Origin of the sequence: Methanobrevibacter sp. (assembly GCF_015062985.1) — an archaeon.
Taxonomy (GTDB): Archaea; Methanobacteriota; Methanobacteria; order Methanobacteriales; family Methanobacteriaceae; genus Methanocatella.
Map to the genome: position 1 here is coordinate 1 of NZ_SUTI01000009.1, position 84,324 is coordinate 84,324.

The 84,324-nt window shown below is 33.9% G+C and carries 87 protein-coding genes; 38 read left to right on the forward strand and 49 right to left on the reverse strand.

Going from position 1 to position 84,324, the window contains the following annotated elements:
* Positions 1–186 precede the first annotated feature (186 nt).
* Both thiM and thiE read left to right on the forward strand, forming a co-directional pair.
* Positions 187–1,050 (forward strand): hydroxyethylthiazole kinase, encoded by an 864-nt coding sequence (gene thiM / locus E7Z77_RS05400; protein WP_292751070.1) that lies wholly within the window; start codon positions 187–189, stop codon positions 1,048–1,050.
* A complete protein-coding gene (gene thiE / locus E7Z77_RS05405; protein WP_292751072.1) occupies positions 1,047–1,667 on the forward strand; it encodes a thiamine phosphate synthase in 621 nt (206 codons plus the stop codon). Before thiM ends, thiE begins: the two co-directional genes overlap by 4 nt.
* A gap of 33 nt (positions 1,668–1,700) precedes the next feature.
* Here thiE and E7Z77_RS05410 read toward each other — a convergent pair whose 3' ends face one another.
* Together E7Z77_RS05410 and tpiA are read right to left on the reverse strand one after the other, a co-directional pair.
* Complete coding sequence (locus E7Z77_RS05410; RefSeq protein WP_292751075.1) at positions 1,701–2,915, reverse strand: phosphoglycerate kinase; 1,215 nt, start codon at positions 2,913–2,915, stop codon at positions 1,701–1,703.
* 27 nt (positions 2,916–2,942) lie between these two features.
* Positions 2,943–3,611 (reverse strand): triose-phosphate isomerase, encoded by a 669-nt coding sequence (tpiA, locus tag E7Z77_RS05415; protein ID WP_292751078.1) that lies wholly within the window; start codon positions 3,609–3,611, stop codon positions 2,943–2,945.
* 138 nt (positions 3,612–3,749) lie between these two features.
* Between tpiA and twy1 the strand changes: the two genes are divergently transcribed.
* Positions 3,750–4,667 (forward strand): 4-demethylwyosine synthase TYW1, encoded by a 918-nt coding sequence (gene twy1, locus E7Z77_RS05420; protein ID WP_292751081.1) that lies wholly within the window; start codon positions 3,750–3,752, stop codon positions 4,665–4,667.
* On the opposite strand, the gene E7Z77_RS05425 is transcribed toward twy1, so the two are convergent.
* From E7Z77_RS05425 to E7Z77_RS05450, 6 genes are read right to left on the reverse strand one after another with little or no spacing between them, the layout of a single operon-like run.
* Positions 4,642–5,304, reverse strand: coding sequence for a flavodoxin family protein (locus tag E7Z77_RS05425; RefSeq protein ID WP_292751084.1), 663 nt, complete (start codon positions 5,302–5,304; stop codon positions 4,642–4,644). The genes twy1 and E7Z77_RS05425 overlap by 26 nt on opposite strands.
* Positions 5,304–6,422: an ADP-forming succinate--CoA ligase subunit beta gene (gene sucC, locus E7Z77_RS05430; RefSeq protein WP_292751086.1), complete on the reverse strand. Its 1,119-nt coding sequence runs from the start codon at positions 6,420–6,422 to the stop codon at positions 5,304–5,306. Before sucC ends, E7Z77_RS05425 begins: the two co-directional genes overlap by 1 nt.
* 8 nt (positions 6,423–6,430) lie before the next feature.
* Positions 6,431–6,979 carry a 2-oxoacid:ferredoxin oxidoreductase subunit gamma gene (locus E7Z77_RS05435; protein WP_292751089.1) on the reverse strand — a complete coding sequence of 183 codons (549 nt, stop codon included), beginning with the start codon at positions 6,977–6,979 and terminating at the stop codon, positions 6,431–6,433.
* Positions 6,980–6,988: 9 nt separating this feature from the next.
* Positions 6,989–7,852: a 2-oxoacid:ferredoxin oxidoreductase subunit beta gene (locus tag E7Z77_RS05440; protein WP_292751092.1), complete on the reverse strand. Its 864-nt coding sequence runs from the start codon at positions 7,850–7,852 to the stop codon at positions 6,989–6,991.
* A gap of 1 nt (position 7,853) precedes the next feature.
* Positions 7,854–8,972, reverse strand: a complete 1,119-nt coding sequence (locus E7Z77_RS05445; protein WP_292751096.1) for a 2-oxoacid:acceptor oxidoreductase subunit alpha — start codon at positions 8,970–8,972, stop codon at positions 7,854–7,856.
* 10 nt (positions 8,973–8,982) lie between these two features.
* Positions 8,983–9,249, reverse strand: coding sequence for a ferredoxin family protein (locus E7Z77_RS05450; protein WP_292751099.1), 267 nt, complete (start codon positions 9,247–9,249; stop codon positions 8,983–8,985).
* A 137-nt stretch (positions 9,250–9,386) separates the two neighbouring features.
* Here E7Z77_RS05450 and E7Z77_RS05455 point away from each other — a divergent pair, with 137 nt between their 5' ends.
* The gene (locus E7Z77_RS05455; RefSeq protein WP_292751102.1) at positions 9,387–9,878 is read left to right on the forward strand and encodes a fumarate hydratase C-terminal domain-containing protein; all 492 of its coding nucleotides are present in this window, start codon (positions 9,387–9,389) and stop codon (positions 9,876–9,878) included.
* Between the two features lie 9 nt (positions 9,879–9,887).
* On the opposite strand, the gene E7Z77_RS05460 is transcribed toward E7Z77_RS05455, so the two are convergent.
* The gene (locus E7Z77_RS05460) at positions 9,888–10,622 is read right to left on the reverse strand and encodes a peptidylprolyl isomerase (RefSeq protein WP_292751105.1); all 735 of its coding nucleotides are present in this window, start codon (positions 10,620–10,622) and stop codon (positions 9,888–9,890) included.
* A gap of 155 nt (positions 10,623–10,777) precedes the next feature.
* Here E7Z77_RS05460 and E7Z77_RS05465 point away from each other — a divergent pair, with 155 nt between their 5' ends.
* Positions 10,778–11,872, forward strand: a complete 1,095-nt coding sequence (locus E7Z77_RS05465) for a DUF763 domain-containing protein (RefSeq protein WP_292751108.1) — start codon at positions 10,778–10,780, stop codon at positions 11,870–11,872.
* On the opposite strand, the gene E7Z77_RS05470 is transcribed toward E7Z77_RS05465, so the two are convergent.
* The 3 genes from E7Z77_RS05470 to E7Z77_RS05480 all read right to left on the reverse strand — a co-directional run bounded on the left by E7Z77_RS05470 (position 11,869) and on the right by E7Z77_RS05480 (position 14,513).
* Complete coding sequence (locus E7Z77_RS05470) at positions 11,869–12,408, reverse strand: tRNA (cytidine(56)-2'-O)-methyltransferase (RefSeq protein WP_292751111.1); 540 nt, start codon at positions 12,406–12,408, stop codon at positions 11,869–11,871. The genes E7Z77_RS05465 and E7Z77_RS05470 overlap by 4 nt on opposite strands.
* A 243-nt stretch (positions 12,409–12,651) precedes the next feature.
* Positions 12,652–13,434 (reverse strand): adenosylcobinamide-GDP ribazoletransferase, encoded by a 783-nt coding sequence (gene cobS / locus E7Z77_RS05475; RefSeq protein ID WP_292751114.1) that lies wholly within the window; start codon positions 13,432–13,434, stop codon positions 12,652–12,654.
* Positions 13,435–13,436: 2 nt separating this feature from the next.
* The gene (locus tag E7Z77_RS05480) at positions 13,437–14,513 is read right to left on the reverse strand and encodes a phosphatidylglycerophosphatase A (protein ID WP_292751117.1); all 1,077 of its coding nucleotides are present in this window, start codon (positions 14,511–14,513) and stop codon (positions 13,437–13,439) included.
* Between the two features lie 65 nt (positions 14,514–14,578).
* Between E7Z77_RS05480 and larC the strand changes: the two genes are divergently transcribed.
* Together larC and queC are read left to right on the forward strand one after the other, a co-directional pair.
* A complete protein-coding gene (larC, locus tag E7Z77_RS05485; RefSeq protein ID WP_292751120.1) occupies positions 14,579–15,748 on the forward strand; it encodes a nickel pincer cofactor biosynthesis protein LarC in 1,170 nt (389 codons plus the stop codon).
* On the forward strand, positions 15,745–16,422 hold the full coding sequence (gene queC, locus E7Z77_RS05490; protein WP_292751123.1) for a 7-cyano-7-deazaguanine synthase QueC: 678 nt from the start codon (positions 15,745–15,747) through the stop codon (positions 16,420–16,422). Before larC ends, queC begins: the two co-directional genes overlap by 4 nt.
* Here queC and E7Z77_RS05495 read toward each other — a convergent pair.
* Both E7Z77_RS05495 and E7Z77_RS05500 read right to left on the reverse strand, forming a co-directional pair.
* Positions 16,419–17,030: a vWA domain-containing protein gene (locus E7Z77_RS05495; RefSeq protein WP_292751126.1), complete on the reverse strand. Its 612-nt coding sequence runs from the start codon at positions 17,028–17,030 to the stop codon at positions 16,419–16,421. The genes queC and E7Z77_RS05495 overlap by 4 nt on opposite strands.
* A 421-nt stretch (positions 17,031–17,451) precedes the next feature.
* Entirely contained in the window at positions 17,452–18,387 is a 936-nt protein-coding gene (locus tag E7Z77_RS05500; RefSeq protein WP_292751129.1) for a M48 family metalloprotease, read from the reverse strand.
* A gap of 253 nt (positions 18,388–18,640) precedes the next feature.
* Here E7Z77_RS05500 and E7Z77_RS05505 point away from each other — a divergent pair, with 253 nt between their 5' ends.
* Entirely contained in the window at positions 18,641–19,354 is a 714-nt protein-coding gene (locus E7Z77_RS05505) for a DUF4012 domain-containing protein (RefSeq protein ID WP_292751132.1), read from the forward strand.
* Positions 19,355–19,428: 74 nt separating this feature from the next.
* Here E7Z77_RS05505 and E7Z77_RS05510 read toward each other — a convergent pair whose 3' ends face one another.
* The 3 genes from E7Z77_RS05510 to E7Z77_RS05520 form a co-directional block, all read right to left on the reverse strand.
* Positions 19,429–20,430 (reverse strand): NADH-dependent flavin oxidoreductase, encoded by a 1,002-nt coding sequence (locus E7Z77_RS05510; protein ID WP_292751135.1) that lies wholly within the window; start codon positions 20,428–20,430, stop codon positions 19,429–19,431.
* A gap of 123 nt (positions 20,431–20,553) precedes the next feature.
* Entirely contained in the window at positions 20,554–22,266 is a 1,713-nt protein-coding gene (gene oadA, locus E7Z77_RS05515; protein WP_292751138.1) for a sodium-extruding oxaloacetate decarboxylase subunit alpha, read from the reverse strand.
* A gap of 172 nt (positions 22,267–22,438) precedes the next feature.
* Positions 22,439–23,533 (reverse strand): inositol-3-phosphate synthase, encoded by a 1,095-nt coding sequence (locus E7Z77_RS05520; RefSeq protein WP_292751141.1) that lies wholly within the window; start codon positions 23,531–23,533, stop codon positions 22,439–22,441.
* 102 nt (positions 23,534–23,635) lie between these two features.
* Here E7Z77_RS05520 and E7Z77_RS05525 point away from each other — a divergent pair, with 102 nt between their 5' ends.
* The 6 genes from E7Z77_RS05525 to E7Z77_RS05550 all read left to right on the forward strand — a co-directional run bounded on the left by E7Z77_RS05525 (position 23,636) and on the right by E7Z77_RS05550 (position 30,649).
* The gene (locus E7Z77_RS05525; protein WP_292751144.1) at positions 23,636–24,892 is read left to right on the forward strand and encodes a glycosyltransferase; all 1,257 of its coding nucleotides are present in this window, start codon (positions 23,636–23,638) and stop codon (positions 24,890–24,892) included.
* Complete coding sequence (locus E7Z77_RS05530) at positions 24,889–25,731, forward strand: UbiA family prenyltransferase (RefSeq protein ID WP_292751147.1); 843 nt, start codon at positions 24,889–24,891, stop codon at positions 25,729–25,731. The genes E7Z77_RS05525 and E7Z77_RS05530 overlap by 4 nt, the downstream gene beginning before the upstream one ends.
* 121 nt (positions 25,732–25,852) lie before the next feature.
* Positions 25,853–27,352, forward strand: coding sequence for a glycosyltransferase family 39 protein (locus tag E7Z77_RS05535; RefSeq protein ID WP_292751149.1), 1,500 nt, complete (start codon positions 25,853–25,855; stop codon positions 27,350–27,352).
* A gap of 1 nt (position 27,353) precedes the next feature.
* On the forward strand, positions 27,354–28,520 hold the full coding sequence (locus E7Z77_RS05540; RefSeq protein WP_292751152.1) for a glycosyltransferase: 1,167 nt from the start codon (positions 27,354–27,356) through the stop codon (positions 28,518–28,520).
* Between the two features lie 69 nt (positions 28,521–28,589).
* On the forward strand, positions 28,590–30,131 hold the full coding sequence (locus tag E7Z77_RS05545; protein WP_292751154.1) for an NERD domain-containing protein: 1,542 nt from the start codon (positions 28,590–28,592) through the stop codon (positions 30,129–30,131).
* 26 nt (positions 30,132–30,157) lie between these two features.
* Positions 30,158–30,649, forward strand: a complete 492-nt coding sequence (locus E7Z77_RS05550) for an acyltransferase (protein WP_292751157.1) — start codon at positions 30,158–30,160, stop codon at positions 30,647–30,649.
* 27 nt (positions 30,650–30,676) lie between these two features.
* Here E7Z77_RS05550 and E7Z77_RS05555 read toward each other — a convergent pair whose 3' ends face one another.
* The 4 genes from E7Z77_RS05555 to E7Z77_RS05570 are packed head-to-tail and all read right to left on the reverse strand — an operon-like array spanning position 30,677 to position 36,272.
* Complete coding sequence (locus E7Z77_RS05555) at positions 30,677–32,113, reverse strand: polysaccharide biosynthesis C-terminal domain-containing protein (RefSeq protein WP_292751160.1); 1,437 nt, start codon at positions 32,111–32,113, stop codon at positions 30,677–30,679.
* Positions 32,106–33,527, reverse strand: a complete 1,422-nt coding sequence (locus E7Z77_RS05560; protein ID WP_292751163.1) for a sialyltransferase — start codon at positions 33,525–33,527, stop codon at positions 32,106–32,108. The genes E7Z77_RS05555 and E7Z77_RS05560 overlap by 8 nt, the downstream gene beginning before the upstream one ends.
* A 12-nt stretch (positions 33,528–33,539) precedes the next feature.
* A complete protein-coding gene (locus E7Z77_RS05565) occupies positions 33,540–34,592 on the reverse strand; it encodes an N-acetylneuraminate synthase family protein (protein WP_292751166.1) in 1,053 nt (350 codons plus the stop codon).
* 12 nt (positions 34,593–34,604) lie between these two features.
* Positions 34,605–36,272 carry a UDP-2,4-diacetamido-2,4,6-trideoxy-beta-L-altropyranose hydrolase gene (locus tag E7Z77_RS05570; RefSeq protein WP_292751170.1) on the reverse strand — a complete coding sequence of 556 codons (1,668 nt, stop codon included), beginning with the start codon at positions 36,270–36,272 and terminating at the stop codon, positions 34,605–34,607.
* 90 nt (positions 36,273–36,362) lie between these two features.
* On the opposite strand from E7Z77_RS05570, the gene hypD reads away from it, so the two are divergent.
* From hypD to E7Z77_RS05585, 3 genes are read left to right on the forward strand one after another with little or no spacing between them, the layout of a single operon-like run.
* Positions 36,363–37,409, forward strand: a complete 1,047-nt coding sequence (gene hypD / locus E7Z77_RS05575) for a hydrogenase formation protein HypD (protein ID WP_292751317.1) — start codon at positions 36,363–36,365, stop codon at positions 37,407–37,409.
* 1 nt (position 37,410) lies between these two features.
* A complete protein-coding gene (locus E7Z77_RS05580; RefSeq protein ID WP_292751173.1) occupies positions 37,411–38,115 on the forward strand; it encodes a phosphoglycolate phosphatase in 705 nt (234 codons plus the stop codon).
* A 7-nt stretch (positions 38,116–38,122) separates the two neighbouring features.
* Positions 38,123–39,433: a TldD/PmbA family protein gene (locus E7Z77_RS05585; RefSeq protein WP_292751176.1), complete on the forward strand. Its 1,311-nt coding sequence runs from the start codon at positions 38,123–38,125 to the stop codon at positions 39,431–39,433.
* A gap of 7 nt (positions 39,434–39,440) precedes the next feature.
* Here E7Z77_RS05585 and E7Z77_RS05590 read toward each other — a convergent pair whose 3' ends face one another.
* The 3 genes from E7Z77_RS05590 to glp are packed head-to-tail and all read right to left on the reverse strand — an operon-like array spanning position 39,441 to position 41,415.
* Entirely contained in the window at positions 39,441–39,695 is a 255-nt protein-coding gene (locus E7Z77_RS05590) for a hypothetical protein (RefSeq protein WP_292751179.1), read from the reverse strand.
* A 7-nt stretch (positions 39,696–39,702) separates the two neighbouring features.
* Positions 39,703–40,164 carry a GyrI-like domain-containing protein gene (locus E7Z77_RS05595; protein ID WP_292751182.1) on the reverse strand — a complete coding sequence of 154 codons (462 nt, stop codon included), beginning with the start codon at positions 40,162–40,164 and terminating at the stop codon, positions 39,703–39,705.
* A 27-nt stretch (positions 40,165–40,191) separates the two neighbouring features.
* Positions 40,192–41,415 (reverse strand): gephyrin-like molybdotransferase Glp, encoded by a 1,224-nt coding sequence (gene glp / locus E7Z77_RS05600; RefSeq protein ID WP_292751185.1) that lies wholly within the window; start codon positions 41,413–41,415, stop codon positions 40,192–40,194.
* Positions 41,416–41,523: 108 nt separating this feature from the next.
* On the opposite strand from glp, the gene eif1A reads away from it, so the two are divergent.
* Both eif1A and E7Z77_RS05610 read left to right on the forward strand, forming a co-directional pair.
* A complete protein-coding gene (gene eif1A / locus E7Z77_RS05605; protein WP_292751187.1) occupies positions 41,524–41,823 on the forward strand; it encodes a translation initiation factor eIF-1A in 300 nt (99 codons plus the stop codon).
* Positions 41,824–41,850: 27 nt separating this feature from the next.
* Entirely contained in the window at positions 41,851–42,624 is a 774-nt protein-coding gene (locus E7Z77_RS05610) for a serine protein kinase RIO (RefSeq protein WP_292751190.1), read from the forward strand.
* A gap of 1 nt (position 42,625) precedes the next feature.
* Here E7Z77_RS05610 and E7Z77_RS05615 read toward each other — a convergent pair whose 3' ends face one another.
* Together E7Z77_RS05615 and E7Z77_RS05620 are read right to left on the reverse strand one after the other, a co-directional pair.
* On the reverse strand, positions 42,626–42,976 hold the full coding sequence (locus E7Z77_RS05615) for a hypothetical protein (protein ID WP_366510246.1): 351 nt from the start codon (positions 42,974–42,976) through the stop codon (positions 42,626–42,628).
* A 182-nt stretch (positions 42,977–43,158) separates the two neighbouring features.
* Positions 43,159–43,929: a TMEM175 family protein gene (locus E7Z77_RS05620; protein WP_292751193.1), complete on the reverse strand. Its 771-nt coding sequence runs from the start codon at positions 43,927–43,929 to the stop codon at positions 43,159–43,161.
* A 346-nt stretch (positions 43,930–44,275) separates the two neighbouring features.
* Here E7Z77_RS05620 and E7Z77_RS05625 point away from each other — a divergent pair, with 346 nt between their 5' ends.
* From E7Z77_RS05625 to E7Z77_RS05660, 8 genes are all read left to right on the forward strand, one after another.
* The gene (locus E7Z77_RS05625; protein ID WP_292751197.1) at positions 44,276–45,340 is read left to right on the forward strand and encodes a KamA family radical SAM protein; all 1,065 of its coding nucleotides are present in this window, start codon (positions 44,276–44,278) and stop codon (positions 45,338–45,340) included.
* A gap of 180 nt (positions 45,341–45,520) precedes the next feature.
* Positions 45,521–46,327: a hypothetical protein gene (locus E7Z77_RS05630; protein WP_292751200.1), complete on the forward strand. Its 807-nt coding sequence runs from the start codon at positions 45,521–45,523 to the stop codon at positions 46,325–46,327.
* A gap of 93 nt (positions 46,328–46,420) precedes the next feature.
* Positions 46,421–47,038, forward strand: coding sequence for a KH domain-containing protein (locus E7Z77_RS05635; RefSeq protein WP_292751203.1), 618 nt, complete (start codon positions 46,421–46,423; stop codon positions 47,036–47,038).
* Positions 47,039–47,380: 342 nt separating this feature from the next.
* Entirely contained in the window at positions 47,381–49,084 is a 1,704-nt protein-coding gene (gene top6B, locus E7Z77_RS05640) for a DNA topoisomerase VI subunit B (RefSeq protein ID WP_292751205.1), read from the forward strand.
* A gap of 9 nt (positions 49,085–49,093) precedes the next feature.
* Positions 49,094–50,191 carry a DNA topoisomerase IV subunit A gene (locus E7Z77_RS05645; RefSeq protein ID WP_292751208.1) on the forward strand — a complete coding sequence of 366 codons (1,098 nt, stop codon included), beginning with the start codon at positions 49,094–49,096 and terminating at the stop codon, positions 50,189–50,191.
* Between the two features lie 103 nt (positions 50,192–50,294).
* Positions 50,295–50,567: a metal-sensing transcriptional repressor gene (locus E7Z77_RS05650; RefSeq protein ID WP_292751212.1), complete on the forward strand. Its 273-nt coding sequence runs from the start codon at positions 50,295–50,297 to the stop codon at positions 50,565–50,567.
* A 60-nt stretch (positions 50,568–50,627) separates the two neighbouring features.
* Positions 50,628–52,493 (forward strand): cation-translocating P-type ATPase, encoded by a 1,866-nt coding sequence (locus tag E7Z77_RS05655; RefSeq protein WP_292751215.1) that lies wholly within the window; start codon positions 50,628–50,630, stop codon positions 52,491–52,493.
* A 30-nt stretch (positions 52,494–52,523) separates the two neighbouring features.
* A complete protein-coding gene (locus E7Z77_RS05660; RefSeq protein WP_292751218.1) occupies positions 52,524–52,727 on the forward strand; it encodes a heavy-metal-associated domain-containing protein in 204 nt (67 codons plus the stop codon).
* Positions 52,728–52,729: 2 nt separating this feature from the next.
* Here E7Z77_RS05660 and E7Z77_RS05665 read toward each other — a convergent pair whose 3' ends face one another.
* A complete protein-coding gene (locus tag E7Z77_RS05665) occupies positions 52,730–53,497 on the reverse strand; it encodes an alpha/beta hydrolase (RefSeq protein ID WP_292751220.1) in 768 nt (255 codons plus the stop codon).
* Positions 53,498–53,644: 147 nt separating this feature from the next.
* Here E7Z77_RS05665 and E7Z77_RS05670 point away from each other — a divergent pair, with 147 nt between their 5' ends.
* Positions 53,645–54,661: a phosphorylating glyceraldehyde-3-phosphate dehydrogenase gene (locus E7Z77_RS05670; protein ID WP_292751224.1), complete on the forward strand. Its 1,017-nt coding sequence runs from the start codon at positions 53,645–53,647 to the stop codon at positions 54,659–54,661.
* A gap of 35 nt (positions 54,662–54,696) precedes the next feature.
* The gene (locus E7Z77_RS05675; protein WP_292751226.1) at positions 54,697–55,533 is read left to right on the forward strand and encodes a TIM barrel protein; all 837 of its coding nucleotides are present in this window, start codon (positions 54,697–54,699) and stop codon (positions 55,531–55,533) included.
* On the opposite strand, the gene E7Z77_RS05680 is transcribed toward E7Z77_RS05675, so the two are convergent.
* Both E7Z77_RS05680 and E7Z77_RS05685 read right to left on the reverse strand, forming a co-directional pair.
* Positions 55,530–56,039 (reverse strand): zinc ribbon domain-containing protein, encoded by a 510-nt coding sequence (locus E7Z77_RS05680; protein ID WP_292751229.1) that lies wholly within the window; start codon positions 56,037–56,039, stop codon positions 55,530–55,532. The two genes, E7Z77_RS05675 and E7Z77_RS05680, sit on opposite strands and share 4 nt — an antisense overlap.
* A 35-nt stretch (positions 56,040–56,074) precedes the next feature.
* Entirely contained in the window at positions 56,075–57,142 is a 1,068-nt protein-coding gene (locus E7Z77_RS05685; protein WP_292751232.1) for a metallophosphoesterase, read from the reverse strand.
* 90 nt (positions 57,143–57,232) lie between these two features.
* On the opposite strand from E7Z77_RS05685, the gene E7Z77_RS05690 reads away from it, so the two are divergent.
* The gene (locus tag E7Z77_RS05690; RefSeq protein WP_292751234.1) at positions 57,233–58,357 is read left to right on the forward strand and encodes an AAA family ATPase; all 1,125 of its coding nucleotides are present in this window, start codon (positions 57,233–57,235) and stop codon (positions 58,355–58,357) included.
* Positions 58,358–58,371: 14 nt separating this feature from the next.
* On the opposite strand, the gene hemA is transcribed toward E7Z77_RS05690, so the two are convergent.
* The 3 genes from hemA to E7Z77_RS05705 are packed head-to-tail and all read right to left on the reverse strand — an operon-like array spanning position 58,372 to position 60,672.
* Positions 58,372–59,571 carry a glutamyl-tRNA reductase gene (hemA, locus tag E7Z77_RS05695; RefSeq protein WP_292751237.1) on the reverse strand — a complete coding sequence of 400 codons (1,200 nt, stop codon included), beginning with the start codon at positions 59,569–59,571 and terminating at the stop codon, positions 58,372–58,374.
* A complete protein-coding gene (locus tag E7Z77_RS05700; protein WP_292751240.1) occupies positions 59,568–60,188 on the reverse strand; it encodes a bifunctional precorrin-2 dehydrogenase/sirohydrochlorin ferrochelatase in 621 nt (206 codons plus the stop codon). The genes hemA and E7Z77_RS05700 overlap by 4 nt, the downstream gene beginning before the upstream one ends.
* 1 nt (position 60,189) lies before the next feature.
* On the reverse strand, positions 60,190–60,672 hold the full coding sequence (locus tag E7Z77_RS05705) for a methanogenesis marker 9 domain-containing protein (protein ID WP_292751243.1): 483 nt from the start codon (positions 60,670–60,672) through the stop codon (positions 60,190–60,192).
* A gap of 177 nt (positions 60,673–60,849) precedes the next feature.
* Between E7Z77_RS05705 and E7Z77_RS05710 the strand changes: the two genes are divergently transcribed.
* Positions 60,850–61,539, forward strand: coding sequence for a SprT family zinc-dependent metalloprotease (locus E7Z77_RS05710; RefSeq protein WP_292751246.1), 690 nt, complete (start codon positions 60,850–60,852; stop codon positions 61,537–61,539).
* A gap of 6 nt (positions 61,540–61,545) precedes the next feature.
* Here E7Z77_RS05710 and atwA read toward each other — a convergent pair whose 3' ends face one another.
* The 11 genes from atwA to E7Z77_RS05765 all read right to left on the reverse strand — a co-directional run bounded on the left by atwA (position 61,546) and on the right by E7Z77_RS05765 (position 70,824).
* Positions 61,546–63,144 (reverse strand): methyl coenzyme M reductase system, component A2, encoded by a 1,599-nt coding sequence (gene atwA / locus E7Z77_RS05715; protein ID WP_292751248.1) that lies wholly within the window; start codon positions 63,142–63,144, stop codon positions 61,546–61,548.
* A gap of 73 nt (positions 63,145–63,217) precedes the next feature.
* The gene (locus E7Z77_RS05720) at positions 63,218–63,928 is read right to left on the reverse strand and encodes an MJ0144 family RNA dihydrouridine synthase-like protein (RefSeq protein ID WP_366510248.1); all 711 of its coding nucleotides are present in this window, start codon (positions 63,926–63,928) and stop codon (positions 63,218–63,220) included.
* A 30-nt stretch (positions 63,929–63,958) separates the two neighbouring features.
* The gene (locus tag E7Z77_RS05725) at positions 63,959–64,720 is read right to left on the reverse strand and encodes a GTP cyclohydrolase III (RefSeq protein ID WP_292751254.1); all 762 of its coding nucleotides are present in this window, start codon (positions 64,718–64,720) and stop codon (positions 63,959–63,961) included.
* A gap of 21 nt (positions 64,721–64,741) precedes the next feature.
* Complete coding sequence (gene cofD, locus E7Z77_RS05730; protein ID WP_292751257.1) at positions 64,742–65,647, reverse strand: 2-phospho-L-lactate transferase; 906 nt, start codon at positions 65,645–65,647, stop codon at positions 64,742–64,744.
* Between the two features lie 8 nt (positions 65,648–65,655).
* Positions 65,656–66,429, reverse strand: a complete 774-nt coding sequence (locus E7Z77_RS05735) for a coenzyme F420-0:L-glutamate ligase (RefSeq protein WP_292751260.1) — start codon at positions 66,427–66,429, stop codon at positions 65,656–65,658.
* Positions 66,430–66,454: 25 nt separating this feature from the next.
* Positions 66,455–67,081 carry an IMP cyclohydrolase gene (locus tag E7Z77_RS05740; RefSeq protein ID WP_292751263.1) on the reverse strand — a complete coding sequence of 209 codons (627 nt, stop codon included), beginning with the start codon at positions 67,079–67,081 and terminating at the stop codon, positions 66,455–66,457.
* 13 nt (positions 67,082–67,094) lie between these two features.
* Positions 67,095–67,508, reverse strand: a complete 414-nt coding sequence (locus tag E7Z77_RS05745; protein WP_292751266.1) for a biopolymer transporter ExbD — start codon at positions 67,506–67,508, stop codon at positions 67,095–67,097.
* An 8-nt stretch (positions 67,509–67,516) separates the two neighbouring features.
* On the reverse strand, positions 67,517–68,356 hold the full coding sequence (locus E7Z77_RS05750; RefSeq protein ID WP_292751269.1) for a MotA/TolQ/ExbB proton channel family protein: 840 nt from the start codon (positions 68,354–68,356) through the stop codon (positions 67,517–67,519).
* A gap of 94 nt (positions 68,357–68,450) precedes the next feature.
* Positions 68,451–69,065 carry a ribonuclease HII gene (gene rnhB, locus E7Z77_RS05755; RefSeq protein ID WP_292751272.1) on the reverse strand — a complete coding sequence of 205 codons (615 nt, stop codon included), beginning with the start codon at positions 69,063–69,065 and terminating at the stop codon, positions 68,451–68,453.
* A 44-nt stretch (positions 69,066–69,109) separates the two neighbouring features.
* The gene (locus E7Z77_RS05760; protein ID WP_292751275.1) at positions 69,110–70,183 is read right to left on the reverse strand and encodes a rod shape-determining protein; all 1,074 of its coding nucleotides are present in this window, start codon (positions 70,181–70,183) and stop codon (positions 69,110–69,112) included.
* Between the two features lie 2 nt (positions 70,184–70,185).
* Positions 70,186–70,824, reverse strand: a complete 639-nt coding sequence (locus E7Z77_RS05765) for a hypothetical protein (protein ID WP_292751278.1) — start codon at positions 70,822–70,824, stop codon at positions 70,186–70,188.
* Positions 70,825–71,231: 407 nt separating this feature from the next.
* On the opposite strand from E7Z77_RS05765, the gene E7Z77_RS05770 reads away from it, so the two are divergent.
* The 4 genes from E7Z77_RS05770 (at position 71,232) to E7Z77_RS05785 (ending at position 74,290) form a co-directional block, all read left to right on the forward strand.
* Positions 71,232–71,927: an archaetidylserine synthase gene (locus E7Z77_RS05770; RefSeq protein WP_292751281.1), complete on the forward strand. Its 696-nt coding sequence runs from the start codon at positions 71,232–71,234 to the stop codon at positions 71,925–71,927.
* Between the two features lie 62 nt (positions 71,928–71,989).
* Positions 71,990–73,159: a DUF515 domain-containing protein gene (locus E7Z77_RS05775; protein WP_292751284.1), complete on the forward strand. Its 1,170-nt coding sequence runs from the start codon at positions 71,990–71,992 to the stop codon at positions 73,157–73,159.
* A gap of 37 nt (positions 73,160–73,196) precedes the next feature.
* Positions 73,197–73,922, forward strand: a complete 726-nt coding sequence (locus E7Z77_RS05780; protein WP_292751287.1) for a class E sortase — start codon at positions 73,197–73,199, stop codon at positions 73,920–73,922.
* Positions 73,919–74,290, forward strand: a complete 372-nt coding sequence (locus tag E7Z77_RS05785) for a dihydroneopterin aldolase family protein (protein ID WP_292751289.1) — start codon at positions 73,919–73,921, stop codon at positions 74,288–74,290. Before E7Z77_RS05780 ends, E7Z77_RS05785 begins: the two co-directional genes overlap by 4 nt.
* A 3-nt stretch (positions 74,291–74,293) precedes the next feature.
* On the opposite strand, the gene mfnA is transcribed toward E7Z77_RS05785, so the two are convergent.
* The 3 genes from mfnA to rplJ all read right to left on the reverse strand — a co-directional run bounded on the left by mfnA (position 74,294) and on the right by rplJ (position 78,450).
* Positions 74,294–75,451, reverse strand: coding sequence for a tyrosine decarboxylase MfnA (gene mfnA / locus E7Z77_RS05790; RefSeq protein WP_292751292.1), 1,158 nt, complete (start codon positions 75,449–75,451; stop codon positions 74,294–74,296).
* Positions 75,452–75,508: 57 nt separating this feature from the next.
* Positions 75,509–77,785: a phosphoenolpyruvate synthase gene (gene ppsA, locus E7Z77_RS05795; protein WP_292751295.1), complete on the reverse strand. Its 2,277-nt coding sequence runs from the start codon at positions 77,783–77,785 to the stop codon at positions 75,509–75,511.
* A gap of 182 nt (positions 77,786–77,967) precedes the next feature.
* Positions 77,968–78,450, reverse strand: coding sequence for a 50S ribosomal protein L16 (rplJ, locus tag E7Z77_RS05800; RefSeq protein ID WP_292751298.1), 483 nt, complete (start codon positions 78,448–78,450; stop codon positions 77,968–77,970).
* A gap of 197 nt (positions 78,451–78,647) precedes the next feature.
* Between rplJ and E7Z77_RS05805 the strand changes: the two genes are divergently transcribed.
* Entirely contained in the window at positions 78,648–78,875 is a 228-nt protein-coding gene (locus E7Z77_RS05805; RefSeq protein WP_292751300.1) for a KEOPS complex subunit Pcc1, read from the forward strand.
* Positions 78,876–78,949: 74 nt separating this feature from the next.
* Complete coding sequence (locus E7Z77_RS05810) at positions 78,950–79,990, forward strand: hypothetical protein (RefSeq protein WP_292751303.1); 1,041 nt, start codon at positions 78,950–78,952, stop codon at positions 79,988–79,990.
* On the opposite strand, the gene E7Z77_RS05815 is transcribed toward E7Z77_RS05810, so the two are convergent.
* On the reverse strand, positions 79,979–81,064 hold the full coding sequence (locus tag E7Z77_RS05815; RefSeq protein WP_292751306.1) for a nucleotidyltransferase family protein: 1,086 nt from the start codon (positions 81,062–81,064) through the stop codon (positions 79,979–79,981). The two genes, E7Z77_RS05810 and E7Z77_RS05815, sit on opposite strands and share 12 nt — an antisense overlap.
* Positions 81,065–81,155: 91 nt before the next feature.
* On the opposite strand from E7Z77_RS05815, the gene pyrC reads away from it, so the two are divergent.
* Complete coding sequence (gene pyrC / locus E7Z77_RS05820) at positions 81,156–82,412, forward strand: dihydroorotase (protein ID WP_292751309.1); 1,257 nt, start codon at positions 81,156–81,158, stop codon at positions 82,410–82,412.
* A gap of 45 nt (positions 82,413–82,457) precedes the next feature.
* On the opposite strand, the gene E7Z77_RS05825 is transcribed toward pyrC, so the two are convergent.
* Both E7Z77_RS05825 and E7Z77_RS05830 read right to left on the reverse strand, forming a co-directional pair.
* Positions 82,458–83,693: a 4Fe-4S binding protein gene (locus tag E7Z77_RS05825; RefSeq protein WP_292751311.1), complete on the reverse strand. Its 1,236-nt coding sequence runs from the start codon at positions 83,691–83,693 to the stop codon at positions 82,458–82,460.
* A 20-nt stretch (positions 83,694–83,713) separates the two neighbouring features.
* Positions 83,714–84,324: nickel-dependent hydrogenase large subunit (locus tag E7Z77_RS05830; protein WP_292751314.1), on the reverse strand; the 611-nt coding region annotated here is incomplete at its 5' end.

The following is an 84,324-nucleotide window of genomic DNA, read 5'->3' on the forward strand; positions in this document are numbered from 1 at the left end:
CCCGGACGGGAATTGAACCCGCGACCACGAGATTACAAGTCTCGCGCTCTACCAGACTGAGCCACCGAGGCAATATTGTAATATTATAGAACAATATAAATTATGTAAAAAATCATTTAAATACTTTACTATAAAACAGTTCTTTACTAAAAAATTTTAAATAATAAAAAATTATAATTAATAATCATGATAAATGAAAAAGAATTGTTGGACAATATTGATGAGACTCTAAAGAATATTAAGAAAAAAAATGCATTAACCCACTGCATAACCAATTCAGTTACCATAAACGATTGTGCCAATGCAGTTCTTGCAATTGGAGGCTCACCGTTCATGGCAGAAGATGCTGAAGAGCTAGAAGAAGTAGTGACAATAGCAGATGTTCTTGTAATCAACATTGGAAAATTGAGCAAGGAACAAATTAAATCAATGAATGTTAGTGCTGAAGTTGCCAACAAAACAAACACTCCAATAGTGCTTGATCCAGTAGGAGTTGGAGTTACAGACCTCAGGAATAAAACAACATTAAATTTAATTGAAAACTATAAAATTACAGCGATTCGTGGCAATATCAGTGAAATAAAAGCAATTGCGAAATTAGTTGGAGTCATTGATGAAAACAATACTGCAAAAGGTGTTGATGTCAATATTGATGATATCATTACCGAAGAAAATTTAAATGCAAATGGCGAACTTATCAAGGAGCTTGCAAAGAAATTAGATACCACTATCCTTGCAAGCGGACCTATTGACATTTTAAGTGACGGCGAAACCACAATTGCCATTGACAATGGAGATGATATGATGCCACTCATTACAGGCAGCGGATGCATGCTATCTTCAATAGTCGGAAGCTGCATTGGAGGTTCCGCGCCATTAGAAGGAAGTCTTGTTGCAATCTTGGCAATGAACATTGCAGGCGAAAAAGCAAGAGCAAAAGTAGATGAAAAAGATGAAGGAACCGGGTCATTTAGAGCATATCTAATTGATTATCTCTATAAAACCGATAGTGAAACTTTAGTAAATGAATCAAACATCAAGATATTATGAAAAATATAGACTTATCCCTCTACCTTGTCACCGATAAAAGTGATGATGTGGAAAAATTCCTAAAAACAATTGAAGAAGCAATAAAAGGCGGAGTCACTGTAGTTCAAATTAGAGAAAAAACCGCAGAAACTCTGGACTTTTATAATTTAGCACTTAAAGTTAAAGAAATTACAACAAAATATAATGTCCCATTAATTATCAACGACAGAGTTGATGTTGCACTGGCCATAGATGCTGATGGAGTTCATGTTGGACAATCAGACATGCCCTGTGACGTTACAAGAAAACTAATAGGAAACGATAAGATCTTGGGCGTTTCAGCTGCCACAATACCTGAAGCCAAAAAAGCTCAAGAAGATGGGGCAGACTATATCGGAACAGGCGCAGTATTTCCAACTGCAACAAAAGATGATGCGCCAAAAATAACAAAAAAAGATTTGAAGGAAATTGCAAACTCAATAGACATTCCTGTTGTTGCCATTGGCGGAATCAACTTAAACAATGTCAATGAATTAAAAGACACTGATATTGCAGGTATATCTGTCGTAAGTGCAATTATGAGTTCTGATAACCCTAAAAAATCTTCAGAAGAATTATTAAAAATTTTTAATCAATGATTCTTCTTTTTTTATTTATTTTAAAGTTAAAACTTATTCTTTACTGTTTTTTAAAGCTTCAACAGCGGCCAATTTTTTGCCGGCAAGCATACTAATGCAAGCTCCACCACCACTGCTCAAGTGGCTCATTTGATCTTCCAAACCAAGACCTGCAGTAGCTGCGGCAATATGTCCTCCACCAATCAATGAGAAACCGTTTGAGTTTGCCATCGCATTAATTAAGTCTTCGGTTCCCATTGCAAATTTAGGGTCTTCAAATACTCCTGCAGGACCATTAGCGAATATATATTTAGCATCCCTAATTTCATTTGCATACATCGCAATAGTCTTAACACCAATATCAAAAATAGCTTCGTTTGGAATTTCGCCTATATCTATGTCGACACGGTTTCCTTCGATTTCACAAGCCACGTCAATAGGATATTTGACTTTGTCTCCAAATCTTTCAATTAACTCTTTGGATTTTTCAACCATGTCCTTATATCCTCTGCCTGCTATGAAATCCTTATTTACCTGACCAATATCAACACCTGCAGCCCATAAAACAATATTTCCGACAATGCCTGTTGTTAAAATTGAATCGGCAGTACCGTTACTCAATACATTTTCCATAACCTCAATTGAGTCTTCCGGTTTCATACCTCCAAGCAAGAATACGCAAGGATGTTCGACATTATCCAATGCATTTTGAATAACAGTCAATTCCTCTTCCATTACACGACCTGCAGCGGAAGGAGTATTCACTGTAAAGCCTACAAGAGATGCTTGAGACCTGTGAGCTGCAGCAAATGCATCATTAACAAAATAATCAATTAATGGAGATAAATGTCTGACAAGTATGGTTTTTGACTGTTCCTCCGGAGTTCTGGAAAGAGTTTCTTCAGAGAAAAAACGCACATTTTCTAAAAGCAATATTTCATGAGGCTTTAAAGATTTGATTGCATCTTTTACAGCACTGGAAAATAATGAATCGATGTATTTTACCCTTAAGTTTAAAATATCAGATAAGGCTTCAGCATGCTGGGATAAGGTTGTGAAGTCTTTTTTACCAGGCCTGCTTTGATGTGCAAGAAGTACAACTTTAGCACCTTTATTTGATAGCTCCTTAACAGTTTTAGCATGTAATTTTAATCTTGTATCATCCAATATCATTCCAGAACTTGGATCAACTGGAGCGTTAATATCAATTCTAACAAGTACGGTTTTATCTTCAATATCAAAATCATCAATTGTGTTAAAATCTGCCATTTATCTCACTCAATTTTTATTTAATCATTATAATTTACTTACCAAATCAAGTAATGCGTCTTTTGGACTTTCTGCCTTAATGATTCCGGATGCAAGCAATACTCCATCTGCACCTAAATCCATAGCAGCTTTCATATCATCACCAGTTGTAATTCCAGCACCACATAAAACTTTAATATCCTTATTAATAGCTTTAACTTCTTTTACAGTATCTTCAACAACTTCTGGTTGTGCTTGAGATACAGGAATACCGGTACCAATGAGTTCAGGAGGTTCAACAGCAACAGCGACAGGGCCGATGGCTGCAACCGCTTTTGAAGTTTCTATATTATTAGTACAAACGCATGATTCAATTTCATATTGTTTACATAATTTAATTACCTCATCAATATCCGCCAATTTCATCCTGTTTTCTGAATGATTAATTAATGAACCGCTTATTCCGGCTTCAACTAAGGTATTAATTAAATTTGACCCAGTATGTCCTCCTGGAGAAATTGGATCGATGTGTTGAGCAAAAATAGGAAGTGATGTCTCTTCACTTATTCTGTAAATATCTGCTGCCTGAGGGGCTGCAACCATTTTTATTCCAGACTCATTCGCAGCGCTTTCTAAGTCATGTGCAAGGTTTAAAGCGTTTAAACCACTTGATTCCAAATAAGTTTTATAATTTAATATTACAATTGGTGTGTCCATAATAATCCCACAATAACTCTTAATATTATATTATTTGAATGACATTATTAAATAAATTTTTGATTAAATCTCTTAAGCAGGGAACTTTTTTTATAAAAATATGTATATATAACCAAAATCAAAACTTTAAATGATTTTATGTCATTTAATAAAAGCCAAATTGAAAAACTGGAAAAAAGTGGATATAGGTTTGTCGGCACACATGGCCATGCGGCTGTAAAAACCTGCCATTGGACCCGTCAAAGCATTGCAGACAAGGGCGTTTGTTATAAAGAAAAATTTTATGGAATCCAATCCCACAGATGCCTTCAGATGTCTCCGGCAGTTCCAAATTGCCAGCAGGAATGTGAATTCTGTTGGAGGGATTTAACATATACTCAGACAGAATGGGAAGATGAGGACTATGATGACCCTAAAACCATTGTAGATGAAGCTATCAAAGCACAAAATAATTTATTATGTGGCTTTTATGGAAATAAAAAAGCAAATAAGAAAAAACTGGAAGAAATTAAAAATCCGAACAATGCCGCGATTTCTCTTGCAGGAGAACCTACTCTTTATCCTAAAATTGATGAATTAATTGGAGAATTCAATCGCAGAGATTTTACAACATTTGTAGTAAGCAATGGGCAGTGTGTGGATAGATTAAGAAATCTTGAAAATGATCCTTACCAACTATATCTTTCCTTGGATGCTCCTAACGAGAAAATATTCAAAGAGGTATGCCGACCAAGAATAAGTGATGCTTGGAACAATTTAAATGAATCACTTGAAACATTAGCCAGTTTTAACTCACGCACATGCATAAGAAACACCTGCGTTAGGGGCAGAAACATGGAACAGCCTAAAAAATATGCTGAACTGATAAAAAAAGCAGACCCTAATTTTGTAGAAGTGAAAGCATATATGTGTGTCGGTTCTTCACGTGAACGCCTAACACTGGACAATATGCCTACATTTGATGAGGTTAAGGAATTTGCAAAAAAAATTGGTGATGAATGCGGTAAAGAATTAGTTAATGAATCTGAAATTAGTCGAGTTGTTCTGCTCGAATAGCAATTTTCTTGCCCATTTCAAATGCATTCTCTAAATCTTTTGGAAACCGTGTTTTACGAATATGTCTTCTCTCTTTTTCATCAAAAGCATCTGCAACATATTTTGAATAGTTTTTAAACTGATAAGTTTCATAAACATAAAGATGCTCAAGATCACCAAACATCCTTGCCAAACCCATTTCAAAGTGGTCATGAATGTCATGATAACCTATTTGATGTGAAATTTCTTCAGACGCATTCATAGTATAAATATAAGCTATCGGCATTTTCTTATGTTCTACAACTTCAGTTTTGCTATAAGAAACAAACGGAAATATGAATCGCTCTAAAAAGCATCTCATATTCCCAGTAACATCACTAAGGTAAATTGGAGAACCCAATATAATACCATCAGCTTGCACAATTTCTTCTAGAATAGGTTTTAAATCATCATTTTGAACACATCTGCCATAATGCTTCCCATTTTTTATCTTACATGCAAAACAGCTCTTACAACCATGGAACGGGAAATCATATAAGTTTACCCTTTCTGTTTCCGCATCAGGGAAAACTGATTTAGCACCTTCCAAAGCTTTATCCAACAACTGTGCAGTATTACATTTTGGTCTTGGAGAACCATTGATGGCAAAAAATTTCATTATGCTTCCCCTTGTTTTATCTGATTACAGAGGTCAACAGCCTTTTTAGCTGCTTTTTCCATTGAAGTTTCGTAAGGAATTCCAGCTTCCTCCAGAATTCTTTGTCCTTCTTTTTCATTAGTACCGGTTAATCTGATAACAATAGGAACATCACGTTTAACATTTTCCAAAGCTTTGATAACTCCACGAGCAACATCATCAGCTTTAGTGATTCCGCCCAAAACATTTAAAAATACAACTTTAACAGGATCATAGTTCAATACAATGTTTAAAGCCTGATTGATGATTTGTTCTGAAGCTCCACCACCGATATCCAAGAATGTTGCAGGTTCACCGCCATTAAGCTTGATCATGTCCATAGCAGTTAAGGTTAAGCCTGCACCGTTACCTATAACGGCAATATCACCATCTAATTGAACGAAATCAACTGCTTTTTTCTTATAATGCATTCTTTGAACCAAATCTTCATGCCTGTATAATGAATCGTTTTCAACAACTAATTTAGCATCAGCAGCGATTAGACCATCCGGTGTTAAAACTAACGGGTTAATTTCAGCAGTATCAGCATCATATTTGGTAAATACATTATACAATTTCCAAATTATCTGTCCCATAGGAGAAATCAAGTCAGATGAGACTCCCATTTTACGAGCAACCTCACGCGCTTCGTATGGTAAAAATTCAAGTAAAGGATTTGGATAGTATCTGATAATTTTTTCAGGGTTGGTTTTAGCCAAGTTTTCAATTTCAACCCCACCTTCTTTACTTGCTAAAATTACAGGTCTTCTAGCACCCCTATCAACTGAAACTGTTACAAAGAACTCATTTAAAATTTCAGCTTTTTCTTCAATCAATAAATGGTTTACTTTTTCACCTTTAATTTCCATTCCTAAAATTTCATCAGCCACTTTTAAAGCTTCACCAGGGTTATTTGCAAATTTAATACCTCCAGCTTTACCTCTGCCCCCAGTTAAAACTTGGGCTTTGACAGCAACAGGGACATTCATCTCTGAAGATATAGCCATAGCCTCTTCAGGATAATTTGCAACATGCCCTTCTAAAAGTGGAATGCCCTCCATTTCAAAAATTTGTTTTGCTACACTTTCAAAAAATCTCATTTTAACACCTATTCCGCTAGAGCATATCCTGCTTCAAAAGCACTGATATTTTTCTCTTCAGTTCCCTTAGGAACACTTGCTTCAATAGCTTTGATAGCGGCTTCTTTGGATATGACTCCAGTAATTTTTGTAATTGCTCCCACCATAACAATATTGGCTACAATTTTAAGACCAATTTCATCTGTAGCTGTTTTGGTAGCAGGAGCCTCATAAACCTTAATATTATGTTCTTCAATATAATCCTTAACGTCTTCAACATCTGTTGTTCCAGGATCAACAATTAAAGTTCCATTATCTTTTAAATCCACAATGTATTTGATTAGAGCTTCGTTAGACATTGCAACTAAAATATCTGGACTTTGAACTTTAGGATAATCAACTTTACTATCACTGATAACAACTTCACATTTGGAAGCTCCACCACGAGCTTCAGGACCATAAGATTGAGTTTGAACAGCTTCTTTACCGTCAAAAAGGCTTGCAGATTTACCTAAGATAATACCTGCAAGAATAATTCCTTGACCTCCAAATCCACAAATTCTGATTTCAGTTCTCATATTATCCACCTATAACTCTGTTTCATATGCGGAATTGATAAGAGTTTTCTTACCATATTTCTCCACACTAATCTTATCAATATTTTCTGTGAATTCATCTCTTTGAGTATTTGCAAATTCACCCACAACGATTTTACCTTCCAATTCTTTTGGTCTCATCCTATCTGCAGCTGATTTGAATACAGTATTTGCTTTCATGACAGCAGCCATTGCAGTAGGAGTTTTAAGTTTATTCTTACGACCGAAATAGGTTGGGCATTGGGTTGCAACTTCAATAAATGAAAATCCTGGGTTCTGTAGTCCTGCTTTAATGGAAAGAACTAAATTTTCAATTTGAACTGTTGTCCATCTTGCAGAATAGGTTGCACCAGCAGCCGCAACAAGTTCTGCTAATTTAAATGGAGCATCCTGATTACCGTAAGGAGCGGTAGTTCCGAAACTTCCCTTAGGAGATGTAGGACTAATTTGACCACCAGTCATTCCATAAATATTATTATTGATACAAATAACAGTTAAATTAATGTTTCTTCTAGCAGCGTGAATCAAATGATTACCACCAATGGAAGCGGCATCACCGTCACCGGTAAATACAACAACATCCAAATCTTTATTAGCTGTTTTTAAACCGGTTGCAAAGCTTAATGCTCTTCCGTGAGTAGTGTGTAAAGAATCACAATTCAAATATCCTGGAATTCTTGAAGAGCATCCTATTCCGGAAACCATTGCAATATTGTCAAAATCCATTTCCGCTTTTTCCATTGCAGCTAAAAATGCGTTGATAATAGCTCCATTTCCACAACCTGGGCAGAAAATGTGAGGCAATCTATCTTCTCTTAAATAAGAGAGAAATCTATTTTGTTTTCCTTCAGACATCTTAGTTTCCTCCTATTTCATCAATTTTCTCTAATATTTCATCAGGAGTTGGTAATAATCCTCCAATAACACCCAACAGATGAACGTTTTTATCTTTAACAACACGGTCAACTTCATAATACATTTGACCTAAATTCATCTCTACAACAATAACATCTTTAGCGTTTGCTGTCAATTCCTTAATTTGTTCTTCTGGGAACGGCCATGGAGTATCAATTTTAATGTAACCCACTTTCTTATCAGTTTTATTTACCGCTTCAACGACAGATCTTACAGGCCCTCCATAAGAAACAAGGACAATATCTGCATCTTCACAGTTTTCACTTCTTACTGAGCAAATTTTATCCCTATTATTTAAAACTTTATCACAAATTCTTTGGATAAGCTTATCATGGGTTTCAGGAGTGTTTGTATCCGGATATCCTCTTTCATCGTGAGTTAAACCGGTTACATGTATGTTAAATCCATCACCAAATGCCGGCATTGGAGTGGTTCCATTTTCAATATTTTCAAATGGCAAATAATCGTCAGTTTTTTCAGGTCTTTTCCTTGCGACAATTTCAATGTCATCATCTACAACAATTTTTTCCCTCATATGTCCAATTACTTCGTCAGCCATTACAAAAACAGGCACTCTGTATTGTTCAGCCAAATTGAACGCTTTTATTGTAAAATCAAAAAATTCCTGAACGCTAGATGGGGATAATGCTATTGGTTCATAATCTCCATGTGAACCCCAACGAGCTTGCATCATGTCTCCTTGTGCAGCCATGGTCGGCTGAGCAGTTGAAGGGGAACCTCTTTGAACATCCACTATTACAATTGGAGTTTCACTCATGAAGGCATATCCTATATTTTCCTGCATCAATGATATACCCGGTCCGGATGTTGCGGTCATTGCTTTAGCTCCACCCCATGAAGCACCAATAATAGCTCCTGCAGAAGCGATTTCATCTTCCATTTGAACAAAAGAGCCTCCAACTTTTGGTAATTCACGAGCTAAAGTTTCTGCAACTTCTGTGGAAGGAGTAATTGGATAACCTGCAAAAAATCTGCATCCTGCAGCTATCGCTCCTTTAGCACATGCTTCATTTCCTTGAATAAAAAATTCTTCAGCCATTTTCTAACACCTACTTTTTCCCCTTTGTGAAATTAGGATTGAAGTTAACATCATTGCCCTCTTTCATCCACCAGTTTTCAGGCAAATCTACTGTAATTGCTTGGTCAGGACATGCAATCTCGCAAGTACCACACTTAGTACAACGTTCTTCAAACTTGGTGAATGGTAATTGCACTCCTTTTTTGTTAATTTCAGGAGATATTGCATATACATTTTTATAACACATAAATAAACAGAGATGACATCCTTTACACAAATTTTCATCAATAATAATCAATTTTTAATCTCCTAATAATTCTATGATAAATAAATCTAGAATGTATTATATATATGTTAATAAGCATTTAAATATCTTATTAAAAATCGTGAATAATTCAAAAATTTTAAAATTATTGAAAAAATAAATATTAGAATATGAAAGAAATAACTACACCAATTTCAGATGATGATTTGGCTTCTCTTGAAGTGGGTGATCAAATCAGCATTTCCGGAACCATATACACCGGACGTGATGCCGCACTGCCCCAACTCGTTGACCTGATTAAAAAGGATGCCGTCCCTTTTGATTTGAATGGAGCGGTTATTATGCATACTGCATTTAGTGAAGCCGGAATTGCACCAACAACAAGCAATAAAGAAGAAATCGAATCAACAATCCCTATTTTAAGTGAAAATGGTGTTAAAATCCATATAGGTAAAGGAATGCTGGGCGATGAAACAATCCAATCACTGAAAGAAAACAACTCTATTTTTGTAATAACACCACCTGTTGCGGCATTACTTACAAGCAAAGTCTCTCAAAAAAAGTGTGTTTTATTTGAAAATGAGGGCATGGAAGCCATGTTTGAATTAAAAGTAGAAAAAATTCCTGGAATTGTAGCAATCCAGGATGGAAAAAGTATTTAAGAAAAAGACTTATTCGTCTTCTTCTTCATCGTCAGACTCTTCTCTTTTTTCGAATTCGTCTACGAAATTAACTTTTTTGATATCTTCAATATTATCCCAGATGTCTTTAGCTATTCTGAATCTTGCAAAGGTGATGTCCATGTAGGATTGTTGGTCGAATTTGGACATTTCATCTAATTTAATGTTTGCGACACCATCTTCTATGTTAATTTCAGTTTTGTCAATGTCGACATTAGGATTTGAGTAATGTAACTCAATCATACTTTTGATTTTTTCTGATTCATCATCAATGATTTCAGTTACTTCAACATCATAAATTAAGTCTTTTCCTGCTAATTCATGGTTGAAGTCAACTTTTACTCTTCCACCGTTTACGGTTAAGATTTTACCTGTTGCACCTTCAGATTGGATTTTCATACCTGGAACAGGAGTCATGCCTTGTCTTTTGAATTCTTTCATTGGCACTAACTGAATCATTTTAGGGTCTCTAGGACCGAATGCATCATCGGAATCAACTTCAACATGTTTGGTTTCTCCTTCTTCTAATCCAGTGATTGCTTCTTCAATAGCAGGTAATAAGTGATTTCCACCTACAACAATAGGAATTGGTTTGTAAGTTTTGTTTTCATCAAAAATTCCAGCTTCTTGTGCGATTTCATCATAAGTAGTATCGAATACTTCATCAGTTTCTTTTATTTTACCAGTAAAATTTACTCTTACAAAATCTCCGTTATCTATAGCCATAAAAATTACGCTCCTTAATAATTTTGATTAAATAATTTGTTAATAAATATAACATTAATAATTTTAGTAACCATTACTTATTAAAGTTTTGTTCAAAATACTTTTCAAATGCTCTTTGTAAAAAACTAATATAAATTAAAAATATATTATAAATCATGCAAAGGAGAGGTGCAGTTAACTTGCCCCTGCATGGAGGGCATCCGCCAAGATGGCTATTTACAAGAATGGTTGATTTATCTGGCGCCTTAGCTTCAGTTATCATTGAAGAATACAGCTTATCTGAGTTTTTAAACAGAATATCCAATCCCTACTGGTTTCAAGCTTTTTCATGTGTTTTGGGTTTTGATTGGCATTCATCCGGAACAACTACAACAACACTTGGGGCGCTGAAAGCATCTCTTAGCCCCGAAGAGCATGGAGTTTATCTGACTGGAGGAAAAGGGGCAAAATCAAGGAAAACCCCTGATGGAATAAAACATGCCGGAGAGGTATTCAACCTGAAAACAAAAACAATCGAAGAGCTAGTGGAGACAAGCAAATTATCCGCTAAAATAGACAACTCCTGCATCCAGGATGGATACACATTATACCAACACAACTTTTTTGTTACAGAAAAGGGTGATTGGGCAGTTGTCCAACAAGGATTGAATACGGAAAACAAATATGCAAGACGTTACCATTGGCTGGGATCAGAAGTCGAAAAACTATTAAATGACCCCCACAGCGGAATATCCTGTGATAAAAAAACACCAAACACGCTAAATATGTCTTCAAAAGACAGTGAAGAAGCTCAAAAAATAAGTGTCGATTTAATCAATGATAATCCAAATCATCTAAGACAATACTTTAAACGAAAAGATAATCAAATGCTTTTGGAAGATTTCACAATGCCTGAACATCATCCCGTCTTAGACATGGACATATCCGATAAGGAATTTGAAGTTTTAACAAAAGCTTATGAAATACAACCCGAAAACTATGAAGAATTGATTCTGCTTCAGGGAATTGGACCTAAAAAAATAAGAGCGCTTGCATTGATTTCTGATTTGGTTTATGGTGAGCCTGCAAGTTGGAAGGACCCCGTAAAATATAGTTTCACACATGGAGGAAAGGACGGTTTTCCATATCCCGTCGATAGGGAAGTTTACGATAATTCAATTCAAACAATAAGGGATGCGCTCGACCAAGCGAGAATAAAAAAAGATGAAAAATTAAAAGCCATCAAAAGATTGGATGACTTCATATCCTAACGATTCTCATTATGAATATTTACATTTTTTCCATGAGCTGTAGGTATGACCTCAAGAACCGGATTTTCGAATTCCAATTCGAATTCTTTGCCATCCATTAATAAATGTTGAAATACTGCAAGTGAAGATACTTCAGAATGAGGTTGGGTTGTGACTGACACGTTCCAATCAGCAGCCTTATAAACTTTTCCGGGAACTTTAGATCCTCCTACAACAATTAAAATGTCAGAACCATCTTCACGAACTTCAGGAGCGATTTCATGAGCTTGTGAACCATACATTGTTAAATGCACTACTTTTCCACCATCAGCTTTCCATTTGTTTATAACACCCATGTAACTTTCAGTGTACTCTATTTCAAAACTGCCTCCGAATCTTGAAGCGGTATCCCTTACATTATCCATTAACCTATTGTCCCTTTCACCTGCGAGATAAATTTTACTTGCTCCAAATGCTCGTGCAGTCAAACATACATGAGTTGTGATACGGGTATCTCTTTTGAGCCTGTGGTCTAACCTTAAAACATTAACATTCATATTATCAGTTATTAAATTAAACTACAAAATATAAATAATTTCTCAAAAAAATAGATGAGAAAAACCACATTAACCATCATTAACAAAAAAACAAAGCAATTCAAAAGACTATGAGTGATAACTAACTTCCAAAGGAATATTCGAAATATGTGGTAAATCTCACCATGACTACTTTTGAAAACACTTTCATATAAACTAATGCTTTTTAGAAGGATAATATTGATTTTAACTTATAAAAATTATTTAAATAAAGTATAAAGCAACCGCCATAAATAACAATGAAAATAAACGACCTACCTCATTACTCATTCCCAAAACATCACCATTTGCCAAAACAAAATTTCTTCTTGCAATAATGGCTATCATAAATCCTGAAACCATGGCACCCAAAACGCCAACGATGCCTACCAAACCACCTATTAACCATGCGATGCATGCGACAATTACGGTTGATGCGAAATAATTAAGAGCATTAGTCTCTTTTATAAAATAACTTCCGATTCCCGGGACCAATGGTTCTGATAATAATGCTGTAGTCAACAGAGAAGTTTTAGCTGCCATTTCACAGATTATAATCCCGACAACAAAATTATAATCCAAAATATTATATATTCCGGCAATAGTCAAACTTGAAACCAAAAATAATGTTGCAACACCTCCCGCACCAACAGAAGGATCTTTCATGACTTTGATTTTGCGCTCAGGAGTTCCGTGAACCATAACTCCATCAGCCATATCCATTACGCCATCCAAATGATTATAACCGGTGATGAGCATTAAAAATGCATATACGATAGCCGCTGTAAAAAATGAATTTAAATGCAGGAATTCTAAAGAGACATATCCGCAAATAGCTGCCAGAATACCTACAAACAAGTGTAAGAAAGGCCAAAACCATGTCAGTTTAGTCATGTATTCAATTGATGTGAAAATATTGATTGGCAAAATTGTTGAAAAAGTCAAAAGGCCTAAAATTGACCTGATTGGTGAAAATTCTTCATCTTCAAAGTAACTGTCATCTTCCATAATTATTCCTCTAATATTTTTGAAACGCAACCTGCAATCAAACCTGCAAATATATCATCAAGCATTGGCGGCAATCCATATATAATTCCAGGCTCTGCTTCAGCATACCTTTTAAAATTAAATGCTGCTTTTGTCCCGGCAATATAATTAGCAATGGCCAAGCCCAACACCTCATCCGTGTAAAAATGAACTGAATCATCGCCCATGTCAACTTCCCGGATCCTACTACCCGTTAAGTCCTGTTCAGTTCTCATTGCGGCAACCAATAATGTGACAACATTAATGTCAGTTAATGATTTAAGAATCTGGGCTTTCATTTTATCTTTAAGTTCTTGGGTAATCTCCACATCACTGACAAGCTCCAATCCGGCATCCACCAAATCCCCTATCAGAATGCCTTCAGACACAAAATAATCCAAAATTCCAAAGGTCAATTTTAATTTCTTGAATGCATCCTCCAGGCTAATCTCAATAGCTTCCTCCAGATGTGTTTTAAACTCATCGAAATCAATATCATCATATTCTGCATTATTGATGTCCAAATTATCATCAATGGATTCGGAAATATTGGCCAATACTGCTAAAAAATCATCAGTATTTAAAATATTTTGGATATGCAAAGGCAAAGCCCATTTAGCAAGGGTTTTGGCCTTGATGTTTGTAACAATCTTAAAAACTTTAAGCAAATCCTTTGGGGATAAGACCCTGTCAATATGAATAACATGACTCAGGTTTATTCGGGCATCTCCAAATCCCTTAGGTGAATTTGCCACCTTCAGATGCTGTGTAAAATCTTCTATTACAACATCATTAGTCATGAATGTGAAAATTGTTAAATCACCATAAGAATTTTCAAAATAATCCAGAGATTCACTGGCCTGTGCAATATAAGAACCCTGAGACCGATTGAATATTTCGGCTTTCTTTGCGGTAGGGCGAAATTCATTTTTGGCTTTAACTATATTGACGTTTTCTACAATATCAATCCCGTCACTTACCGTAAAATCACTAAATGCCAAAAAATGATTTGGATTATTGATACATATCCCATAATCCTTTTTGATGATATTCAAGTCCATGTGATAATATATATTAATTATTTAATTTAAATTTTATAATAATTAAGATAAAAGGACTTATCATTATGACAATTATTATTGACCCACAAGGAAGTGGAATAGCTGGAAATATGTTAATAGGTGCATTTGTTGATTTGGGAGCCGATGCAGATGAACTGAAAGAGATTATGGAAAAATCAGCTATCGAATTTGGAAAAGTGGAAGTGACATTTGAAAAGATATGCAAACATGGCATCGATTCTACATTCTGCCATGTTGAAATGCTTGAGAATAATCATTCAATTAATTATCCTAAGTTTATTGAAAAAATCAAAAGTCTTGATTTGAATGATAATGTTAAAAAGACTTCCATTAAAGTTTTTGAAAGAATTGCAAAAGCAGAAAGCAAAGTTCATGGAAAAACATTAGATACAATTCATTTTCACGAAGTTGGAGCCAGTGATGCAGTTGCTGATGTGATAGGTTCAATTTCTGCATATTATAGTCTTGGATTGGATAATCAAAAAATAATAGGTCTTCCAATAGCTGTCGGAGGGGGAAATATCAAAACTGCTCATGGAGTTCTTCCCGTCCCGGCACCGGCGGTTGTTGAAATTCTAAAAGATGCAAACATGGTTGGAGGGCCAGTTGACAGCGAACTTGCAACACCTACGGGGGCCGCAATTTATATGGAATTGTGTGATGAAATAAAAGAATTTATCCCATTGATAAAAGCTAAGAAAGTAGGTTATGGAGCTGGAAAAAAAGATTTCGAACATCCAAATGTTTTAAGGATTATTGAAAGCTCCGATATGGCTGAAAGTGACAATATCGATGTTATCGAAACAAATATCGATCACCTGACCGGTGAAGAGATAGGCTATCTGTTTGACAAGCTCCTTGACAATGGTGCAAGCGATGTTTCGATTACACCAATCATAATGAAGAAAAACCGGCAAGGAAGCCTTTTAAAAGTGATAACAAGAGAAAAGAATAGGGAAAAATTAATTGAAATCATCTTCAAAGAAACCGGGAGTCTGGGAATTCGCATTGCAACAAATATGCATAGAGGAATAGCCAAAAGAGAATTTGAGAAAAAAACCTACGAAATAAATGGTAAAAACTACGAAGTGACATTTAAAATTGGATATGTCAACGGTGAAATAATCTCAAACAGGCCGGAATATGAAGATTTGAAAAGAATAGCAAGTGAAACAGAATTGCCATTGAGAAAAATAAAAGAGATGATTAAATGAAAAAGGCCATTTCTTTACTGTCCGGAGGTCTTGATTGTACCGTTGCAACTAGCGTTTATGATAATGAATACGAAATTTATGCAATAACCTTTAATTATGGTCAGAAAAGTTTTGAAAGGGAATTACGGGCTTCAAAAGAAATTTGCAATAAGATGAATTGGACTCATGAAGTCATTGAACTTCCCTGGTTATCACAAATCAGCAATTCCAGCCTAACAACATCTGAAGAAATACCTGAACTAACAGAGAAAGATCTGGACAATATGGAAAAAAGTGAAGAAAGCGCAAAAAGCGTTTGGGTTCCTGCCAGAAATACTGTTTTTACATCGATTGCATTATCCTATGCAGAAAGCATTGGTGCGGAAATAATCATTGTTGGATGGAATTGTGAAGAAGGCATGACCTTTCCAGACAATTCAAAGGAATATTTAGAAAAATTTAATGAATTAATTGGCGTTGGTTCGCCTGATAATATTAAAATTGAAGCACCAGCCATTAATTTGAATAAAGAGGAAATAGTTGAAATGGGACTTAGGTTTGGTGCTCCAATGGAATTGAGTTACTCCTGCTATAAAGGGGGAGACAAACAATGCGGAGTCTGTGAAAGCTGCATGAGACGAAAAAGAGCTTTCAAAAACTTAGGAATAGCGGATAAAAGCGAATATGAAAATTAATCATATTCATTTAAGTCTTCTTTCCAATTTTCATCGTCCAAACTCATATTTTCCCTTACGCGCATGCTTGCACGAGAAATGGAGGAATATAATCTGTCAACACCCTGTGAAGATTTTTCATAATTAGCTACACGGGATCTTGCAATTCCAATACTTCCCGCTTCGGCATATGAATCAATATCTGCGCCAAGGAATATGAACTCCCAATTATGATTATCAATCATGTTTTTGATTTGGGATTTGGAAAATTCAACAGAAGCATTCTCCAATCCATCTGTCATTATGACAAATAAGACATTATTATCAACCTCCTTATCGAGGGTTGTTATTGTTTTTCCTATTGCATCCAAAAGGGCAGTTGTTCCTCTAACAAAGTATTCTTCTTTTGTTAATTTTTTAACATCCATGATGGATTTTCTTTTATATAAAACCTCATATTTGTCATCAAAGAGAATAGTAGTCACATTTGTTTTTAACTCATTTTTCCTTTCCTTTTCAATGAAAGAATTGAAACCACCAATGGTATCCTCTTCGGAACCATACATGGACCCGCTCCTATCGATTAAAAAAACCAGATCAAGGCTCTTGTCTTGAACTAACTCATTCATGTTCTCACATCCTGCAAATTTTGTGCTAAAAAAGTTTTGGTAATAAGTTGTTAATAACTTACACACAATATATTAACATTACATAGTATATAAACATTTCGATGAAATGAAAAAAGAAAAAAGATTATTATAATATTTAAACCAGCGCCAGATAATCTATAAAGACGCCCTTTTCTGACTTCCGGATTAATGCATTCGATAATTTCCTTTTGGTTTAATTGCCTTAAAACATTAGAAGTTTGATTCTGTGATATTCCACCATCATAAGCTATTCAATTGGCATCTTTACATCTTACCAAAAGTCTTGATAACTTTTATCCTATAAGAAAAATTATTAACAAATTCTAAATCATCATTTTCCATGGAAACATCACCAGGACTATTTAAACCATCACAACAGCAACATCCCGATTATATCGAATCAAACAAGTTTAGCTCCGCAATTAGTGCAGAATTTAGAATCACTTTCACAGGCATTTCCACAATTTTGACAATATATCACATTATCATCCTTTAAAGGAGCTTCTTTAACTTCTTCATTTGGTTTTGATTTTCCATTAATGACCGGTGCTGAATAAAAATCCTTTTGATTTTGTATTTCAACAATCAAATCATTCATATTAGCTATCCTTTTTGAATCGGAAGGATGTGTTGAAAAGAAATCATGTTCATTAGAATTTTGAGCTGACATTGACTGCCAAAATTCAGGAATATGCGAAATGTCATAACCTGCCCAATATATAATCATCATTCCTAATCTATCCGCTTCAAGTTCCTGGTCCCTGCCCCACGGATTCAACAACAAATATTGGGATCCCATGCTGGCAACATTTGTAGCAGCCCTTGTTAAGTTACCAAGTGCTCCTAAACCGAAAAGATCCATTGCAATACTGCCCACCCATGCGGCAGAGGTTATTGCACTCTGAGCATTTTGAGCACTAGCTCTTGTTCTTGAATGATCCAAAAGAGCGTGAGCCATTTCATGACCTAAAATAAAGGCGACTTTTTCTTCAGTATTTGCAACGGAAAGAATGCCTGAAAACATTACAATTTTACCACCAGGCATGCAAAAAGCATTGACAGTATTACTTGCAACTAAATGAAAATCCCAATCATAATAATCCTCAACATAATCTAGCCTGCCAATCTTGGCCAGATACCCCTGAACTGCATTAATCAGATTGACTGCAACATTTCTAACTACCTGACCCTGAGGAGTATCATCTATAAGTTGTGATTGCCTAATCACATTATAATATTCAGCATAAGATTGCTGCAAAAACTTGTCATCATCAACAATGTCAAAATGCTTTTTACCTGTGAATGGGTTAACACCACTCCTATCATTCTTTGCCATAATTAATAGTATATTAAAAACAACATATTTAAATTATGTTCAATAATACTTTTAAATTATGAATAATGAAAAGTCACTATAAAAAGTGAATGATACACACCTGAATTATATATCACAATGACTAAAATCTTAAAGATATATATAATTTAAATTATAAATATTAAATCATAACAGTTCAAAATATATCTGTTTAAAAACATTATTTAAATAAATCATTTAAATATAATTTTTAAATTTGGGTGTGGAATTAAAAATGAAAAGATCAAAAAAACTAATTATAGCTATTCTTATTGTCATTATTTTTGGATTAGTGGCTTTCATATTAGGAACGCTATTCAGCGGTCCTGATTTAACACAAGAAGATAAGGATATATTAGTATTAGCTTCGGATAAATATGAGCAGTCCAATGGGGGAGTTGACATGGCTTTCATGATTCATTTAGAAAATGGAACCTTAATGAAGTATACTCCTATTTATCCAGGTGGAATGTCACATCCTTCAAAGGCTGCGCCCGGAGGCCTAGGCGGTAACATGATGATGCACGATTGTCTTTGGGATGGTTTGGATGTAGGTATGCAAAATGCTAAAGAAATTGTAGAACTAAATACAGGCATGCATGCTGATGCAGTAGTTGTTGTTTATGATGAAGGTGTAGACCATATTATTGATTCCATCAGACCACTTAAAGTTGATGGTGAAGTAACAAACCTTAGTGCAACTGATATTATCCGTGAAAACGATGCATATAACGGTTACCCTGGTAACGAACATGTTCAAGGAAATATGTCCAGGGCAGATGCAGTTATGGTGCTTGCTAAAGCACTTGCAAATGCAACTAAAGACCCAGTTAAGAAAAGTACTTTAGTAAATGCTGCATTACAAGAATACTCTAACGGAAATATCGTAATGCAACCAACTGGATCATTTACAAAATTACTCGCCACTAAAGGTATAGAAAACATTTAAATCTTTAAAGAATCATATTCTTTAAAGAACTTTTTTTATTTAATTAAACAAGTATAATGGCTGTTTAATATTGTTTAAGGATATTTGAAACAAGTACTTGTCTTTTTAGAATAACAGTTATTACAGCTTTGACAAATAGCAGTACCTTCTCCGTTTGCTTTCCAATCTGCTAAAAAGTCTGCTTGAGCAACAAATGGTTTTGACATTGAAATGAATTCAACGTTTGAATTATTTAACACATCATTAATTTTATCCATTTCACGTAAAGACCCGCCCAAAACAACAGGAATGTCAACTGCATCAATCAAATCATCAACATAAACTAAGAATGGATGTTTTACTCCTTTGTCATAAATCTGTGAAATTGTACGGGCGGTTAGCTGGAGGCTATCGGCACCTGCTTTTTCAAGTTCCTTAGCAATAGCTATACTCTCATCAGCTGTTATTCCCCCTTTTCTGACATCCCAAGGATTGATTCTGCAGCTTACATGCATATCCATAGTCTTTTTAATAACCTTAATTATTTCTGATGAAATTCTTACACGGTTTTCTGTATTTCCACCATATTTATCATCCCTTTGATTAAAATATGGATTCATGAATCTTGCAAGATAAAAATTATTACCCATATTAATTTGAATACCGTCAAAGCCTGCAAATGAGAATTTTTTGGCAGCCATTATAACTTCTGCCTGCAATTTTCTTATCCCTTCCTGTGAAATGTCATTGGCTTCAACCTTTTGGTTTTCACCGTCATCATAGTAAAAAAATGCCAATTGCCCTAAAATAGGAACATCATATTTGTGAGCAATGTCAGTAATCATCTGATAATCCTTAATAAATCCCCTATAGTTTAAATTTGCAGAATATGGGAAAAATCTATCCTTATGGTCAAGTGCAAAGATTTCTGAAACAATTAAACCAGTTCCACTACTTGAAATGTCTTCATACCTATCATAAATTGCCGGACTTAAAAATCCTCCATCTTCTGTTTCGGTTTCCCAAGTACCGGTCCTAACAATTCTACTGTTTAATTTCAGATTACCAAACTGACATTCATCAAAAATATCCTTCATAATATCACACATCTCTTATAATGATATTAATTAAACAAATTAATAAATTTAAGGAAAAAACAAATTAAAAAATAATTTTTATGTTAGATAATATTTAATTAAAAAAAAGATAAAAAAGGTAATCTATTTGATTACCATTAAAGTATCGCCTGCACTGACCGCATCACCAGGTTCTACGAAGATTTCTTTTACAACACCGTCCACCTCGGACTGAATATCATTTTCCATCTTCATAGCTTCAATGACACATATTGTGGATCCTGCAGTAACTTTATCTCCAACATTAACGTTGAGTTTGATTACCATACCTTGCATGGATGAAGTCACTCCACCTTCAACAGGTTTGAAGTTTCCTTTATCCCCTTCTTCAATTTCCATGAATCCTGTAGGCATGATTTTAACTTCATACATGTCTCCATCGACTTCAACATTATACTGTGTTGGAATTCCAATTGCTTCATCATCAGTGAATGCATGAGGCGGTTTGAGTTCTTCTTCTTCAGCCTCTCCTTTAAGGAATTTTGGAGCGATTGGAGGATATAAAGCATAAGTTAATGCATCTTCATCAGATTTAACAAATCCTTTTTCCATACCTTCAGATTTGAATTTGTCAAATTCAGGTTCCAATAAATCTGCTGGTCTGCAGGTAATAACCTCTTCATCACCAATGATTCTTTTGGAAATTTTTTCATCTACTGGTGCTGGCGGTTTACCATACATTCCTTTCATGTATTCTTTAACCTCATTAGATACGGTTTTGTATCTTTCGCCACCTAAAACATTCATTACGGATTGAATTCCAACAATTTGGCTTGTTGGAGTTACAAGAGGTGGGTATCCCATATCTTTTCTAACACGAGGCATTTCTTCCAATACATCATTATATCTGTCTAGTGCATTTTGCTCTTTAAGTTGTGAAATAAGATTTGAAAGCATTCCACCCGGAATTTGGTATAATAATACATCAGCGTCAATACTTGTAGAAATAGGATCAAGAATACCTAAATATTTTTCTTTAATATCATCAAAGTATTTTTTAATATTTGTTAATACTTTTAAATCAAGGCCTGTGTCAAATTCTGTGCCTTGTAAACCTGCAACCATACTTTCAGTTGGTGGTTGACTTGTTCCCCATGCGAGAGGTGAAATTGCAGTATCCAAAATATCTACACCCGCTTGACATGCAGCATAATAGCTGATAGGAGTCATACCACTAGTACAATGACAGTGTAAATCTACAAGCAAGTCAGTTTCTTCTTTTAATGCTAAAACTAAATCATAAGCTGCTTTAGGAGTAATTAAACCAGCCATGTCCTTAATTGCTACAGAATCACAATCAAGTGCTTCAAGATTTTTCGCTAAATCGACGAAATCTTCTAAAGTATGAACCGGACTTATAGTATAACTTATAGTTCCTTGAACATGAGCCCCTTGCTCTTTAGCTACTTTAATAGCCTTTTCCATATTCCTAATATCGTTTAAAGCATCAAAAACTCTAAAGATATCTACACCGTTTTCATAGGATTTCTCTACAAATTTTGTCACAACATCATCAGGATAATGTTTATAACCAACTAAGTTCTGTCCCCTTAAAAGCATTTGTATGGGAGTTTTATTAAATTCAGATTTTAATTGTCTTAATCTTTCCCATGGATCTTCATTTAAGTATCTGATACATGTGTCAAAAGTAGCTCCTCCCCAAGCTTCAACTGAAAAATAACCAACTTTATCCATTTCTTCCGCAATAGGAATCATGTCCCTTGTCCTCATCCTAGTTGCGAGTAATGATTGGTGAGCATCCCGAAGTGCTGTTTCTGTGATTCTTACTTTTGCCATTAATTTACACCTCTTTCAAATTCTTTTATAAATAATCATAAAATATCCAACTATAATATATGTTTTTTGTATTATATAAATTATACCAAATAACAAAATGAATATAATTTTCAGGAAAAAACAAATAAAAAAAAAAAGCTAAGAAAAAAAAGAAAAAATTAAAATTGAAGAATTATCTTTCTAATTCTCCAGAAATGAATTTATTGACATTCTCATATGCCACATCATCATCAAATTGAATTGGAGGATGTTTCATAGTATATGAGGAAATGGAAGTCAATTGTCCACCGATGCCTCTTTCTAAACCAAGTTTACAACATCTTACAGCATCAATTACGCATCCTGCAGAGTTTGGAGAATCTTCAACACTCAACCTGAGTTCAATGTTCATTGGAACATCACCAAAGGTACGGCCTTCCATCCTGAGGAAACATAATTTATTATCATTTTGCCAAGGGACATAATCACTAGGTCCTATGTGAATATCTCTATCATCCATCCTTTCTTTTAAAACAGATTGTACTGCTTCGGTTTTAGATTCTTTTTTAGAGTCTAATCTTTCACGATTAAGCATGTTTAAAAAGTCAGTGTTACCGCCGGTGTTAATTTGATAAGTCTTATCTAATTTTACACCCCTATCCATGAATAAACTAGCTAATGTCCTATGGGTAATAGTTGCACCTATTTGAGCTTTGATGTCATCACCAACAATAGGTATTCCTTTTTCTCTGAATTTAGCATCCCATTCATCATCACTGACGATGAATACCGGCATACAATTTACATATGCAACACCTGCATCAAGAGCACATTGAGCATAAAATCTTGCAGCCTCTTCTGAACCTACAGGCAAGTAATTGACTAAGATTTCAGCACCACTTTCTTTTAAAACTTCAACCACATCAACAGGATCTTCATCACTTACAACAAAAGTATATTCATCATCATAATTAGCCATATGTTCAGCAACGCCATCCAAAACATGGCCCATACTTACTTTAGCTTCATATTTAGGAATATCTTTTTGAAAGACAGTTGTGCAGTTTGGCTTAGCAAAAATTGCTTCATCAATAGTCTTTCCCACTTTCCTTGCATCAACATCAAAAGCTGCAACAACTTCTAAATCACTAGGTTTGTAACCTCCAATGTCCCAGTGCATGAGTCCAATTGCATCTTCTGGATTTTTACCATCATAATAATGAATTCCTTGAATAAGAGAACTAGCACAGTTCCCAATTCCAACAATAGCTATCTTAATTTTATCCACGATAACACCTGCTTAATTAATAAATATTATTTTACAATAAAATAAAATACTAATATATATGTTACTTAATATACTTTATATAATTATTGTTTAGGAATTACTATGAAGAAAATATTATACATTGCATTTTATTATAATCATACAAATGAAATAGCCTCAAAAAGGTTGCAGGGCTTGGCAAAATATCTGCCAAGATTCGGATTTGAACCCATAGTAATTGTTCCAAAAACAGCCAACCCCACCGTTGAATTTGATAATGTTCAAGTTATTGAAACACCTTATGAAGACATGATTTCAAGGTTCATTCCAAATAATAAGGTGGATGAAACAAAAAATGAATTAACATCACAGGACAATGAAAACCGATTTGTTTCAAAGGCCATTCCAATTGCAGGAGAACTATTTGCATATCCTGATGGGATGAAATACTGGAAAAAACCCGCCTTCAGCAAATGCTGTGACATTATAGAAAAAGAAGACATATCTGCCATTATCTCATCATCATTTCCAATCACATCACATATAATAGCACATGATTTGAAAGAAAAATATGATATCCCCTGGATTGCGGATTTAAGGGATTTATGGAATCTGAACCCATATATAAATCATACACCAATCCGCAGTTATTTTGAAAAAAAGCTCGAAATAAAAACCTTTGAAAATGCTGATGTCCTAACTACAACAACACCACTTGCAAGAGAGACATTACAAGGGTTGCATCCAACAAAAAAAATTGTTTCGATAGTTTCAGGTTATGATCCTGAGGAGTATGAAAACATAACCCAAACAGAACTTACCGACAGATTGACATTGATGTATGCAGGTTCCCTTTATGCAGGCAAACGTGACCCCTCAATACTATTTCAGGCAGTTAGCGAACTGATGAATGAAGGTAAGATTATGAAAGATGAAATTAGCATCGATTTTTATGGGGATACCGCTAATCTTGAGGAACTGTCTGAAAAGTATGACCTGTCCTCAAATGTGGGCGTTCATGGAAAGATAAGCCATGAGAAAGTACTCCAAAATCAGGCAAATTCAGATGTTCTTCTTTTGATTTCCTGGATGGATAAGAATGAAAGGATGTTTATCCCAGGAAAGGTTTATGAGTACATTGCATCAAAAAAACCAATCTTGTCAATCGGATATCCTGAAGGTTCCCTTAAGGAGCTGATTGAAAAGACAAACATAGGATATCATGTGTCCACTGTTGATGAAACTAAAAAAGCTATTTATGATTATTATCAGAAATATAATAATAATGAACTAAAATATTCTGGAAATGAATTTGCAGATGAATACTCACTGGAAAACACTGCAAAGAATTATTCAAAAATATTAGAGGAAATAATATGAATCCATATATTGAAATTTTAAGGCCGGGAAATGCATTAATGGGCGCCATATCCATTATTCTAATAGCCATTATAGATAGAACATTAAGTATTCCAATTATACTTGCAATGATTGCAGTGTTTTTTGAAACCGCTGCCGGAAATGTGATTAATGATTATTTTGATTATAACATCGACCTGATCAACAAACCTGAAAGGCCGATTCCTTCAGGTCGAATTTCATTAAAAAACGGCAGAAATTACGCATACTTACTATTCTTAGCCGGAACAGTATGTGGATTTTTAATCAGTTACCTGACCAATAACTGGATTCCTTTTGCAATTGTGCTAATTGCAGATGTTATCCTTTACTTATATGCCTATAAATTGAAATCAACACCAGTAATCGGGAATCTTGCCGTAGGATTCATGACTGGATTCGGATTTGTATTTGGTGGATTTTCACTGAATAATCCAAGCATAATTGTGACTTCAATATATTTAGGATTCTTTGCATTTGTAATGACAACCGCACGTGAAATCATAAAAGATATTGAGGACATTGAGGGCGACAAAGCCGAAGGCGCTAAAACCTTGCCAATCTTAATAGGTAAAAAGATACCTGCAGTGATAGCTACAATCCTGATACTTGTCGACTGTGCACTATGCCCAGTACTATACTTCAATCATATATTCGGAATTTATTATTTGATTGTAATTGCAGTTGCAGTCATCCTATTCATCTATTCAGGAATATTGATAATGAAATCCCAAGACAGGCAAACAGCTGCAAAAGCATCAAAAAATCTAAAAATAGGAATGTTAATAGCTTTTATTTCTTTTGTATTTGGGTCTTTTTAATCTAATATACCATCTAATATTTATACCATTTATTAAAGAAATATAAATAATGTTTGAAGAATTTAATATAAAACAAAAAGATAAATATTGTCTGATATTTATCGCAATTTTTAGTATTATCTTGGTCGGATATTATATCAACTTCAATAATATGGTTGGTATTTCATGTTCCGATGTGTACGTTTACTTACTGAATGCACTTTATTATACCGGAACAAACATTCATTCTACTGAAAATATCTATTTATCACCTATAATCTGTTTTTTAACATCAATATGTTTTATGTTCGGATTTGTGGATAAGCTATCCATCTTTATCATTACCGGAATTTTCGCAATATTTGGAAATATCGGTTGTTATCTATTATTTAAGAAATATTTCGATGAGACATTGAGTCTGACAGGTACAGTATTATATTCAACATTTTCACTTTGCCTGACTTGGCTTGGTAACGGTACCTTGGATATTCCTGCAACAGGCCTGTTAATATGGATTGCATTATTTACAATAATTGCTGTAAAGGAAAATCCCAAATTCTATGAATACCTCATCCCACTATTTGTCATAGGATTCTTTACACGATACACAGTGATTTTAACATTGCCTGCATTTTTACTATTTTATGTTTATGAAAATGGATTTAAAATTGCTCCTGAAGATTTTAAACACATAAAAAGAGGAATAATAATTGGAGTTGTAATGACCGCAATTATTCTTGCAGTACTCCTCATCATGGGTCAAGGGCAGTTCCAAGCTGGTAAGCAGATATCCAATGGAATAATAGGCAAGCAAGGAGCAGACACCGACCCTGCATATAATTTAGATATAAGCTACTATGTGATGAACTTGCCTAATTTCATTTCAAATTCACATACTGTATTTGCTGGAAATCCAGTGCTGGAAAACCCTACAATTCTCTCATGGGCAATATTTGCGATTATGATTATCGGCGCGGGATTCTGGCTATATGACAATAAACCGAAATTTGAAAGAAAACACATCATTCCTGCCGTGCTGATTTTAATAGCAATAATCACATTTACAAGGATAAGTTCAGTGCTTACAACACTGCTGGTTTTAATATCATTATACTTGATAGGCAAGGATTCGGAAAATAAAGACGGTTTCTTCATGTTGGCATGGATATTTTCAAATATCATTTTCCTCAGTTATTACAGTATAAAAGTTAATAGATATATTATTCCAATTTTCCCACCAATGATTTTCTTCATTCTCACTGCAATCGAAAGTATCCACAAGCATGTTAAAATAAATAAGAACATAATCCCAGTAATATTGATTGCATTGTTCTTGATTCAGGGATTTGCATTTACTTACACTTTCGAGCCAACAAACCAATATACTGCTACAGAGGATATGTCTAACTTCCTTATCGAACACGATCCAAATTATAAAAACGAACCGATTGGGGTTTACAATATCAGACCTTACAGCTGGTGGTTAGGTGAAACCATTACGGGAATAGTAAGCTGGGACCAAGAGGCGATTGATTCGAGCAACGTGACTTATTATATCTCCAATCAAAAGTTAGATAATCTGACAAATTACACTGAGATAAAACAGATTGAACAAGTATACCTGTACGAAAAAAGTGTCTAAAATGAAAATATTGCATGTCGTTCCATCATTTGTTCCTTGTTTTTCTGCAGGAGGCGTTGTAAATGCAGCTTACCAGATTGCAAAAAAACAAGTCGAACAAGGCCATGACGTCAGCGTGTACACCACCGACAGTTGTCAAGAAAGATTGAAGTTTGAAAACAACCATAATGTTGATAGAGATGGAATAAAGGTTTTTTACTTTAAAAATCTTTCAAATTCCATTAAAAACAATCTGACGGTAGACACCCCACTCAGTTCACTCGGATATCTTAAAAGAACAATTAACAATTTTGACATTGTCCACATCCATGAGCACAGGCATTCCCTTGCAATTGCAGCGCACCGATATGCCAAAAAAAATAATATCCCTTATGTCTTGCAGGCTCATGGATCTGTCTTGCCTTTTTTTCAAAAAGAAAAATTAAAGGGAATATTTGACAAAATATGGGGATTCGACATATTATATGATGCATGCAAGGTCTTTGCATTAACGGAAATTGAAAAACAGCAATATCTGGAAATGGGCGTCGATGAATCCAAAATTGAAATTGTTCCTCTGGGAATAAACCTTGAAGAATATGATAAACTTCCCGAACCGGGAAAATTTAAAAGAAAACATGATATTCAAGATTGCGAAAAAATCATATTGTTCCTGGGAAGAATTCATGAGATAAAAGGGTTGGACCTATTGATTAAAAGTTTTAACAACATTCAGAATGACCATTTGAAGCTTGCAATTGTGGGCGGGGATTACGGTTTTTTAGCCACCCTTGAAGAATTGATTAGAAAGTATAAACTAGAAGATAAGGTTCTCTTTCCAGGCGTTCTAATCGGAGCGGAGAAACAGGAAGCGTTGGTTGACTGCGACATCTTCGTCATGCCTTCAAGATATGAATCTTTCACTACAAGCGGACTCGAAGCAATGGCATGCAAAAAACCTCTAATTTTAACAAAAAACAACCATATTCAGGATTGGGTAAACAATAATGTTGGTTTAGTATGCGATTTTGACGAAAAGGACCTCTCTCATTGTATTGAAACATTGGTAAACGATGAAGAGATGTGCAGGGAATTTGGAAATAACGGTCAAAGGTTAATTCAAAATAAATACAATTGGGATGTGATTGAAAAAGAAATATGTGAAATATATAAAACATGTTTGCATTAATTTTTAGAAACATATATAATAAAAAAAATAAAAAAATAAATAACATAAAAAGTAATTAAAGAGGATAAAATGAAAGTTGTATGCTGTAAGAACTGTGGTGCAAAATACCAACTCGATGATGATGACGATATTACAACATTCGAGTGTTCTTCATGTGCGGGTGACTTAGAATACCTAGAAGATTATTCTAATGAAGAAAATGAGTCTCATTCATCCTTCATAGATTCATTTAAGTATGACAATTCACAAATTGTACAATGTCAGGACTGCGGACTGAAGTACAAGATTAAAAGCAATGACAACATACTTGATTATGAATGTGACAGCTGTGGAGGTTCTTTAAGATATCTGGATGACGAAATGAACAAAGAGTTAGACCTCTATCTTGAAGAAAGAAGAAAAGAGATTCAACACATTAAAGAAGAATCAGCGGCTACCGAACCAGCACCTGAAGAGATAAGAACAGAAGATAACTCACACTCCTTTAAATCAATTACTAATAAACTTGAAAGTTTCTTTTCTGAAGAACAGATGCTAAAAATAGCAAATGACGAGAAAAAAGAAAAAGAATTGCAAGAAGAAGAAGTAACAGTAAAAACTGCAAGGACCACTATACCAGAATCTGTTTTATCAAGATTTGGGAAAGAATTTGCGGTTCCTAAAACTAATGACTACAATGTTTTAAAGAATTTCCTTAAAGATGAATTTTTTAAAGGCCTGGATGAATATTATCCTAAAAATGAAAAACAAGCCAAAAAATCTTATGGAAGTTTACTTGAAAGAATTAGTCTTAACGAACCGGGAGAACCTGTTGATGTAGTGCCTGACGATTTTGCAAAAATAGGCGAAGATTTTAAAGTCGATTTAGGCAATTTAAACACCAATAATACAATCATTATTATTGGAATAATAATCTTTGTTTTAAGCATAATCGAAATATTGATTATTAACAGCGGTATAGGTATCATTGCCATATTTATTGGAGTAATTATCTTAGGTTATGGACTATATAGAAGTAGAGATATAAAAGAAACTGAAGAAAGAACAAGAATCATCAGGGAACACTTGTTAACCCTTCCAGAAGAATACTATGTATTCTATAATGTTAAAACTCCTACTTCAAATTCTGGTATTAATCACGTTGTTGTAGGTCCAACTGGAATTTATGCTTTGATTTCACAGAAATACAATCCAAAACTTAGATTAGAATCTGAAAATGAGAACTTGAATCTAATTGGATCCAGTGAATTGGATGAAGACAAAATTGAAGAAATTCCTGATTCACAGAACAGTATGAAATTTAGATATACTACAAAACAAGCTAAATTTTCACAAGATAACAAAATCAAACAAAAGTCTTTGAGTTTAGGTGAAGATTTAATAAACTTCCTTAATGACAACAATATCAAAAATTGTTTTGTGGAACCTCTAGTCGGTTTCATTAACAATGAAGTTGTAGTTATAAATCTTCCTTTAACAGATGAAGACTTATTTATTGAAGAATTGTTAAACAAGATTCAAACAACAACAATCAAATTAGATTCTGAAACAATCGACAAATGTGCTGTTTTACTAAACAACTACGCTGCAGATTGTTCTTCAGAAATTTAATTTCTTTTTTTATTTTTTTAGATACAATGATTATCAGCAAAATTAAGAAAAAATTATATCTTCATAGATGTAAAAGAGTTGCTAAAAGCTATGGCGATAACTTCAAGGTAAATGGTGAAAGTTATGTTACACCAAATACTCGCTTGGGCAATAATGTTAATTTTAATGGAATGAAAATTCAAGGATCCGGCAATGTAATAATTGGGGACAATTTTCATTCGGGAATTGAATGCATGATAATCACAAGCACTCACAACTACGATAAAGGAAATGCAATACCTTACGACGAAAGTATAATCTCTAAGGATGTGACAATTGAAGACAATGTATGGATTGGAAATAGAGTTATAATTCTGCCAGGAGTAAAACTGGGAGAAGGCTCAATCATCCAAGCGGGAAGCGTAGTTACCAAAGATGTGGAAAAATATGCGATAGCCGGAGGCCATCCTGCAAAAACATTCAAATACAGAGATATCGAACATTACGAAAAACTAAAAAGTGAAGGAAAATTCCACTAAATAAAAACACCTCAAAGGACATCTCACTCAAATCATTGATTTTATTAAACTAATCTCTTTTTTATCAATACCCTTTAACAAGACAAGTATTGCAAAGTAAATGACAACCGCAATAGCTATGACTATTAGAATGGCAAAAATGCCTTGAGGATTTGCAAGCTTTACAAAGATTCCCATTGCCAGGGAAGAAATTAAAATTTTTATTATGGATTTGAAATCAAAAGGTAAAACAGAATATTTCCTGGAATAGATTAAAGTAACCGCAAAGGCAAAGAAATAACAGATTAATGTTGCAATTCCCGCCCCATAGATTCCAATATAGGGCACAGCAATAACATTTAAAATAATGTTTAAAATAGCTACACTAATCCAAATGTAACCTAAAATAACTGTCTTTTTCTCCAAAATGATAATATTGTTAACTATACCGTAAATTCCCATGAATATTGCTCCAAGAGCTACCAGCGGAGTAATCATATATCCCTGATTGGCAATTATTCCTGTTGTTAAAATGTATAGAAGCGGTTTTGAAAGTAGACTCAACCCAACAGCTGCAGGAATGGCTATTAACAAATAGTATTTCATGGAATATCTTAAAAATGTGTTTACCTTATCCAAGTTTCCGGATTCATAATATTCCGGCAAAACTGCAGGCAGCAATACAGCAAAAGGAGTTAAAAGCATTAAAAGGATACTTCCAAGAGCATATCCTGGAGAATAACATCCAACAGCAGCAGATCCTAAAAAAATACCAATGACAAACTTATCGCTTGAATCGACAACCCATGAAGAAACATTATTCGGCACTGTAGGAAGTGCAAATTTCAATTCCTCTTTCAAACTTTTGAATTTTGTTGTGAATCCTAATTGTTTTACAATCAACAGCGCCATAACTACAAATACTGCCAAATAACCAACCAACAACCCTAAAATAACAATTTCAATAGGATAATGCATCAATGTCAATATGATACTTGCACCCACACCGATATAAGTTTGCAAAACCAGAAATGTTGAATAAAACTTAATTTGTTGGAAAGTTCTGAAATAGCTTAAGAACATCAAATTGATACATGCCAAAAAGGAAATGACCGTAACAGTCAACATTATCTGCATGCTTCCATCAAACAGAGCATCTGCAATCTGATGTGAAAATATTAAAAATACCAAAACCATTATAACAGTTGAACATAAGACCACAAGCATCATTGAATAAAATGATTGTTTAATAATCTCTTTATCCTTTTCAGCCGCTAAAAACCTCACCATAGTATATGGAAGTCCCAAATTAACAATATTTGGAACTAAAGCAACAAGAGTATTGGCCTGAGCCCATACCCCATAATTGGAAGTGGAAAAGTTTTTCGTAATAATTGGGATAAATATCAACCCGCTAAGAGAAATCAGGATATTTGCAATGCCTACAATCCCTATTCTTTTAATAAACTGAGCATATTCATCCATTATCAATCACACCTTTCAATAATTCCTTATCGAAGTTCTTAAAAAAGAAATTTTTATCATAATCTACAGGTTCGAATTCTTCCAAATTATTTATTAAATCATCACTATCCTCAATTTTAAAGACATATCCCATTTTAATTAAATCTTCCAGATATTCGACACCGGGAACATCCAATATGAATGTTTTGCAATTGAACATTAATCCCTCATAAATTGCTGTTGAAAATGCCCCCACCTGATAACTGGACTCTGCAAACAATTTATAGAGAGGAACTTTACTGTTATCAATTACTTCAAAATTTTCAAGCTGACTTGCGCTTACAAGGTCTGGGTAATTCTGTTTCCATGTTTCATATTCGCCAGGATGCAATTTATAGATAATCTTAAAACTATTTAATCTGTCTGCTATCTGATATGCCAGTTCGGATAAATGTTTGCCTATTACTCCTTGAGATATAAATAAAATCTGATGTTCATCCGATTGGATATTCATATAATCCTTTGACTGAACTTCAAAATAGGGAAATCCTATAGGAACAATATCATTTTTGGATATTGGACAGTTGCCCTCATTAATCCAGTAATCCCCAAAAGTTAAGATTTGATCTGGAAAATATCTGATTTCACCATCCAATCTTGTTTTTAAAGGGTATGAATAACCCAAATGATAATCAGATATTGTACCATGCTGCAATTCAATTACTTTGACTCCCAAATCTTTAGCGGCCGCTACAACAGCCTGATTTTCATAGGCAACAACGACAAAAATCATCTTCACATTTCTTTTTTTGAATAGCTCAACATATTTCATATAATCATATTGAAAATTTAAAATATGCATGGTGAAAATCCGGGTAATATCAATCTTTAGATTAAAAGCGGATTCAAGTTCTTTTTCAATGTTGGAAATTATTTCCTTTTCCCTATCGGTGAATTCGATTTTATGAAATTTTTTATGAATATATGAACCTAACTGAATTCTATCCGTAAATTTCACATAATCCCGTTTATTTGTAAAATGCTTATTAAGATACGGCGCCTCCATTATTTCAAAAGAAGAGGAATCCTTTAGAAAATCAACTAAAAAATAGCTATAGATATCCCTGTATTCTCCGTTAAAGATTACTTTTCTTGGATGGTCAAAAATTAGAATGTCCTTTTCATCATTTCCGCTTAACGGATTATATAATACACTGTTCTTTAAGAAAGGTAAGAATGATTTGATTTTATCAAAAAGAGTTAATGATTGCTGTTGCGGTGCGCCGAAGGTATTCGTACGTCTGGAGATATCATAATAAAGATACATTCTAATCAGCTGCCATGGATAGCAGCCCTGAATTTCCTGAAAATTTAAATTGTATTTTTCTTCCAGATGGAAAAAAACATTACATATCTCACTAACCTTAAAAGACATTAAAACACCGAATTATGACAACATATCATAAGAAATTAATGTATCTTCCAAAATATCCTCAATGGCTTGTTTTCCTATAATTTGATCGGTGTCGGCAGGAGAAATACCTGTTCCAGGCCTTTTAAATGTTATATTATCCATAGTAACCGATTCTCCTTTTTTAATATTTTTGGAAGCTACAATAGAGCGCCTAGCTTCTTTTCTTGCAGAAGATTCACAAATCAATGGCTGTTTATTCTTACGACCATTAATTTTTGATAGGAACTCCACATTCTCTTTGAACTTAATCACATCTTTAGTATCCATTGCATGATAATGATCATTTCCTTTCAACGTTTTGTCAAGAGTAAAATGCTTTTCGATTATTGTTGCACCATGATTATAAGCAGTGGTTAGAATAAACATGTTTTCATCAGGTTTTGTGTGATCAGAATATCCTATCTCATAATCAGGGAAATGCTCAGCCAAATCCTTTATCATCAACAGGTTTGCATCTTCATAATCTGTCGGATATGATAAAACACAATGCATAATGGCAATATTTGCATCTGAAACCTCTTCAATAGCTTCAACAGCATTTTTTATTTCTTTTAAAGTTGATGCCCCAGTTGAAAGTAAAATAGGCTTATTTTTACTGGCAATATATTTAATGAAAGGAATATTGGTTAAATCAGATGAAGAAATTTTATATATGTCCATGAACTCATCAAGATAATCGGCAGATTCAAAATCGAATGGTGTTGATAGAAACATTATTCCCACTTCTCTACAGTAGGCGGCAAGCTCCCTATATTCGTCAGCACCAAATTTATCAAATTTTTTAAATAATTCGAACTGGGAAGTTGTTGGTTCTTCTGACAAATCCCAATAAGCTGGAGAATTACGTGATGCAATTGTTTCAGCCTTATATGATTGAAATTTGACTGCGTCAACGCCACATGATTTCGCCTCATCAATCATGAGTTTTGCAGCATCCATATCTGAGATTTTCTCCTTTTTTGCTATATCATAAAAATTAACACCGATTTCCGCAATCAAAAATGGTTTTTTAATAAATATGTCCATAGTAAACCCCATTTATCGTTTATTTAATAGAAATTTCCGATATTCTTCACGAACTACTGCTGAAATGTTTTCAAATCCATTTTTTAAATCAATAGATAACATTTTTTGATTCATTTCCAATCTTAAATCAAAGTCATTGACAAGATTTATAAATTCATCAATTATGTCCTGTCTGCTAACATATTCGCCAAGACCCATATTAATGAATCCGTTATCTGAATTTCCAAATATATGAGTTGCCTCACGGCTATTCTGACATAAACATATTGTCGGAACTCCTAAAGAGCATATTTCATACATTGTTCTGCCTGCAGATGTGAAAATTATATCCGCATTAAACATGAATTCACTGATATTTGAAACGTTTTTGTAAAATTGAATTAAAGGATTTGTCTGATATTTTGAAATCAGTCCCTCCAAATCAGAATAGCCCAATCCAACGACAACATTGATGCGCCCGTCATAATTTGTTGATAAAATTGCCTCCAATACTTTTTCCGTGAAATTATTTGGGTCTGTACCTCCAAATGTAATCAGGATATTTTTAACATCCTTAGTGACAATTTTTTCAGATTGAAAATAAAATTCATCCTTCAAAATAAAATATTTATGACCTGTGCAGATATTTTCTTCACTCAAATCATGTTCATATAAAGCATCGAAGACAACATCGGCCAAATCGGTACCAACACCCAAATCTTCAAAATTGACAACGAAGTATCCCTCATTTTTCAAGAGGGTCATGTATTCAATTGTTGTATCCAGAATATCATTAACAACGATATCCGGAGAATATTCTCTTAAAAGGCATAATAAATTATCTTCACCATCATATGTCTTAAATGAAAAATTTCTATTTTCAACAAGGTCTATGCCCAATTGATGCTGTTCGTCCAATAAAAACAGAACCTCATGGAAAACCAGCTTTGATGCCATTGATAAACAGCGGTAGATATGGCCGGTACCAATTTCATTGTATGCATTTACAACAATAGCAATTTTCTTCTTTTGGAGATAATTTTCTGCAATCCACCAATCCTCATAATTATCTATGTCAACACTTTCCTGCTTGGATACTTCTATTATATCCAGATTAGTGCCTAAACGAGAATTCTCATAAACAAAATTCCTACGGGTAGCTAAAATAGCTCCTGTTTCCCTATATGATTTTGGTAAAAACTGCCTGTTAACTCGCTTAATATAATTTGGAAAATATCTTTCGTTATTCTCATCATATCCCCAAGTCAAATGCCTATCATCAACGACAGAAATGACACTGTCGATTGAAAAATCCTCAAATTTTTCAATAGCTCTGTCTAAAGTAGATGATTTGAGTAATGGGGAAGTAGGTTGTAAAGTAATTACAATGTCATATTCATCAAATGCTTGTTTTTCCTTTTGAATCATTGCATCATAAATCACTGGATCGAGAGGCACATCATCAGAGGATAGTTCTTCAGAACGCCTGATGACGCTTGATCCGAATTTTTCGGCAATAAATGCAATTTCAGAATCATCAGTGGATACCACAACATCATCAACATACTGGGATGATTTTGCAATTGCAATTGCATAAGAAATTAAAGGCCTGTTATTCAGCAAACGAAGATTTTTACGAGGAATTCCCTTTGAGCCTCCCCTCGCTGGAATAACTACCAAAATTTTATTATTATTAAACATGTTTATCCCTTAAAGTTACAATAAAATTTAATTAATGTAATACTAAATATATTTATAATATAATATTAAATCTTCGGTGCTAATATGAATATGAAAAATATGTCACAAGAGTTATTAAAAAGAATTAATGATTTGGCCACACCAGTGAAAATAATGCATGTATGTGGTTCTCATGAACATACAATTATGGAAAATGGGATTAGAAGCCTGCTTCCTGACGAAATTGAAATTGTTGCAGGACCTGGATGTCCAGTATGTGTAGTCCCATCACGTGAAATTGATGAAAGCCTGGAACTCATAGAAAAAGGAGTTACCATAACTACCTTTGGAGATATGTTAAGAGTTCCGGGATCAAACGGTTCACTTGCAGATGCTAAAGCTGAAGGCGGAGATGTAAGAGTAGTTTACGGCATCAACAGAGCTATTGAAATAGCTGAAAAAGAAGACAATGATGTTGTATTTATTGCCGCAGGTTTTGAAACAACCGCGCCAACAACAGCGGCAGAATTATTGTCAACACCGCCAGAAAACTTTTCAGTACTTTCCTGCCACAGACTTATTCCTCCTGCTATTGATTTTTTAATTAATTCCGGACAGACAAGTCTTAATGCATTAATTCAACCGGGACATGTATGTACAATAATTGGAACAAAACCATTCGAATACTTTTCAACCGATTACGGAATACCTCAGGCTGTTGCCGGATTCAACCCATTAGACATACTGATGTCAGTTTACATGATATTAAGACAAATTCATAATGAAACACCGAAAATAGACAATGAATACAACAGAGCAGTTAGAGAAGAAGGAAATGAAATAGCCCAGGACATGATAGAACAAGTATTTTATGTTGATTCAAGAGAATGGAGAGGATTTCCAAAAATACCTAATTCAATTCTAGAAGTGAAAAAGGAATTTAGCGACTTTAACGCTCGTGAAAAATATGATATTGAAGTAAAAGACGTTAATGAAGCACCAAAAGGATGTATTTGCGGACCTATATTAAGAGGTCTTGCAAGACCTGAAGATTGTAAACTGTTTAGAAAAGAATGTAATCCATTACACCCGATTGGAGCTTGTATGGTAAGTAAAGAAGGAACATGCAACATAGCACATAGATACTCTAGAGGATAATATGACTATAGAAGCAATTGCAGTAGATATTGACGGAACAATAACTGATGAAAAAAGACAGATTTGCATTTCTGCTATTGAAGCTTTAAGAAAAGCTGAAGCGGCAGGAATACCAACAATAATCGTTACGGGAAATGTTGTAAATTATGCATATGCAACTGAAGTGCTTATTGGATGCAGCGGAGGCCTTGTAGCTGAAAACGGAGGCATTGTTTTTAAAGAAGGTGAGAATAATAATGCCGTTGAGACAATGGTTGAGAGAGATTTTGTAACTTCCGCCGAAAAACACCTGAAAGAAAAATTAGGGGACAAATTCGAAAAACATGCATCCCATGACAACATGTATCGATTAACCGAAACCGTTTTTTACAAAACTCTTGCAAGGGAAGAACTGGAAGATGCATTGAAAGATTTCAAATATCTTGAACAGCTTGAAATATATGACAGCGGTTTTGCTTTACATATTACTGATAAGCGTGTTAATAAAGGAACCTCACTCAAATATTTATGTGAAAGGAACGGCATAGATATGGAAAACGTTATGGCAATCGGAGACAGTGAAAACGATGAAGACTTCTTAAAGGAAGTTGGTTATAAAATAGCTGTTGGGAATGCGGAAGACAAGTTAAAGCAAATCAGCACATACACCTGCGAAAAGACATTTGGTGACGGTGTGGCTGAAGCTATTGAAAAATTTGCATTGTAGGGATAAGATGATACACGAAATAGCTCAAAAGGCAATCAAAGCAATTGAAAAAGATTGTGATGCTTATGAAATTTATATAGATGAATCAAAATTTATTCAACTGGATTCCAAGAAGGAAGAATTGAATTTTGCAAAGGAAGAAATTGAATGTGGTGTCGGCATTCGAGTAATAAAGGATAATAGAATCGGCTTCGCGTTTACTTCAAATATGGATAAAATAATTGAAACTGCCACACAGGCCATTGAAAACACAAAATTGAACAAAATTGATGAGAATTATGCTTTTGCAGAAGTTGAAAAAGTCCCTAAAGTGAAAAACGTATATGATAAAAAGTTTAAGGATTTGCATCTCGATGAATGCATTGAATTTTTAAAGAATGCCATTGATTGCGTAACTGATGCCGGTTGTGAAATAACTGGATCAAGTTTTTCAGCAAGCGAAGGAAGGTCATTGATTGTAAATTCAAATGGAGCGTCTATAGAAGATGAAGGAACCGGTTTTGGTTTAGGGATATCTACACTACTTCAAAAAGATGGAAAAATTGCAACAGCATACAGTTCACAGTCTTCAAGATTTTTTGATTTGGATGGTGAAAAAATATCTGATGAGGCATGTAGTCTGGCAAAAAAATCCTTAGATACCAAAGCTGTAGAAACTGATGATTATACTGTTGTTCTTGATTATTATGCTGCAACAGGACTTTTGCAAACATTCATGGGTGCGTTTAATGGTGAAAATGTTATGAGGAGCAGGTCTATCCTAAAAGATAAGATGGGCTCTGAAATAGTTAATGCAAACTTGACCATTAGCGACAATCCTCTTCTTGATAAAGGATTATTGACTGCAAAATCCGATGGGGAAGGTAGCGTAAGTAAAAAAACTGAATTGGTCAAAGAGGGTGTTTTGAATTCATTTATCTATGACATCTACACCGCAAATAAGAACGGCATTGAAACCACATCCAACGGACTTAGACATTCTTATCTGACAACCCCTGTGATTGCACCTACAAATCTTGAATTTAAGTTTAGTGAAATGAAAGACCTTGAAGAAATAGATAAGGGTGTTTTAACAACAAGCGTTTTAGGTGCTCATACTGCAAATCCAATATCCGGAGACTTTTCAGTTGAAGCCAGCAATGCATTTAAAATAGAAAATGGAGAATTAACTGATCCAATAAATAATGCTATGATTTCAGGAAATATTTTTGAAATTATGAAAAGTGTTGAAGGATTAAATTCTGAAATAAGACAATATGGGTCTTTTATCATTCCTAAATTAATTGTCCATGACTTAAGAGTTGTTGGGCAAAATTAAGAGAAAATTAAATCTTTTTTAATTTTTCTCTATATCTATTTATGGTTCCGTCGTCCTTAAATTCCATGTTTAAATAATCCAAAGTAATCTTTTTGTTGTCATCAAAAATCTTTAGCTTATCATTCATGACCTTATCGATGTCATCATCTAATTTTTTCAATCTGTTTTCAAAAGATTTCTCAAATTTCATCATGTTAATATTTGATTTGCGGGAAATCCTTTCAAGTTCCTTTTCCAAATCAACATTCTCTTTTTTAGGCATAATACCACTACATCTCAATAATTGGTAATTGAATTTCAGTTACGTATTCTTTTTCGTCATCACAATTGAAAAAATTCTTAACTAATACTTCTTTAGGTGATCCTATAATGTCATAATGATTTTCCTGGGCGATATCGACCAATTTGGCATAGGTATCCAAAATGTTATCAGAAGGTCCTTCATGAATTCCTGATAAAACTTTATGCTCCACCATGTTAACGACACGAATCATATCTTTTTCATCGGCATCCTCTTTAATGACAATGCTTACGTCATATACTGCATCGCCTTCATTAACTTCATGTCTTGGTGAGAAATAAACAATGAAAGGTTCACCGTCAACCTCTATCTCTTCAGCATCAACCCAACCCATCAATTTAGAAACTAATATCTCCAAATCTGTAATGGGGCCTTTATAATTAATAACTCCTAATTTTTGTTCTGGAATGACTTTTACTTCGCTTTCCATAATATCACCTTTACATTAATTATGCTTTTAATTAAATAAATAAACTTCTACTTCCTCGCCTTCATCCAAAAGTTCAACAGATTTCGGCACCTTTACATAACCGTCAGCACTTGACAATGAAAAAATTGCACCGGAATCCTTAAAAATAGGATGAACATCTTCGCCATCGACTTTAACCAGCTGATATTGCATCCTGCCAACCGGAGAGTGAATTCTTCTAGTCATTTTTCCTTTGATTGTTTCAAGTTCGAAATTTCTGTCAATGCCTGCCAATTTAGTTAAAGGTTGAGCGACAAATGCATTGAATATCATTAAAGCGGAAACCGGATTTCCAGGCAGTCCGATTACAATCTTATTATCGATGACACCGACAATTGTCGGCTTGCCCGGTTGAACTGAAATTCCATGAATATGAACTTCGCCCAGTTCATCTAAAACATGCTTTAAAACATCTCCTAAACCTGCTGAAGTTCCACCGGAACAAAGGAGAATGTCCACTTCACTTAAAGAACTGATTATTTTTTCTTTGACTTCATCATAATCGTCCCTCATTATGCCTAAAAAGTGGGCGTCACAACCGCATGAAATTCCTGCATTTTTAATCATGCCGCCATTGACATCATATATCTTACCGTATTCAAGTTCCTGTCCCTGAAGGACAATCTCATTTCCTGAAGATACCACGCCAACACTAGGTTTCTTATAAACCTCGATTGTTTCAAAACCTTGTGAAAGCAAAACACCAATTTTTCCAGGATTTAAAAAATCGCCTTTTTTGAGGATTAGATTGCCCTCTTCAATGTCTGAGCCTTTTTTAGCAACGTCCTGTGAGGGTGTTGCAGTGGTCAGCAGGTTAACTTCATCCCCTAATTTTTCACAATACTCAACCATTACAACGGATTGTGATCCTTCAGGCATGGCTGCACCGGTACTGATTTCAATACATTTTCCCTTTTCAACTTTTTTGTCTGTTGTTGAGCCTGCTTCCAGAAAATCAATTACTTCCAATGTATTAGGTGATTCCTCTGAAGCGCCGAAACTATCTTCAGCCAATATTGCAAATCCATCTTTTAATGCTTTATTAAACGGTGGGAAATCCATTCTTGAGTAAACATCATTATATAAAATTCTTCCATAAGCTTCAGTGACTAAAATTTCTTCACTTTGAGGTTTTAAATTTTCATCAAATAAATTTTGAATAATATCTATCGCTTCATCACATTCCTTTATCTTTAAAAATTCGGTTCCCATAATAACCCCTTTTTATATAAAATCCAATAAATTAATATATAATATATAGATAAATATATAAATAATTTAATCTTATGGTGAAAAGTATTATTATTTGGAGGAGAGTATTTGTCTAAACCTAATCAACAACAAGAATATAGAAGAGTGAGAACTCCTAAAAAGGGAGAAATCCCAGGAGTAGTTGAACAAATTATGGGACACGGAAAATTAAAAGTTCGTTGTGCTGATGGAAATATAAGAATGACCAGAATCCCTGGAAAAATGAAAAAACGTATTTGGATTCGTGAAGGAGACGTAATCCTTGTAAAACCATGGGATTTCCAATCTGATGAAAAAGCTGATGTGATCTGGAGATATACAAAAACAGAATCAAACTGGCTTGAAAGAAAAGGCTACCTAAAAATGTAGTCTAACTACTTATTTTTTTTGATTTTAATGGATTCAAAAATAGCGAAAGCTGATGCCAAACATGAAAAGCTGCATTCCCAAAAAAGAAAAAAGGACAGTTCCGACAGAAAAGTGGGGAATGAAATTTTTGATAAGATAACATTAGAAACATTATATAAACTAGCTAATCAAGGTTATATAGATATTTTAAATGGTGCAATAAGCACAGGCAAAGAAGCGAATGTGCTTACAGGCATAACCGATGCTGAAGAATATGTGGCTGTTAAAATCTACAGAATTGCCACTTCTGATTTTAAAAAGATGGATTACTACCTTAAAGGCGATCCTCGATTCAACATTAAAACTAAAAATAAAAGGAAAATAATTTATTCCTGGGTTACAAAGGAATTCAAAAACCTGACTCGTCTTGAATCCGCAGGAGTTAAAGTTCCACATCCAATTACAAGCTCCAATAATGTGCTTTTAATTGAATTCATTGGTGATGAAGACGGAAATCCTGCACAACCTGTTAAAAACCAGCCCCCTAAAAATCCTGATGAATTCTTTAACAAGTTGCTTGTAAATCTGAAACTCTTTGTAAATGAAGCCAAATTAGTGCATGGGGACTTATCCAATTACAATATTCTAAATCAGGATGAAGAACCGGTGATTATTGACGTGTCACAATCAGTTGTTTTAGACAATCCTATTTCAAAAGAGCTTCTTGAAAGGGACATAAACACTTTAGTTAGAGAATATACAAAACTTGGTGTTGAAACTAGTTTTAACGAAATTTGGGAATATGTAAATCCTAAATTTTAAATTATGAAACAACATCACTTTGTTCCAAACTTAAATGATTTAAAGTCTGATTTGCAAAAATATAATTCAAAATATTTGCCAATGTTCTTCCAACCACTAATCCTGCCCAAATTCCAGTTAAACCAAATGAGAAAAATATCCCAAACAGATATGTGAAAAAGACTGAGAATAATAATTCCCGGACAAGTGTCCACATCAAACTATGGAACCCTTTACCAAGCCCCTGATATAGAAATGTTGATGGCAACCCGATTCCTAAAAATGGCAGACAGAAAACCACTATCCTTATAAATAATACTAAACCACCAAGTAAATCGCTGTTTTCTGAAGTGTGAACGAAAATTAAACCCAAAGGTTGTGCAAATACAAATATACAAATAGCAATTAAGGTTCCAAGAATTACTGCACACTTGCATCCGAAATGATCATGTTCATTATTCAGATTGGAGTAAAATAATTTTTTATATCCTCAAATTGGATAGGAAATATCTAAAAAAAGTTAATGTAAAAAAAAATAAAAAGATAACAGTAGCTTCAATCACCATAAATGCTTTTTCGAATATTATCCATAAATGCTTTTTCATCATCAGTTAAGTCAATTGAATCGAATTTGTCTACATGCATACGCCTGATACGAATTACAAATACTAGAATTAAGATTAATAAAAAAGATAATAAACTAAGAAATGGAGATATGAATGCCAAGAGAAGTGATATTATTGAACTGATGAGCGGCGCCAACAATAGGTAGAATGCTGTCAATGTAACACCTTTAAGATACAACTTCAAGTTAGGCATTTCTATTCCATCATTGTAATTATCGTGGAATGCAGTTTTTATTTCTTCTTTTTTATCAAAATACTCTTTAAAATTATGCCTAATCAATAGCATGAACATAATTAGGTATAATAAACTAATCAACATTATCAATAATGAAAAGAATACATTTGCATTGGCATAATGGTAAAATTTAAAAAGGAATCCTGTTGCAAATGGTATCAAACAAACGGTTGCCATTGTAAACATGTTCAATGTCAATATTATATAGCTTATTTTTTTAAAATTAAAAAGAATAACCGTATTTTCCCAAAAATTATATACAATATAAAAACTAATGAAATATATTAAAATAGCTGGCACTAAAGAATTTATAAAATATTCGTTTAACGCAACACCAGATGAGATCTCCGTCATTGTTGGAACTGCAAATTCCAAAACAAGAATTGTCATGGCGATTGCAAAAACACCATCGGTAATCGCAGAATGCCTATCAGTAAAATTATTAAACAACTCAATTTTTGCCATTAATTAAAATAGTGTTCTTCATTTTATTTAATCTTATGCGAAATATAGTCCTATTTAATCCTGATTGAACTTCATCTAAAACAGTTTTACAGAATATACACACCCTGTTAATATGTTGTTAAAAAAAGAAATATTAATAAATGAACAAAAACTAAGTATACTTTAAGAGATGTAGTAAACTGAGGTCGATAGCATAGATATAAATAGAAAAAAATCATTAATACGTTCAAAGGAACTTGACAAAATCGCTATTAACGATAAAAAACATGAATCAAAAGTCAGAACCGGATTTAGTGACTTTTCTAAAAATCTGTATGCCTCTAATAAAAATAAAATTTTAAATGAATTGAATGCAAGCGAAGAAGATTGGAATAATCCTAAATGGCAATTAAAGAATCGTATTAGTGATGTGGATGAAATTTTAAAATATGTTGATCTTACGGCTGAAGAGTATAGGGATATAAAATGTGTCAGCGAAAAATATAGATTTGCAATAACTCCATATTATTTTTCATTAATCGATTTTAACAATCCTCTTTGTCCAATAAGATTGCAATCCATTCCAGATATTAGGGAATTTGATGAAACCGGCGAATTAGATCCAATGAATGAAAAACAATCAAATCCTTGCGGAAAAATCACCAGAAGATATCCTAACAAGTTGATTATCAATGTTACTAATGCTTGTCCCATGTACTGCAGGCACTGCCAACGCCGCAGATTAATAGGCAGCTTTGATAAAAACAGTTCTAAAAACGATATTGACGAATCAATATATTTTATAAAAAATAATCCTGCAATCAGAGAAGTTTTGATTACCGGAGGAGATGCACTGCTGTTATCCAATAGGAAATTAGAATACATTTTTGAGGAATTATCCCATATCGACCATGTTGAAATACTAAGAGTCGGTACAAGAACATTAGCGACACTCCCATTTAGAATTAATGATGATTTGGCCATTTTACTTAGAAAATATAAAGTGCAACTCTCAACACAATTCAATCATGCATGTGAGATTACTCCGGAAGCCGTCAGGGCAATTGATTTGTTAGTCGATCATGGAGTGCTTGTAAGAAATCAGATGGTATTATTACATAATATTAATGACGATAAGTATTGTATTCAAAAAACCAATGAAGAATTGCAAAAGTATCGTGTAATCCCCTATTATCTATTCCACCCGAAAGATATTCAAGGTACCAAACATTTCCAGGTCGATATTTCTAAAGGTTTGGAAATCATGAAACATTTGGAAGGCAGAACAAGCGGAATGTGCAAACCAACATACATCTACAATTCACCACTTGGCCTTGGCAAAGTGCCTTTGGTTCCAATTGAAAATATCCAATATGTTGAAGACGGATATAATTTGACAACTTGGGAAAACAAAACAATTAAAAAACGTTAGATGCACCAATGTAGCCCCAGAATACTATTTTTAAAATTAAAAGTGAAATTTCTTTGTTGAAAAATGAATTTCTCCTATCATATGGGGTTATCAAAGCCAAACACAATCTGATAGTCAATAGAGCATCTTTCCAATACATACGTAAAATATTAATAACAATAATATTAAAAATATAAAATTATGTTAGGATTGGAACTAAATCAAAGTCATATATTCCCATTTATTTTAGAAGTAATTGTTTTCTTGATATTGGTGGGGATTGTTGAAGTTATTTCAAAAAGGGTAAAAAATAGTAATAGTAGAGTGCTGAATCCCAAGGAATATTTCCCTGAAGAAGAACTCCATTCATTAAGGCAAATATTCTACTTGATAATGATGGGATTCTGTTTTACAAATCTATTATATTCCTTCATTTTCATCGAATCGGATATAATCTATTTTGTGATATTCGACATTATTCTTTCATTATATATTGCAACTACATTGGATAAAAGTTCCTTAAAAAATAAAATTTTACTATTCTTATTAATTCCATATGGATCTTTAAATTACATATTATTTGGTTTCAGTCTTATAGGGCTACTTGATTTAATCCATATCCCAGTATTCATTTACCTAATAAAACTATATTATGACAAATTTAGGGAATATACTCAATCAAATGGTTTGGGAATAACAATAATCATATTATTCATATTAGTCTTCGTTAGTTTTTTTATTACCCAAATTGCCGAAAATGTCAATGCACTAGATTCACTCGTTATGGTTTCAAATGCATTTACCAGTAATGGATATACTGTTCTAGGAGACTCCATTATTGGAAAAATCGACGATATCATTTTGGTTTGGGGAGGTTATCTGTTATCCGGCGTAGGTACCGCAACTTTAACAGCAGGAATTTTAACAAAACACTTTAACAAACAATTCGAAGAATTGAACAACAAAATTGATAGGTTGCAAGAATCAAATAAGAATGATGATGACTGATTGATTTTGAACTGATGTTTTCAACCTAAATTTTAAATAACTTCGATTAAATAACTATTATTAATTGTAATTCAAAGAAAAAAAGGTGAAATTATGCCAGAAACTGATTATTTAAAAATACCTCAAAATAGAGTAGGGGCATTAATTGGAAGCAATGGAAAAGTTAAGAAGTCCATTGAAAATGCAACTGGAACTATTCTCGATATAGACAGTGAGGAAGGAACAGTTTATATTACACCTAGAGAAGATATGGAAGATCCACTAGGCGTATGGAATGCAAATCATATTGTTAAAGCTGTAGCTCGAGGATTTAATCCCGAAGTTGCACTCAAATTAGTCAGTGATGATATTTATTTAGAAGTAATCAGCTTGCCGCTATATATAGGCAAATCAAAAAAAGCCCTTGCAAGACACAAAGGTAGAATTATTGGAAAAGACGGTAAAACTCGTGAAATAATAATGGAAATGGCTGAAGTGGATATGGCGATTTACGGAAAAACTGTTTCATTAATCGGTGAAATGGACAATATAATGGTTGCTAAAGAAGCTATTGAAATGATTTTAAATGGATCAAGGCATAAATCCGTCTATGGCTTTTTAGAACATAAAAAAGAAGATTTAAAAAGAAAAGAATTCAATGAATTGGTTGGAATCGAAGAAGATAAAATCGAATTTAAAGATGGAATCGACTTCGATGAAAAAGACTACTAGGAGCTAACCCTCCTAACTTTTTTTATTTTATAAATTGATTATGAAAATTTCCATGAAATTTCATATCAAAGAAACATTACAATATTAGCTATATTTTAATCAAAGAATACTATAAAAATTATGTCAATAATAGCAAACTATTATATACTTTAACAAATATATATAGATAGCATAGTGTAAATACTATATTTTCTACATGTTTTAAAATTATTATTTTACCACATATTTCTACAAGTCATATAGGGTGCTGTAAAAATATTACTTTTCAAATGCTCTCTGACTTGATTTAAATATAACATCACATAATAAACTAAAACATATATAATTTTAGGAGGAAAAATATTGGCTCAACAAGGAATTGATTGGGATGAAGACTTTGACAGATTAACTCCATCCCAGTTCTTTAGGAAAAACAAGCAGATGTTAGGATTTACCGGTAAAATCCGTTCCTTAACTATTGTATTCCACGAACTGATTACAAACAGTTTTGATGCATGTGAAGAAGCGGGAATCTTGCCGGACATTGACATCGAATTAAAACGTGTTGACAAGGAACATTACATCTTGAAACACAAGGATAACGGTCCGGGAATTCCTGAAGACTACGTAATGCAAGTATACTGTATGATGTTTGCAGGATCCAAATTCAGAAACATACAATCCAGAGGACAACAGGGTTTAGGTTGTAGTGGATGTGTACTTTTATCCCAAATGACAACCGGTAAACCTGCTCGTGTAATTTCATGTTACAAAGAAGGAGATGAAATTAAAGGAGTAAAAATGAAATTCCAAATGGATGTGGAAAACAACCGTGGAATTTTAATGGAAAGAGAGGATTATCCTGCTGAAAGTACTGGAGTATGTATTGAATTGCAATTTAAAGACGTGTCTTACTCCCTTGCAGAACAAGGTGCTTTCGAATACATCAGAAGAACCATGATTGGAAACCCTCATGCAAGAATCACATTCAGAGACCCATCCGGACACAAATATATCTTCAAAAGGGCAGCAGATGTTGTTCCAGTACAACCAAAAGAAGTATTGCCTCACCCTAAAGGTGTAAGTGCTGATGATTTAATGACAATGGCTAAAAATACTGACAGCAGAAGATATAAAAGCATGCTAACTTCATCACTTTCAAGAATGTCCAACAAAAGAGTGGATGAAATCGCAGAAATGACTGGAATTGACATGAACAAACGTCCAAAAGCTATGACATTCCCTGAAGCAGAAGCTATTGTTCACTGTTTTAAGAAAATGAAATTTATGGCACCGCCAACAGACGGACTCATACCAATCGGATCCGAACAGATTGAAAAAGGTATGAAACAGATTCTCAAACCGGAATTTGTCACAACTATTACAAGAAAACCAGTAACCTACCAAGGTGGTGTTTCATTTATTATTGAAGCCGGTCTTGCATATGGTGGAAATGCAGGAAGAGTAACTAACGAAAAAAGAAAATCTGAAATTATGAGATTCGCAAATAGAGTTCCATTAACCTTTGATGCAGGTAGCTGTGCGATTACAGAAGCTCTTAAAAGTATCGATTGGAAACGTTACGGTTTAAAAGACATGGACAATACACCATTAACTTTATTTGTAAACATTATCTCAACACAGGTACCATATCTCTCAACAGGTAAACAGAGCGTATCACCAGAACCTGAAATCGTTCACGAAATCAGACAGGCAACAATGAAATTAGCCCGTAAATTACAAAAACATATCAGGGCTAAAAGAGCAGCTAAAGAAAAAGAAAAACGTTCCAAAGTATTTGAAGAATATGTTCCTGTTATCATCGAAGAAGCTGCAAAACTTGGTGAAACCGGAGTTCCTGAATATCAGGAAGTCCTGGCAAAAGTTACTAAAAGAGCGCTTGCAGAATTGCTTGGTGAAACAGTTGATGAAGAAGAGGAAGAAGAAGTACTTGATGCACTCATCATGGAAGAAGTTGATGAATTCGGACATGTTGTTGAAAACAGCGATTCCACATTAGACAGCTTCATGGAAGATGATGATGAAGAAGAATTTGAGGACGAATAGGTGATTTAAATGACTAAAGCGGAACAAGAAGGCAAATCACATAAAGAACTCAGGAAAGAATACACCTATAACAAATTAAAAGGTTTAGGTCAGGAAATCATTGAAGAGATTGAAAAAAATAAAGTTCCTAACATCAGAGTTCCTTCACGTGGTACTGGAAACATTGTTTATGATGATGCAAAAAGATACTATGTATTAGGCGACAGATATGGTAGAAGATCATTAGGAAACGTGAAACAAATCAGAAAATTAGGACAGATGGTTTATGTTGCTAATTTCTGTAAAGACTTAGTGGCCCGTGAAAAAACAGCAACCATCAGGGAAATGTACTATGTTTCCGAAGGTTGGGGAATCAGTTTTAAATCACAGCAAGAATCCAACATCGTTGGAGAGGATTTGGAAGTAACACTAGGTACTACCCGTGAAGACTTAGGTTTAATGCCAGAAGAAGACGGTGCATCCGTATATGGAGACATTACTTTACTTGATGAAGTGGAAGTTAATGCTTCAAAAATGGGAAAATCTGGTTATACAATATCACCTACAATTGACCAAGTAGACTTCTTAGATCATAATGTAGACAAAGTATTGGCAGTGGAAACAATGGGAATGTTCCACAGGTTAGTCCAAGAAAATGCTCATGAAAGATTTAATTGTTTAATTGTTGGGCTTAAAGGACAAGCCGCACGTGCTACAAGAAGGTTTATTAAAAGAGTCAACACAGAACTTGACCTTCCAGTATACATCTGTAACGACGGAGACCCTTGGGGATTCCACATTGCACAGGTAATTATTTCTGGAAGTGCAAAACTAGCTCACGTTAACCATGACCTCGCTACTCCTGACGCCAAATTTATCGGAGTAACAGCATCTGATATTATCAATTATGACTTACCGACTGATAAACTCAAAGATGTTGACGTCATGAGACTTAAAGAGCTTGCTAAAGACCCAAGGTATAAAACTGATTTCTGGCAAACAGAAATTAAAAAGATGCTTAAAATTGGTAAAAAAGCAGAACAGCAATCTTTCTCCAAATATGGGCTTGAATACGTTGTAGACGAATACTTCCCAGCCAAATTTGAAGAAATGGAAAATCAAGCATGAGCTTGATATTTTCCTCCTTTTTTTATTTTTTTTAAAATATTTCTAAGATAACATTTATATACTAAAAGAACTATATACCCCCATAGGTATAGGATGTGTTATTTTGAAAGAATGTATGGATAGCGAAAATTTACATAGGAGACTTAAAAAAATCATAGGACAATTAAATGCAATTGATCGTATGATTGACGAAGATATTCCTTGTGAACAAATATTAATGCAAGTAAATGCATCAAAATCCGCATTACATAAAGTAGGACACATCATTGTTGAAGGACACTTAGAACATTGTGTAAAACAAGCTATTGAAGACAAAGATTCAGATGAAGCAATAAGTGATCTTTCATCAATTTTAGAATACTACTCCAGGATTTAATTTTTTTTAAAATAACATTATACCCTATGGGGTATACCTATACTATTGGGGCTGTTTAATATGAATTTTAGTAGAAATGAAAAGGTAGATATTCTACTTATAATTATCTCCACAGTAAGCGTGATTGGCAGTTTTATCCTATCTCTCGATTACATTGCATGGATTGCAGTCATTCTGTGTGGAGTGCCAATATTCAAAGAATGTGTAAAAGGACTGATAAGTGAATTTGACATAAAAGCAGATTTGCTTGTAACAATTGCAATTATTGCATCCATTCTAATCGGTGAAATATTTGCAGCAGGTGAAATCGCTACAATCATGGCCATTGGAGGATTTTTAGAAGAGTATACTGTAAAAAAAACACAAGGAAAAATTGAAGAGCTTTCGAAAATGACACCTCAAATTGCAACAAGAATTAAAGATGGCATTGAAGAAAAAATATCTGTCGAAAATGTACAAGTCGGAGATATCTTAAAAGTGCTTCCCGGTGAAAGCATACCAACAGACGGCATTATAATCCAAGGTGAAACTTCAATTGACGAATCCACATTAACTGGAGAATCTCTTCCAGTGGATAAAACAAAAAATGATGAGATTTATAGCGGGACAACCAATCTTTATGGTTCATTTACTATGAAAACCACAAAAATCAGCCAAGAGAGTTCTCTCCAAAAATTAATAAGATTGGTTGAATCCTCTAAACCTGAAAATTCAAAAATTGTTAGAACTGCAGATAAATGGGCGACAATAATTGTTGTATTGGCGTTTATAGCTGCCATACTGACATACTTATTTACATTTGAAATAATAAGATCCGTTACAATTTTAGTAGTATTCTGCCCGTGCGCATTAGTTCTGGCCACACCAACAGCAATTATGGCAGCGATTGGAAATCTGACAAAATACGGTATTTTGGTAAAAGATGGTGAATCCCTTGAAGAGCTGGCTCATGTTAGTGAATTCATATTCGATAAAACCGGAACATTAACCGAAGGCACACCGAAAGTCATTGATGTTGTCTCAGATAATCCTCAAGAGTTAATGTATTTGCTTGCATCTCTTGAATCCGAATCAGAACATCCTCTTGCAAGGGCAATAGTCAAACATTATGATAACAGCAATTTGGCCAATGTAGAAAATTTTAAAATGATACTTGGGCAGGGCGTTAGCGGGGAAATAAATGGAACAAAAGTTATTGCCGGAAATAGAAGATTTATGGAATCCAAAAATATTTCCTTTAACTCCGATGACCCAATCACAAACGGCGAAATTATAATATACGTGGCAAAAGAAGGCGGATTAATAGGAAAAGTATATCTCGCAGATACATTGCGTGAAACCTCCCAACAAACAATTCAAAATCTTAAACGATTAAGAATTAAAACAACACTATTAACTGGAGACAACGAAAAAACTGCAAAACATGTCGCTGAACAAATTAAGATTCGAAATGTTAAATTCAATTGTTTACCGGAAGATAAAACCAATTACATTGCCGAGGAACAAATTCTTGGACATAAAGTTGCAATGATTGGAGACGGAATAAATGATGCACCATCCCTTAAAAAAGCAAATGTCGGAATTGCAATGGGCAATATGGGAAGTGATATCAGCGTGGAAGCTGCAAATATTGCACTAATAAACGATAATATAGAAGATATTCACCAATTAATTGGAATTGCAAGAAAAACAATAAAAATAATAAACATAAACATAGGATTTGCATTAACTTTGAATATGATAGCTATGGCTCTGGCAATTTTAGGAATCTTAAATCCTATTGAAGGGGCATTAATACACAATATAGGTTCCGTTATTGTAATACTCTATTCAACAACACTGGCAAGATACAGAATATCCGATAATGACAAGGAAAAAACCAAAAAGTTAGGCATAACTAAAACTATAAATAATGCAATGACATAATTATACATATCGATAATAAGGTGATTAATTATGGCTGAAAAAGAAATTAAAGTAGTGGGTATGCACTGCCCATCATGCGTAAAAGCTGTAGAATTATGTTTAACAGATGTTGATGGAATTGAAGAAGCTAAAGCGGATTTAGATTCTGGAATCACAACAATCACCCTATCCGGCGATGTAAGTGATGAAGATATCAACGATGCTGTTGAAGAAGCAGGTTTCAAAGTAGAATAACCCTATTCTTCATTTCTTTTTTTATAAAAATTTTTTAATATACCTATTATTTCCACATTATTTTTTCCAACAAGCAGATTGTGTTTTGTATCGTCGAAGATGATTATCCTAGAATTTTTAACTTTGCTCTGCAAATCCTTTTGCGAATCTAGTGAAGTTATCTCATCATATTTGCCGGCTAAAATTAATGTAGGCACATCGATTTGTGATAGAAGCCTCTCAAAATTTACATTCGAAGAAGCATCTATCGCCTTAATATATGCTTCTGTATTGGCAGTTTCTGAAGCAATCTCCTTTAAAAATTTAAGCTCTTCCCTATTATTCTCAATAACCTCCGGACATAAAACCATCGGCAGGATTAAATCATAGAACTCGCCGAAACTCTTTTCAAGGGCATTCCTAAATTGGGCGAAAACATCCTCCAAAGGACTATCCACCTTGTAAAAGCTGGACATCAACACCAATGAGGATACGGCCTCCGGATATCTCCTGATAAAATCAAGCGCAACAATACCTCCCAATGAAAATCCTATCAAATTAACATTTTGAATTTTCAGCTCATCTAAAAGGTTTTTTAAGTCTTGAACGTATGTATCAAGAGTAATTTCATCACTGCCTAACTCAGAACCGCCATGACCTCTTAAATCAATCCTTAAAATCTGATAAGATTTTTTTAGGTCAGACGCCAAAAGCTCCCAATAAAGCAAATTATCTGATAGTCCGTGAATAAAAACTAAAGTTTCACCACTGCCCTCTAATTTATAATTCATATTAATTATTAAGTTATAACAAATTTAAATAATTTAAATAATTAGATTTACATCAAAATTAATCATCAAATTTTAAATAAGTTAAATAACAAATCTTAATTCATATAATATTTTTTTAAATTTATTATAAATAAAAAAGGGATTGAAATGAAAACTGTTGCTATTAATGGTTATGGAACCATCGGTAAAAGAGTGGCTGATGCTGTTGCTGCTCAAGATGACATGAAGATAGTTGGTGTAAGTAAAACTAGACCAAACTATGAAGCAAGAACAGCTGTTGAAGAAAAAGGCTATCCATTATACATTGGAATTCCGGAAAGAGAACAAATGTTCAAAGATGCTGGAATTGAAATAGCCGGTACTGTTGAAGACATGATTCAAGAAGCAGATGTGGTTGTCGATTGTACTCCTGGAAGTATCGGACCTCAAAACCTTGAAATGTATAAAAAAGCTGGTGTTAAAGCAATTTATCAAGGTGGAGAAGACCATGAGTTAACAGGTCTTTCATTTAACGCTATTTCTAATTATGATGATTCATATGGTGCAGATTACACCAGAGTCGTATCATGTAACACTACTGGTTTAACACGTACATTATCTACAATTGATCCAATTGCAGACATTAAAAAAGTAAGAGCCGTTATGGTAAGAAGAGGATCAGATCCATCCGAAATCAAAAAAGGACCAATTAATGCAATTGTTCCAAATCCTCCAAAAGTACCTTCTCACCACGGTCCTGATGTAAAAACTGTAATGAAAGGTATTGATGTAACAACAATGGCATTACTCGTACCTACTACCTTAATGCACCAACACAACATTATGGTTGAAATCAACAACGATGTTGAAACTGAAGAAATTATTGAAGCTTTGGAAAAACGTTCAAGAGTACTTGTCGTTTCTGCGGAAGAAGGTTTAGGTTCAACTGCTGAATTAATGGAATATGCAAAAGAACTCGGAAGAAACAGGAATGATTTATATGAAATTCCAGTTTGGAAAGAATCCATTAATGTTGTAGACAATGAATTATTCTACATGCAGGCAGTACACCAAGAATCTGACGTAATACCTGAAAACATTGATGCTATTCGTGCACTTTTAGAAATGGAAAGTGACAACGAAAAATCAATTGCAAAAACTAACAAAGCTATGGGAATATTCTAAATTCCCTATTTTTTACTATTTTTTTAAAGATTTAAATGAAAAACAGAGTACTTTTTGGACCTGCAGGAAGTCCAGTTGATTATAAAGGTCCAGCTTATAAAGCACCAAAATACATTAATGAAGAAGGACTCGAATCCTATGAATACCAGTCCCCTTACGGAGTGCGAATCGGGGAAAAAGCTGCAACCACATTAAAGGAAGAATCCCAAAAACATGATGTTTTGGTTTCAATGCATGCCCCATATTATATCAATTTATGTGCAAAAGAAGAAGAAAAAATTGAAAAGAGCATAGGTCACCTGATAGCGGCGGCCCGCGCTGGAGAATGGATGGGTGCTTACAGATTGGTTTTCCACCCCGGAGCATATTTAAAAAGAAAACCTGAAAAGGCCATGGAAATATCAAAGAATACCGTCAATCGCTTATTTGAAGAACTTGAAGCTGAAGGAATTGAAGAGTTTACTTTTGCTCCTGAAACTACCGGAAAAAGAACCCAACTTGGAAATGTGGGGGAAGTTGTTGAACTTTGTGCAAGTTTTGACCATTTTGAACCAACAATCGATTTTGCACATGTCCATGCAAGAGGCAGGGGCTTTTTAAATAAGAAAGAGGATTACAATTGCATCTTTTCAACAATTGAAGACAATTTGGACATTGACATGTTGCACTGTCACTTTACAACCATCGAATATGGGCGTGGCGGTGAAGTGAAACATCATACATTGGATGAAAGTGATGAATACGGTCCAAATATTAGGGATTTGTTGTCTAACCTGATTGACAATGGATGGAATGCAAATATAATATGTGAAACTCCTCTCAGGGACATAGATTCACTGAAAATGAAAAAAATATATGAAGAAATGATTTAATAATCTTTAACGGAATGGATCAAATCGTCCATGTCATTGAATAGATTATTTATATCATCATTATCCTTTTTATTAGTGCTTAAGTTGATAACAAGTTCATTGATTAAATCTTCCATTTTGTCAATGAATGTCTGGAGTGTTTTAATTTTATTATCGATTTCACCTTCGACAAGTTCATTATTATCAACATCCAGTTCAATCATCTTTTTTGTAATTTCCAATTGATTATTGAACAACTGATTTGATTTGTCAATTGAAGATGAAAACTTATTATAAGCCATATGGTTTGGATCGAACAGCTTATTCACCAATTCCTTTGCTCTTTTTTGTTTAATATCATAATCCTGTTCAATTTTTTCAATGGTATCATCATATTTTGAAGTAACAACAATTTCGGGAGCTTTATCATGCATAACCTCCCTTCCGCACTGTGAGCAAAAATTCTGGTCAGGAACCAACTTGGCTCCGCAATAAATACAAAAATGATTATGGTCGTCTATAGTCATACAATTATTATTTTGAACATTCAATTTAATAAAATCTATGATTTTCTTAATTTCAAGAGCACTATCTCAGAATCAGTTCCCCATCTCATTGGAGTATCCATCGAACCCACACCTGTTGTAACATGCAAATATTTGCCGGAACCATTTTTAAAAAGACCTTTATTATACCTGAAAAGAATATTTGAAAAATTCACTACAGGATAAAACTGCCCTCCATGGGTATGTCCTGAAAGCTGAATATCAAAACCTAAAGAAGAAAATTTCTCCCAGTCATATGGAACATGATAATTGATAATGTTAATTTTATCCGGATTTAAACAGCTCTCATCAATTTTTGGAACAGGCCTGTCTTCAAAGCTATATGTTAAACCAAAAATGTTCAAATCCCCAAATTCCTTTCGCTCATCATCTAAAACAACAATACCTGCATTTTTACACGCTGATATGACATTATCAATTCCAATATAGAAATCATGATTGCCCGGAGTGAAAATTATAGGCATGTTAACTTCTTTAAAATCTAAAAAGTCATCTATTTCAACAACTGATGAACCATCAGACAAATCTCCGGAAATAATAGCCACATCACATTCATCTTCAAGTTCCTTTAATTTATCAGCTATTGATTTTATAATTTCCCTATGGCGTACAGAACCAAAATGAACATCAGACAAATGTGCAATGTTAATGTCATGAGACAGGTTATCAAATATTAATGTCTTTTCATTGACAACCAGCTTATGGGCTTTATAATAATTATAGATGCCCAATATCGGTACGATTAAAACCATACACAATATCAATTCAAATGGCAATGATATAAACATTCCAAGCACATAAATAACAATAATATCAATAAAAATCATTAATGAAGCCCACATCCAGACACCATCGATTGTTGCTAAAAGCCTTCCGATGCGTGTTGATTTTCTGAGTTCTAAAAATGTCGGAATGCAACGCAGCAAACCTATCAAAATAACCAATACAATTAAATAAGTATCATTAACTCCTCCAAACAATAAAAACAGATATTTAAGTAAAAAGAACTCAAATAACATGTAGAATGGTGTGCTTAATACTACTCTTCTTGTTCGAAAACTCATGAGGGAACCTCTCTAAATTAATATATCTCATCAACTATTTAAATAATTAAAAACAATGTAGATATGTGAAAAATATCGGAGGTGAGTTATTTGAAAAGTGACAACAAAAAGCAAGAACTGAAAACAACTAACCAAAAACAACCCATTAAAGAAATCGAAAACCGAGAATATGCCGAATGTGTTGTTTTGAAGCCTGTTGGTTATCCGTTTGAATTTAATTTGATGGATGAAAACATTGAAATTACCAACAAGGAACTGTTTGAAGAATATGCCCGCGAACAGTGGCTGGGTTTGGTTGTTCGTGAAAACTCACACCTGTTTGATCAAAAAATCATACCGGACTACGGTTTTGAAATAGTGAAAGCAAAACCAAATAACTCCATAATATCTGAAAACACAAAAATCAAGCTTATCAATGATGAATTGAAAAACAAAAAAGACGAAAACAAATTTAAATCAGATATACTCCTTTCAGATATTGTCGGGCAAGAAAATGCCAAAAATAAAGTGAAAGTCATTACAAAATATCTGGAAAATCCTGAAAAATTCGGACCATGGGCTCCAAAAAATATTCTGTTTTACGGACTTCCAGGTACTGGCAAAACCATGCTTGTAAAAGCGCTTGCTAACGAGCTTGAAGTTCCGTTATACCTAATCAAAGCAACATCATTAATTGGGGACCATGTCGGAGATGGTGCATCCAAAATTCATGACCTGTTCAAAAAGGCCAGCGAAAATTCACCATCAATAATATTTATAGATGAAATGGATGCTGTCGCACTCCACAGATCTTTTCAATCACTGAGAGGAGATGTTTCCGAAATTGTAAACTCCCTTTTAACTGAAATGGATGGAATCATTGAAAATAAATCAGTGATAACAATTGGTGCAACAAATAATCCTACTTCACTAGATTTCGCAATAAGAAGCCGATTTGAAGAGGAAATAGAATTCAAATTGCCTACAGATGAAGAAAGATTAACAATAATAAAAAATAATCTTGAAACAATGCCTTTAGACTACGAATTGGATTTGAATAAAATTGTCAAACATACTAAAGGACTGTCCGGCAGAGACATAAAAGAAAAAATTCTCAAAACCGCTCTTCACAATGCGATTGCTAACGATTGTGAAACAATTACCGCAAAAAACATTGATTATGCTATAAATTCAATGAAAATTAAAAATAGTGATGTAAAAGGAATGTTTGAATAAAACAAACATCCAATTTAATCAGAATTAAAAATATATTCGCATGCTGCAAGAATCTCTTCATCCTCTTCTTTTGCAGCCTTTTTAACTTTTTTAGAAATATCATAAAATATCTTATTGACAATGGAATTTGTCAAATTATCTAAGATTTTTACGCTACCATCTACATCAGCCATCTTAACAATAGCTTTTTGAGTTTCACGTTGTCTTATATCTTCCATTGATGCTCTTAAATTGCCAAGTAATTCATCAACTTCCATTATTTTAAAGGATTCTTTAAGTAAAATAAACTCATCGTTTATGATATTTTCAGCTTCACCGAATTCCTTTTTTCTGAGGTTGGTATTTATCTCAGCTATCTCTCTCAAATCATCAATATTGAAAGACTTGACTCCCAATTCGCAAACATCATCGGAAATGTCACGAGGATTTGCAATATCCACCATCATCAAATTTTCATAATCCATATCAATTTTTAAAAGACGTTCTTTGGTAATTATCGGATGTGGTGCGCTTGTTGCACTGATTACAACATCCGCAGTAGCCAAATACTTTTCCAGATCATGGAACAATATTGCTTGTCCGCCCAAATCTTTTGCAAGGTCAACGGCAACATAATATGTCCTATTTGCAACAAAAATAGCGTTTAAATCTTTTTCAGCGAGGGCTTTAGCAACCAATTTTCCCATTTTTCCGGCACCAATAACCAAAACAGACTTATCATCAAGGCATCCAATATGTTTTTCAGCCAAATCAATCGCTGCAGAACCAATAGAAACAGAACCCTTATTGATATTGGTCTTATTTCTAACAACCTGACCTACATGAATGGCTTTTGTAAAAACAGTATCCAAAACCTTTCCACAATGGTGCTCTTTCATAGCCTTATGCTTAGCATCCTTAACCTGGCCCAAAATCTGATCTTCACCGACAATCATGGATTCCAAACCAGAGGTCATACGCAAAAGATGCATTACGGCAGATTGGCCATATTCAATTACAATGCTCCTATTCTCATGAGATAATAGTTCCTCATCTTCAGGAATATCGTCATTATTAATATAATATTCTTTCCTATTGCAAGTGGAAATTTCAATGTACTCCCCAATAGAATACTTTTCTTGCAAATTCCAAAATAGCTCATCAATATCCTTTGAAATAACTTCCATTGACTGGATATCAGCAATCTTATGGTCAACTCTTAAATTAAGTATCAAATTAATCCCCTTATTAAATTATCAATATAATCTTTTGCCTCGTCAATTTCACCGTTTCCGATTAATTCATTAATTTTTTCATCCTCAAATATTCTATAAAGATATTCTTTACGCTCCTTTTGACTTTCAACCATATTTTTCAAGTTAGTCCTTGCATAGTCCTGAAGTTCAATTTCCAGAATATCCTCCTCAGTAATAATTGATTGTATTTTCTTTCGAAGCTGACGAGCCATTAATGGACTTTTGCCATTAGTAAAAATAGATATTTCAATTTCCCCAATATTAAAGCTTGTTGGAACAATGATGTCCCCTTTTTGCGGAAAATCTGCTCGATTAACCAATTTACCTTCAGCAATCCCGCAGACATAATCAGACAACTCTTCATCAGCACTGGCAACAACAACCAAATCAGACCACTCAACCAGTTCATCGACATCCTGTGTGGAATACAAAACAGCCCCTTTATATTCCAATTCAGATGGAAGTTTAGTCCCCGCCAACCTTACATTAGCGCCATGATCCAAAAATTTGTTTGCTCTTCTTGTTGCAACTTCGCCTGTGCCTAAAATAAAAACATTCAGATTAGAAGTTTTCAAATAAAGAGAAGTCCAATCCATTTTAATCAGAATTTTCAAGAGATTTTGCATGTAAAACTTTTACAGCAGCTCTTAAATCATTATTGCATTCAGTTAAAACATTCATAGCTTCAAGTTTAGATACATGGAATGTTTCAGCTAATGCTTCTGCTCTTTCATCAGGATCAGGTTTATTTACACCAACTAACCTTTCAGACAATTCTTTTTTTAAGTCCAGATATTCATCATGACTCATGCCCATATTCCTTAAAGTCATATCTCTTAACGGACAAGGTTTAGACGGTTTGCAACACCATACAAGTGAGCCAAAACAAGTTCCTGCTCCTTCCCCTAATCTAGTTTCTTTTCCAAATTGAATTTTAATGTTGATGAACTCCTGAGGAGTTAAGTTAACTTCATGCAATGCATTTAAAACTGGGCATGGTTTAACTGGAGGACAACAAAAAGCAAGTCCCCTTACATCTCCCCCTCTGCAAATATGAGATGGTGCATCTTCCCAAGTCATGATAAACCTCCAAAAATAATTTCATTTCTTATAATCAGATAATTATAAATATTAATATAATTTATTAAAACAATGAATATATAACCTTTTTTATAAAAAGTCTATTGAATTAAATCCGAAAGGAGCATTATAAAAAAAGTTTTTAAAATATCATGACTTATTTAAATATAGATAATTATGAACCGAGAAAATATCATTATTGAAGATATCCAAATCACTTTAGAAAGAAAAAATATCAAAAACATGTATCTTCGAGTTTTACCACCGAACGGAGAAGTGAAAGTATCCGCACCACTATTCTTATCTGAAAATGATATTTCTGAGTTCGTTAAATCACGCAAAGAATGGATATTGAAAAAACAACAACTGATTTTAAACAATAAAATAAAAGCGCCACTAAAATACACAACAGGCGAAAAACATTCTTTATGGGGTGAAGAATACACTTTACAACTAATTAAAAACCGCAAAATCACTCAGGCATTTGTTGATAAAGAAAAGGAAATTCTATATCTTCCTGTGCCTAACAGAAGCACAATTGAAAAAAGGGAGAAGACCCTAAATGAATTTTACAGAAAGGAACTTCAATATGCAATTCCATCCGCTTTAAGTAAATGCAGCAAAAAAGTGGGGAGGCATCCAAAAGAAGTAAAAGTGAGAAAAATGAAAAATTGGGGAAACTGCAAACAGAATGGTGTGATAACCCTTAATTTGAATTTAGCTAAAAAGAAATCCATATGTTTAGAATATGTATTAACCCATGAATTATGCCATCTAATTGAATTTAACCATGGAAAAAAATTTAAAAAATTGATGGACCAATTTTGTCCAAACTGGAAAAAAATAAAAAAAGAATTAAATGAATAAGAAGAATTATCTATCTTTAAGCATATCTTCTTTTTCATCAACTGTTAATTTATCAACTATTTCTTCAGGAGTTCCTATGTCTAGGAGTTTACCTCCTCTCATTAAAGCAGCTCTGTCACAAACATCCAATACGAAGTCCATATCGTGAGAAATGATAATGAATGTCTGTTCTAATTCAGCACGTGCTTTCAAAATAGAATCAGTTACGATAACACGAGTAACAGGATCCATTGTACCTGTCGGTTCATCCAAAACAATCAAATTAGGTTCCTTGATTAAAACTTGAGCTAAAGCAACCCTATGTTTTTCCCCTACACTTAATTGATCAGGATATTTATCAAGAATGCCTACGGCAACATCATCAGTGAAACCAACAGTGGTTAACGCATGAATTGCCTTAATCTTACCGAATTCAGCAGGCAAATTCAAACTAATAGCATCAGTTAAATTACCGAGAATATCCCTGTGAGGATATAATGAATATTCTTGGTGCAATAATCCAATATAAGGCATGATACGTCCACGGTTAAGAGGACCAACTTTTGTCATGTCAATCCATTCATCACCAAGCTTTATTCTTATGTCACCACTACTTGGTTCGGTTAATCCCATTAACATACGTGTGGTGGTTGTTTTACCTGAACCGCTTAAACCGACAATACCGAATATTTCCTCTTTATTGATTGTTAAGCTTACGCCATCCACAGCCTTTACAACTCCACGTTCAATAGAGTAATAATGTTTTTTGACATCTTCAAGAACAACTTCCGGTTCACCAAATTCTGGAATTTCTGGTTTTTTAGGAACAGGAACTGTTGCCATGAATTCATCTACAACTTTATGAGGGTCTCCTTCTTCTTTAATTTGACCATCTTCTAACCAAATTACATTATCAGCAAGTTCAGTCATTACTTCCGGCCAGTGTGAAGTAATTACCATGGTGATTCCTTCATCTTTAACACCTTCCTTCAAGGTATTGTGAAGTTTTACTGCAGTTTGTGGATCCAAAGTACCTGTCGGTTCATCAGCTAAAAACATCATTGGAGATTTAGCCAATTGTCTTGCAAGTACAACTCTCTGTTTTTCTCCACCACTTAAGTCACGAGCAATGTGTGTAATCCTATGGTTCATTTGAACCATTTCCAATAATTCTAATGCTTCATATATGCTTTCTTCGTATCCTTTACCTTCAGGCATTGCTCTCATAACATTTTCAATAACTGTTTCTTCATCGTATAACGCAAAGTTACGTTGCAACATGATGGAAATTCTTCTTTTAACACTTGCAAATAATTTCCTTTCGCAATTAAAGAAATCAATTTCCTTTAATTCCAAAGTTGCTCCGCAACTACATTTTTCACCTGCATGAGATGGAGAATCTACAGCCAAACATTCCGGACAAACCGCTGCATTAATAATAATCTGACCTTCATCCGGTTTGTAATCTAATGTTCCTCTAAGCATGTTAATTAAAACAGATTTTCCAGTTCCACTACGCCCCAATATACCTAAAGTCTCTCCTTCGCCAATCTTTAAATTAATATTTTTAAGAACATCAACACCATCAAAAGTTTTTCTAATATTCTTAAGTGTTATAAAATCCATGAAATCACCTTATTAAGATAATCTTTATTTTCAACTATTAATATAAGTTTCTAATAACAATTGTTTTAAAATATCAAAAATCAGTAATATTAAAATCTAATTTTCCAGAAATTACTGAACGGGCTATCGAAAACCCGTCAACACCAGTAGAAATCATTTTCATAAGATTTTCTTGAGAGTTTACAGAATTGTTTCCAATGACCTTTATGTCCACATCATTGCAAATTTTTTCTAAAAGATTCCAATCTGCTTCAAAAACACCCTTTTTCATTGCATCAATGTGCAAGTAATCAGCACCGGCATCCTCAATCAAACTTGCAATCTTAAAAGTGTCTATGCCTTCAACATTAGCCCTGATTTTAACTGACACTTCACTTTCAACATTATCAACAATTTGAGAAATAAAATCAGATAAATCCGAACGCAACAACATATTTTGCCCACAACCAATAGCTAAAATTTCATCTTGACGACAATGGCAGTTAATTTCAACAATATCCAAGTTTTTAATGTTACCAACTTCAATAATTGGTTGTGGAGTTGTTGCACGAACATTGGCAGAAACTTTCACATTACTGTGAAGTTCTTTAATTGAAGCAACTTCCTTTTCAATATGGGCAAAAATTTCATCTAATGGAAAATCAAACTCTTTTCTTCCCCTTTCGATGATTTTCTTACTTGCTTCAATTGTAGAATCATCTAAACTGTATCCTCCTAAAGTAGCCACATTAAATCCGCATGGAATAACCTTATTTAAAAAATCAGCGTTTGTTATCCCAGCCATAGGCGCAACTACTTTAAGCATGAACAAGCCTCAGTATTCTTTTTCAATGACCCATGTCCACATTTCATTATTATTAGCACGAATCTCTTCGAGACCTATATCAGCCATGTAAGCTGCATCTTCCGCATTTTTACCTCTACCGATACCGGCCTTGAGTTTAATGCCTATTTCTTCATCGATTTCAACCATTATGTCTTCAATTTCCTTTTCAGACAAACCGTTGCACGGAGACATGAAGTTATCTCCCCCAATGAAGAACAATAATGCTCCTTTCTTGATTAATTTGGTCATTAAGTAATGTTGAGCTTTGTTTACCATAAAACTGGTATCAAAAGCTGATTCTATGTCTGTTAAAGTTTCAGTAACGCTATTAATGTCAATGTGAGCTGCTTGAACAAAGCTATCCTCTTCACTAACCAAACTGTCGATAGCTAAAATTTCTTTTCTTTCGCCAGACTGAGCACTGCCTGCTTTTTGGAGTGCAATAGTGGCCAATTTTTGAGCTTCATGTGGAGTTTCAGCAGCACCAACACCCATACTTATAGTTATAGGGTATCTGTTTCTAATTGATCTTTGAATTCTTAAATGGTCTTCTTCATCAAGACCGTTTGAAATAGCAAGTAAATTATCGAATCTTGTAAAGAAAACTAAACCTTTTTTATTTCCAAAATGATTGTTTAAATCAGCGAATAAACTCGCTTGTAACATTTGCAAATCAGATTCAGTTCTTGGCCTCGGAGTAACAGTCCAAGGACCATAATTGTCAATTTGTATTAAAGTCATTTGTATCATTGAATAACCGCCTTTTCCTTATTAAGGAATACTATCAATAATAATTTCAGCCAAATTTATTTTAGCATCTAAATTATTCATTATTGTATTTGTAACTATTACCTTATTAATTATTTGGTTTACCTTAATTTTTTTGTCATCGTCTTTATTGTCGATTACCATAACATCTAAGAAATCCTTATATAATGATGCAACTCCAACAGATGAAACTTCAATATCCAATGCTTTCATAAATTTACTGGCCGGACCTGAAACAGAGTCTGAACCTATAATCGGAGATACGGCAATAACATAGGTATCTTTTAAAGCCTCACGAACACCTTCCAATGACAGGATTGGTGAAATTGAAGTAATCGGATTTGAAGGACCAATAATTACAGCATCAGAATTCCTAATCAATTCAATGATTCCTCTTGTTGGAGACACTTCAGAAAACTTGAGGTCTAAAACTTCAGGTTGGGACTGATGCTTGATTAAAAAATCATGAAACTCCAATTCGCCCATATCTGTGATGATTTTAATTTCAGAATCATCTTCGCTCATTGGAATGACTCTTGATTCAATACCCATATTTTTTGCTTGAATCTCGACAGCTTTTAAAAGACCATGCTTTTTCATTAATTGTGTCTTCTGTATTTTGGTTGCACGGTCAATATCTCCAATTCTAAGTAGTTCCGGACATCCGATTTCTGCAAGTCTTTCATTAGTGACGAAAGTATCACCCTTAACGCCGTACCATAATTCGTCGTTAATCATATCTGACATTGTATACAGAACAGTATCAATGTCCGCTGAGACATAAACACCTGAAAAGTAATCATTTTCTAATGTATTTACAATAATCGCCAGTTCAGAAGGATTTATAATTTCCTTTAATCCTTGCAATAATTTTGGAGTGCCAGTTCCCCCAGATAAAACAGTAATCATAATATCACTTATTTTCTAAATACATCAAACTCTTTTGGCATGAGAACGGATTTGATGTTTGAATTTACATCTCTCAATTTATCAAAACTATCAAAACCACGAACGATAACGACCGGAAGACCTTCATCTGCCTGACCCATTATAAGAGATGCCGCAGATGCCAATTCATCGCAAGTTGCAATTTCAGTAGTTTCCAATTCCCTACCGTACAAATCCTTTTCACCGATTCTTTTCCAGATAGGTGAAATTCCAGAACATCCTATTGCAGTTCCAATAGCTCCAAATCTAAACGCTCTTCCTTGAGTATCCGTAATGATAACTGCAATTTCCACGCCGAATTCATTTTCTAAAAATTCACGAATTTGGAATGCAGACTTATCTGCATCCTTAGGCATAGGGGTGGCTAAACCATCGCCAACATTTGACTCGTCAATGCCCGCATTAGCACATACAAAGCCATGAATTGTTTCAGTGATGATGAAATTAGGTCCCACTTCCACAATTTCATTTGATTGTTGTATTATGGCTTCAACCAATTTAGGATCTTTTTTACATTGTTTAGCCAATTCCATTGCTTGGGTAGAAGGGGTCAAACCATCCAGTTCTATAAAGTTCTCTTCCGCTTTTGAAATTAAGGTTTCAGCAATCAATACAATGTCCCCATGGTTGAGATTGCAGCCCTGCTTTTCAACAGCTTCCTTAATAATTTCTGAAATATTGCTACTCCCATCAATAATGGGAATATTCTCTAAACCAAATAATTCAATGCTCATAATAATCATCTGAAAAAATTAAAAAAAAGAAAAATTATGGATTATAGACATCAATAGCCCATTCTCCATCAAAAATTGCTGCTGAAGAGGTTACAGGTTTTTCATAGTTTGCAAATGTACCCTCATCAAAAATAAATTTAGCTGAATCAGCAGATGTTTTCGCTTCAAATTCCACTTCATCAGGTACTTGACTGCCGTATGTTGAAATAAAAGCGGCTTTTCCGTATGGTACCTGTTCGACCAATATTTTTTTATCATTAACAATTCCGATATAGCAATCATATTCATCTTCGTTTTCGCTAGATGAAACAACCGCCGCGATTCTAGGAGTATTATAATCATCCTTTTCATAATCCATTGTAAGCAATGAATATGCCATTGCATCTCTCATATTCATTCCTAAAGCGATTTTATCTGCTATAACATCTGTTTGAGCCCCATTGGATACAATTGCAATATCGTCAACGATACGAATACAATTATATGTAATATAAGGATTTTCAAAAATATCTTTTTCAAAACCTTCCTTCGGAACAATAGCTGAACGGGTTTCAAACTTCAGGCATTGCCTATTAGGAAATGACCTACTTGAAACTCTGTATGCTACGAAAGGTTTGCCATCACAATTCATTCCAGTTGATAAAATTCTTCCTGTATACATTTTCATTCCTCAATTAAAGTTGTGGACGTTGAACAGCTTGCTCTGGTGAGATACCGCTTGGAGTCTTAATATCGATTTCACCAGGTTTAATAATAATTTGACCTTCATCCATTACTTTTGCTTGGACACCAACAGCACTGCCCGATATTGCATCTGAGCGGTCTTGTCCATTTACTGTAACCTTATGCAAATTGGCCACAGGAACTATATAATATTCCTGGTCTCCAGTGACATCAGTGACATTTGGCTTTCCACTCGCATCCTCTGCAACATCTGCAGCGTCCGTTTGAACATCAGTAGCTGAAAAGTTACTTGTTACAACTAAAAATATCATTATAGTGAACAGAATATCAATGAAAGGAACCAGATTGATATTTGGTTTTTGATCTGAAATTTTCTTTTTATGCTTTCCAACATCAATTGCCATATAATCACCTATTGTTTCAGTTTACTTTCAGTAATTTCAGCATTAACATTACATTTTTCCAATATGATATTTGAAATACTTTTATCCAACATACTCGGTTTGAAAGAAACCTTAATATTTGCATAAGGATCTGAAATTAATCTGGTGTTTACAACGCCTTCTGCTTCCTGCAATGCATCAAGAGCACATTCCACATTTGAATCCACTCTTACTTTAACTACAGCATATCCCCAGTTGGTCATTTTTGTAGCAAGCTCAATTTTATCCATTTCAGCTTCAATGAGCCCTTGGATATAAGTATAAAGTGGCAATAATACAATAGCAACGAAAAGACCCATGATGGTAGTTGTTAAAGCAACATAAATCCCTTCAGCCATCGCAGCAGAGTCAGGGTGAACACCTAATGACTTAAAGGTCATCCAAATACCAATAACAGTACCTATCAAACCTAAAAAAGGAGCTAGTTCAGTTATTGTTTTAATTGTGTTTAACCCTTTGGTCATTTTGGCAACTTCAACGATGAAAATCTGCTCCATACTTTCCTCAACTTCGGTTTTATTTTTATAACCTATCTTTAAAGTTTCGGAAATAATCCTGGAAATAGGGTTTTTATAATTGTTGATTTGCTTTAAAGCTTCAACAGCACCGCCCCTTTCCATGGATGCTGTAACAATACCAAAAATTTCAGTTGTATCTACTTTACTAATTTTTTTTAGATATGCAATCTTTCTTAATGCGATAATAATACCATAAACACCAATGAAGAGAATTACATATGCGATAATTCCTCCCTGTGTAAAAATATCGACTACCCCATCAATAAAAGGCATTATAAACTCTATAATCATTTTCATCCTCTATACAATTACATTGAATAATTTACTTATAAAAATAGTTTTATCCATTCATATACTTAAATATTATTTAAAAAAAAGAGAAAAGTCATTTCATTTTAGAAACAGTAGCCCAAGAGCGTCTAACAAAATCGGGCATTTCATCATAGGTATAATTTTCTAAAAATTTTTTTGTTGTGGGATCTGAAGGATAACCGGAACCTATGCCTCCTTGTTTGATATACTCCTTATTTATTTCAGCAATATGCAAATCCCTTTCGGCTTTTGCTATGATTGAAGCTGCACTAACTTCCACATATTTGTCATCAGCCTTATGTTCAGCAATGACATCAATACCTGTATCGTTGCGTAAGTTTTCCTGAAATCTCTCAGCTTTAACATCAACGGCATCAACAATAGCTTTTTCAGGCTTCAATTTTAAAAGAATACTCTCCATTGCATTCTTTTCGATTTCATTAAGGTTGATACCACTGGCCCTCATCTCATCGATTTCACGAGCGGAAATTACAACAATTTCATAATCAAACATTTTACGTAATTTCCGAGATAGGATAGTGCGTCTATTTGGAGTAAGCCTTTTAGAATCCTTTACGCCCATCCTTTCAAGGACCTTTTCCATTTTTTCAGGAACAATAATCCCAGCAATAACCATAGGGCCTAAAACAGACCCTCTACCAGCTTCATCTATACCTAAAATATCCATAAAAATCAGTAATAAAAAAAGAAAAAAGGAAATAAATATATTATTTATTTCATAGCTTTTAAACGAACTTCCGGTTCTAAAGCGAGTGGTTCAGCAGCAACAATAGCTGTACCTTTTGCTACAACAGTCATTGGGTCATCGGAAATTTCTATAGGAATTCCGATTTCATCAAAGATTCTGGTTTTGATACCACGGAGTCTGGAAGTTCCACCAACTGCAACTGCATTGTTGTATACGCCCATCATTAATTCCGGAGATAATCTTTCTAATATTAAATTTAAACCACCGACAATTTGTTGCATATATGGTTCGACAGCCTCTGCAACAAGCACTGAATCAATGATAACTTTTTTAGGCCTGTTAGTCTCTAAGGATTTACCTATGACTTCAACACTTAAGTTTTCAAGTTGTTCTGAACATTGGACCATACCAACTTCTATTTTTGCAGATTCCGCATCATGAATACCAATAGCTACATCGTATTTTTCTGCTACAAGCTCGACAATTCTATTATCAATATCGTCTCCACCACATCTAACTGTTTCAATATCGTTAATACCACCAAGAGAAATAATCACCACATCAGTTGAACCTGCACCAATATCCACAACCATAGTTCCGTTAGGTTCTGCAATAGGCAAACCTGCGCCGATAGCAGCAGCTAATCCTTCACTAATGACCAAAATATTTTGTGCACCGGCTTTTCTACCGATTTCTTCAGCAGCATTCTTTTCTACTTCAGAAGCATCACCAGGAATACCAATGACAATTCTTCCAACACTTTCCCCTTCATTAATACCAATTTGCATAGCCTTAATTAGTAAAGCTTGTGCTTGAACAACGTTTTCTATTACTCCTTTTTTCAAAGGTCTTACTGCAAGAATATCTTCAGGAGTTCTTCCAAGCATCCTTTTAGCTTCTTCACCGACTGCTAAAACTTCTGAAGGATCATCTTTTTTAACTGCTACAACAGATGGGATTTGGTATAAATCAAATTTATCACCTGAAGGTTTTGCAATTACAGTATTTAAAGTTCCTAAATCAATTCCTAAACTATTGCTGATGACTTTAGTGTCAAAAACTTGTGGTTCTTCCTCTTCTCTTCCAAAAATATTCATGATTATTCCTCCGTTACAATATCTTTAAAATCTATAACGAAAATTCTGTTAGATGTAGCTATACTTTGAACTTTCCTAATGTCTTCATCTCTCTCAACTGAAATTAAAATTGTTGATAAAACTACTTCATTTGCATTATAAAATGGCTTTAAAGCAGATTTGATGAAATTAGGTAGTTTAACTTCGTCACTTAAATTCATATCAATGAAGCCAGTTGTCTGCGATTCCTGTAATATCGCAAAAGGCATTCTTGTTTTTTCGATTTTTGATACAACATCTCTGATGGTATCATCGGGCGCAATTAATACCATTAAATTTGATTCATCAGTAAGGTACTTTCTTAAAACCCTAACATAAGCCCCTCCGCATTGTCGGGAATATGTTTTGAATTCATCAATGAGAATGGAATTTCCATAAAGCATGATGAAATCAAATTTTTTATCAAGATTGCCTTCCTTTAATATAACATGTTCGCGAAACAGTATTTTCACACTGTGATTAGATGCAATAGCCCTATAAGCCATCTGGTCAACTAAATCAGCGTTTCCTGCAATAATACACCAGGTTTTTTCAATTTCACTGGGACCATCAGGTGAAGCTCTTGCAGCCTGCATAAGAACACGTATATTATTTTCTATCATTTAATTACTCGCATCAATATTAATCTAAGTTCATTTGACTAAAACACGCCTAATTTCCATTTAAAATTTAAATTTAACATTTAAACTTAAAGAAATGGCTAACTGAATGTTAAAGTCTAACAATTAATATTTATTAAAAATATTATTATATATATTTTATCTTTTAAGGTTACATTTTAAAAAAAATGGAAAAATATAATTTAAAAATAAAAAAAAAGCAAAAAAAAGTAAATAAAAACGAAAACATAATAATTACTATAAGTAAATTATTTAAAAATTAAATAATAAGTTATTTAAAATAAAAATAACAGAAGTTATGCAATAAATTAATGAACAGATGAGAATAAAGTGAAAAAAAAGATAAAATTAATAAGAAATAAAATTAAATCTAATAGTGGAGTTTGAATATGAATATTAAGGATACGAATATGAAAAATTTTATAGCAATTTCAGATTTCATATCATTATTGAATATGAGTTCAGGATTTCTGGCCATAATATGTTCCATAAACAAGGATTTTCACATGGCTGCAATTCTAATGATTATTGCAATCATATTCGACTCAACAGATGGTTGGGTAGCACGTAAAATAAATAGACAAGATGAACTAGGCTTTGGGAAAAATATCGATTCATTATCAGATATTGTTTCATTTGGAGTTGCACCATCAATATTTCTTTATACATGCATTAACACCACCCCAAGCATATTTCAAATAATAGTAATATTAACCAGCTTATTAATTGTCATCTGCGGAATATTAAGATTAACAAGATATAATGTAATTGCCGGGAAGATTGAAACAAGCGACTTTATAGGATTTCCAATTCCAGGAATATCCCTAATAATTGCTTCATTTTACCTGAGCGGATTATTTAATTCATACATTGCAATAATACTAAGCATAATTGTTTCATTAATTATGATAAGTAACATCAGATATCCGAAATTTGACAATATGCCGTTAATCGCCATATCATGCATACTTATCCTATTACTAATCCTTCAAATTAACATCACACTATTCAATGTCAATATTCCTGCATTTTTATTGCTATTATTCTGCCTATACTACCTAATAATTAATTTAATTAAAAAATGAGAACCCCATACTCCTATTAATTAAATTAACCATCTTGATTATTAAAATTAGGAGTATAAATAATGAATAATAAAAAACCAAGAGATCCATTATACCCAAGAGGTTTTGAAGAAACAGAAGAGCTGAAAAAACAGATTTCTGAAAATTATCCGAAACCAAGTAAAAAAGATGAGGAATTGACACTTTTAAAACGACTGAATCATAAAATTGGAATTTATCTACATCCCAATTCAGTTGAAATAACTGATGATGAAAAAAAGAAGAAAATTGGAGTGATAATTACCACATTAATACTGGTGACATTGATCAGTTCAGCATATTATTTTATAATTTACGAACCCTATCAGGAAGAATTGACACTTGCAAAGACAACAAAGCTTAATGAGCTGCATGATCTGTATTGCGGTGCATTAACAACATCTCCCCACGAATTTTTCCTGGAAAGTAAAATTAAAGATGCCAATAATCCTCATGAAGTCGAACAAATAGACATTATGACTCCCGCAACAAAAGATTGGAAATCATTTCATAAAAAATCCATCAATTCAAATCATGACAAGTACAACAGGACAATGATAGTATACTCCAATGAAAGCAAAAATGTTATTCTTCCCATGAACAAAGCAATGAAAATCGTTAATGAAAATTCAGCGGAAGTGTTGTCTAAAATTAAATTTGAAGAACCGAACACAGTATCAGTACCCATTATGGTTTCAAGATTGCAGGCCGGAGCGGGACTTATTAGCGTAGGCAGCATCGTAGACATCTACACAAACAACAATTATACGAATGAAAGTGGTTCTTCCACAAATTCCAGTCCGGACATAAGCGGATGTACAGTTTTATCAATAATGAGATATGAAGAAAATGGAGAAATTGATTCTGAATATTCCAAATCAAACACAATAGTTAAGGGGAATAACACTAACCCTCATGAAAATACAAAGGAATTCTCATCGGATGTATTGGAGCTTATCAAAGGATCCATACTTAATGGTTATGATGAAAAGGAAACATTTAAAATGTTAGAAGGTTATGGAGTGAAATTATCAAATTATGAGCGGCAAATTAATTTAGGGGATTTGGATGCCCAGTATATGCTTTTAATTGAAACTCCTCAAGACAAAGTGGATTATGTCCTGAACAATATGGATAACATCGTATTAACAATACCGACAAACCATGCCCCTGATTGGATGATTAATGAAATCAACTCAACATACCAAAATTGAATAATATTATTATATTAGATATGACAAAATGACTATTATGAATAAACCTAGAATTTCAACTATAATAGTTATAATTTGTATACTGATTATAGGTCTATATGCAGCTGGGGAAGTAAACTACTTCTCAACAAAAATAGTTACTGAAAAAAATGTTGACTCCCCCGTCATATCAATACCTAAAATTGGTGTCAATGAAAAAATCAATTTTGAATCACTGAATCAAGGTGTTTTGATTGATCCTCCAGAAAAAGTCCCATTGGAAGGACCAATTGTACTATACGGCCATAGAACCCTTCAAGGTTCTCCATTTTTAAGATTAAATGAGCTTTCTGCTGGAGACAAATTACTTCTGGAATGGCCGGGAATTGGAGAAATAGAATACACTGTAACAAATAGTAAAATCGTGCCTGCAACCTACTCTGCAGAGTTTGAAGGTGCTTCAAAAATTTATCTGATAACATGCGATCCAATCGGTTCAACTGAAAATAGATTAATTATAGAAGGGGAAGCCTCAAATCAAAGCCCTATAAATAATCAGATCATTAGTGATAACCCTCAAGAATCAAATGCACTTATGATAACTGCGGCATTTCTAATTATTGGACTTATATTCAGTTTCTTATATCCAAAAGACAATAGGATTTACATTTTAGTAACAGTGCTGATAATATCCGCATTACTGTTCTATTTCTGCCTCAATCCTATACCATCTGAACTAATATATGATAAAATATCATTTTTAAACGGAGGGTCATTTAATTGAACGTGGATGAAAAATATTTTTCTAACATTACCTCAAGAGAAAGGGCAATTTTCGAAGGTGCAATAAGCATGGGTGCATTATTCCACCAATTCGTTGGAACACCCGTCAACAAGAATACCAAAGAGGGCTTAGAGAAAAGCATGGAAGACTCTTTGAAACTGCAGCCTGCAATCGAGGACGTTGAAGTTAAAATCAGATTCGACAAACTTGAAGAATCAATGACTGAATTTGACTATACCTCACTCAATGGTGATATGCTGGATGTTAGAATATATACAAAAGTAGAAAACGTAAAAGCGGTTATAAGAATAGAGTTCATTGAAGAACTAAACTATCCTTTAATGTATGTTGAAAATATTGAAGATTAAAAGTTAGAATATTACTTTTAAATCTTCTAACAATTTTTTTAAATGAATTCTTTTAACATGATTCATTAAAACAATTCTAATTGCCACAGGACATTTGGCAACAGAAACCTTCCATCCGAATTCTTCTAATTTTTTTGCCAATTTTTTTGCTTCAATATTTGGATGGTTAAATGCCACAATATTTAATTCCGGCTCGCATATAACCTCATAGCCAATGCTTTCCAAGCTTTCCTTGAAAAATATTGTATTGTCCATCAAATCTTTAACGATTTTCTGGTAGCCTTCCTTACCAAAATAATTCATGATTGCATAAGTGGCTGCAGAGGATGCGCCTGAACGAGTCCCAACAATAGTTGACTGTGATTTGATGGTTAGATACGGGGAATCTATAGCCATGACTTCCAAATATTCCTCTTTTCTAAAAAGAATTCCTCCTGCAGGAATAGGGGCAAAACCCATTTTATGAGGATCAACCGTGATAGAACATACGCCAGGAAGTGAAAAATCAAAAACAGGCAAATCATATCCCATTTCCCTTAAAAATGGAATTGAAAAACCGCCAAATGCCGCATCAACATGGAAATAGATATTATGTTCCAGTGCAATTTCGGAAATTTCTTCAATTGGATCAATTAAACCTAATTCAGTTGTTCCGGCAATTGCAACAATGGCAACAGTTTTATCTGAAACTAAACTTTTAACAGAATCCACATCTATCTTATAATTATCATCCAACTCGGCTTCAACAATTTTCAAATTTAACATGTCTGCTGCTTTTTTAAATGAAAAATGAGCTGATTCCGGAATGATAATTTCACCATTGACAATACCCTTATATTTTCTGGCATGATTTCTGGCGGCCCTGATAGCCATCAGATTAGCTTCGGTACCTCCGGTTACAATATGACCATATGGATTTTCAATAGACAATAATTCACCAATAGCTTTAATAACCTTATCTTCAATAAGTTTTGTACCTTTAAAAAGTCCAGGATCTCCTAAATTTGTATCTAAAAAGTCATAATAAACTTTTTTCGCAAAAGGATGTGCTTCAGTGCACATTGAACCAAGGATTTTGCCATCGGAATAATCGTAATCCAATTGATGGAATTCAGATAACTCTTTTAAAATTTTTTCTTCAGCCATCGGTTTATCATTCATAAAATAACCTAATTTAACATAATTTGATAAAAATAAAATAAAAAAAAGAAAAGAAAATTATTCTAAACGTTTACGAGCGGCGTCGAGAATAATTTTTTGTTCAGCACGTGCGACAGTTTTCCTCACATCAGCAATAGCGTCAGTATTTGAAGATACACTTGTAATTCCATATTCAACAAGTTTTTCAACAATGTGAGGTACACTACCAGCTTGACCACAAATACTGCATTTAACACCTGCTTCAGCACATTTTCTAATTGTTCTTTCAATTAATTTCATTACTGCAGGGTGCTCTTCAGTATAGTGTTTTGCTACGAACTCGTTGTTTCTGTCAACTGCAAGAGTATATTGGGTTAAATCGTTGGTTCCTAAACTTACGAAGTCTATTCCAACTTTAATATATTCATCAATCATGATTGCAGCTGCAGGAATTTCAACCATCATTCCGAAATCAACATCTTTGTGTGGTTCAAAGCCAACTTCAGAACAAAGTGCTTTAGCCTGTTTAAGTTCTTCAGGACTTTGTGATAAAGGAATCATGATACCAATGTTTGTATATCCTTTTTCATGTAACTTTTTAATAGCTTTAAATTCACATTTAAGGATTTCAGGTTGGTCAAGTTCTCTTCTGATACCTCTCCAACCAAGCATTGGGTTGTGTTCCCTAGGTTCGTTTTCTCCACCTTCCAATGTGATGAATTCGTCTGTTGGAGCATCTAATGTTCTATACCATACTGGTTTTGGATAGAATGCATCTGCTACAATCATAACATTATCTGCAATAGTATCAATCAATTCATCTTCTCTTCCATCAGCGATGAATTTGCCAGGGTGAACACCTGAGGTTAACATTAAATGTTCAGTTCTTAAAAGACCTACACCATCAGCACCGGTTGCAGCTGCTTTTTCAGCAGCTTCAGGCATACTTACATTAGCTTTAACTTCAGTTACAGTAATAATTGGAGCTTCAGCAGCACTAACTGCAACAGGAGCAGCTTCTTCTTTAGTTTCTGAAATTCCTTCAAATACTAATCCTTTTTTACCGTCTAAAGTAACGCCGGAATTTTCTTTTAATGTGCTTGTAGCATCTCCTGTACCTACAACACAAGGAATTCCAAGTTCACGTGAAATAATAGATGCGTGACAAGTTACTCCTCCTTCATCGGTTACAATACCGCTTGCTCTTCTCATAGCAGGAACCATGTCAGGAGTGGTCATAGTGGTGACCATAATGTCGCCGTCTTTAATTTTGTCTAACTCATCAATGTCGAAAACAATTTTAACTTTACCGGAAGCCATTCCAGGACTTGCTCCAAGACCTCTAACAAGAACATCACCTAAATCTGAAGATGAATCTTTGGATTCTTCTACAGAATCTCCTAAAGTAGTGATAGGTCTTGCTTGTAATAAGAATAAATGACCATTTTCAAAAGCCCATTCAGTATCCATTGGTTCACCGTAGTGAGCTTGGACTCTTTTACCCATTTCGGTTAATTCAATGAGCTCTTCATCAGACAATACTCTTTCTTTCCTTTTATCTTCAGGAACATCTACTTTAATACTGGTTCCGTTTTCATCATTAGTGTACATTACTTTTTTATCACTGATAGTAACATTGATTATTTCATTGTCCTTTTTATCAACTTGATAATTATCAGGAGTTACATCACCGGACACTACTGATTCACCTAATCCCCATGATCCTTCAATTAAAGCAATTTCTTCACCAGTGGATGGGTTTACGGTAAACATTACGCCAGCCTTATCAGCATTTGCCATTTTTTGGACAACTACTGCAATGTATACTTTGGAATGTTCAAAGTTATTTTCTTCCCTGTAGAAAATAGCTCTTGCTTCAAATAAGGAAGCCCAGCATCTTCTGATATATTCAATTACTTCATCATCACCAGCAACGTGTAAAAATGTATCTTGCTGACCTGCAAATGAAGCTTCAGGCAAATCTTCTGCAGTAGCTGAAGATCTGATAGCTACATCAGTATCGTCTTCACCAACTCTTTGGCAAAGTTGATTATAAGCTTCACGAATTAATAAAACCATATCTTCCGGAATGGAAGATTCTTTAATCATGTTTTTGATTTCTTCAGCAGCAGCTTGAAGAGCTTTAGTATCATTAATGTCAATTTCATCAAGAATACTCATGACCTTATCATTAATTCCAGCCTCGTCCATGAATTTCTCATAAGCTTGTGCAGTCACTACAAAACCTGGCGGTACTGGAATACCTGCTTGAGTCAATTCACCCAAATTAGCACCTTTTCCGCCTGCAATTCCTATATCGGATTTACTTAAATCCTCAAATTTTATAACATACATGAAATATAACCTCTTGGCTTGAAATATTAATACATTGACAATATCCTAATCAGAAAAGATAGTCAATATTATACTTTAATTTAAATTTCAAAGTTTAAATATTTAATTATAAAAAATAGAATTTTGATAAAAAAAAGAAAATTATTAAAAAAAAGAGTAAAAAAAGAAATTAATTAAAAAATCTATTTAATTAATTCTGCACCTTTGTCAACAACAATTTTACATGGAACTGGCATTTTCATGCCTGCTCTTTTTAATGCAACTTTTGCTTGTTCAAAGTGTCTTTCTTGACAATCAATAGTGATTATTCTTTGATCTTTTTTAACGACAGCTTCAACGCTAATAGGTTTACCGAAAGCATTTCTCATACCGCTTTGAACCCTATCCGCACCTGCACCGGTCGCCATTGGGTTTTCTCTTACAATTTGGTGAGGATATACTCTTAATTTTAAGTGGTAACCCATCCTACCTGCAGCTCTTTGCATTAATCTGTTAGAAGCAACCCTAGCAGCTTCTAAAGAATTGTGTCTAATTTGGGTTGGTTTTTTAACAGCTAAACTTACAGATACTGGGAATTCATCTCTTAAGTTACCCATATCATATTGTACGATTCTTGAATTTGGGTTTTTTCTAATATACTCTTTTCTTGTATAAGCACGAACCATTATAATTCCTCCGAAATAAACATAACATTAAATTCATGTTTTAATTGAATAATAGCTATATAAAAATTAATTTCCAATAACAGCTATATAAAAATTATATATCGTAAAGATAGAATACTTAAATATATTAATTAAGTCATTAATAAATGTTACCATATTATAAGAAAAAATAACTGAAAAATCATAAAAGTGAAATAATGAAAATCAAAGGAAAATTATGCTTAAACTATACGGATAGTGATGCGGCCAACCTAGTATTCAATTCATTGGAAATTGATAACAAAAACTATCTGAAATCTGAATTGAAAGACAATAAAATAACATACTCCATCAATAATGACTCATTGGGAACATTTTTATCAACAGTTGATGATTTAATTTCATCAGAAATTGTTGTTGAAAAAATTATAGAAAATACTCATTAAGACAAACTTTTATATAAATAAAAAAAGAAATATTAACTTATATTATTAAATAAATCATTAAGAGCGTGTAATTTATGGAATGTCATTATCATCCTGATAGGGAAAGCACAGATGAATGTGCTATTTGTGGAAAATCAATTTGTAAAGAATGTGGTTTGGAAATTGCTAAAAAAGTTTACTGTAAAGACTGTTTAGAAAAGATTGTTGGCCTTGAAATAGACCATAGAGAAGATAAAGAGCCTATTTCACAGGAAAGTGATGAAAATATTTACGAACCACAAAATGAAGACATTGATTTTGAAACACCTTATGCCCCTCAAGAAGAAATAGTCCAAGAACCGATACATAGCGGAATTAGTGAAGACTCACCATATAACATTAAAAGCAATATCCAATATAGTGGAGGGCTTGAATCATCTTATTTAGATGAACCATCTCAAAAAACTGAAGAAACCCCTCAAATTACACAAAATGAAATTGATTCAAAAGAGGAAATTGCTGTCCAAAATGATGATGAAGACTACATTTATCCTGATCATAGCTACCAACCTGAAGAAATCAATTCCGCCCAAACTTTAGAAGACAAATATGAAAGATATCTTGATGATTTATACTTTGATGAAGAAGATGTTCCATTAAATGAACAATTAGCAAAAGATGAAGCTCAATTCGGTTCTTTAACCAGAAGAGAATACGCTCCTAGAAAAACAAAAGCTGAAGAACAAGCAATTCCTGGCAAAAAGAAAGCTCCTAAACAGGAACCTCCAAGACAAGAAACTCCTGAAGAAATGGAAGCAAGAATTAGAGCTGAAATTTTAAAAGAACAGCAAGAATCTTCCAATAAGAAAGGTCTTCTCAGAAGGAAGAAAAACAAAGATGTTATTGAAGAAGAAGATTTTGACAAGAACATCCATAATCTAGATTACCAGGATGAAAAAGAGCCTATGGGAATAATTGATGTTTTCTTAACAATCATATTGATTATTGTAATATTAATAGTGATATATTACATAATTTACTTATTCATGTTAAGTTCAACTTACCCAACATTTTTGGATGCAATTATTGCTCTTAAAAATCCTCAAAATGTTATTAATACAATTTTAACTAAATAATGAAATATTTTCATTATTTACTTTTTTTATAAATTTTTCTAAAGCCTCATCATTTTTATAATCCAATATCCTTATGTTTGCAGGATACTTTTCTATATATTGTGAAACTATTTTTTTAGGAATCGGATTTTCCAAAATGCTCAACACCCTTTGATGGAAATGAGATGAAAATCCATATAATATTGATTTTTCCAGATCTTCCAGATTATCATAAGGCCCATTGTCAACAATATTTTTGGCCAGTTTTTCATTGAACAGATTTAAGGATGACAATTCTTCAAGGCTGTAATTATTCGCAGTATCCAAAATGGAATCAACATCTCTTATCCCATAAATTATGGAGTTATTGCTTATTTCTCTTTTCAATACTTCAATAGTCTTTGACGGCATCATATCGGTGACTTCATCAAAATTATCATTTAAAATACTTTCACGAATAAGTGTTCCGCTCACGCCTTCAATTCTTTTGACGAAAATAAATTTATTTTTATAGTCGAAGCCTATTTTGCTTAAAGAATTTGAAAAGGAAGTGATTACATAATTATCCTCTTCAAGCTTATCCCTTAGTAGTACTTCATTGGTTGTTTTATCTATAATCTTGTAAGGCTTTGGAGCGATATGATGACCCGAATTAATTCTTTTAAGTATTTCGTCAAATCCTTCGACCGGCTTATATCCCCTTGGTATATATGTGGTATTCAAAGCTTTAAACATCTTACAAAGGCATAATGAATACTGGCCGGATCCCATAATCCCCATTGGAGGACCTTCAACTACAACATCCGCACCAACAGAAATTGCAATTTCTGCCCTAACTTCCCTTGGCAGTATATATGGAATACCTCTACCACTCCTTTCAAATAGGCCCGGCACAACAGCTACAAATAACGAGTCAGGAAACATATGTTTTGCAGTTTTCATGCAATGAAAATGACCGTTATGTAAAGGATTGTATTCAGTGAAATCCGCTACCAAAGTATCATCAGAAGTTTCATCAGAATTTGCAAAATCCATATCCAAATCATCATAAAATAATTTCATATCTCTGCTAAGAATATCCGAAACTTTAGACATGAGAATAAATATAAATCTTAACTTAAAAAAAACTTATGATTTAAAAATATGAAAAAACATAAATGAAACTATAAACTTAGGGAGATTAACAATGGATTTAGTAATTAAAAATTGCAGACTGGTTGACAGGCTTGGTGAATATTATATAAAAGTAGAGCAGGGAAAGATTGCAGACATCTCAAAAACACCCCTTAATGGCGATGAGACAATTGACATTAAATGCAACTACATCATGCCCGGCTTTATCGACCCCCACATACATTTCAGAGATCCTGGATTAACTCAAAAAGAAGATTTTAAGACAGGAAGTTTAAGTGCGGCAAATGGGGGTTTCACCACAGTTATAGATATGCCAAACACCATCCCGAAAACCAACACCTACAAGGCGCTCAAAGAAAAAATTGAAATTGCAAAAAATAAATCAGTTGTCAATTTTGAACTCCAGGCCGGAACCAGCACCCTTAAAGAGATGCAAAAAATGATGGAACTTAATCCCATATCATTTAAAATATTCATGGATTTGGAAAGTGATGAAAGCTTGGAAAACATATTCAAAGACTTATCCGCTTTGAAAGACACTACCTCATACAGCGGCCTTGTTGCAACACACTGCGAAAAAAAATCCATTGTGGAGGAAGAAACCTCCCGATTAAAACAAAAAGAGAAAAATGAAGCTATCGATTATACATATGCAAGACCTGCTGCAAGTGAAGACGAATCCGTAAAACAGGCAATTGAACTTGCAGGAAAAAATGATTTAAAGCTTCATATTTGCCATCTAAGCTCAATTAAATCACTTGATCTGGCAAAAAATGCAAGCAAAAATATGCCTATATCCTGGGAATTTACACCTCATCACCTGTTGCTTGAAAATGATGCTTACAATACATATGGCACATTCATAAAAACAAATCCTCCCCTAAGACCTAAAGGGGAAAATGTTACCCTAAGCGACTTGGATGAATTTTCAGTAATCGGAACAGACCATGCTCCACACACATTAGAGGATAAGGCAAAAGGAGTTTGGGATTCATCTCCTGGAATACCTAACCTGGAAACAGTAGTTCCATTAATTTTAACAGAAGTGAACAGGGGAAATGTTGACTTGAGCATAATACCGAAAATCTTTTCTGAAAATGCTGCTAAAGTTTATAATCTTAAGAATAAAGGAAAAATAGAAATCGGAAAAGATGCTGATTTTACAGTAATCGACTTGAAACAAGAAGGCAAATTCGACATTAGTGAATTTAAAACAAAAGCAGAATACTCTCCATTTGACGGTTGGGAATATGTCGGCATGCCAGTAATGACAATAGTCAATGGAAAAACAGTAATGAATAAATTATAATTAATTTTTTTTAAAAAAAAGAAAAATAGAGGTGTGTTAACACACCTATTTGTAACATAAAGCGTCTTCCGGACAAGCTTGTATACATTGACCACATAAAGTACAGAATCCTGCAATTGGTAATTTAGGATTTTCTGTTTTATGAATCATGTCGTAAGGACAAGCTTCTATACAGTCACCACATTGATCACATTTAGATGGGTTGAATGCAATTCTGTCTCTCATGACAGCTTCGCCATCAATAGTAACTTCATATTGTTCAACTTTTAATGCATCGTTAGAACAAACTGAAGCACATGCTCCACATCTAATACAGCTTACAAAGGATGGTTCACCATCAGTTTCTACTAAAGCTGGGCAGGACATACCAGTTTTGGTAACTACACGAATAGCTTCAGTAGGACATTTGTTTGCACATGCACCAATGAAATCACATTTTTCTGCGTCTCTTCCAATACCTTCTGCATCTACAGGTGCACCTTCACCCCATTCAATTTCGATGTCTAATGCATCAACAGGACAAAGTTTTACACATAAACCACATGCAGCACATACGCTAGGAATTGCAACAGTTAAACTAGCACTGTTAGCAGAAATGAAATCACCAGGACAAGCTTCTACACAAGTGTTACATCCAATACATTTAGCTGAATCAAAGGTAAATGAAGTAATTTCTTTTGAACGTTTGACAGGTACTTTTTCTGAAATGAAAATTGCATTCCAAGGACAAGTTTGTGAACATAATCCGCATCTAATACAATCGTCATTTACTGTAATTGGGCTTCCTACTTCTTCAAGAGTAATAGCGCCTACAGGACAAGGTTCAACACAAGTTCCACATCCAACACAATCGTTGATGTATACTGGACCTTTGCCTTTGAGATCTAAGTCATATTCTGCAGGTTCTTTAATACCAGGAACACCGATTACATCAACTGGGCAAATGTCAACACATTTTTGACACATTACACAGAAACCTTCAACTTCTTTTAATTTTTCACCGGTGACTTTAAGAGTTTCTTGTGGGCAGACTTCTTCACATTTTCCACAGGAGTCACATAATACAGAGTTGAATACTAATCTTACTTGGGTAATTCCTTCAGCAATTTCGTAATCTTCTGTTTTTAATGCACCTGTAGGACAAACGTCAGCACATTTAGGTTCTTCACCACAAGTGTCACAGTGAATAATAGAGTCAGGTGTTACATCAATAGCTGATGTAGGACAAGTACCTTCACAAGCACCACATTTTATACAGCCATCTTCATTAAATACAATCATTTATAAAAACCCCCTTAAACTTAGAATTTTTTAATGAGGTTTCCTTCACTGTCTACAATATCTACTTCAGCTAATCTCATTTGACTATCCATTGAGTGGGTAGCACAAGATAAACATGGATCGTAAGCTCTGATAACCATTTCCATTAAGTTGAAGATTTTATCATCTACTTCTACACCAGGTTTGATGTAGTCTTTAGCAACTTGGTGAATACCCATTTCCATAGCTGGGTTGTTTTGGATTGTAGCTACAACAATGTTAGCGTAAGAAGTTTGTCCATTGTCATCAGATTTGTAATGGTGGATTAAAGTACCACGTGGAGCTTCTACAATACCTACACCTTCACCTTCAGTTCTTTCTAATTCATCAGGGAATTTTTTACCTGATAAATCTTCTTCTAAAGCTGCTGCAGCACATTCAGCGGATGCTAACAATTCGATGAGTCTAGCATAGTTGAATAATAATGGTGCTTGAGCGTATCCAAATGCATCACGGAAAGCGTTAAGAGCTTCTTGAGCAAGAGGTGCTTCTTTAGGCATTTGGTCACAAACATTGATCCTAGATAATGGTGCAACTCTGTAAATACCTTCTGGGTATCCCATTTCTTTAATGTAAGGGAATTTTAACCAGG

Bases quoted from the DNA above. Each gene is read 5' to 3' on its own strand.
- thiM (WP_292751070.1), top strand. From the start codon at position 187: ATGATAAATGAAAAAGAATTGTTGGACAATATTGATGAGACTCTAAAG.
- thiE (WP_292751072.1), top strand. From the start codon at position 1,047: ATGAAAAATATAGACTTATCCCTCTACCTTGTCACCGATAAAAGTGAT.
- E7Z77_RS05410 (WP_292751075.1), bottom strand. From the start codon at position 2,915: ATGGCAGATTTTAACACAATTGATGATTTTGATATTGAAGATAAAACC.
- tpiA (WP_292751078.1), bottom strand. From the start codon at position 3,611: ATGGACACACCAATTGTAATATTAAATTATAAAACTTATTTGGAATCA.
- twy1 (WP_292751081.1), top strand. From the start codon at position 3,750: ATGTCATTTAATAAAAGCCAAATTGAAAAACTGGAAAAAAGTGGATAT.
- E7Z77_RS05425 (WP_292751084.1), bottom strand. From the start codon at position 5,304: ATGAAATTTTTTGCCATCAATGGTTCTCCAAGACCAAAATGTAATACT.
- sucC (WP_292751086.1), bottom strand. From the start codon at position 6,422: ATGAGATTTTTTGAAAGTGTAGCAAAACAAATTTTTGAAATGGAGGGC.
- E7Z77_RS05435 (WP_292751089.1), bottom strand. From the start codon at position 6,979: ATGAGAACTGAAATCAGAATTTGTGGATTTGGAGGTCAAGGAATTATT.
- E7Z77_RS05440 (WP_292751092.1), bottom strand. From the start codon at position 7,852: ATGTCTGAAGGAAAACAAAATAGATTTCTCTCTTATTTAAGAGAAGAT.
- E7Z77_RS05445 (WP_292751096.1), bottom strand. From the start codon at position 8,972: ATGGCTGAAGAATTTTTTATTCAAGGAAATGAAGCATGTGCTAAAGGA.
- E7Z77_RS05455 (WP_292751102.1), top strand. From the start codon at position 9,387: ATGAAAGAAATAACTACACCAATTTCAGATGATGATTTGGCTTCTCTT.
- E7Z77_RS05460 (WP_292751105.1), bottom strand. From the start codon at position 10,622: ATGGCTATAGATAACGGAGATTTTGTAAGAGTAAATTTTACTGGTAAA.
- E7Z77_RS05465 (WP_292751108.1), top strand. From the start codon at position 10,778: ATGCAAAGGAGAGGTGCAGTTAACTTGCCCCTGCATGGAGGGCATCCG.
- E7Z77_RS05470 (WP_292751111.1), bottom strand. From the start codon at position 12,408: ATGAATGTTAATGTTTTAAGGTTAGACCACAGGCTCAAAAGAGATACC.
- cobS (WP_292751114.1), bottom strand. From the start codon at position 13,434: ATGGAAGATGACAGTTACTTTGAAGATGAAGAATTTTCACCAATCAGG.
- E7Z77_RS05480 (WP_292751117.1), bottom strand. From the start codon at position 14,513: ATGGACTTGAATATCATCAAAAAGGATTATGGGATATGTATCAATAAT.
- larC (WP_292751120.1), top strand. From the start codon at position 14,579: ATGACAATTATTATTGACCCACAAGGAAGTGGAATAGCTGGAAATATG.
- queC (WP_292751123.1), top strand. From the start codon at position 15,745: ATGAAAAAGGCCATTTCTTTACTGTCCGGAGGTCTTGATTGTACCGTT.
- E7Z77_RS05495 (WP_292751126.1), bottom strand. From the start codon at position 17,030: ATGAATGAGTTAGTTCAAGACAAGAGCCTTGATCTGGTTTTTTTAATC.
- E7Z77_RS05500 (WP_292751129.1), bottom strand. From the start codon at position 18,387: ATGGCAAAGAATGATAGGAGTGGTGTTAACCCATTCACAGGTAAAAAG.
- E7Z77_RS05505 (WP_292751132.1), top strand. From the start codon at position 18,641: ATGAAAAGATCAAAAAAACTAATTATAGCTATTCTTATTGTCATTATT.
- E7Z77_RS05510 (WP_292751135.1), bottom strand. From the start codon at position 20,430: ATGAAGGATATTTTTGATGAATGTCAGTTTGGTAATCTGAAATTAAAC.
- oadA (WP_292751138.1), bottom strand. From the start codon at position 22,266: ATGGCAAAAGTAAGAATCACAGAAACAGCACTTCGGGATGCTCACCAA.
- E7Z77_RS05525 (WP_292751144.1), top strand. From the start codon at position 23,636: ATGAAGAAAATATTATACATTGCATTTTATTATAATCATACAAATGAA.
- E7Z77_RS05530 (WP_292751147.1), top strand. From the start codon at position 24,889: ATGAATCCATATATTGAAATTTTAAGGCCGGGAAATGCATTAATGGGC.
- E7Z77_RS05540 (WP_292751152.1), top strand. From the start codon at position 27,354: ATGAAAATATTGCATGTCGTTCCATCATTTGTTCCTTGTTTTTCTGCA.
- E7Z77_RS05545 (WP_292751154.1), top strand. From the start codon at position 28,590: ATGAAAGTTGTATGCTGTAAGAACTGTGGTGCAAAATACCAACTCGAT.
- E7Z77_RS05550 (WP_292751157.1), top strand. From the start codon at position 30,158: ATGATTATCAGCAAAATTAAGAAAAAATTATATCTTCATAGATGTAAA.
- E7Z77_RS05555 (WP_292751160.1), bottom strand. From the start codon at position 32,113: ATGGATGAATATGCTCAGTTTATTAAAAGAATAGGGATTGTAGGCATT.
- E7Z77_RS05560 (WP_292751163.1), bottom strand. From the start codon at position 33,527: ATGTCTTTTAAGGTTAGTGAGATATGTAATGTTTTTTTCCATCTGGAA.
- E7Z77_RS05565 (WP_292751166.1), bottom strand. From the start codon at position 34,592: ATGGACATATTTATTAAAAAACCATTTTTGATTGCGGAAATCGGTGTT.
- E7Z77_RS05570 (WP_292751170.1), bottom strand. From the start codon at position 36,272: ATGTTTAATAATAATAAAATTTTGGTAGTTATTCCAGCGAGGGGAGGC.
- hypD (WP_292751317.1), top strand. From the start codon at position 36,363: ATGAAAAATATGTCACAAGAGTTATTAAAAAGAATTAATGATTTGGCC.
- E7Z77_RS05580 (WP_292751173.1), top strand. From the start codon at position 37,411: ATGACTATAGAAGCAATTGCAGTAGATATTGACGGAACAATAACTGAT.
- E7Z77_RS05585 (WP_292751176.1), top strand. From the start codon at position 38,123: ATGATACACGAAATAGCTCAAAAGGCAATCAAAGCAATTGAAAAAGAT.
- E7Z77_RS05590 (WP_292751179.1), bottom strand. From the start codon at position 39,695: ATGCCTAAAAAAGAGAATGTTGATTTGGAAAAGGAACTTGAAAGGATT.
- E7Z77_RS05595 (WP_292751182.1), bottom strand. From the start codon at position 40,164: ATGGAAAGCGAAGTAAAAGTCATTCCAGAACAAAAATTAGGAGTTATT.
- glp (WP_292751185.1), bottom strand. From the start codon at position 41,415: ATGGGAACCGAATTTTTAAAGATAAAGGAATGTGATGAAGCGATAGAT.
- E7Z77_RS05610 (WP_292751190.1), top strand. From the start codon at position 41,851: ATGGATTCAAAAATAGCGAAAGCTGATGCCAAACATGAAAAGCTGCAT.
- E7Z77_RS05620 (WP_292751193.1), bottom strand. From the start codon at position 43,929: ATGGCAAAAATTGAGTTGTTTAATAATTTTACTGATAGGCATTCTGCG.
- E7Z77_RS05630 (WP_292751200.1), top strand. From the start codon at position 45,521: ATGTTAGGATTGGAACTAAATCAAAGTCATATATTCCCATTTATTTTA.
- E7Z77_RS05635 (WP_292751203.1), top strand. From the start codon at position 46,421: ATGCCAGAAACTGATTATTTAAAAATACCTCAAAATAGAGTAGGGGCA.
- E7Z77_RS05645 (WP_292751208.1), top strand. From the start codon at position 49,094: ATGACTAAAGCGGAACAAGAAGGCAAATCACATAAAGAACTCAGGAAA.
- E7Z77_RS05655 (WP_292751215.1), top strand. From the start codon at position 50,628: ATGAATTTTAGTAGAAATGAAAAGGTAGATATTCTACTTATAATTATC.
- E7Z77_RS05660 (WP_292751218.1), top strand. From the start codon at position 52,524: ATGGCTGAAAAAGAAATTAAAGTAGTGGGTATGCACTGCCCATCATGC.
- E7Z77_RS05665 (WP_292751220.1), bottom strand. From the start codon at position 53,497: ATGAATTATAAATTAGAGGGCAGTGGTGAAACTTTAGTTTTTATTCAC.
- E7Z77_RS05670 (WP_292751224.1), top strand. From the start codon at position 53,645: ATGAAAACTGTTGCTATTAATGGTTATGGAACCATCGGTAAAAGAGTG.
- E7Z77_RS05675 (WP_292751226.1), top strand. From the start codon at position 54,697: ATGAAAAACAGAGTACTTTTTGGACCTGCAGGAAGTCCAGTTGATTAT.
- E7Z77_RS05680 (WP_292751229.1), bottom strand. From the start codon at position 56,039: ATGACTATAGACGACCATAATCATTTTTGTATTTATTGCGGAGCCAAG.
- E7Z77_RS05685 (WP_292751232.1), bottom strand. From the start codon at position 57,142: ATGAGTTTTCGAACAAGAAGAGTAGTATTAAGCACACCATTCTACATG.
- E7Z77_RS05700 (WP_292751240.1), bottom strand. From the start codon at position 60,188: ATGGATTGGACTTCTCTTTATTTGAAAACTTCTAATCTGAATGTTTTT.
- E7Z77_RS05705 (WP_292751243.1), bottom strand. From the start codon at position 60,672: ATGACTTGGGAAGATGCACCATCTCATATTTGCAGAGGGGGAGATGTA.
- E7Z77_RS05710 (WP_292751246.1), top strand. From the start codon at position 60,850: ATGAACCGAGAAAATATCATTATTGAAGATATCCAAATCACTTTAGAA.
- atwA (WP_292751248.1), bottom strand. From the start codon at position 63,144: ATGGATTTTATAACACTTAAGAATATTAGAAAAACTTTTGATGGTGTT.
- E7Z77_RS05720 (WP_366510248.1), bottom strand. From the start codon at position 63,928: ATGGCTGGGATAACAAACGCTGATTTTTTAAATAAGGTTATTCCATGC.
- E7Z77_RS05725 (WP_292751254.1), bottom strand. From the start codon at position 64,720: ATGATACAAATGACTTTAATACAAATTGACAATTATGGTCCTTGGACT.
- cofD (WP_292751257.1), bottom strand. From the start codon at position 65,647: ATGATTACTGTTTTATCTGGGGGAACTGGCACTCCAAAATTATTGCAA.
- E7Z77_RS05735 (WP_292751260.1), bottom strand. From the start codon at position 66,429: ATGATTATTATGAGCATTGAATTATTTGGTTTAGAGAATATTCCCATT.
- E7Z77_RS05740 (WP_292751263.1), bottom strand. From the start codon at position 67,081: ATGTATACAGGAAGAATTTTATCAACTGGAATGAATTGTGATGGCAAA.
- E7Z77_RS05745 (WP_292751266.1), bottom strand. From the start codon at position 67,508: ATGGCAATTGATGTTGGAAAGCATAAAAAGAAAATTTCAGATCAAAAA.
- E7Z77_RS05750 (WP_292751269.1), bottom strand. From the start codon at position 68,356: ATGATTATAGAGTTTATAATGCCTTTTATTGATGGGGTAGTCGATATT.
- rnhB (WP_292751272.1), bottom strand. From the start codon at position 69,065: ATGGATATTTTAGGTATAGATGAAGCTGGTAGAGGGTCTGTTTTAGGC.
- E7Z77_RS05760 (WP_292751275.1), bottom strand. From the start codon at position 70,183: ATGAATATTTTTGGAAGAGAAGAGGAAGAACCACAAGTTTTTGACACT.
- E7Z77_RS05765 (WP_292751278.1), bottom strand. From the start codon at position 70,824: ATGATAGAAAATAATATACGTGTTCTTATGCAGGCTGCAAGAGCTTCA.
- E7Z77_RS05770 (WP_292751281.1), top strand. From the start codon at position 71,232: ATGAATATTAAGGATACGAATATGAAAAATTTTATAGCAATTTCAGAT.
- E7Z77_RS05775 (WP_292751284.1), top strand. From the start codon at position 71,990: ATGAATAATAAAAAACCAAGAGATCCATTATACCCAAGAGGTTTTGAA.
- E7Z77_RS05780 (WP_292751287.1), top strand. From the start codon at position 73,197: ATGAATAAACCTAGAATTTCAACTATAATAGTTATAATTTGTATACTG.
- mfnA (WP_292751292.1), bottom strand. From the start codon at position 75,451: ATGAATGATAAACCGATGGCTGAAGAAAAAATTTTAAAAGAGTTATCT.
- ppsA (WP_292751295.1), bottom strand. From the start codon at position 77,785: ATGTATGTTATAAAATTTGAGGATTTAAGTAAATCCGATATAGGAATT.
- rplJ (WP_292751298.1), bottom strand. From the start codon at position 78,450: ATGGTTCGTGCTTATACAAGAAAAGAGTATATTAGAAAAAACCCAAAT.
- E7Z77_RS05805 (WP_292751300.1), top strand. From the start codon at position 78,648: ATGAAAATCAAAGGAAAATTATGCTTAAACTATACGGATAGTGATGCG.
- E7Z77_RS05810 (WP_292751303.1), top strand. From the start codon at position 78,950: ATGGAATGTCATTATCATCCTGATAGGGAAAGCACAGATGAATGTGCT.
- E7Z77_RS05815 (WP_292751306.1), bottom strand. From the start codon at position 81,064: ATGTCTAAAGTTTCGGATATTCTTAGCAGAGATATGAAATTATTTTAT.
- pyrC (WP_292751309.1), top strand. From the start codon at position 81,156: ATGGATTTAGTAATTAAAAATTGCAGACTGGTTGACAGGCTTGGTGAA.
- E7Z77_RS05825 (WP_292751311.1), bottom strand. From the start codon at position 83,693: ATGATTGTATTTAATGAAGATGGCTGTATAAAATGTGGTGCTTGTGAA.